77 protein-coding genes, 2 tRNA genes, 2 rRNA genes and 4 pseudogenes (2 of these 85 cut by a window edge) are annotated in these 115,343 nt (G+C 58.4%); 26 read left to right on the top strand and 59 right to left on the bottom strand.

Annotated elements, in window-relative coordinates:
• The 4 genes from GC127_RS12140 to GC127_RS12125 form a co-directional block, all read right to left on the bottom strand.
• Nucleotides 1–1,243 carry the 5' portion of an HlyD family type I secretion periplasmic adaptor subunit gene (locus tag GC127_RS12140; RefSeq protein WP_008281747.1) on the bottom strand. 83 nt of this gene lie to the left of the window's left edge, so 1,243 of the gene's 1,326 nt are visible here — the first part of the coding sequence; its start codon is at nt 1,241–1,243; its stop codon lies off the left edge, out of view.
• Between the two features lie 25 nt (nt 1,244–1,268).
• Complete coding sequence (locus GC127_RS12135; protein WP_217524491.1) at nt 1,269–4,493, bottom strand: calcium-binding protein; 3,225 nt, start codon at nt 4,491–4,493, stop codon at nt 1,269–1,271.
• 491 nt (nt 4,494–4,984) lie between these two features.
• Complete coding sequence (locus GC127_RS12130; protein ID WP_081507740.1) at nt 4,985–6,781, bottom strand: type I secretion system permease/ATPase; 1,797 nt, start codon at nt 6,779–6,781, stop codon at nt 4,985–4,987.
• Nucleotides 6,782–6,870: 89 nt separating this feature from the next.
• Nucleotides 6,871–15,987, bottom strand: coding sequence for a peroxidase family protein (locus GC127_RS12125; RefSeq protein ID WP_199861245.1), 9,117 nt, complete (start codon nt 15,985–15,987; stop codon nt 6,871–6,873).
• 424 nt (nt 15,988–16,411) lie between these two features.
• On the opposite strand from GC127_RS12125, the gene GC127_RS12120 reads away from it, so the two are divergent.
• Nucleotides 16,412–17,788, top strand: coding sequence for a sensor histidine kinase (locus GC127_RS12120; protein ID WP_151978328.1), 1,377 nt, complete (start codon nt 16,412–16,414; stop codon nt 17,786–17,788).
• Between the two features lie 107 nt (nt 17,789–17,895).
• On the opposite strand, the gene GC127_RS12115 is transcribed toward GC127_RS12120, so the two are convergent.
• From GC127_RS12115 to GC127_RS12095, 5 genes are all read right to left on the bottom strand, one after another.
• Nucleotides 17,896–18,564 (bottom strand): response regulator transcription factor, encoded by a 669-nt coding sequence (locus tag GC127_RS12115; protein WP_081507737.1) that lies wholly within the window; start codon nt 18,562–18,564, stop codon nt 17,896–17,898.
• A 439-nt stretch (nt 18,565–19,003) separates the two neighbouring features.
• Entirely contained in the window at nt 19,004–20,296 is a 1,293-nt protein-coding gene (locus GC127_RS12110) for a calcium-binding protein (RefSeq protein WP_199861244.1), read from the bottom strand.
• A 369-nt stretch (nt 20,297–20,665) separates the two neighbouring features.
• Nucleotides 20,666–21,313, bottom strand: coding sequence for a response regulator transcription factor (locus GC127_RS12105; RefSeq protein WP_081507735.1), 648 nt, complete (start codon nt 21,311–21,313; stop codon nt 20,666–20,668).
• The gene (locus tag GC127_RS12100) at nt 21,310–22,761 is read right to left on the bottom strand and encodes an ATP-binding protein (protein WP_199861243.1); all 1,452 of its coding nucleotides are present in this window, start codon (nt 22,759–22,761) and stop codon (nt 21,310–21,312) included. Before GC127_RS12100 ends, GC127_RS12105 begins: the two co-directional genes overlap by 4 nt.
• A 214-nt stretch (nt 22,762–22,975) precedes the next feature.
• Nucleotides 22,976–24,193, bottom strand: a complete 1,218-nt coding sequence (locus GC127_RS12095) for an FAD-binding domain-containing protein (RefSeq protein ID WP_151978322.1) — start codon at nt 24,191–24,193, stop codon at nt 22,976–22,978.
• Between the two features lie 167 nt (nt 24,194–24,360).
• On the opposite strand from GC127_RS12095, the gene GC127_RS12090 reads away from it, so the two are divergent.
• The 3 genes from GC127_RS12090 to GC127_RS12080 are packed head-to-tail and all read left to right on the top strand — an operon-like array spanning nt 24,361 to nt 27,829.
• Nucleotides 24,361–25,200: an alpha/beta fold hydrolase gene (locus tag GC127_RS12090; protein ID WP_081507732.1), complete on the top strand. Its 840-nt coding sequence runs from the start codon at nt 24,361–24,363 to the stop codon at nt 25,198–25,200.
• 29 nt (nt 25,201–25,229) lie between these two features.
• Entirely contained in the window at nt 25,230–26,282 is a 1,053-nt protein-coding gene (locus GC127_RS12085; RefSeq protein ID WP_151978320.1) for a DUF1611 domain-containing protein, read from the top strand.
• A complete protein-coding gene (locus GC127_RS12080; protein WP_151978318.1) occupies nt 26,282–27,829 on the top strand; it encodes an ABC transporter ATP-binding protein in 1,548 nt (515 codons plus the stop codon). The genes GC127_RS12085 and GC127_RS12080 overlap by 1 nt, the downstream gene beginning before the upstream one ends.
• A 34-nt stretch (nt 27,830–27,863) precedes the next feature.
• Here the strand turns inward: GC127_RS12080 and GC127_RS12075 are convergent, their stop codons facing one another.
• The 10 genes from GC127_RS12075 to GC127_RS12030 form a co-directional block, all read right to left on the bottom strand.
• A complete protein-coding gene (locus GC127_RS12075; RefSeq protein ID WP_151978316.1) occupies nt 27,864–29,444 on the bottom strand; it encodes a gamma-glutamyltransferase family protein in 1,581 nt (526 codons plus the stop codon).
• 3 nt (nt 29,445–29,447) lie between these two features.
• Nucleotides 29,448–30,773 (bottom strand): TRAP transporter large permease subunit, encoded by a 1,326-nt coding sequence (locus tag GC127_RS12070; RefSeq protein ID WP_151978314.1) that lies wholly within the window; start codon nt 30,771–30,773, stop codon nt 29,448–29,450.
• Between the two features lie 9 nt (nt 30,774–30,782).
• Nucleotides 30,783–31,286, bottom strand: a complete 504-nt coding sequence (locus GC127_RS12065) for a TRAP transporter small permease subunit (RefSeq protein ID WP_254700093.1) — start codon at nt 31,284–31,286, stop codon at nt 30,783–30,785.
• 20 nt (nt 31,287–31,306) lie between these two features.
• A complete protein-coding gene (locus tag GC127_RS12060; RefSeq protein ID WP_081507726.1) occupies nt 31,307–32,371 on the bottom strand; it encodes a TRAP transporter substrate-binding protein in 1,065 nt (354 codons plus the stop codon).
• A 267-nt stretch (nt 32,372–32,638) separates the two neighbouring features.
• The gene (locus GC127_RS12055) at nt 32,639–33,583 is read right to left on the bottom strand and encodes an FAD:protein FMN transferase (RefSeq protein WP_151978310.1); all 945 of its coding nucleotides are present in this window, start codon (nt 33,581–33,583) and stop codon (nt 32,639–32,641) included.
• Nucleotides 33,564–35,771, bottom strand: coding sequence for a PepSY domain-containing protein (locus GC127_RS12050; RefSeq protein ID WP_151978308.1), 2,208 nt, complete (start codon nt 35,769–35,771; stop codon nt 33,564–33,566). Before GC127_RS12050 ends, GC127_RS12055 begins: the two co-directional genes overlap by 20 nt.
• An 11-nt stretch (nt 35,772–35,782) precedes the next feature.
• Nucleotides 35,783–36,253, bottom strand: a complete 471-nt coding sequence (locus GC127_RS12045; protein ID WP_151978306.1) for a DUF2271 domain-containing protein — start codon at nt 36,251–36,253, stop codon at nt 35,783–35,785.
• 72 nt (nt 36,254–36,325) lie between these two features.
• Nucleotides 36,326–36,643, bottom strand: a complete 318-nt coding sequence (locus GC127_RS22830; protein WP_199861242.1) for a hypothetical protein — start codon at nt 36,641–36,643, stop codon at nt 36,326–36,328.
• 170 nt (nt 36,644–36,813) lie between these two features.
• A complete protein-coding gene (locus GC127_RS12035; protein WP_151978302.1) occupies nt 36,814–37,470 on the bottom strand; it encodes a cytochrome b/b6 domain-containing protein in 657 nt (218 codons plus the stop codon).
• Nucleotides 37,463–37,744 (bottom strand): PepSY domain-containing protein, encoded by a 282-nt coding sequence (locus GC127_RS12030; protein WP_081507720.1) that lies wholly within the window; start codon nt 37,742–37,744, stop codon nt 37,463–37,465. Before GC127_RS12030 ends, GC127_RS12035 begins: the two co-directional genes overlap by 8 nt.
• A 145-nt stretch (nt 37,745–37,889) precedes the next feature.
• Here GC127_RS12030 and GC127_RS12025 point away from each other — a divergent pair, with 145 nt between their 5' ends.
• On the top strand, nt 37,890–38,549 hold the full coding sequence (locus GC127_RS12025) for a response regulator transcription factor (RefSeq protein ID WP_151978300.1): 660 nt from the start codon (nt 37,890–37,892) through the stop codon (nt 38,547–38,549).
• Nucleotides 38,546–39,913 (top strand): HAMP domain-containing sensor histidine kinase, encoded by a 1,368-nt coding sequence (locus GC127_RS12020; protein ID WP_151978298.1) that lies wholly within the window; start codon nt 38,546–38,548, stop codon nt 39,911–39,913. The genes GC127_RS12025 and GC127_RS12020 overlap by 4 nt, the downstream gene beginning before the upstream one ends.
• A gap of 273 nt (nt 39,914–40,186) precedes the next feature.
• Here the strand turns inward: GC127_RS12020 and GC127_RS12015 are convergent, their stop codons facing one another.
• Entirely contained in the window at nt 40,187–41,041 is an 855-nt protein-coding gene (locus GC127_RS12015; RefSeq protein ID WP_081507717.1) for a DUF4394 domain-containing protein, read from the bottom strand.
• A 221-nt stretch (nt 41,042–41,262) separates the two neighbouring features.
• Between GC127_RS12015 and GC127_RS12010 the strand changes: the two genes are divergently transcribed.
• The 3 genes from GC127_RS12010 to GC127_RS12000 all read left to right on the top strand — a co-directional run bounded on the left by GC127_RS12010 (nt 41,263) and on the right by GC127_RS12000 (nt 43,921).
• On the top strand, nt 41,263–41,778 hold the full coding sequence (locus GC127_RS12010) for a sigma-70 family RNA polymerase sigma factor (protein ID WP_151978296.1): 516 nt from the start codon (nt 41,263–41,265) through the stop codon (nt 41,776–41,778).
• On the top strand, nt 41,775–42,467 hold the full coding sequence (locus GC127_RS12005; protein ID WP_151978294.1) for an anti-sigma factor: 693 nt from the start codon (nt 41,775–41,777) through the stop codon (nt 42,465–42,467). The genes GC127_RS12010 and GC127_RS12005 overlap by 4 nt, the downstream gene beginning before the upstream one ends.
• 164 nt (nt 42,468–42,631) lie before the next feature.
• Entirely contained in the window at nt 42,632–43,921 is a 1,290-nt protein-coding gene (locus GC127_RS12000; RefSeq protein WP_151978292.1) for an NAD(P)H-dependent oxidoreductase, read from the top strand.
• Between the two features lie 402 nt (nt 43,922–44,323).
• Here the strand turns inward: GC127_RS12000 and GC127_RS11995 are convergent, their stop codons facing one another.
• Nucleotides 44,324–44,974: a response regulator transcription factor gene (locus tag GC127_RS11995; protein WP_198385530.1), complete on the bottom strand. Its 651-nt coding sequence runs from the start codon at nt 44,972–44,974 to the stop codon at nt 44,324–44,326.
• Between the two features lie 530 nt (nt 44,975–45,504).
• On the opposite strand from GC127_RS11995, the gene GC127_RS11990 reads away from it, so the two are divergent.
• The 6 genes and pseudogenes from GC127_RS11990 to GC127_RS11965 form a co-directional block, all read left to right on the top strand.
• Nucleotides 45,505–52,299, top strand: coding sequence for a peroxidase family protein (locus GC127_RS11990; RefSeq protein WP_151978290.1), 6,795 nt, complete (start codon nt 45,505–45,507; stop codon nt 52,297–52,299).
• A gap of 75 nt (nt 52,300–52,374) precedes the next feature.
• Complete coding sequence (locus tag GC127_RS11985) at nt 52,375–54,180, top strand: type I secretion system permease/ATPase (protein WP_081507711.1); 1,806 nt, start codon at nt 52,375–52,377, stop codon at nt 54,178–54,180.
• Nucleotides 54,177–55,109: a hypothetical protein gene (locus tag GC127_RS11980; RefSeq protein WP_151978288.1), complete on the top strand. Its 933-nt coding sequence runs from the start codon at nt 54,177–54,179 to the stop codon at nt 55,107–55,109. Before GC127_RS11985 ends, GC127_RS11980 begins: the two co-directional genes overlap by 4 nt.
• Before the next feature lie 8 nt (nt 55,110–55,117).
• On the top strand, nt 55,118–56,452 hold the full coding sequence (locus GC127_RS11975; protein WP_151978286.1) for an HlyD family type I secretion periplasmic adaptor subunit: 1,335 nt from the start codon (nt 55,118–55,120) through the stop codon (nt 56,450–56,452).
• 97 nt (nt 56,453–56,549) lie between these two features.
• A complete protein-coding gene (locus tag GC127_RS11970) occupies nt 56,550–58,034 on the top strand; it encodes a sensor histidine kinase (RefSeq protein WP_151978284.1) in 1,485 nt (494 codons plus the stop codon).
• A 217-nt stretch (nt 58,035–58,251) separates the two neighbouring features.
• Nucleotides 58,252–58,455: pseudogene (locus tag GC127_RS11965) on the top strand (integrase core domain-containing protein); the annotation flags it as partial.
• A gap of 255 nt (nt 58,456–58,710) precedes the next feature.
• Here the strand turns inward: GC127_RS11965 and GC127_RS11960 are convergent.
• From GC127_RS11960 to GC127_RS11935, 6 genes are all read right to left on the bottom strand, one after another.
• Nucleotides 58,711–59,316, bottom strand: coding sequence for a peptidoglycan-binding protein (locus GC127_RS11960; protein ID WP_151978282.1), 606 nt, complete (start codon nt 59,314–59,316; stop codon nt 58,711–58,713).
• An 88-nt stretch (nt 59,317–59,404) separates the two neighbouring features.
• A complete protein-coding gene (locus tag GC127_RS11955; protein WP_151978280.1) occupies nt 59,405–64,672 on the bottom strand; it encodes an S-layer family protein in 5,268 nt (1,755 codons plus the stop codon).
• A 116-nt stretch (nt 64,673–64,788) separates the two neighbouring features.
• On the bottom strand, nt 64,789–65,682 hold the full coding sequence (locus tag GC127_RS11950) for a CsgG/HfaB family protein (RefSeq protein WP_151978279.1): 894 nt from the start codon (nt 65,680–65,682) through the stop codon (nt 64,789–64,791).
• Between the two features lie 17 nt (nt 65,683–65,699).
• Nucleotides 65,700–66,323, bottom strand: coding sequence for a hypothetical protein (locus tag GC127_RS11945; RefSeq protein ID WP_151978277.1), 624 nt, complete (start codon nt 66,321–66,323; stop codon nt 65,700–65,702).
• A gap of 787 nt (nt 66,324–67,110) precedes the next feature.
• Entirely contained in the window at nt 67,111–67,326 is a 216-nt protein-coding gene (locus GC127_RS11940; RefSeq protein WP_151978275.1) for a hypothetical protein, read from the bottom strand.
• A gap of 475 nt (nt 67,327–67,801) precedes the next feature.
• Nucleotides 67,802–68,422 (bottom strand): hypothetical protein, encoded by a 621-nt coding sequence (locus GC127_RS11935; RefSeq protein ID WP_151978273.1) that lies wholly within the window; start codon nt 68,420–68,422, stop codon nt 67,802–67,804.
• A 988-nt stretch (nt 68,423–69,410) separates the two neighbouring features.
• On the opposite strand from GC127_RS11935, the gene GC127_RS11930 reads away from it, so the two are divergent.
• Entirely contained in the window at nt 69,411–70,076 is a 666-nt protein-coding gene (locus GC127_RS11930; RefSeq protein ID WP_008281735.1) for a response regulator transcription factor, read from the top strand.
• Between the two features lie 387 nt (nt 70,077–70,463).
• On the opposite strand, the gene GC127_RS11925 is transcribed toward GC127_RS11930, so the two are convergent.
• From GC127_RS11925 to GC127_RS11900, 6 genes are all read right to left on the bottom strand, one after another.
• On the bottom strand, nt 70,464–71,492 hold the full coding sequence (locus GC127_RS11925) for a low specificity L-threonine aldolase (RefSeq protein ID WP_151978271.1): 1,029 nt from the start codon (nt 71,490–71,492) through the stop codon (nt 70,464–70,466).
• 144 nt (nt 71,493–71,636) lie between these two features.
• Nucleotides 71,637–73,862 (bottom strand): TRAP transporter fused permease subunit, encoded by a 2,226-nt coding sequence (locus tag GC127_RS11920; RefSeq protein WP_050775770.1) that lies wholly within the window; start codon nt 73,860–73,862, stop codon nt 71,637–71,639.
• Between the two features lie 96 nt (nt 73,863–73,958).
• On the bottom strand, nt 73,959–74,933 hold the full coding sequence (locus tag GC127_RS11915; RefSeq protein ID WP_081507705.1) for a TAXI family TRAP transporter solute-binding subunit: 975 nt from the start codon (nt 74,931–74,933) through the stop codon (nt 73,959–73,961).
• A 204-nt stretch (nt 74,934–75,137) separates the two neighbouring features.
• Nucleotides 75,138–76,514 (bottom strand): sigma-54 dependent transcriptional regulator, encoded by a 1,377-nt coding sequence (locus tag GC127_RS11910; protein WP_008281731.1) that lies wholly within the window; start codon nt 76,512–76,514, stop codon nt 75,138–75,140.
• Nucleotides 76,511–78,418 carry an ATP-binding protein gene (locus GC127_RS11905; RefSeq protein ID WP_151978269.1) on the bottom strand — a complete coding sequence of 636 codons (1,908 nt, stop codon included), beginning with the start codon at nt 78,416–78,418 and terminating at the stop codon, nt 76,511–76,513. The genes GC127_RS11910 and GC127_RS11905 overlap by 4 nt, the downstream gene beginning before the upstream one ends.
• A 16-nt stretch (nt 78,419–78,434) precedes the next feature.
• On the bottom strand, nt 78,435–78,863 hold the full coding sequence (locus GC127_RS11900; protein WP_151978267.1) for a hypothetical protein: 429 nt from the start codon (nt 78,861–78,863) through the stop codon (nt 78,435–78,437).
• 405 nt (nt 78,864–79,268) lie between these two features.
• Between GC127_RS11900 and GC127_RS11895 the strand changes: the two genes are divergently transcribed.
• Nucleotides 79,269–80,447, top strand: a complete 1,179-nt coding sequence (locus GC127_RS11895; protein WP_199861240.1) for a Hint domain-containing protein — start codon at nt 79,269–79,271, stop codon at nt 80,445–80,447.
• Nucleotides 80,448–80,647: 200 nt separating this feature from the next.
• On the opposite strand, the gene GC127_RS11890 is transcribed toward GC127_RS11895, so the two are convergent.
• The 4 genes from GC127_RS11890 to GC127_RS11875 form a co-directional block, all read right to left on the bottom strand.
• A complete protein-coding gene (locus tag GC127_RS11890; protein WP_151978263.1) occupies nt 80,648–82,750 on the bottom strand; it encodes a N,N-dimethylformamidase beta subunit family domain-containing protein in 2,103 nt (700 codons plus the stop codon).
• 4 nt (nt 82,751–82,754) lie between these two features.
• A complete protein-coding gene (locus GC127_RS11885; RefSeq protein ID WP_151978261.1) occupies nt 82,755–84,050 on the bottom strand; it encodes a TRAP transporter large permease in 1,296 nt (431 codons plus the stop codon).
• On the bottom strand, nt 84,047–84,529 hold the full coding sequence (locus GC127_RS11880; protein WP_151978259.1) for a TRAP transporter small permease: 483 nt from the start codon (nt 84,527–84,529) through the stop codon (nt 84,047–84,049). Before GC127_RS11880 ends, GC127_RS11885 begins: the two co-directional genes overlap by 4 nt.
• Before the next feature lie 73 nt (nt 84,530–84,602).
• Nucleotides 84,603–85,601: a TRAP transporter substrate-binding protein gene (locus GC127_RS11875; protein ID WP_254700091.1), complete on the bottom strand. Its 999-nt coding sequence runs from the start codon at nt 85,599–85,601 to the stop codon at nt 84,603–84,605.
• 112 nt (nt 85,602–85,713) lie between these two features.
• On the opposite strand from GC127_RS11875, the gene GC127_RS11870 reads away from it, so the two are divergent.
• Nucleotides 85,714–86,631 (top strand): LysR family transcriptional regulator, encoded by a 918-nt coding sequence (locus tag GC127_RS11870; protein ID WP_151978255.1) that lies wholly within the window; start codon nt 85,714–85,716, stop codon nt 86,629–86,631.
• 563 nt (nt 86,632–87,194) lie between these two features.
• Nucleotides 87,195–87,314: pseudogene (locus GC127_RS23125) on the top strand (ATP-binding protein); the annotation flags it as partial.
• A gap of 104 nt (nt 87,315–87,418) precedes the next feature.
• Here GC127_RS23125 and GC127_RS11860 read toward each other — a convergent pair.
• On the bottom strand, nt 87,419–88,309 hold the full coding sequence (locus GC127_RS11860) for a ChbG/HpnK family deacetylase (protein WP_199861239.1): 891 nt from the start codon (nt 88,307–88,309) through the stop codon (nt 87,419–87,421).
• Between the two features lie 140 nt (nt 88,310–88,449).
• Between GC127_RS11860 and GC127_RS11855 the strand changes: the two genes are divergently transcribed.
• The 3 genes from GC127_RS11855 to GC127_RS11845 are packed head-to-tail and all read left to right on the top strand — an operon-like array spanning nt 88,450 to nt 92,164.
• Nucleotides 88,450–89,559: a glycosyltransferase family 2 protein gene (locus tag GC127_RS11855; RefSeq protein ID WP_151978251.1), complete on the top strand. Its 1,110-nt coding sequence runs from the start codon at nt 88,450–88,452 to the stop codon at nt 89,557–89,559.
• Nucleotides 89,556–91,793 carry a hypothetical protein gene (locus GC127_RS11850; protein WP_151978249.1) on the top strand — a complete coding sequence of 746 codons (2,238 nt, stop codon included), beginning with the start codon at nt 89,556–89,558 and terminating at the stop codon, nt 91,791–91,793. Before GC127_RS11855 ends, GC127_RS11850 begins: the two co-directional genes overlap by 4 nt.
• Nucleotides 91,790–92,164 carry a GtrA family protein gene (locus tag GC127_RS11845; RefSeq protein ID WP_151978247.1) on the top strand — a complete coding sequence of 125 codons (375 nt, stop codon included), beginning with the start codon at nt 91,790–91,792 and terminating at the stop codon, nt 92,162–92,164. The genes GC127_RS11850 and GC127_RS11845 overlap by 4 nt, the downstream gene beginning before the upstream one ends.
• Before the next feature lie 377 nt (nt 92,165–92,541).
• On the opposite strand, the pseudogene GC127_RS11840 reads toward GC127_RS11845, so the two are convergent.
• The 11 genes and pseudogenes from GC127_RS11840 to GC127_RS11785 form a co-directional block, all read right to left on the bottom strand.
• Nucleotides 92,542–92,658 (bottom strand): annotated as a pseudogene (locus GC127_RS11840) (hypothetical protein); the annotation flags it as partial.
• A 50-nt stretch (nt 92,659–92,708) separates the two neighbouring features.
• Nucleotides 92,709–93,362, bottom strand: a complete 654-nt coding sequence (gene eda, locus GC127_RS11835) for a bifunctional 4-hydroxy-2-oxoglutarate aldolase/2-dehydro-3-deoxy-phosphogluconate aldolase (protein ID WP_151978245.1) — start codon at nt 93,360–93,362, stop codon at nt 92,709–92,711.
• Nucleotides 93,363–93,365: 3 nt separating this feature from the next.
• Nucleotides 93,366–95,174: a phosphogluconate dehydratase gene (gene edd / locus GC127_RS11830; protein ID WP_151978243.1), complete on the bottom strand. Its 1,809-nt coding sequence runs from the start codon at nt 95,172–95,174 to the stop codon at nt 93,366–93,368.
• A complete protein-coding gene (gene zwf / locus GC127_RS11825; RefSeq protein ID WP_151978240.1) occupies nt 95,171–96,634 on the bottom strand; it encodes a glucose-6-phosphate dehydrogenase in 1,464 nt (487 codons plus the stop codon). The genes edd and zwf overlap by 4 nt, the downstream gene beginning before the upstream one ends.
• 599 nt (nt 96,635–97,233) lie before the next feature.
• On the bottom strand, nt 97,234–98,853 hold the full coding sequence (locus GC127_RS11815) for a dihydroxyacetone kinase subunit DhaK (protein ID WP_151978238.1): 1,620 nt from the start codon (nt 98,851–98,853) through the stop codon (nt 97,234–97,236).
• 10 nt (nt 98,854–98,863) lie between these two features.
• Entirely contained in the window at nt 98,864–99,859 is a 996-nt protein-coding gene (locus GC127_RS11810) for an ABC transporter ATP-binding protein (RefSeq protein WP_151978236.1), read from the bottom strand.
• Complete coding sequence (locus GC127_RS11805; protein WP_151978234.1) at nt 99,852–100,949, bottom strand: ABC transporter ATP-binding protein; 1,098 nt, start codon at nt 100,947–100,949, stop codon at nt 99,852–99,854. Before GC127_RS11805 ends, GC127_RS11810 begins: the two co-directional genes overlap by 8 nt.
• Before the next feature lie 2 nt (nt 100,950–100,951).
• Nucleotides 100,952–101,140 carry a hypothetical protein gene (locus tag GC127_RS11800; protein WP_081507684.1) on the bottom strand — a complete coding sequence of 63 codons (189 nt, stop codon included), beginning with the start codon at nt 101,138–101,140 and terminating at the stop codon, nt 100,952–100,954.
• Nucleotides 101,137–102,075, bottom strand: coding sequence for a carbohydrate ABC transporter permease (locus GC127_RS11795; RefSeq protein ID WP_008281709.1), 939 nt, complete (start codon nt 102,073–102,075; stop codon nt 101,137–101,139). The genes GC127_RS11800 and GC127_RS11795 overlap by 4 nt, the downstream gene beginning before the upstream one ends.
• Nucleotides 102,072–103,019, bottom strand: coding sequence for a carbohydrate ABC transporter permease (locus GC127_RS11790; RefSeq protein ID WP_151978232.1), 948 nt, complete (start codon nt 103,017–103,019; stop codon nt 102,072–102,074). The genes GC127_RS11795 and GC127_RS11790 overlap by 4 nt, the downstream gene beginning before the upstream one ends.
• 128 nt (nt 103,020–103,147) lie before the next feature.
• Nucleotides 103,148–104,470 (bottom strand): ABC transporter substrate-binding protein, encoded by a 1,323-nt coding sequence (locus GC127_RS11785; protein ID WP_151978230.1) that lies wholly within the window; start codon nt 104,468–104,470, stop codon nt 103,148–103,150.
• 186 nt (nt 104,471–104,656) lie between these two features.
• Here GC127_RS11785 and GC127_RS11780 point away from each other — a divergent pair, with 186 nt between their 5' ends.
• A complete protein-coding gene (locus GC127_RS11780; protein ID WP_254700089.1) occupies nt 104,657–105,712 on the top strand; it encodes a LacI family DNA-binding transcriptional regulator in 1,056 nt (351 codons plus the stop codon).
• A 537-nt stretch (nt 105,713–106,249) separates the two neighbouring features.
• On the opposite strand, the gene GC127_RS11775 is transcribed toward GC127_RS11780, so the two are convergent.
• The 5 genes from GC127_RS11775 to GC127_RS11755 all read right to left on the bottom strand — a co-directional run bounded on the left by GC127_RS11775 (nt 106,250) and on the right by GC127_RS11755 (nt 108,702).
• Nucleotides 106,250–106,555 carry a hypothetical protein gene (locus GC127_RS11775; protein WP_151978226.1) on the bottom strand — a complete coding sequence of 102 codons (306 nt, stop codon included), beginning with the start codon at nt 106,553–106,555 and terminating at the stop codon, nt 106,250–106,252.
• Nucleotides 106,548–107,084 carry a GFA family protein gene (locus tag GC127_RS11770; protein WP_151978224.1) on the bottom strand — a complete coding sequence of 179 codons (537 nt, stop codon included), beginning with the start codon at nt 107,082–107,084 and terminating at the stop codon, nt 106,548–106,550. Before GC127_RS11770 ends, GC127_RS11775 begins: the two co-directional genes overlap by 8 nt.
• A complete protein-coding gene (locus GC127_RS11765) occupies nt 107,077–107,559 on the bottom strand; it encodes a VOC family protein (RefSeq protein WP_151978222.1) in 483 nt (160 codons plus the stop codon). Before GC127_RS11765 ends, GC127_RS11770 begins: the two co-directional genes overlap by 8 nt.
• Before the next feature lie 70 nt (nt 107,560–107,629).
• Complete coding sequence (locus tag GC127_RS11760; protein ID WP_151978220.1) at nt 107,630–108,052, bottom strand: SRPBCC family protein; 423 nt, start codon at nt 108,050–108,052, stop codon at nt 107,630–107,632.
• Nucleotides 108,049–108,702 carry a TetR/AcrR family transcriptional regulator gene (locus tag GC127_RS11755; protein ID WP_151978218.1) on the bottom strand — a complete coding sequence of 218 codons (654 nt, stop codon included), beginning with the start codon at nt 108,700–108,702 and terminating at the stop codon, nt 108,049–108,051. Before GC127_RS11755 ends, GC127_RS11760 begins: the two co-directional genes overlap by 4 nt.
• Here GC127_RS11755 and GC127_RS11750 point away from each other — a divergent pair.
• The gene (locus tag GC127_RS11750) at nt 108,686–109,150 is read left to right on the top strand and encodes a hypothetical protein (protein ID WP_217524489.1); all 465 of its coding nucleotides are present in this window, start codon (nt 108,686–108,688) and stop codon (nt 109,148–109,150) included. The genes GC127_RS11755 and GC127_RS11750 overlap by 17 nt on opposite strands.
• A 164-nt stretch (nt 109,151–109,314) precedes the next feature.
• Entirely contained in the window at nt 109,315–110,376 is a 1,062-nt protein-coding gene (locus tag GC127_RS11745; protein WP_151978213.1) for a hypothetical protein, read from the top strand.
• A gap of 281 nt (nt 110,377–110,657) precedes the next feature.
• Here the strand turns inward: GC127_RS11745 and GC127_RS11740 are convergent.
• Nucleotides 110,658–110,786: pseudogene (locus tag GC127_RS11740) on the bottom strand (IS3 family transposase); the annotation flags it as partial.
• Between the two features lie 62 nt (nt 110,787–110,848).
• On the opposite strand from GC127_RS11740, the gene GC127_RS11735 reads away from it, so the two are divergent.
• Nucleotides 110,849–111,559 (top strand): recombinase family protein, encoded by a 711-nt coding sequence (locus GC127_RS11735; protein WP_151978211.1) that lies wholly within the window; start codon nt 110,849–110,851, stop codon nt 111,557–111,559.
• 494 nt (nt 111,560–112,053) lie between these two features.
• On the opposite strand, the gene GC127_RS11730 is transcribed toward GC127_RS11735, so the two are convergent.
• From GC127_RS11730 to GC127_RS11715, 4 genes are all read right to left on the bottom strand, one after another.
• Nucleotides 112,054–112,130, bottom strand: a tRNA-Met gene (locus GC127_RS11730).
• Between the two features lie 50 nt (nt 112,131–112,180).
• Nucleotides 112,181–112,257 (bottom strand) — tRNA-Met (locus GC127_RS11725).
• A gap of 141 nt (nt 112,258–112,398) precedes the next feature.
• Nucleotides 112,399–112,513 (bottom strand): 5S ribosomal RNA (gene rrf / locus GC127_RS11720).
• 198 nt (nt 112,514–112,711) lie between these two features.
• Nucleotides 112,712–115,343: ribosomal RNA gene (locus GC127_RS11715) — 23S ribosomal RNA — on the bottom strand (it continues 198 nt past the right edge of the window).

Here is a 115,343-nt window from a genome sequence, read left to right as displayed (position 1 = left end):
GATAGACTTCAGTTGGCATTCCCGGCATCAAGGCTAGACCGTTCAGCCTTGCAAACTCTTCTGGCGATATATCGACATAGCCGATGTAGAATGGCTCCCCGGTGGATGCGGAAATGGTCGTCGCTGGTGAAATGTGCGAAATCGTGCCGAGAATTTCAGGCGTTGTACGGTGGTTGAAGGATGAGAACCGGACACGGGCCGTCTGATCAAGATAGACTTGATCTATTGCTGTGGTCGGCAATTGAACCTCTATCCGCAGCTCGGCAGAGGCCGGAACAATCGTTGCCAATATCTCGGCTGGCGTGATGACCCCGCCTTCGGTGAACACCGACAGTTCGTTGATCCGCCCCGAAATCGGTGCGCGTATTTCCGTTCGTGAAAGTTTGTCCTGCACCGCTGTTAACCGGTCGGACAGTTCCTGAATGCGTGCTTCGACCACCGTAAGCTCCCGTTGCGCTTCATTTCTTGCAACTTCGTCCACGGAAAGAATCCGCATCTCGATCTCGCTGATCCGCGACCGGGACCGCGCAATATTGGCGTCAAGCTCGCCAAGTTTGCCACGCATCTGAACCAGTTCACGCTTTGCTTCATCCACCCGAGGCATTTGGATCAAGCCTTTCTCGAACAGGTTTACAACACGCGAGTGGCTTTCTTCCACAAGGGCCAATTCATCTGTCAACGCCGAGCGCTGCGAAACGAGCGCCACAATCTCATCGTTCACCTGAGCGATACCGAGTTCAAGTTGCTCGCGCTGATTGTCGCGGTTCACGATATTCCCAGCATGGAGACGCAGTTCACCTGACATCAACTCGCTTTGTTGAGGATCAGACATCGAGAGACGCTTGGGAAATCTGACCTCAGCGGCACCTTCACGGTCTGCAACGAGACGCGCGCGCCGAACCTCAGCCTCGTCCAATTGAGCAGAGAGAATTGATAGCTCTGCCCGTGATTGCGCGTCATCGAGACGAAACATGACTTGACCCGCCTCGACCTCGTCGCCCTCGCGCACGGAAATTTTCTCAACGATCCCACCGTCGCGGTGCTGAACCTGCTTGAGGTTCTGGTCAACCTTGACCGTCCCCAATGCTATGACAGCTCCGGTCAAGTTTGCATTGAACGCCCATGCGCCCACGCCACCCAACAGTCCAAACATCATGAGAACGCCAAGAATAATGCGCCCGCGGAGCCGGTCGAATGCCGCTGGGGATTGTGGTGCGTTTTTGACAGAACCAGATTTAGTCATTCCAATAATCCTTCTGTTCAGCGCGTCAGGCGTGTTCAATCAAGAGGATGTGGTCACCCTCGATCCGCAACTCTAGATCAATGATCCTGTCGCGGTTGAAATCGACCTCTACGACGGTTCGGCGATAATCGTCGGTCCAATCGTGGTAATAGGTCAGCCGGGGTTCATCCACGTCGAGCGCGTCGGCATAATCATCCAAGTCATCCTCGATACGTTCCTCAAGGGATTTCTGCGCTTTGCGGATTTCCCGATGACTCGAGCCTGAGCCAATCCAGATCCGGTCATCGCTATTGAAATCATTGATCTGATAAACTGACCGGATGATATCAACGGTATCGCCCTGTACAAAATTGTATAGGTCTGACCCGCCGTTGCCTGTCAGGGATGCCTGATCAGACCCTGCGAGGAAATGGTCGTCGCCTGTGGAGCCGACATAGTCCTCGAACCCCGAGAAACTATCGTCACCGATGCTCTCGCCAGAGGCCATACCCGTGATCAGATCAAGTTCGACACCGTCTGTCGCGCCGGAATAGTTCAGTTGATCGTGGCCCGCGTCACCGGAATAAGTATCGGAGGCGCTATCGTCATCGGCTACAACAATGTCATCACCCGCCCCACCCAAGACAGTATCTTCGTCTGCCCCTCCCGAGAGGATGTCGTTGCCGTCACCCCCATAGAGGCTATCCTGACCCGCATCGCCAGATACAATGTCGTCGTCATCTCCACCATCCAGAAGGTCGTATCCGTCTCCTCCGAACAGCACATCATTGCCAGCTCCGCCGTGGGATATGTCGTCGCCTTCGTCTGAGAAAATCACATCGTCGCCACTGTCGCCTGCAAGCTGATCAGCGCCGGTGCCCCCTGACAAGGCGTCATCGCCGGTGCCACCAAAAATCTGGTCGTCGCCCGCCCCGCCGTCGAGGGCGTCATCGCCTGCGTTGCCATGGATCAGGTCGTCGCCATCCTCGCCCCACGCTTCATCATCACCGGCCCCCGCCATGACGGTATCATCGCCGGTGCCACCAAGGATCTCGTCGTCGCCCACTCCGCCGTCGAGGACATCATCGCCAGCGTTGCCATGGATGAGGTCGTGGCCGTCCTCTCCCTGCACGTCGTCATCGCCATCACCCGCAACGACGGTATCATCGCCAGTGCCGCCAAGGATCTCGTCGTCGCCCGCCCCGCCATCGAGGGCGTCATCGCCTGCATCCCCATGGATCAGGTCGTCGCCATCCTCCCCCCACGCTTCGTCATCACCGGCCCCCGCAACGACGGTATCATCGCCGGTGCCGCCAAAGATTTGGTCGTCGCCCACTCCGCCGTCGAGGACATCATCGCCTGCATCCCCATGGATCAAGTCGTCACCGTCCTCACCCCATGCTTCGTCATCACCGGCCCCCGCCATGACGGTATCATCGCCGGTGCCACCAAGGATCTGATCGTCGCCCACACCGCCGTCCAGGACATCATCGCCTGCATCCCCATGGATCAGGTCGTCACCATCCTCTCCCTGCACGTCGTCATCACCGGCCCCCGCAACGACGGTATCGTCGCCGGTGCCACCAAAAATCTGATCGTCGCCCGCCCCGCCGCCGAGGGCGTCATCGCCTGCATCCCCATGGATCAGGTCGTCGCCATCCTCGCCCCACGCTTCATCATCACCGGCCCCCGCAACGACGGTATCATCGCCGATGCCGCCAAGGATCTCGTCGTCGCCCGCCCCGCCATCAAGGGCGTCATCGCCCGCGTTGCCATGGATCAAGTCGTCGCCATCCTCGCCCCATGCTTCATCATCACCGGCTCCCGCAACGACGGTATCATCGCCGGTGCCACCAAAGATTTGATCGTCGCCCAATCCGCCGTCGAGGGCGTCATCGCCTGCATCCCCATGGATCAGGTCGTCGCCATCCTCGCCCCACGCTTCATCATCACCGGCCCCCGCAACGACGGTATCATCACCGGTGCCGCCAAGGATCTGGTCGTCGCCCAATCCGGCATCGAGGACATCATCGCCCGCGTTGCCATGGATGAGGTCGTGGCCGTCCTCTCCTTGCACGTCGTCATCACCGGCCCCCGCAACGACGGTATCATCGCCAGTGCCGCCAAAGATTTGGTCGTCGCCCAATCCGCCGTCGAGGGCGTCATCGCCTGCATCCCCATGGATCAGGTCGTCGCCATGCTCTCCCTGCACGTCGTCATCACCGGCCCCCGCAACGACGGTATCATCGCCAGTGCCGCCAAAGATTTGGTCGTCGCCCAATCCGCCGTCGAGGGCGTCATCGCCTGCATCCCCATGGATCAGGTCGTCGCCATCCTCTCCCTGCACGTCGTCATCACCGGCCCCCGCAACGACGGTATCATCGCCAGCGCCGCCAAGGATCTGGTCCTTTCCTCTTCCGCCATCGAGATGGTCATTGCCAGCGTCTCCGTGGAGGATGTCGTCGTCTGCTCCGCCGCGCACCTCGTCATCGCCATCACCCGCCTCGACGGTATCGTCGCCGGTGCCGCCGAAAATCTTGTCCTCGCCGTCGCCACCGTAAATTTCGTCATGGCCAGCGTCTCCGTAGATCACGTCGTTGCCGCCCTCGCCAAAGAGACGATCGTCGCCCGCACCGCCTGAGATCCAATCGTCGCCATCTCCTCCGGCAATGAGGTCATCACCATCGTTGCCAAATAGGCTATCGTCGCCGTCGCCGCCGGAAATATTGTCATCACCTGCGCCACCGTAAATTCTGTCACGCCCGCCAAACCCGGCTAGATTATCGTCATCGTTCAATCCAAAAATTGCATCGCGCCCTCGCGTGCCAACGATCAGGTCTTCGCCATCAGTCCCCGTAAAGACGTTTTCGATTACGTTCAAAATTGCAGTCTGATCAATGCTGAGCGCGCCGTCAGTGATCGAGTATTTGATTTGGACCTCGCCCAAAGCATCTGTATCTGCGAAATAGAGCCAGCCATCGCCTTTGGGGTCCATATGACCGACAGTGCTGCCGTTGATTGAAACCCCCAGAAGATCGCCATCGTGATCCTTTGTCTCAGACAGAAGATGAGCCAGGGAAATAGCGAGGACGGCGCCGCTGCCGAGATCCCCAAGGTAAACGGCGCTAGAGTTGCGCGGGCCACGGTTGCGATCCTGTTCTGGATCGGTCTCATTTTGATCAGGGTTTTCTTCCTCTGCCACTGTCGGAGGATCGTCCGGTTCCGTGTCGTTGCTCGGATCGGGGATGAAGGGTGGAGACCCCGGTTCCACACCGTTGTCTTGGGGAAACTTGTTTATGCCTGGGAACAAGTTGAACGGCGGAAGAATGGTGTTCGCCGTGACGCGTGTAATCTCGGTGCCAAAAACCAAATCTGGCAGCGGTTCGATGAACATGCTCTCAAAGCGGCCTAAAACCACCGGATATCGGAATGAAACGATCGTTGGTCCTTCTTCAACCCAAGAGTCCCCGGGTCCTCCAACGCTGTCATCAGGGGCATTTTCATGTAGCGCCAGCCCCGAAGTGTTACGGCTTTCAGTGATATCTTTGCTGTCTTCTTCCGGCGGTTCGTCTTCTGCCACGGCAGCAACATGTTGGTCTGACCATAGAAAAGAGCGAAGATAGAGGCCCAAGCCTAGGAGGCCGGCGAACCAGCCGCTGAGGAGCTTGGTTTGACTGCGCTCGGGGTGTTCCAATCCCAAGGGGTCGGCAGGGTCCGATTGCGCGGTCGTTGCGGAGCGGAAACTTTTGACATCAATCACGATCAGCCTCCCTTCTTCGCCTTGCGTCCCTCATCCAACATGTGACTTTCGACAGGTGTCTCTGTCGAATGCCGTTCTGAGGCCACAGAAGGCTTGGTTGCGCTGGCAACCGAAACAGGTTTCGGGTTCAGAATTTGCTCTCGTGGGCCGAATGCGGTCAGCTTTCCAGCCTGGATCACGCCAATCAGGTCACATGCCTGAAGCGCTGATGGTCGGTGAGCGATCAGCACAACGATGCCGCCGCGCTTTTTGACCCCCTCAATGGCCGCGGTAAGAGCGGCCTCTCCTTCGGGGTCAAGATGCGCATTAGGCTCGTCCAGCACGACCAAGAACGGTGATTTGTAGAGCGCACGCGCCAATCCCAGACGCTGCCGCTGTCCGCCCGAAATCGACGTGCCCATCGGTCCTAGGTATGTCCGGTATCCGTCTGGAAGCCGCACAAGCATCTCATGCACGTTTGCGGCGCGTGCAGCAGCAACGATCGCCTCTGGGTCAGGCGTTTCAGCAAGACGCGCGATGTTCTCTTCTACCGTCGCATCGAGCAGGGCGACATCCTGAGGCATGTATCCGATATGCGCCCCGCGGTCGTCGTCACTCCATTGCGTTAACTCGGCACTGTCCAGTCGCACTGATCCCCGCAACGGGGGCCAGATACCGGTCAATGCGCGGGCCAGCGTGGTCTTTCCGCCACCACTCGGCCCAATGAATCCGACAGCTTGTCCTGCCGCAGCCTCAAAGGTGATGTCGCTGAGCAAAACTCTTCCGGTTGCTGGCGCAGCGACAGTCATGCCCTCCACTTTCAGGTTATACTTCGGTCCCGGCAGCCACATTGGCTTGGGCTGATTTTCGAGCACTTCGACAGTGTTCCGCAGGCGACGCCATGACGTGCGCGCAGATTCCATATTCTTTGCATTTCCAATCGCTAGATCTATCGGAGCCATGGCACGAGCCGACGCAATGGTTGCCGCAATGATAGCCCCAGCCGACAATTCACCGCGAATGGTGAGATAAGCCGCAAGCCCGAGGATCGACGACTGCAACAACATCCGAAGCACCCGCGAAATGGCACTATAGGTGCCTGATATGTCACTGGTGCGAGTTTGCAGTTCCAAATGCCGATCGTTGGCAGCTGAGAAACGCGCAACGGCGCGCGACGCAAAGCCCATCGCCTTCAAAACCTCCGCGTTGCGTGCGTTCGAATCCGCGATTGCATTGCGCTCAATCGTCGCTGAAACGGTGGAACTGCTCCAACTCCGGGTGCGCAATTCTGCCGCTATCGCGAGTGTAGCCAGAGTAAATGCGCCACCAATTGTCAGGGCACCCAACATTGGGTGCAGGAAGTAGACGAATGCGAGAAAAATCGGCATCCACGGCAGGTCAAACAATGCAATCGGTCCCTGAGACCCGAAGAAACCACGCAGTGTATCGACATCTCGACCGCGTTCGAGCGCCTCGGAGGTGGAATATCCCAGGCGGGGCATGTCGACGACCAATTGATGCGCGACGGGTGCCAATCGACGGTCCAGCCGCGCGCCGACACGAATGAGAATTTGGGTGCGAATGACGTCGAAGACGCCTTGAAAGAGATAGAGCCCAATAGCCAGAAAAGAAATTGCGACAAGCGTCGGGATGCTCCCGCTGACCAGCGCTCGGTCATAGATCTGGAGCATGTAGAAAGCGCCGGTCAATGCCAGAATATTGATGACCCCTGAAAGCAGGAGCAGAAAAACAATCAATCCCTTGATACTACCGAGCGCTTTGGCTGCCGCATTCCCGGACGTGTTCTTTTGATTTGCCATGATGTGCTCTCGCGTCTGAAAAATGAAATATGACCGAGCCAATCACTCCGGGCAGGACAAGACCCGCCCGGAGCTATTGTCAGCCTGACTCAGAGCTGAAAATCGTCCTGAGTCAGATCGTGGCGTCCCCGTATCGAAATGCTGAAATCAGGCGCGTTATCTCCTTCGATGTTGCCCTGAATTACGGTCACATCACCATTCGCACCGGTCTCGTGGGTCACGAGAATCTGACCGCCGCCCGAGAAGGCCTCAGAGACGAGTGTGAAGGTGCCCTTGCCAGGCCCAGAACCGTTCGCGTCGATCTGAGAAAGGTCGATCTTGTCGCCGGGTTCAAAGGAGCTGATCGTATCACCATCGGCATCCGAGGCTGACAGAAAGCGATAGACATCATTGCCCACGCCGCCGTCCATCTCGTTTTGCGCACTGCCTGCGGTGATGGTATCGTTCCCTGCCCCCCCGATGAAGCTCTCGATACTCCACAACACGTCGTTCCCAGATTGGGCACTTGACGCATACCCTCTTCCACCGGAGCCGCTTCCAAGATCAACACTGGTATCGGCTGTGATCTGCGACATGTCGAGCGTATCGGAACCTGATCCGCCCGTTACGTCATCGCCGTAATAAACGTCGTCACCGTCATTCATTGTCGCCACGAACAGATCAGCACCGGCACCCCCTACGACGAAGTCATTGCCAGCCCCGCCCTCGATGAAATCGTCACCGCCTTCACCGAAGAGCCTGTCATTGCCGCCATCGCCAAAGATCATGTCCCGTCCGCTGCCCGCCAGAACATTGTCGTCACCGTCGCCAGCAAAGATCATGTCACGTCCAGCCAAGGCCAGGATATTGTCCCCTTCGGCACCGCCAAAGAGCGCGTCGGCAGCCGCCGTTCCAATCACATTGCCTGACGCTGCAAGCGGCGGGGTGACGTTGCTGTCATTGTCTTCAGGCTCGTCGTCGTCCTCGTCGCCTTCGGTGTCGTTGTCACCGGCAGTATCGTCTTGGTCGTCACTGGCGGTATCCTCATCGCCATCGGCAGTGTCGTCGTCACCGTCTGTGGCGTTGTCCTCATCGCCACCGGCAGTGTCATCGTCACCGTCTGTGGCGTTGTCATCATCGCCACCGGCAGTGTCGTCGTCATCCTCTGTGGCGTTGTCATCCTCTGTGGCGTTGTCATCATCGTCGTCGATACCGTTGGCATCGAAGAGGTTGTTGTCGATATCCGTAAGGCTGGTGTTTCGTGCGACAATGCTGGCAAAGGTCGTGTCCTCTCCGAACTCCTGATAGAAGTCGAAGTTGTCGAACCGGTCGATGTAGTAGAACCGGTCGCCCTCTTGCAGGCGGTCGAGCTGTTCGTGGAGCACGACCCAGAAAGTCTGACCAACCATACCTCCATTGACGTGCTTTTCAGCAAGTCCGCCGGTCCAAAGATCGACCCGGTCGATACCCTTGACGATCTTGGCGCCGTTCGCACCGTCTTCGAGCACGACGTCCGGGTTCACCGCGACAAAAGCAGCAATCTGAGCCGGCGTTTCCAGAACCAGATCTGGATAGGCCTCCATCAGCCGTGCCATATCTTCGTCACTCACATCATTGCGCGCCTGGAAATCCGCCCAGCTGCTGTAAGGTGACAGATCGCCCGCCATGTCCACAGCTTGGGAAACATAGGGGTCAGTCGAAGCCGCAAGCTGAGTGCGAACTTGGTTCATCGTCCCAAGTCCAACATCCCAGCCACGGGCGACGTTGAAAGAGAAGAGATCGGCATTGATCCGAACGAGATCCGACCGGATCGCCTCCACGATCCTGAGATCGACCTCTTCCGCCGCTTGCACCGCCGTGCCGCCGATAATGGCTGCAACGCCGTATTGTGCGTAGCCAGGAGCGGGAACGTAACCTTGTGGTAGTGGGCCATTGAAAACTGACGGATCATTGCTCGGGTTGAGGAAGGCGTCGTACAGGGGCACCTGAATAAGTTCTCCATTTGGCCCCTGAACCTGTAGGTTCTCTCCGACCAGCGAGTGACCAAAGCGATAGGCTGCGGCCGCGAACTCGTGACTGATCCGAGCGTCCACATCGGGATTGTACCCATCCCAGCCGTGATCTTCTCTGTCGCCGTCTGCATTGCGCAAACCGCCAAGAAGCTTGTCCGCGAACTCTTGGAAGACAACGCGCTGATAATCGCTCTCGTTGAGCATCTTGGCAGCCTGGAAAATCTCCTCGTCGCTTCCCTCAAATCCCTGCGCGAGCAGATTCTCGACGTGGAAGTTGTGATTCCGCGCCCAGACTGTGTGCACCGATGTCAGCGCGAAATTCTCGTTCGCGCGGCCATCGCCCGCCATCCGGTGGTCAAGCAGGTCGATGAACGGATTGGCGTCGAGCAGTAGAGGTTGCCCGGAGCCAAGGAAGTCCGAAGCGAGCGCCTGCACCATGTCCGGGTCAATCTCCCCGGTGATCTCATCGACCAGATCCGGGAAAACGTCCTGAAGTCTTGCCGCGCCACCTGGTAGCCCTGGATCCTCAAAGTATGTTTCCGCCTCCCAATGGTGCAGGATCAGATCGCGCAACGTTGGCAAGAGCGTGAATGCCGGATCCGAAGGATCGGCCTCGCCCCCCAAAAGCCGCATGCCAAACCCATGTGCCCCATCACTTTCGCGCAAGAACTGGCCAACAAGCTCATGGCTGCCATAGGCTTGGTTTTGGTCGACGAAGGGCGACGTCATGTTGGTGTGTTGCGGCACGCCGTCTTCGTCATAACCCGCGACTTCTGCGCGCGTCAGGTCAGCCGGATTGTCAGATGTCGGGCTGCGTTCCGCACCTGGCCCCCCGATTTCAATCGTGCCGAAGGCGGGGTTCTTGGCGATGAAGTCAAGCCCGTGGTCGAAGTACTGACCGAAGGCCATGAAAAGCGCACTCGCATTCATTGCATTTGGGGCCGTCGTATCATCATGCGGGCCGAGAATGTTGGAGATTGCACGCGGATCGAGACCATCAAAGATTGGGTTGATCTGCCGGTTCCCATTTTCATCCGCATCACCGTAACGTGCCTCGGTCAACCGGATGAAAGGTTCACCCGCCGCCCCATACGCTGGATTGGCCTCATTGTTGCCCTCACCACTCAGCGTTCTGACGCCGGTGGCTTCTTCGGTGTCATCGTCGCCGTCAAAGGCCAACTCGCCATTGACGAGGTTCTTCAAACCTTCCAGATCGCGGGCGCTCAGCGAGAATGACCCATCGGCGACGTCATCGTCTGACGTTGTACCACCCCCAATACCGGGCAATCCGCTCGATCCGTCAAAGGTGACACTCGATCCACCCCGGCTTACCGTGACCATGCCGTCTTCGTTGACAGTCACGACCGGATCGCCGATTCCGGGCAGTTCGATTACGTCTTGTGGACGCAGCGTGCCAATGATCGTGTCGTTGCCACCCTCGCCTCGGAACACGATGCGGTGTGCCGATGTCAGAGCAGATATATCGATAGTGTCGTCGGCGGCCGTGCCATTGACGGTGATCGTGCTGAAGTTAAGGCTCGTTGGAACAAAGTTTCCAACAATCGCGACCGTGTCTCCGCCGACAACGCCGCCGTTTGGTACGCCGTTGCCGTCATTTGCGGACACGGCGAGGGTGTCGATAGCGATCTCCTCGATGTTGTCCAACTCGGCGACCACGGTGGTCGTCGTGCCGACAGTGCGGGTGATCACGATCTCGGTCGATGCGAGGAAAGATGTCCCGAGGCTGGCAGCAAGGCCAGCGTTCTGGCCACCTGACATGGCGTAGACAGTGAAGGTTTCAGCCTCGGCGTTGCCTTGAACGCGGAAGGTGTCGTTGCCAGTTCCGCCATCCACCACATCGCGCCCATCGGTCGATGCCTGAATGATGGTGTCAGTGCCACCGCCAGCAATGATGATGTCGTCATCCGCGCCGCCGTTGAGAACATCAGCGCCGCCGCCGCCGTCCAACTGGTCAAAGCCTGCTCCACCGTTCAAGACGTCATTACCAGCCTGTCCGTTCAGGATATCGTCGCCACCGTTGCCGTTGAGTGTGTCGTTTCCGCCGATCAAGAACGGGCTGACACCGCTGAGGAAATCATTACCGGCGCCACCATTCAGGAGATTGTTAGTGAGAGGTGTTCCATTCAGCGTGACCCCGGTATTCTCGGCCACCGCAAGGGTCGGCTCGGAATACACTGTCTCAAGCGTACCGCCCCCGTCGGTAAAGCTCACCTCGATCCGAAGCTGTCGACCGATCTCGCTGATATCGCCGAAAAGCTGCTGGATGAAGTTTGGATCATTCGGCGTGAACGTCGCATCAGTCGCACCGGGAATGTCGGTCCAGACCGCACCATCAAGAAACTGCCACTGAAAGCTGAACGCGCCAAGACCATTCGCATCGGCGATGCCGCTTGTATCGACCGTTAGCAGCTGACCCTCGACTGGCGAGACTTGGCCATTGGTCGGGGTCGGGTCATTGATGACAGGCATTCCTGTCGCTGGCCGGGGGGTCGCAAGATCGCCATCTGCGAAACGCAGTATCTCTATATTGTGAAGCGTGTCGATACCGTCGTCGATCAGGATGGCAGGATTGGTGCCAAACCCGGTATGTGCCACCTGAATGACATCGTTGCCAAGGTCGGTGATCGTGTACTGGTCTCGGTTATCGTTGAACACGGCGATATCGATGTCATCCTCTTGTCCACCGTCGAGAATTTCGCGCACGATGTTCATCTGGGCCGGCACGATGGTGCGCGAAACCAGCAGTTCGAAAAGGCTTTGTCCTACCCAGGCAGGGTCCACCCCATCCTCTTCGGTAAAGATATGCCGAAGCGTATCAACCGTCGCAATTTCGTTCGCTGCGGTATTCTCGTCGGTCGGATCGCCAGTGATACGAATGCGCACATTTAGCCAGCGGTCGCCGTCGATGATATCGTCGCCACCATTGCCGGTGATCAGATCAGAGCCACCACCGCCCATGATGATGTTACCATTTTCCCAGAACTCCTCGCCGTTCAAGAGCGAGACGAGATCCGAAAGGCCATCAATCCGGTCAATGCCCGCCTGATCAAGCCCATCGTTAAAGAGTTCAGCTTCTGCTCCCTCTCCGGTTCCGGGGGCAACGCGATCATCACCGATCAGCGTGTCGTTCATCTGCCACCCTGACAACCCTTCGACCTTGTCAAAGCGATTGCGCAGGATGTCCTCCTCGTCGGTGGTGAAAATCTTGATACGCATATCGGCATATGCGTCGATTGCCACGCCCTTGTACGAGACCCAGTCAAACCCGAACATGCCCTCGTTGCGCATCACGCTCTCGCCTTGGACCATGATGTCGTCACCGGATTCGGCGTCGAAATCATGCTCGTCAGATCCCGCGAACATCACGTCATGGCCGATAATCTTACTATTGAAGAACAGTTCGGAGTTATCACCGGCTGTCGTGTCAAAGCCGCCATCGGCTTCCATCCAGTCGTCACCTTCGTTGCCCAACAGGAAGTCAGCGCCGGCTCCACCCATGATGAAATCGTCGCCTGATCCCCCGAACACCTCTGACGAGTCGACCCCGAGGAAGATGACATCCTTGCCTGTGCCGCCCATGAGAACGTCAAGCCCGTTCGCAGAGGCCATAACGTCGTCGCCACCTTCCCCCTTGAGGAAGTCACCTTCATCCCCAGAGTCGAGGATGATGTCATTGCCCCCACCGCCGTTCACAAGGTCAACGCCAAACCCTGACTCGATGAAATCGTCGCCGTCATCCCCCCAGATGCCGTCGTCACCGTCAGAGGTGATGATCGTGTCATTCCCGTTGGTGCCGCCCACCGCGAGATGCTCTCCGCCGGTGACGCGAATGTAGTTGGTTTCGACTTCGCTCGTTGTGGGATCATCCCGCACGACCTTGCCCATGCCAAGGCCTTCGAGCACCGGATCGTTCCCCACGGGATCGTCAATCAACTGGTTGGCCTGATTGACTTCTAGAACAAAGTCATAGCGCGCAAAGGAATCCACACCAATATGGTGGCGCACAACGTCGTCTTCGGTTCCGCGGATACCGTCTGCGCCCGGATCAGCCAAGCTGGTGTTGGCCAGAAGCATCTTCGAGAACGAGTTCTCTTCGAGTTCGTTGAGGAAGTTCTGCCCTTGGGTCCGTGTGAGATAATAGAACCTGTCTCCGTCCTGAAGCGCCTCCATCTGCGCCTCGAAAATAGCGGTGAACGTCGATCCAAGCATGCCGCCGAACGGCATGATCCTTTCGGCCAGACCACCGACCCAGAGATCAATCGTATTCAGGCCATTGGTGTCAGACGTCCAACCGTTGCGCCCAAGCAGGAAGTCAAAGCGATCGGCATCTGACACGCCCCCCCCGCCAAACACGAGATCAAACGCGGCATCACGTTTCTCTTCAAGCGTGTTTGCCGCGAGGATTGTCGAATGGGTTCCATAGGCTGCCAGCAGGTTCACAATCGTCATTGGAGTCTTCAGGTTGGCCGCCAACTCGACCCAGTTTTCATAGGGTTTCAGCCAAACAGAATTGGTCTGCTGAAAAAGCTCTGCCCGCGCATCGTTGAATGAGGGAATACCGGTGTCGCGGCCTCGCGCGATGTTGATCGCGGCTAGGTCAAGCGGCAGACCGAGCAGATTGCTGCGCAGTGCGGGGACAATGAATTCGTCAATCTGACTGCCCTGTTCCGTTGTCATGCCAAGGATCACGGCGGCTGCCGCCGCATCCGCGCTCATCGCGCCATCGTTGTCATAGGCAACCGGATTGAGGAACGCCGCGATCAGGCCCATGTTGTCAGTAGTGACCTCGCCGGTCAGCTCGTTCACCAAGACACGCGGCATGTTCTCGGTCAGCATTGAATGTCCGAACCGATACACAACGTTGGCAAATTCGGCAAAGATGGACGGGTTGATGTCTGTGACCGCGTTGAAGACGAAGGGATCAATATTCGGGTGGATCTTGCGCCCGAACTCTTCGAAGACAAGATGCTGATACTGCATTTCGGTCGCGAAGCGCCCTGCTTGGAACAGGCGTTCGCCATCCCAGGTCAACGCAGTGGGATCGGTTGGAATTGGGTCGCCTGCCGCGAGATCGACAAGAAGCCATTCGTTGATAAAATCAATATCGCCCGACTCCAGAATGGTTTTCTTTTGGGCCACAACCTGACGGTTGTGCTCGGAGTGGAAGACGTGGTGGACCGCGGTCAGGCCGATATTCTCGTTACCTCGGCCATCACCGGTGACGAAATGGCGGTCAAGCAGTTCATTGTCATAGGTTCCGGCTGTGCTGACACTATCGGAGAGACCTACCGCAGTGTCGTCGTCTGCAGTTTTGAGCATACCGCTTTGCGAGTCGAACGGATTTGCGGCATGTGCGATATCATCCAAGAACGCATGCCCGATGCGGATCGCGCCTGCCGTGAATGTGTTTACGGGGGCTGCCAAGTTGCCTTCGACCACATCATCGTCAGCAGTATTCGGAATGCCATCCGCGCCAATACCCACCACGATCTGAGGCAGGCCGTTGGGACCGCGAATGAATTCGCCATAGTCATCAGTCCGCAAAAGCGGGATGTTCAGGACATCGCCATCGGTCAGCTCAATCCCGAGAAAATCGCGCGCCTGCGCCTTAACTTCCGCCCAGGTTGGAATTCCGCCATTTGCGCCATCCAAAAGCTTGCCAGTTGAGACCGGGTTGCCATTGGTATCAAATGCATACTCGCGCAGGAATACCTGGTGCGAGGCGTGCGACGTGTAGGTCTGGTTTTGATCAACAAAGGGCGTGGTGGTGTTCTGCCCCTCATGCTGCGTGTCATCTGCTGTACCCAGCACCCCATCCGCACCGGGCCCGTCAACGGGCGTCGACCGGGTGAGCGCCATAAAGCGCAGATGGTTCGGAAGATCGTCAGCAGTTCCAGCAATGCCGTCCGCCCCGAGAACGAGCGGATCGTCCGCTTGTAGCGGAATAAAGACCGTTCCATTGTCGCCCTTGGTGATAAGATCAAGGCCATGGTCGAAGAACTGGCCGAAGAAAGTCATCCAGGCATTGAACGGGGCCGAGATGCCGTCATCAGGCGCAATATTGGGAATCGTTGCAAGGTCGATGTTATCGATCTCGATCTCGTTGCCGTTCGAGGTCGACAGCGCAACATTGTCCACGAGCACTTGCGAGCCGCCGGTTTGCTGAATCTCGACACGCAGCGTCTGGCCCGCAAGACCCGCAGAGATCGGACCTGAATTAAGCGTCAGATCGGCCCACTGCCCATCTGCGGGTTCTGGCAGGGTAACAGAGGAAATGACCGTGGTCACGCCGCCAGCGCCTACGGCAACAAGGCGGGCGGTGCCGCCGGACCAAACCTGATCGGTGCGATCTCCGACACTCAGGCTCAGTTGATAGCTCGCACCCTCGGTCAGAGTGCCGCTGTCCTGAGACAGTGTGGCACCACCGGTCAGCCACGCAACGTTTGGACCGGGATGACCAGCGGTTGAACTTACGCTGTCCACTGGTGCAAATAGACCGCCTGATCCTCCTGTAATCGTCCAATCACTGGGCGCAGTCGTGGTGAAATTGCCCAGCGGGTTCGACGTAACTCCGGGTGCGCCATCAAGGAGCGGTTGATCCTCGAAACTTGTGTTCAAGAGTTCCAAGGCCTCGGGGCCTTCGCCGGGACGAATTGGAATTGCATCTTCGCCATAGCGTTCGTGGAACGCCGCCAGTGCGGCGTCATTCGCAAACCATGCCTCGACCACGGCCGGGTTCGCCGTACTCTGATCTACAACGAGGTTAGAGATGATCCGCGGATCGGCATCGGCTACGTTGCCGGTATGTCCCCCATTGGTGCCCGACGGTGTGCCGATCACGCCATAGTCCGTGTTGGTGACAAGCGGCCCGCCAGGCGCACCAAGCGGCATCTCGTCGCCATCCTGATCGTTGAGGAAGGTTTGGCTGAGAAGCCGCGGCATAGGAGTATCCGCTGCGCCCCATGTTTCGCGCCCTTCAATCAGATTGTTGTATCTGCCGTCGACTGTGCGCAGACCGTTGGGCACAAGGGCCTCTGGAATGGCGAGAACAGCGCCCGGTGTCCCTTCTGGTACGACATTGCCGTCAGCGTCGACATAGATTTCGGTAAGCGGCGTTCCGCTCGCATGCGCTTCGCTGATCTTGACCTGCCGAAGAAAGAACTCGAGGTCCGCGATATTCAGTTTGACAGCCATGACACATCTCCCCATGTGGCCCGCCGCAGTGTTTGCGCGAGCAGATTTTGTTTTATCTCAATGCCTTGGAGCCAGGTTCTGAACCTGGAAAACAGAAATACGAAAATGACATAAATAGCCCCAAGTATCCTGATTAGGGTCTCATCGTTGTCGAATTATCACCACGGGCAGAGGTCTCTCGCTTCGCCAGCACGAAAGCCCGCAGGATGACTGGGACCAAGGCTCAAGAAATTTTCAGACCAAAGACCCTATTAAACTGGGCTCAAAGTCCATTGAATGGTCAGCGGCGTGTAGCGTAGGAATTGGTTAACTATAGATTAATCATTGGTAATCGCCTGAAGCGCGCATAGGCGTACTTGAATGAATTTTTTACTATTCGGCGCTGCGTGCCACCAAGTGGCCCCGAACATCCCCAGAAGTCATTATGCCCAAAAACAAGAAACAAACGCCGAATCATTCCAGAGAATCATCGAACGCCATCCTGGGCTGGTTCCATGTGGCACCCAGCCCTCTGGCAGCGATTTTCACCGTGATCGTTATCGGTGTCATGTGTGCGCTCGGGGCCTTCATCATATTCGAATACCGCTCGCTACAGGTTCAATCGCATGGTCGGGTTGGAAGCGCCTATATTGACAACTTGCTCGCGCCGCTGGCGTTGAGCAATTTTGAGAGCCTCGGCAATTCAGGCCGCGGTTCCGATCAGGCTTTCAGCTACGTTGCTGAGAAGAATCCAAATCTGGTAATGCGAGTCTGGGCACTTGACGGCGCACTTCTGTACTCGACACTTAAAGACGATACCGCTGATCATCACGAGGCGGAGACTCTTCAGGTGGCGATTCAGGGCCAATTCATCGTGAAACTGGAGATGTCCGGCGAAGTTGATCCTGAGTTTCCACTCGCCTACCCGTATTTCGAAGTGTACGCACCGATCCACGATCCAGTGAACGGCTCGTTGATCGCGGTCGGCGAAGTCTATCTAGACGCGTCCGAGCTCTTGCGTGACCGGACATTCGTAGAACGGACGACTTGGGCTGCCGTGATCCTCGCGGCCCTGAGCATGCTGGCAATGCTGGCTCTGACCTTCAGCCAAAGCTCGCGGTTGGAAGCGCTGTTGGACGCCGAGCGCAGAATGGTCAAACATAATGATCGGTTGCGTCGCGCCGCCAACCGCGCGCGATTTGACGCCGCAAAGGCCAACGAACAGGTTCTCAATGTCGTCGGTGCCGAGTTGCATGACGGTCCTATCCAGTTGCTCAGTCTGGTTTCCCTGATGCAGGGCAGGACTACTCAGGCCGACCTGCCCGATGGCACGTCGATAAGCGGGCTGATCAATCAGGTGATGACGGAATTGCGGTCTATTTCAGCTGGGTTAATCCTACCCGAGCTCGAGAATCTGGATGCCAAGGGTGTGGTTACGCTGGCCGTCGAGCGTCACATAGCCCTGATGTTTGGCGACGTAGAGACAGAGATCGTGGAGCCTCTGGCCAAACTGGATCTTCCCCGCAAGATTTGTCTCTACCGCGTGCTGTGCGAGGGGCTCAGTAATGCCGTCCGGCATGGCGAAGGCCGAATTCCTCTGGTCAAGGTTTGTCAGCGTGGCTCGATCCTGGACATCACGATCTATGGTGGCAAATCGCAGGGCGCAAAATCTACCGCTTCAGTCACGCCTTGGCATTTGGGGTTGCAAGGTATGCGACGTCGGCTCGACGCATTCGAAGGTAGTATTGACCTCGATATCGCAAAGGATTCATCCACGCTGCATGTCACATTGCCAATACAATCGCCGGACGACACATCTTAAAGCGTTTCAGTCGCTTCAGATGCACCACCACGTTCAAGCGCTATGACCTACAGCAGATTTGATCCAGCAGTGCCAATCGTCCCGTCTGAAATCAACCTCAGAGACTGTCAGTTCATTTTGGATGTGCCCGTAAGGGCCCCACTGCTTGCAAGCTCTTGCGCGGCAAGGACGACTTCAACCCGGTTGCGGACATCAAGCTTTTGAATCAGCACGGACATATAATGTTTAACCGTCTTCTCTTGCAGCGACAGCCCATCGGCGATCTCGCGGTTTGTCGACCCCCTGAGCAGTAAGCGAAGGACATCTTCCTCTCGTTTGCTGAATCGGACCCGCTCCATGGTGCGATAGCGGGCCTGTTGTCTCAGCCCAGCAACGACATTCGCAGAGACACTTGGCGATAGGTAGGTATCCCCCATATGAACCTGTCGGACGGCATCGGCCAACTCTTCGAGCGTGCTGCCCTTCAAAACATATCCGAGAACGCCCGCCTCCAACGCGGAGATTGCTGTGTCCTTGTTGCTTGATGCTGTGAAGGCCACCATTTTTGTGTGAGAGTGTTCCGTCGCAACCTTTGCAATCGCTTCAATTATTACACCGGGCATGTTCAAGTCGATTACGATGATGTCAGGCTTGACTGATCTCGCAATCTTGACAATGTCCTGCGCTGTCTTGCCAGAGGCAACAACAGTAAAGCCCTCAAGGGCCGAAAAAAGTTGACACACTCCGGTCAAGAAAACCGGATGATCATCCGCAAATGCCACAGAAATATCTGGCATAATTATACCCCAGCTCCCCCGAACTTTCCCCAGAAATACGCAACTTCGAAATTCAACATAAATTTACAAAGAATGTTCTGATTGTATCACGCAATCGTGATTGTGGCAATCCAGCCCTTAGAACGTGTGGATCGGGTCCTATTCAGTCTCTCAGTCTGGCGCGTTCAGTGACGCAAACCGGACCTCTGCGCTGGCCCCTAAGACCAAGCCATGAACTGGGATAAGCTGGGGTGCCCTACGTCTACTTGGTAGAAGCAAGGAAAGAATGTGAAGCAGGAAACGTCGTTTTCCGCGTCACATGGAACGCGCTCGATATCTCCCTCGTCACAGGCAGACCAAACGTAAAACATCTCGCCGGGCGCTTTGACCCGGCGAGTGAATGAGCATGAGAACGGTAAGCGGTGGGGATCACGCGACGCGTGCTTGGACCACCACACGTTTACAGGATGAAATCAGACGCATCGAGATCGACAAGCCTGACATCATCGATCCGCAAGATGTCCCCTCCACCAAAATTCAGGAGCGTGTCGCCGTTGCGCTGGCTCGCAAGATCAAGAACCGCATCAAATCCGGCAAGCCCATATGCGCTGAGGTCGATAATGTCCGTGCCCGCGACGAAATCGGCAATCTTGTCGAGACTGCCGTCTCGGGAGAACACAAAAACATCGCTGCCGAGGCCACCGTCATAGGTATCACGCCCCTCGCCACCCTCTAAAGTATCGTTCCCACGACCGCCGAACAGCCGATCGTTGCCGTTGCCGCCTTCGAGCGTGTCATCTCCACCGCCCCCCTTGAGGCGGTCCTTGCCATCGCCACCACGCAAAAGATCATGGCCAGCATCGCCCCGCAGGATGTCATCGCCAATGCCCCCGTAGACCGTATCATTGCCGCCATCGCCGCGCGCATTATCGTCGCCATCGCCCCCCTGCACGAGATCGTCCCCGAGATCCCCGCGCAAAGTGTCATCGCCACTCCCACCAAAGACCGTGTCATCCCCACGATCCCCGCGAATGCGGTCATCGCCCGAGCCACCATCGACCAAGTCATTGCCTGCGCGCGCCCGGATATCGTCATCGCCGCCAAAGCCGCTGATATGCTCTGCCTTTGAGCGACCGTGCATGCGCTCTGCGGCATTCGTGCCATTGAGAGCGATATCGGGAGGGGTGCCAGTTCCAGTGCTCACATCACCCGAGCCTTGGTCTGGCGTGCCATCGTCATTGCCCGGCGTGGTCACGCCCGCATCACCCGAGCCTTGATCCGGTGTGCCATCGTCATTGCCCGGCGGGGTCACGCCCGCATCACCCGAGCCTTGATCCGGTGTGCCGTCGTCACTGCCCGACGCAGGTGTTCCGCCATTGGCAAGGTTGTTCAAACGTTGGGTGTCCGACGATGTCGCAACGCGCTCGATTATGGTTTTGTTCGCGGCGTTCTTGCGCTCGTAGATCCCACTGGAAATTTCTTCCTTCGTACCGTCATCATAGGTAACTTCAATTGACGTGCCGAGCACTTCAACGCGGGTCACGACAGCGGAAGTGGCAGAGTTGGCCGCTTCGAAATCTGTGGCCAACGTGGTCAATCGGGCGATATCGGCAGCCGTCGCGCGGCGCTGCTGAACTGTATCGCCAACCGAATTCTTGCGCTCGTAAATCCCCGCCTCAATTTCTTCACGTGAGCCGTCAGCATATTCGATCTTTGTATTGCCTGGCCTCAGTTCAATCGCAAAGATGTCCACTTGGAATACTCCTGTTTTCCAACATGCACCCAACCTACTGAGCCGCAGCCTCTCTTGAACCGCCCAAGGGTCTGGCAATTCGTCAGACCTTCGTCTGAGGGGGCAAAAAAATACCCCCGGCATAAATGACCGGGGGCTACGGCGGCAGGGTCTGGGGAGCCAAGACCGCCGTTACCATGTACCTTGGGGACGCTCGGGGATCGTTAAATCTGTGTGATGCAGAATAGAGATCGCAGAGCAGGTGGCTGGCAGGAAAGGTCGTTTTTTTTCTCGGTATCCGAGTTTCGGATAACATTGGCGCGGGGTCCCGCGTCTAAATAGGGCCGAAAGTAGGGTGATCGGCACAACTAAAGTCGGAAAATCCGGGACTCAGAGGCCTTTTTCTCGCGCCATCAAGGCCGCTTCGACCCGGTTGCGCACATGCAGCTTCTGTAGAATGTAGCTCATGTAGTGCTTGACCGTGGCCTCGCGCAAACCAAGCTCGTCGCCGATTTCCCGATTGGAGGCCCCGCGCGCCACAAGACGGAGGATCTGTTCTTCGCGATGCGTCAGATCCGAGATTGGATCAGCGCTGCGCGTGCCCCGGGTCTTTCCCGCCCCCATGGCCGAAAGCACCTTGCCCGCAAGTCCGGGCGAGATGAAACTTCCACCTGCGTATACGCTGCGCAACGCTTCGATCAGAGTTTCAACCGCGACCCCCTTGAGAACATAGCCAGAGGCCCCCGCTTTCAGCGCCCTCAGCAGATCGTCATCCTGCTCAGACACAGTCAGCATGACAATACGAACGGTCGGAAATTGCTCGGATATCCGTTCTGCCGCCGTCAGACCGTTACCCGGCATGGAAATATCAAGCAGTGCGAGGTCAGGCAGCACTTGCCCCGTCGCCGCGACCGCTTCATCAGCGCCTGTACACTCTGCCAAGACATCAAACCCGCCATCCTCTTGAAGAGAGCGGATTACACCGCCGCGAAACAACGGGTGATCGTCGGCAATGACGATCCGAATACGCTCTGTCATCGCGCGCTCTTTTCGATCTGTAGGCGCATCGTCAACCGCGTGCCCCGGCCCGGCCCTGTATCGACATCAAAAATACCCCCAACACTCTGAACACGCTCGCGCAACCCGGCAAGACCGATGCGACCTTTGTCGAAATTGGCCTTTGGATCAAAACCCGGACCCCGGTCACTGACCGAAACGACAAGACAACCGCCCTGCATCGCAAACTCGACCTTTTGACCAACGCCACCCGCGTGGCGCCACGCATTCATCAGGCCCTCTTGTACGAAACGAAAGATGCAAATGAGCTGTGGCAGGCCGGGACGCAGGTTGTCGCCATCCTTGCCATTGCTGTCCAGGATGACTTCGGTTTGTGTGCGTTCTGCATGCGCATCGGCGGCTCTCCGGATCGTCTCCAGAATGGTTGCGCCTTCCAGCTTGGGCAGCACCAGCCCGCGCGCCAATCCACGGATATCCGCCAAAGCCTCTTCCAGTGCCCGCAAGATGAGGTCCGCCTCCTCGGGGCCCCCGGATTTGCGCCATGCGCTGATCCGCATATTCGCAAAGGCGAGCGCCTGCGCGGGCCCATCATGCAGTTCCGCCCCGATCCGTCTGAGCAACTGTTCGTTAAGCGCCGAGAATTGCTCTGACGCGCTCTGGATGCGCAGGCGCAGCAAATCATTTTGCAGGCCGACCTTGGTGATCTGCCTCAAACGTTGCTGCAATTCCGACCGCTGAAACTCGATCGTGCGGCTGCCTGCACGCACGATGCCGAACAAGGTTACAAAGGTCAGACCGGCCACTGCCGCAACAACAGCCCAGGCTGTCCAGCGGGCAACGCGCAGGTCTTCATGGAGTTCGCTGGCATCTTGATAGAATTCGGCGACGGCAATGATCTCTCCGGTCCGGATCGAATGGATAGGATTGTACACTTCCAGTAGCGGTAGACCAAACGCCCGCTCCCCTCTGGATTCGTCGTGATCAAGGTCGTCAAATCCTGCAATGATATCCCCTTTCCACGCCTGCAACAGATCGTCATGCGCCTTGAATGTCTGACCGATCATCGCGCCATCGCTGGCATAGGCCACATGCCCGCCTTCCTTCCATATCTTGACCGAGAGAATCCTTTCGCGTGTTGCCGGCCGCGCAAGAAGCTCCTCAAGCTTGGCGCGCCGCTCGTCGGACAGGGCGTTCCCATCGGCAAGTTCCTGCGAAAGCGGTGCAATCAGGCTTTCCATGTAAACAGCGGCAGAAATCGCAGAGTTGCGCACAACGGCGGTCTCGATGCGTGAGTTCACAAAAGCACCGATCAGCACCATTCCGATCAGGCTGACGATTCCCCCAACAACTGCAAAGCGGCGGTGCAGGGGTAGGTCATGAAACGCAGTCAAAAACGGCAACCGAGGCTTGCCAGACTTGTCCTCGGGCCCGGCACCATCAACAGCATAGTCGTTTTCCAAAACTGTCACGGGTTCTCCTGCCACCATGAACGCGGTTTCGTGCCTTGGATATCACGCCCTCATCAACAAACTCGCTTCTCTCAGGAACTCCGTCTGTTCCCGCAGGATGTGTCAAGCCTGTCGTTGGATTTACGTCATCCTTGCGCTTTGGTCTTCCGACTAAAGTCTGTTTGTTCGCAGCCCTGATCACAGCATGTCGCATTCTGCCGAATTGCACGCATAGTCAGGTAACACCCGTGTCTTGCAGGATGCGCGGAATGGCATGTTTCACTTTGAAAAACCCCGCCGTGGCATGGGGCCAGATTGCGCGATCCCAGGCCCGCTGCCATTCTGCCAAAGCAATACCCTGCGCTGAAAGATGGGGACGCGCCGTATCGAGCCAGTCAAAAAGCGGCCCCCGCGTCACATAGGGGGTAACGATCTGCGTTGCCCCTGATGTGACGGCCCAATCCACCAAGGCCTTGGGATGATCGGCACGGGCCAAATCAGCCACAACGCCCAGCCGTTCAGCGGCATCGGCAAGCGCGCCCGCCTCGAACTGATGAACGGCCTCGGACACAGGCAAGGATGAGCGAAGATGACTGCTGCGCAGCGCCACCACCGCGCGGATATCAAGCGCGGAATGATCGAAATCCTCAACCCGGCAGTCTTCATCCGTGATCAAAAGCAAGGTGGGACGTGCGGCTTGTGGTGCCAAGACCGGGCGCAGGGGCTGCACGGGGGGCAGCCCCTCAGGCTCGGTCGCCTCTAGGCCCTCGGTCACCTCGGCAAAATCCGCAGCGCGGGGCGTGAAGCGACCATTGGTAAAGGTGGCGATATTGTCAGCGCGCGCCGGATAGGGCCTGCCTCGCGTATGCAGACCCGCGACCCAACGCCAACCCAACGTATTTGCGGCGGCATCCCCATCAATCAAATGCCGGTAAAAGAAATCAGCCCCCAGACGCCAAGGCAGCCCAAGCGTGAATATCCAGATCGAGGCGAACCACATCCGCGCATGATTGTGCAAATACCCGGTCTCAACCAGTTCCGCAGCCCAGGCATCGAAACAGGCAAGCCCAGTTTGCCCGTCGGTCGCCCGCGCCACTTCGCGGCGCAGACGACGGTCATTGTCGAGCGCCGCCAGATCCCTTTCAAGCCCCTGCACATAACTGACCCAAACCTGCGGTCTGCGCTCTAACCAGCCTTTGAAATAGCCGCGCCAGATCACCTCCTGCACGAACTTTTCGGATTGCTCGGGACCATGCGCCGCAAGCGCAGTTGCCACAACATCAGACTCAAGCACCAGCCGCCGCCGGATATAGGGCGACAGCCCGGATACCGCGCTATGCGCCCCCGGCCCATGGTCGGTGTTTCGGCCATTGGCATAGCGCCGCCCCATACGTGGCGCAAACGCGACCAGCTTTGTCATGCCTTCGGCGTGGGTCGCCTTCAATTCAGTCATCGCGGCTCTAGCCTGTCGAAAAAATCTGCAGTCGACTGCACAGATGACGCGGCGCGCCCAGAATTCAACACGGGCTCTGCACCCGGCGCTGCACGAAATTTTCGGGTCAGTGGAATAATCCCCTCAGTGCCCCGTTTGTCCAGAAGCACATCAGACAGGAGGCACACATGCATCGCCCCACATTCAAGACAATCGTCACCTCGCATCGCGTGGCCTCGTCGTCGGGCACCTTGCCCGCGCGGGTCATCAATCCGGCAGGGTTATCTGGCCTTCCTCCATTGGTGGTTCTGCACGGGATTTCGCGTAACGCCGATGAATTGGTCGATCTGTTCGCACCAGTGGCCGAAAAGCGCGGGCGCATCGTGGTCGTGCCGCATTTCTCGGAACCTGACTGGCCACATTTTCAGCGCCCTTGCCGCGCGGCGCGGCCCGATCAGGCGCTTTTGGCGATGCTGTCGCATCTGGCGATGATCGACAATGCCTTTGCCGGTCCGGTCGATCTGTTCGGGCATTCCGGTGGGGCACAACTCGCCCATCGTTTTGCAATGCTCTATCCGCACCGGGTGGGACAGCTCAATCTTGCGGCTGCGGGATGGTATTGCCTGCCTGACACCAGCATGGCCTATCCCTATGGCCTTGGGATCGACGCGGAACCCACAAGCCTGCCTTGGGCGCGGCGACATCAGCAGGCCCTCAGCGCCTATCTCCGCCTGTCGGTTCGGGTGTTCATCGGCCTTGAGGATTCCCTGCGCGACGACGCCCTGCGCAAGACACCCCAACTGGACCGCGTACAGGGTCTGACACGGATTGCGCGGGCGCAGACCTATGTCGCGCATTTCCGCAAGGCTGCGCAGGCCCTTGGGATCACTCCAGACATCAGCCTGACGCATTTGCCCGGCGTTGGCCATGACGTGGCCCAAGCGATCCGCGACGCCGGACTTGCAACCAAAGTGGCTTGGGGCGTCAACACCTCCGGCACATGGCCATCCCTTGCTGTGGCAAGCTGATAACTCTCATTTCCTTGAGGATCACCCCCATGACACATGAGATGCTTTCTTCGCTGACAGACGCCAAATGGACATTCTCGACCCGGCGGGTCAATCACACCGATATTGCCGGTCTGGATACCGCATTCGCCGCAGCCCGGCCCGGCGACCTGATCTTGGCTCAGGTCGAAAGCCTTGGACAACATCAGCGCGTCCAGCTTTCTACGGGGCGCCCGTCCTTGATCTATCCCGGCGATATGGTGGTGCTGGCCTGTGGTGCGCGCTATGCCCCCGATCAATTCGAAGGGCTGGCCGAGATTGACCCGAACGGGGCCGATCTTCTGGCGGGTGGCGGCTGCATCGGCCGGATGGTGTCTCGGAATGAGCGGATCAAGACCGCGACCCGCCTCCTGCCCGTTGGCCGACTGCTCGATGCCACGGGCAAACCTGTGAACCTCAGGCGCTACGCCCTGCCGCCAACGACTGCCGCCAGCGATATTCCCGTGATCTTCGTACTCGGGACGGCGATGAACTCGGGCAAGACATTGGCCACGGCTCAGCTCTCGTTGGGGCTGCGACGCGCAGGGTACAAGGTGGCCGCACTCAAAGGCACAGGCACCGGCGCCTTTGGCGATTTGAACGAATATGCCGACACAGGCGCACATTGGGTGGCCGATTTCACAGATGCCGGGATGGTCACCACCTACCGCGAACCCCTGGGGCGGATAAAGGCGGGACTCGAGCTTCTGCTTGACCATGCGGCACAACGAGGCTGCCAAATCGCTGTCATGGAAATCGCCGATGGGCTTTTCCAACGGGAAACCGGCGCGCTCATCGCTGACCCTTGGCTGCGCGCGCGTCAGTCGAGCGTGATCTTTGCCTGCGGTGATGCTGTTGCGGCTGCGGGCGGGGTGAGCGAACTGGCCCGTCACGGGCTGCGCCCCGATGCATTGACCGGCATCGTCAGTTGTTCGCCCATGGCTGTGGCCGAGGCAGAGACCGCCACCGGCGTGCCGGTCTTGCGCAAAGGTGATCTGGCCGATCCGGCTGAGGCGAATGTCTTTGCCTTGCGCGCATTTGGTACGGATCGGCGGGCCGCGTAATGGCGTTGCCCCCGCTTCTGGATCGCGGGCGTGGGCGCGGCTTGGCCCTTGTTGCCATGCTTACGCTGATGCAGGGCGTGGCGGCCGGGGCCGCTGCCTTTGCCACCCGTGCGCTCTTTGAAACCATGCATGGCGGCGACGCGCTACCGTTTGTCGGCCTTAGCGTCCTTGCAGGGGCTGGGGCGATTATCGCCATGACACGCATCGCCGCGCGATATCTGGGCGAAGGCATTGGCCAGGACTATGCCCGACAGATCAGGGCCGCTCTCTTCGAGCACGCGGCGCATATGCCCGCAAGCGCTGTGGCAGAGCGGCGCGCAGGCTATGTGTCGCTCCGTTTTGTCGGCGACATGACCGCCTTTCGGAACTGGTTGGGGCTGGGGCTGCCGCGCCTCATCGCCGGGGCCGTGCTGATCCCGACGATGCTCGTCGTGCTCTGGCTGCTCGACCCGGTGTTTGCCTTGGCAGTTGTGCCGGTCTTTGGGATCACGCTGCTGGCCATCACGCTCGGGGGGATGCGATTGATCCCCCTGCATCGCCGCCTGCGGGTGCGCCGGGCACGGATCGCGGCAGAGATGGCCGAGCGTATGCCATTGGCGCCGCAGCTTGATCGCCTAGGCCGGCGGCGCAAGGAACTGGCCCAGCTGGACAAGCGCACAGAGGCGATGATCCGTGCCGCCCTGCGCCACCGCCTCAGCGCCGAAACCCTCAACGCGCTGCCCGATCTTGCGGCGGGGATTGCAGCGGCACTGGTCATCCTGACGGGGCACCGCGCCGGGTTGGGCACGGGAAACATCGCCGCAGCACTGGCTGTGCTTGGGCTTTTGCTGTCGCCCCTGCGCGATCTTGGCGGGGTCTGGAACCACCGCGCTGCCTTTCGTGTCGCCGCGACCAAGGCCCAAGCCGCGCTCTCGCGCCAGAAACGCGATCTCTACCGCACCGGGCAACGCCTGCCCAAAGGGCCTGTCGATGTCACGTTCGAGAATGTGCCTCTGCCGTCGGGGCAGATGTTGAGTCTGCATGCCAAAGGCGGCACCAAAACCTGTCTACCGGTTGGCGAGCTGGATGCGCGGGCTGTTCGCGATATGCTGCTTGGGCTCGATACGCCCTCGGCGGGGCGCATCCTGCTGTCGGGCATCGACCTGCGCGATCTGAGCCGGGGCAGCCTGCGCCGCCACGTCCAGTGTCTCAGCACTGCGCCAGAGGTTCTGCAAGGATCGTTGCGCCGCGCCCTTTTGATGGGGTGCGACCATCGCCCAGAGGATGCAACGCTCGAACAACTGGCCCGCGAGGTTGGGCTTGGCCCACTGCTCAAGCGTCTTGGAGGGCTGAGCGGAACAGTCCTTGAGGGCGGCAAGAACCTGACCCAGACAGAGCGCTTCGCGCTTGGCCTTGCCCGCATTCGGCTGTTGCCCCCCAAAGTGCTCTTGCTGGGGCTTGAGAGCGATCCGGGCGTCTGGATGAGGTTTCCCGTTCATCTGGGGAAAACAGGCGTAACCGTCATCCAGATGGGCAGAGCGCAGCAAGCGGCGCAAGCTGCAGCCTGAGCCCACCCGCACTGGCCGGCCCTGCCCCCAGACCTCAATCAGTGATCGCGGCCCCATCCGAACGCGGATCGGCAGCCGCCTCGATCAACCCGGTCGGATGGAGCACCACAGCCCCGGCATGGCCCGCAAGATCCGAATACGCAGGGATCATCTCAACCTCATGGCCCGCGTCTTGCAGCGCTAAAACCAGCTTCGGATCAAACCGATCCTCAAGCTTCAGCGATGTCGTCTCCTGCCCCCAGGTCTTGCCCAAGAGCCAACGGGGCGCTGTCACCGCCTCTTGCAGGCCCATGCCGAACTGAACATAGCGGGTGAACACGGCGGATTGCGTCTGGGGCTGTCCTTCGCCACCCATTGTGCCATAGGCCATGACCCGCCCGTCGTGCAATTCGGCCATGGCGGGATTAAGCGTGTGGAACGGGCGCTTGCCGGGGGCGAGCTGGTTCGGCCCCGGAGCCAGCGAAAATCCCGCGCCCCGGTTCTGAAAGAAGACGCCTGTATCCGTGCAGGTGAGCCCCGAGCCGAATTCCCAAAACACGGACTGAATAAAGCTGACGACCGTGCCGTCGGCGTCGCAGGCCCCCATCCAGATCGTATCGCCCTCTTTCGGCTCGTAGGGCCAGGGCAGCGCCTTGGTTCTGTCGATCTGTGCCGCCAGCATATCCAGCGCGGCATCTGTTAGCCATTCCTGCGCCGGTGTCGCCATATGGGTGTGGTCACCCAATTCGGCATTGCGCCGAATGAACGCCTGTTTGGTGGATTCGATCAGCCCGTGAATGTGATCAAAGCCGTCACCCGTCGTCACGCCCAGTCGGTCAAAGAGACCAAGGATCATCAGGGATGAAACCCCCTGCGTGGGTGGGATCATGTTGTAGAGCCGCCCCTGAGAGGTCTCCAAACTGAGCGGCGTCACCCGCTCTGCGGCATAGGCGCTGAAATCCTCAGCCCGCAGCGGGCTGCCGTTCTCCTCAAGATAGGCAGCATGGGTGCGGGCCAGCGGGCCATCGTAATAGGCGCGCAGCCCCTCGTCAGAGAGATGGCGCAGGGTTCGGGCAAGGGCCGATTGGCGCAGATGCGCGCCCGCCTCTGGCACCTTGCCACCGATCAGAAAGGTCTCGGCAAAGCCCGGCACGTCGCGCAACCCGTCCAGCTTTTCGGCCGTGGTGCGCGATTGATTGCCGGTTACGGCGATGCCGCGCTCGGCATAGGCAATCGCAGGCGCCAAGAGACGCGAGAGCGGCAGCTTTGTGCCCTGCACGTCAAGCGCCGCCTCCCAGCCGCCGATTGTGCCGGGAACCGTCAGCGCAGCCAGACCGCCCCGCGTGGGAATTGCCTTCTGATGCCCACGCGCCGCATACCACTCTGGCGTCGCCAGCCCCGCCGCCTGCCCGCCCGCAAAGATGCCGACAGGTGGCTTTCCAGGTTGCTTGATCAGCCAGAAGCCATCCCCGCCAATGCCGTTCATATGCGGATAGACCACCGCAATCGTCGCCGCAGCGGCGACCATCGCCTCTATCGCTGTGCCACCGTCGCGCAGCACATCCCGTCCCGCCAATGCGGCGGCCCGGTGGGGCGCGGACACCGCGCCGTTATATCCCAAGGCAGCATGAAGCATGGTTCACCATCCGATTGCTTGGGGCAGCCATGTGGCCAGCCCCGGTGAAAAATAGACAAGGCTGAGCGCAGCAAGCTGAAGGCCGATAAAGGGCAAAACGCCTTTGTAGATGTCCGACGTCGTGACTTCGGGCGGGGCGACCCCCTTGAGAAAGAACAGCGCCCAGCCAAAGGGTGGCGTGAGGAACGAGGTTTGCAGGTTCATCGCCACCAGAATGGCGATCCATGTCAAATCCGCGCCAGATTGCATGAAAATCGGCAAAAAGAGCGGCAAGGCGATATAGGAAATCTCGATCCATTCGAGAAAGAAGCCCAGCACGAAGAGCAAGAGCATCAGGAAAAAGATCTGGCCGTCCAGCCCCCCCGGAACGCTGGAGAACGCCGATTGCACCAGATGTTCGCCGCCAAGCCCGCGAAAGGCCAACCCGAACGGCTGTGCGAAAATCAGGATCAGGAACACCATGGCCGAGGTGATAAAGGCCGCGCGCACTGCATCGCGCAGGATCGAGAGATTGAGCCGCCCCGCCAGTGCCGCCAGCACGATAGAGCCGAACGCGCCCATGGAGGCGGCTTCGGTCGGGGCTGCGACACCGCCGATAATCGAGCCCAAGACCAGCACGATCAACGCGATAGGCGGAAAGACGACCTTGAGCAATTTGCCTGCCAGTTCACCGCGCAGCATCGCGGCCCGCTCTTCCAGAGGGATGGCGGGCATGGTCTTGGGCGAGAGAAACCCGAGGATGAGCACGTAGCCCACAAACAGCCCCGCCAGCATCAGCCCCGGAAAGAGCGCCGCCGCAAAGAGCGTGCCCACGGATTGCCCCATGATGTCGGCCAGCAGGATCAGAACCAGACTGGGCGGAATGATCTGCCCCAGTGTGCCCGAGGCACAGATCACGCCTGCGGCCACGCTGGCGCTGTAACCGCGCTTTATCACCGGGCCAAGGGCGATCAGCCCCATCGTGACCACTGTCGCGCCAACCACGCCAGAGGCCGCGCCCATCAAGACGCCCACAAGGATAATGGCCAGCGCCATGCCCCCGCGCAGCCCGCCCATGGCAAAGCCTATGACCTCCAACAGGTCTTCGGCTATTCGGGATTTTTCAAGCATGATCCCCATGAAGATGAAAAGGGGCAGTGCCAGAAGTGTATAATTGGTGATCACCCCAAAGATGCGCGCGGGCATCAGCGTGAAGAGCATGGAGCCAAAGCCCATGTAACCAAATACAAACCCCGTCACGCCAAGACACACGGCAACCGGCATGCCGATCAGCAACAGGATGAAGAACGCCCCGATCATGCAGAGCGCGAGAATTTCAGTGTAGGGCATTGGACGTGCCTATTCCTGTCTTTCTGGGAGAGGGGTCATCAGCTTGAGCGCGGCGTGGCCGGTCATCGCGACCGCCTGCAAAGCCAAGAGCAAAAAGGCCACGGGCATCGCTGCTTTGAGCAAGTAGCGGTAGCCAAGGCCGCCGGGATCTGGAGAGCCTTCGTTGATCGCGTAGCTTGATTGCACATACGCAATGCAGAGCCAGGCAATGAGAAGCGCAACCACACAAAGCGCAATGTTGGACACGAGATCGACCAGTGCTTGCGTCTTGGGGCGCATCGACCCATAGAAAATATCGACCCGCACCTCGCCCCCCTGATTGAGACCGTAAGACATGCCAAAAAGCGCGCTCACCGCCATGATGTGCCACTCGGCCTCTTGCAAGCCGACGGTGCCATAGGAAAAGAGGTAGCGCGCCAGCACGTTGAACGCGACGACAAGCACCAGCGCCAACGCGCTCCATGCTGCCACATGCCCGATCACACGGACGAGGCCAGAGGCCCCGTCCGTCACGCGTTTGATCCCCGCCTGCATCACAAAGCGTAAAGCGGCTTTTCGGACACCGAGGCCCAGCTGTCATGCTCGGCCTTGAACGCCATAAAGGCGTCATGCACCTTTTTGGTCGCCGGATCAGCGGCAGCGCCTTCTTCGAGGACTTTTTGCGTCACCGCCTTCAACTCGTCCACCACGTCCTGAGGCAGGGTATTGGCGATCACGCCTTCATTCTCGACCAGGTCCTTGAGAGCTGCGGCGTTATTCGCCTCGCACCATGTGTGGCTTTCAAGGTTGCAGGCCATGGCTGCGGTAGAGACAATCGCCTGAAGATCGGCGGGCAGCGTGTCCCAAGCGGCCTTGTTGATCAAAAGTTCGGTGACGTTCGAAGGTTCATGCCAGCCGGTCGTGTAGTAGTATTTGGCCGCATCATGCAGCCCGAGGCGACGATCCTGATAGGGCCCGACAAATTCCGCCGCATCAATCACGCCGCGTTCCAGCGCCGGGAAAATCTCGCCGCCCGGCAAGAGTTTCACATCGACACCCAAGGCCGCATAAACCTTGCCGGCAAGACCGGGGATACGCATCTTGAGGTCTTTGAAATCAGCAATGCTCTCGATAGGCTCACGGAACCAGCCGGTCATCTGCACGCCGGTATTGCCCATTGGCAGCGCCTTGAGGCCAAGCGGCTCATAAAGCTCGTCCCAAAGCGCCATACCGCCCCCGTGATAGAGCCACGCCGTCATGCCCTGAAAGTTCATGCCAAAGGGAACAGTCGTGAAATACTGCGCCGCAGGCAGTTTACCCGCCCAGAAATAGGCGTTTGCGGCATTCATTTCGACCGCGCCGCCACGCACGGCGTCAAAGCCTTCTAGCGCCGGGATCAGTTCACCGGCGGCAAAATGTTGAATTGTCAGACGCCCACCAGACATCGCCGCAACCTTGTCGCAGAAATCCTTGGGGCTTCCCGGGCCCTCGACATAGAACGGGGAACCGGGGCCATAAGCGTTGGTCATTTTCCAAGCAAAACTGGTCTGAGCCCGCGCAATGCTCGGCGCGGCCAGAGGGGCGACGGCCGTAGCCGCCAGAAACTTGCGTCTGTCCATAGTCCTGTCCTTTTCCATCGGTGGCAGATGGGCAGACCATGTCGTTCCACAGGCCAGAAACCAGATTCCACAACGCAGAAATCACCACACGATTGCATTTTGTATGCAATTTTGCCTAATATTGCGGAAGCCTGTCCATTTTTTGAGCGGGATAATAAGGCGAGAGCTTTCGACTCTGGCACAGGACCCCCTTAGCAATCGCAAACTGCGGCCGTAGAGGCGATCGGTTGGCTGCACAGGTTCTATTCTTAAGGGAGGTACTGGCCTTTAGGCGAACAGGCGTCCGATCCCGACGCTTCTTAGGTTTTCCGCAGCATCCCGCGACAGAAACAACGCCTCAAGCCCACGCTGTCGCGCAAATTCCGCCCCGGCCTCTGGCCCCAGCACCATCAACACCGTCGCCCAGGCATCGGCTGCGGCACAGCTCTGGGCCACAACGGTGACAGAGGCAGGCGAGGTGACCAGAGGCGCGCCGCGCTTTGGGTCCATGGTGTGCGACAAACGCCGCCCCCGCACCTCAACCCAATGGCGATAGTCACCCGAAGTGGCCACGGCGGCATTCTCAAGCGCGAGGAGGGAATGGGGCGTGCGGTATGCTCGATCCGGTGCTTCGACGGCGATGGTCCACGCCTGCCCATCGGGCCGCAGGCCAAACGCGCGCATCTCGCCGTCAATCCCGACAAGACCATCGGCGATCCCATGATCGTGCAAGATCTCGGCCAGACGGTCCACGCCATAGCCCTTGGCGATCCCGTTGAGGTCAAGAGTGATAGGCGCGCGCTTGCGGGCATTTGTCCCGTCAAGGTCCAGCAGCTCATACGCCGGGTGTCGTTGAGCGGCCATCGCCGCGCGAATGCCCGCAGGCACCGCTGCCGCCGGACCAAACCCCCAAGCTTTCACCGCATCGCCCATGCCAATATCAAAGGCACCACCTGAGGCGCGTCCGATCTCAAGACCAAGACGCAACACCTCTGTCAGCCGCGCGGGAACCGCCACCCATTGGTCCACCGGTGCTGCGTTGAGACGCATAAGGTCACTGCCCGCCTTCCAGGTAGACATCTGGGCATCCACCTCATCGACTGCCGCTTGCAGCGCGATCTGAATTGCGCCCGCGTCAAAACCGGGATCCGTAAAGAAAAGCGCTGACCACCGCGTGCCCATGGTCGGCCCATTAAGCGCTCTGCGCGCACCGTCAGTAGACATCTTCGACATATCGCCCCTCTGCCTTGAGCCCCGCAGGCGTAAGCCCGGTCGGGGCCAAAATATCGGCCAACGCATCCGCGACGCCCGCCGCCATGTCGCGCCCGCCGCAGACCATGACGCGGGCACCATCGCGAATGAGCTGCACAACCTCGGTCGCATCTTCCCGCAGTGCGTCTTGTACATAGCGGGGCCGCGCCCTGCGCGAGACCGCCGTGACCAATCGCGTCAGACGCTGCTGCGTCAGCCAAAGAGACATCTCATCGCCATAGAGAAAATCGCTATCGGGATGGCGCAGACCAAAAAAGAGGTGAATGGGCCGGTGGCGCGCATTGCCCCGCACAAAACCTGCCAGCGGGCCGATGCCAGTTCCGGCCCCAATCAGAATGAGCGGCACGCGGTCTTGTCCGACATGGAAGCCCGGATTGGAACGCAGGAATGCGCGCACCCTGTCGCCCGGCTCCAGTGCCGCAAGCTGCCCCGAACAAAGGCCGCCAGGGTGTTTCTTGACAACAATCTCAAGAAATCCGTCGCGCCGCGCAGAGGCGAGTGAGTAGAGCCGCGGCAGGGTGCTGCCCTCGGGCAGGATGCCTATCAGGTCACCCGCCACGAACCGGGCAAAGCCCCCACCGATCACGCGTTGCCAGAGCGAGACGCGCGGCAGGGCAAAGCGCAGGATCGCAGTTGGGGCCTGCACCTCGGCACCATAGTCCCGACGCGAAACGAGAGTCAGCGTTTCGGTTCGAGGCGGCACGGATTGGTGGAAGAGGTCGAGCGCAATTGCCAAAGCCTCGCCAAGCGCGCGGCCCCAGCGGGCAAAATCCTGCGGCGACTGGCGATTGACCGTATCGAACGGCACCAACTGGGGCCAGCCCTGTGCATCGGCCACCGCCGCGACCTCTTCCGCAAAGGCACAATAGGCTGGAAAGCTGCGGTCGCCAAAGCCAACCACGGCGAGCGGGATACGGGGCGCACTGTTGTGTGCGCGCAGCCGCGCGAGAAACCCGGTGGCAGAGGCGGGGGCCGCGCCATCGCCATAGGTCGCCGCAAGCAGGATGATCCTTTGGGCCGCAGCATAGCGCTCTGGCGCAAAAGCTGACATCGGGCCGATATGAACGCGCTGACCGGCGTTTGTAAGTGCAGCATGAAGTGTAGCGGCGAACCCCCAAGTGCTGCCCCCCTCGCTGCCAACCAAGACGATCGTATCGGCGCGCGACACGGGCTGATTGCCCCGTATACGAGGCCGCCCGCGACGCCCTGCAAGCCAGACCCACAGCCCCGTCACGCCCAGTGCTGGCACCCCAAGGGCCAAGAGACCAAGGATCAGGCCCAGCCCGGCTGCACCCTGTCCCGTGTGCAGCATGATCATTATTTCCGACAGACGCGCCCACCCGGTCAGGTTCTCCCACCCGAGAAGCACGCCAGTGCCCTGATCGAGATAGCCCATGCCGTGATCCGTCCGGAGCGTATAGACATCCGTCGCATCACCCGGAAAGGGAAAGCTCAGTTCGCGCAGCGCAGTGACCGGCGTCTGGCCCAAGACCGGAATGTGGGCCAATGCAACCCCCATCTCGCCGCTCACCTCTGCTGGCATGGCCAGTGCGGGGCCGCTGTCCGGAACCAGATCAAACGTCGAGGCCGTCATCCAGAGGGCCGTGCCGGATGACAAGACTAGGCCGGTGACGGCGATGCGCGCGATTTCAACATGAAGACGATTGGCGCTCGGCCCGTGCAAGCGCGCGAACCAGCGCCGCCAGCCCCCTACCCGTCGCACAACCAACACCACGCCCGAGAGCGCCAAAATCAGCATCGCCACCGCCCCCATCGCCATGGTGATGCGCCCCGCATCCCCAAGAAAGAGCGAGCGATGGAGATTGGTCAGCCACCGCAACACCGGGTTGGGGTCGGCCAAGGCCACGCCCTGCCCGGTTGCAGGGTTGATCACAGCGGCACCGGGTATGCCCTGATCGAACCAATAGGCCGTAATCCGCCCCGAAGGCGCGCGCCGGATTTGCTCGACACCCGGATAGGCCGCTTGAATGCGATCCGCCAGAACGGCGACTGTCAGCCCGATCTCTGCCTGAGGCGCGGTCAGGCGCTCTGCCGCAGGAAAGACTGACAGCGCCGCGCCGCTCAGGGACAAGATACAAAGAAGCGCTAGGGCCAAGATGCCCGGCCAGCGGTGGGTTGCGCGGATCATGGCCCCTCTCCTCACATATCGTAGGCAAAGCTGGCCACGTAGCGACGGCCACGCACCGGCGTGCCCGCGCCTGTCGTTGTCAGGGGCACGGCCACCTCATTGGGGCTATCGCGCATGTCCTCGACGGCGGCATCGACGTGAAGCGTGTAGCCCGCATCAAAAAGCGCATCCGCTAGATCAAGCGTGATTTCGAGCGTGCGGCCCGCTCCGACGCTGGCACCGGTTATGCCGTTGACCTGCGCGGTGTCGCCGCCCGTGGCGCGATACCAATCGCTCAAATGCTCGTAATATTTGGATTTTCCACCTGCCATCCACAGGCTGCCAGCATAGGCCCCTGACGCGTCGGTGACGTAGAGCACCAGATATGCGCCGTCTCCGCCATAGGTGCTTAGCGTCGTCGTCAGTGTCACGGGACGGGCCATGGCAAATCCGGGAAGTGTCAGCGCGGCGGCAAGAGCGAGCGTTGCGAGGTTCGATTTCATCCGTAAATTCCTTGTATTGGGGGGTGGTGTTCCACGTGCGGCGCAGCTGTCTTCGCCGCGCCGCGGAAGGGATCAATTGACCTTGACTTGCGGCAGGGTGCCGGTGCCAAAGAGACCGTTCTGAGGTGGCGCGACTGTGCTGGCGGGGGCAGGATTGCGGGCACCACCGCGATCATCCTCTTCGTCTTCGTCCTCATCATCTTCGTCGTCATCACGGTCATCATCATCGCTCACGCGCAGGAGCGGCAGCGCTTGCGATCCCCCCTCAAAAAGCGCGACGCGCGGCCAAAGGCCCTCGCCCTCGGATGTGCGCACCGCACTCCAAGCCGGAACGCCAATCGCGGCAGTGAGCGCGGTCGAGGCGACAAGAAAAATCAGGGTCTTTTTCATGGCAGGGTCTCCTTTTGTCTGCTGCGCCCAATCTTGCGCACCGACCTGAGGCCACCCTGACAGCGCAGAGATTTCCGCTTCAGCTTGGCGTCAGCAAGAAAATCGCCCCGCCGGTGACAGCGGGGCCTTCTGCAAACGCAGCGGCAGCCAGCGATTGCGTTTCGTGTGTCTTACGCGACATCCCCCGTATCAGGTGCGCGCTTGTCCCCCGTGACCATGGCCCGAACAAGGTTTTCGCGGTGCCGGACAGAGGCCAGAACGACCCCTCCCACATGCAGCGCCGCAAACACGAGCATCAGGTTGGCCAGCGTTTCATGGACGTCTTCCAGCAGGTCCTCTGCCCCGCCATCGAAAGCGCCATCGTCATCCGCCCAGGCGGGTGCCACAATCTGCGGCATATCGGGCAGCAATGCCAAACGGCCCGGTTCTGCCATAAGCCAACCGCTTACAGCCGTGCCTGACAGCGTCACCAGCAGCGCCACCACCATGGCCGCACCGGCTGGGTTATGGCCAAGATAGCGCCGCTCGGTGCCCTTTGCGATATCGCCAAGATAGGACATCGTCGCGCGCGGGCCCTTTATAAACTGGGAAAATCGCGCGTAGCGCCCCCCGACAAGGCCCCAGATAACGCGCAGGACGATCAAGCCAATGACGACATAGCCCACAATTTCATGCAGCCTGTCGAGATCCTCCGCGCTTAGCCATGCCACGGCGAACGCAGTGACAAGGCTCCAATGAAACAGCCGCACGACCGGGTCCCAGACCCTGACCTCGGCGGCACGGCCGATGCCCGCTTGCCCTGCAGCTTGCGGTTTTGCATCACTCATCGTCCTCGTCCTCATATTCGACCTCGATCACCTCAAGTGTTGCCGGATGGACCGTTACTTCGATCCGTCGGCCCATCGCATCCCGACCGTCAATCTCGTAGCAACCATCGTCGATCTTGATGCGGCGCACGGTCCATCCCTGCTCTTGGGCCAGGCGGGCCACAGCATCGCGGGGTTGCCAATCGGCCATCGGCACAAAGCAGTCATCATCTGCCAGCGCGGCACCGGCCGGAAACACCGCGAGAAATCCCAGAATTGTCATGGTCTTCTTCATGGGCCAAACTCCTATTTGCGGCTAATGTGACAGCAAAGATGCGCGACAAAGCTGACAGGAGCCTGAAGAGACTTGGCTGTACACGTCAGTTTTGCGTCAGCCTGACCTGCCAAGAACCGGGTCCCGGTAGAAAGGAAAAACACGCATGCGCATCTTGCTGATCGAGGATGACACGGTTCTGGGCGCAGCCGTCCGCGACCAGATCGCGGGCGATGGCCAGTCGGTCGATTGGGTCACGCGCCTAGATGCCGCACATGAGGCACAGCGCAGCGCATCCTATGATTTGATCCTGCTTGACCTCATGCTGCCTGATGGGCGCGGCATCGGCTTTCTCAAAGGCTTGCGCGCGCGGGGCGACGTGACCCCCGTGATCATCCTGACTGCGCTCGACCAGATTTCCGACCGGATCGAAGGGCTCAACGCGGGTGCCGATGACTATCTGGTGAAACCCTTTGATCTGGCAGAGTTATCCGCGCGCATCGGCTCTGTTGCGCGGCGCTATAGCGGCAATCCGAACCCGATCGTTACTCATGGGCTGCTGGACATCGACCTTGCGGCGCGCAACGTGCATCGCGAAGGCAAACCGGTCCATTTGACCGCGCGCGAATGGGCGTTGTTCGAAGCCTTTCTTGCACGGCCCGGTCAGCTCTTGTCCAAAGCGCAGTTGGAAGAAAAGCTCTATACATTCGACGCCGAGGTCGAGAGCAACACGATCGAGGTCCATGTCAGCCGCCTGCGCAAGAAACTGGGCGCAGCCGTTATCGAGACAGAACGCGGCATGGGCTACCGCTTGGGCAAAGCATGAGGTGGCCCGCAAGCCTTCAGGCGCGGCTAGGTCTCACGCTTGGTCTTGTGCTGACGATCTTATGGCTGGCCGCCGCCTCGGTAACGGCCCTGATCGTCCGGGGCGAAATGGATGAAGTGTTCGACAGTGCCCTGCGCGAAACCGCAGAACGCATCCTGCCCCTAGCCGTGACAGACATCATCGGGCGAGAAGACCAAGGCGTGACACAGCGTCTGGCCCCGATCCGCGCACATGACGAGTTCTTTACCTATCTCGTGCGTGATGACGAGGGGCGTGTCTTGCTGCAATCCCATGCCGCCGATGCGGCCATGTTCCCACCTTGGACCGGGGCCGGATTTCACGAAACGGCCAGCCATCGCTTTTATAGTGACGCCGCACTTCAGGACACGATCCGCATCACTGTGGCCGAACCGCTGGAGCATCGCGCCTCTGTCGCGCGGGAAATCCAGATGGGCCTCGGCCTGCCGCTGTTGGTCGTGCTGCCAATTGCCCTTGCCGCCATCATCCTTGCCGTTCGTTTCAGCCTTGCGCCTCTGCGCCGGTTCCGCAGCAAACTTGAAGCGCGCGGCGCGCGGGATCTCTCAGAGGTTCCAGCGGACGACCTGCCGCATGAAATCGCCCCGCTGGCGGCAACCTTGAACGGCTTGCTCTCTAGATTGCGCGACGCGTTCGAGGCCGAACGCAGCTTTGCGGCGAACGCCGCGCATGAGCTGCGGACACCTCTCGCCGGGGCCATCGCGCAGGCGCAACGTCTAAGGGCCGAAACATCAGACCCCACCACAGAGGCGCGCGCCACAGAGATTGAGACGACGCTCAAGCGCCTGACGCGGTTTTCCGAACGCCTCATGCAGCTTGCGCGCGCCGAAGGCGGGCAGCTCCGCATGGACCATCGCACCGATCTGAGAGAGGTCGCGCGTCTGGTGGTAGACGATCTGGGGCGCATGGCCACACCGGGGCGCATCACGCTCACCTTGCCAGACACTGCCGTTCTGTCGGATATCGACCCGGATGCCTTCGCGATCCTTTGCCGTAACCTTGTGGAAAATGCGCTCCGCCACGGGGCGGCAAGCGGCCCGGTCGATGTGACCCTGACAGCAGTCGGACGGCTGGTGGTGGCCAACGAGGGGCCAGTTTTGCCGCGCGAGACGCTCAACCGCCTGACAGCACGGTTTGAGCGGGCGCATGCAAGCGCGGATGGCAGTGGGCTGGGCCTTGCCATCGTTGCCGCCATCGCAAACCGGATCGGAAGCCCGCTTTGTCTGGAGTCGCCGCGTCCGGGGGCGGCATCCGGGTTCCAAGCGTCTATTGTGCTCCCGACAGAGACTACGGACAGCGAAACGCCGCACATCACCAGTGCTCCCTGAGAGCGACTTGGCGCGTCTGTTATGACGTTAGTTGAGATTGGCAGGCCGAAACAAAACTGAATTTATATCAGATACTTGAGCATAGATCTGCAAAGGCGCGACACGCGCAGAGCACCAAGAGTGCCGCACAAGACCTGCACGACATCGCAGCCACACTGCACTGCCAAGAACAGGGTGCCGCGAACACGGTGACGCAGCCGCACAAAAAACCCCCGGTCGATGACCGGGGGTACTATACATCAAGATACGCGCCCTAGGCGGCGTATGCCGGGGCTATTGCGCCTGCGCGACCGCAAATCCAGTAAAGCCACCCATGCCAAGGTCGGCCATTTCGGTGAGCGCGCCCGTACCCAGATCGACGGCATACAGCCCGGCCGTCTCTGCACCCTCGATTTGCAGGATAGCATAGGCCATGTCCTTGCCCTCTTCGGGCGACACGATGTCAAAGCCGCCCCAATCAGACACGTCCACGGTTGCACCCTCGATGCTCAGATTTCCAACGCTTGCCAGTTCACCGGCATTGTTCGCCAATGTGACCAGCGCATTCGCGCCTGCGTCCAGCGCGTATTGTGCTGTCGACCCGGCCTTGGTGCCCGCAATTGCATTGGTATAGGCATTTGCAAAGATCACGGGGTCAGACCCCGCAGACATATCGCCCGCGACGTAGAAAGCATCGGTGAAGCGGCGAACAGAGTTGGCGCGCTCGTCGTTATCGCCAAAGCCTTGCGGAAAGTAGACCAGATTGGAACCATCGGCCCCAACCGCGCGCACCGCGTCGATCTGATTGTTGAAATCAAATGCCACGGCACCCTCAGCGATCACCGCATCCGCCATAAAGGTTGCCCCCAGATCCGTGAGTTTCCCCGACGCCGGATCGACCTCGTAAATCGCCCCATCCGCATAGCCCAGAAGCTGGCCGGTCACCGGGCGATACGCAATCGCACGCAGCGGCATTTCAAGCGCGTAGGTCTCGACCGTGCCGGGCTGGGCAAGGTCCGCCATTGTGACAAGCGTGCCGCCATCCTGAGCCAGCGCGTAGCCTCGCAGACCCGCATGGTCATCGGCCTGCGCGGCAGAGCCAAGCGAGAATGCGACGGCGGTCAGGGCAAAAGTGGTCTTGAACGACATGAAATAGGTCCTTTCTGCTTGCATTGGGCCGCCCAATGCGGACCAACTTGCGAAAGCCACGACTCGACAGGAACGGAAGTTTCAGGGCGTGGAAAATTTTTTGAGATTGGGTCAGAACGATCGCCACGAATCCCAAGACTACGCCCCTAGGGTCCGCGACAAGCGGTGCTGATCCCCGCTCTTCCACGGGTGCGGGGAACACAGCCGAGGATCTCGAGCACATGATTTCCCGGTGCGCGCTCGGGGATCGTGTTGCCTTTGCGGCGCTTTATGATGCCACGAGTGCGAAACTTTATGCGGTCTGCGCCCGTGTCTTGGGTCAGGATCATGCCGCCGAGGACGCGATGCAGGACGCTTACGTCAAGATATGGGCCCATGCCGGGCGTTACCGTGTCACCGGGCATTCGCCGATGACGTGGCTCATCACGATTGCGCGTAACACCGCAATTGACCGGCTCAGGGCGCGGCGGCAGCACCGTGATATTGAAGAGTATCACGAGGGGATCGCCGCACCCGGGGGCAATCCCGAACAGGTGGCTCTCGCGCGCTCAGAAGCGGGACGTATTCAACGATGCCTTGAAGAGCTGGAACAAGAGCGGCGGCAGGCCATCACCGGCGCTTATCTGGACGGTCTCAGCTATACCGAATTAGCCGCGCGTGCGGATATTCCCCTCAACACCATGCGCACCTGGCTCAGACGCGGGCTCGCGGCCCTGCGGGAGTGTATGACCCGATGACCGATCCCATGGATGATGATGACATGCTGGCGGCAGAATATGCGATTGGCCTGCTTGCGGACGAGGCACAAGAGGCGGCGCGCATGCGCATCGCCACTGACCCCGTCTTTGCCGCACGGGTGCTGGACTGGGAGAGGCAGCTTGCACCATTGGCCGATCTTGATCCGGTTGCGCCACCCGCAAGGGCGCGGGGCGCGCTTTTGCAGCGGCTCTTCCCCGAGCCTGCGCGCGTATCGCTCTGGCAGCGTCTTGGGTTTTGGCAGGTGCTGAGCGGCGGGGCTATCGCGGCTGCCGTTGCGCTCGCGGTGCTCGATTTAGGGCCGCAGACGCAGCCCACCGGTGGCCCGCTCTACGCGGCGGAAATCGCCACGGATGCAGGCGATTTTCGGGTCATCGCATTGGTAGACAAGGCGCGGGATGAGGTCGTTCTGACCCGCACCGCAGGGGCCGCACCTTCGGGACGCATCCTGCAGGTTTGGGCGCATGGTCCGGGAGAGCCGGCACAATCCGTGGGCCTTTGGCCGGATGGCGAGAGCATCGCACTGGCGCTTCCGCCCGAGATTGCGGCGGTACGCGGAACGCTGACTTTGGGCATTTCCGAAGAACCACCGGGCGGCTCGCCAACAGGCAGACCCTCCGGGCGCGTCTTTGGCACCGTCGATATTCCAGGCGTCACTGCTGTGCCGTGACGGGCCGTGGCATTCATGCAGAGGTCTGCGAAATCAAATAGCGGACAGGCCACTTTCAAATCCGCTTGTCGGGGGTCTGCCCGATATGATCAAGTGAAGTTCGGAAAATGACCCCGGTCGCAGCCTCGATGCGGCGACCCTTGGGATGAAAGCGGAGACAAGACATGAACCTTGCGCGACTGGCCTCTGAGGCGGCAGAACGGGGGCATCCCGTGCGGGTGGGGCTTATTGGCGCGGGCAAGTTCGGCTCGATGTTCCTTAGCCAAGTGCCGACCATCGCGGGGCTTGAGGTGACGGCGATTGCGGATCTTGACCCTGACCGCGCCAAATCAGCCTGCGCCGCAGTCGGTTGGGACGAGGCCCGCATCGCCAACACCGCCTATATTGACGACGGCGCAGCACTTGCCGCCCGGGACGATGTCGATGTGATGATTGAGGCCACCGGCAACCCGCGCGCCGGGATTATTCATGCGCGCGCTGCCATTGCAGGCGGCAAGCATGTGGTGATGGTGAATGTCGAGGCCGACGTGCTGGCCGGCCCCACGCTTTCCGCCGAGGCGCGCGCTGCGGGTGTGGTCTATTCCATGGCCTATGGCGATCAACCCGCGCTCGTGTCTGACATGGTCGATTGGGCGCGCGCCACTGGATTTCACGTTACAGCGGCGGGAAAGGGCACCAAATACCTGCCCGCCTATCACGCCGTGACCCCCGATGACGTGTGGTCGCATTATGGCCTGACCGTACAAGAGGCGGCAGCGGCGGGCATGAATCCGCAGATGTTCAACTCGTTTCTCGATGGCACCAAAAGCGCCATCGAAATGGTGGCGATTGCCAATGCCTGCGGTCTCGATGTCCCCGACAACGGCCTCAGCTTTCCCCCATGCGGCGTGGACGATTTGGCGCATGTGCTGCGCCCGCGTGCGGTGGGCGGGCAACTGGACCGGCGCGGCATGGTCGAAACCGTGTCGTCACTTGAACGCGACGGGCGGCCTGTGTTCCGTGATCTGCGCTGGGGCGTCTATGTGGTGCTTGAGGCCCCCAATGACTATGCTGCGGCCTGTTTCAAGCAATACGGCCTGCCCACGGATTCCACTGGGCGCTTTGCGTCGATGTATAAACCCTTTCATTTGATCGGGTTGGAATTGTCGATCTCGGTCCTGAGTGCGGCCCTGCGCCATGAGCCAACGGGTCAAGCGCGCGAAATGCGCGGCACCGTGGCTTCGGTTGCGAAACGCGCGCTCAAGGCGGGCGAGGTGCTGGATGGCGAGGGTGGCTATACCGTCTGGGGCAAGGCGCTGCCGCTTGGCCGGGCGGGCGCGGCGTTGCCCATCGGTCTGGCCCATGGGGTGCGCGTGACGCGCGACATTCCGGCGGGGGCGGTGTTGATGCTCGACGATGTCGATCTGTCGGACAACGATGCCGCAGACCTCTACCGTGCCGCCATAGCAGGATGATCGCAGCGCGTAGGTAGAGATGCGCGGTGCAAAGGGGGCAGGCTCGGCGGTCGCAGGACTGCTGACAGTGACCCCGCATAGATTGGATGATGCACCAAACGTTTCCGCGACTGACAGAGTGAAGCGCGCAGTCGTAGTGTTAGTGTCTCCTTGCGAAACTGCTATTGCGGGTGCTGGTCACATCGCTTGCTTCATGGATTAACGAGACCACTTGCAAAACATTAAGCCGTCAGGCGCCCGGCGGCCAACGAGACGTGGGGCGTGCAAGCACTGGCACTGCAATCACGGCGCAGGTCAGGTGAGTTGAAAACCTTTTATGCAGAAAATCACGGAAAAGCAGGTCTGCCGCCACTCAGCGCGCAGACACTACCTTTCCGTTACACAACGTTACGGGGAACCCAATTAAGCACTGCGCGAAATGCCGGTTTTCTGCGCCTCAATAACCACCGACAGTCGGTTGCTGACGTTGAATTTCTGCATGATCTGCGTCATGTAATACTTCACCGTTTTTTCCGACAAATGCAGTTCATTGGCTATTTCTTTGTTCGATGCGCCCTGCATCAGATGCGCGATAATCTGGTCCTCGCGATAGGACAGGCTTATGCTGTCTGATGCCTCTGCGCGTTGCTTGGGTTTGCGTGCATCACGCATGACCTTCAACGCAATGCAGGGCGAAATATACTCTTCGCCCAAAGCAAGCGAATCCAGAGCATGAAACAGTTCGCCCCCCGAGCTGCCCTTTACGACATAGCCCATAGCGCCGTTGCCCATCGCTTCGTTGCAATCCTCAAGCCGATTAGAAGCGGTAAAGACAAGCAACCTAGGAGCGTCTCGTCTTCGCGTTATTTCAATGATTGACGCTTGGACGTCTCCCGGCATTTGCAGGTCGATGACCAATAGGTCCGGGGCATGAGCGCGAGCAATTGAAACGGCATCCTCTGCTGAACGCCCGGTTGCAACAATCTCGTACTTCCCAGTTTTCTCAATCAGATCTTCCAGTCCCGACAAAACAATCGGATGATCATCAACAAGTACAATACGTAATTTTTTCATATAAATTTTCCCCCGAGCCACATTGGGTCTGGCTGGTAGGCCCCCAAGGCACATTCTTGCCACATTTCGCGTATCGCGCGAATCTTTTGTGAGTTTGGTCTAGGGGAAAACGCATCGTTTCCATTTTGGAAACAGGCCGCAGATTGCGCTTCGGTCGGCTAAAGTACCTGAAAGCATAGGAAAATCACAAAAGATATCCCGGCCGGATCTAATCCGGCCGAACGGGCTGTCCCGGCGGGGGTCGGTCAAATAACAATCGGTTAACAACTATAAGCTGCAAGAAATCGAAAGATTTCAATCTAAAGAGCGCATTTCCGACCAAAGTATAGGGCTCACTGAGACTTTAGTGTGGCCCCGATTCGGCCCTTTGGTCAGCAAAACGCCCGACTTACGGATTCGTAACGCTTCGTGCGCTCCACAACAATCAACTCACAAATTCGTGTTCAAAAAGTGGCGAAAAGTCGCCGTTTTCGGAAATCGCTTTAGCGCCAACCGTCGTGGCCGAAGGGCCTCAATCAGGAGATTTATCCATGGTCCATCTAAATACAAACGATCTTGCCCATATTCTCGAGCAGATCCGTATCGCAGAAGATCATTCCCGTCTTATTGCTGAAGGTGTCGATCCAGGGGCTGCATTGTCACAATTGGTATCCAGCCCGCTCATCCCCTATGGCCTGCGTACTGTTGATGGGAGTTTCAATAATTTCCAGCCGGGCATGGAACGTTTCGGTGCATCCGATGAGGTCATGACCCGTCTGTTGACCCCGGTCTATAATGCAGCCGAAGCGAACCCGCGCAACGGGGCCCCAACCAGCTATGATCAGGCGAATGGCACGGTCTACGACTCTCAGCCGCGCGTCATTTCGAACCTTGTGGCAGATCAATCGCTGAACAACCCAGCCGCGATTGCCGGGGCGCTTGCGTCTTTGGGGATCACCGGTGCGGCCCAGTTGAACATCGTGCGGGAGATCATGGCCGCACAACAAGCGGCACGAGATGCACGCGCAGCGGTTGAGGATGCCGAGGCGGCCTATCAAGCGCTTTATGATGCGGCCCAACAACAGGTGGACGACGCAGAGTCAGAATTGGCACTCGCGGGATCAGCATTGGCAGCAGCGCAAGAGGCTCTCAACACGGCTGAGGGCCTGCTGACAGTGGCACTGGCTGCTCAGGCAGACGCGCAAGCAGCGATCACCGCGCAACAGGCTGTTGTCGACGCTGCGCGGGCAGCCTCTGATGCGGCAATGGCCGATAGCCTGGCCGCAGATGAAGCAGAAGCCACCGCATTGACGGCCCTCAATATCGCCACGGTGCAGCGCGCCTTGGCGCAACAGGCCGAGGCGGCCGCGTTGGCCGCCTATGGTGCTGATCCAAGCCCCGAGAATCTTCAGGCCTATCTCGATGCGCGAGAAGTTGCATCGGATGCAAACATCGCGTTCCTTCAGGCCGAGGACACGCATGAGGATGCAGTCACTGCCGCCACAGCCGCCAGCGCAGCCTTTACCGCAGCAAACCAGACCCTGATCGTGGAATTGTCCAATCTTTCAGGGCTTCAAGCAACGCTCGACGGAGCCGATGACGCGCTGGCAACGGCCCAAGCCGATGTTGACGCAGCCCAAGCAGCAGTGACCGAAGCTGAAACAGTCGACGCTGCGGCGCAGGCTGAACTTGACGAAGCCATTGCAGCGCGCGACGCGATCCCCACGGGCACAGATGCGACCGCTGCTGCTGTCGCCGCCGCCGATGCCGCCGATCAGGCCGTTCTGGATATGGTTGCCAGCCACGGGATCGAGATGGACGGCGATAACGTCTTTATCCGCAACATTGCCGCCGATCTTGGAGATACTGCGTCCTTCAATAGCTTTATGACGATTTTTGGCCAGTTCTTCGATCACGGTCTGGACCTGACCAGCAAAGGCGGCAACGGAAATGTCATCATCCAGTTGCACCCAGATGATCCGCTATATGTCGAGGGCAGCCCCACCAATTTCATGGTGCTGACCCGCGCCACCAATGACCCGGGCGCTGATGGTCTGATCGGTACGGCGGATGATGTCCGTGATCATGCCAACCAGACAACGCCTTGGATCGACCTGAACCAGCTTTATACGTCAAACCCATCGCATCAGGTATTCTTGCGCGAATACGCCATGGTGGACGGGCGCCCCCAAGCTACCGGGCGGATGCTTGAGAGCGAGGCAGGCGGGCCGCCCACATGGGCCGATGTCAAATCGCAGGCGCGCGACCTATTGGGGATCGAACTGAGCGATCTGAATGCCGTGAGCGTGCCGCTTTTGGTTACCGACCTGTATGGCGAGTTTGAGCGTGGCGCAAACGGCTTGCCCCAGCTGATGACAGCGGATGGGCCAGTCGAAGGCAATCTTGCCAGTCCCATTGATGGCATGTCCGGTCTGTCCGCAGGACGCGCATTTTTGGATGACATCGCGCATAACGCAGTGCCGGGAACCTTTGTCGTGGACCGTTTCACCGGTGAGACCGCGCAAAAGACCCCGGATGCCGATGATATTGCCGGAAATCCCATCATCCCGAATGAGTTTGGCCAAAACGCCACTTATGACAACGAGTTGCTGGATGCGCATTACATCGTCGGCGATGGACGCGGGAACGAGAATATCGCGCTAACCTCGATCCACACGGTTTTTCACGGAGAGCATAACCGTCAGATAGACGAGATTCAGGAGACGCTGCTCTCTCAGGGGGCCACAGGCGAGATCGACATCGCATTTCTAAACCAGTGGCTGCTGGTGCCTGTCGAAGCGGGCTTTGATCCGGCATCATTGGTCTGGGATGGCGAGCGTCTGTTTCAGGCGGCACGCTTTTCAACAGAGATGGTTTATCAGCATCTGGTCTTCGAAGAATTCGTGCGCAGCGTGACGCCACAGATCGATCCTTTCGTCTTTTCGAATTCAGTCGAAGTGGACGGGGCGATATTTGAGGAATTCGCGCAAGTCGTCTACCGCTTCGGCCATTCAATGCTGAACGAAACTGTGCCGCTGATGCAGTTGTCCCCCGAAGGCGTTGCAACGCCCGAAGAGGTGGGCCTGATTGAGGCGTTCCTCAACCCGATTGCGTTTGCGGAAGCCGGGGTTGATGCCCATGCCGCAGCAGGGGCAATTCTGCGCGGGATTAGCACGCAGGCAGGCAATGAGATCGACGAATTCATGACTTCGGCGCTGCGCAACAATCTTGTCGGCCTGCCGCTGGATTTGGCAGCATTGAACATCGCACGGGCACGGGAAACCGGAATTCCCTCACTGAACGAGGCCCGGCGACAGTTCTTCGAGGCGACCAATGACACTTTCTTGCGTCCCTATGAAAGCTGGTCCGATTTCGCGGCCAATATAAAGAACCCGCTATCGGTCGTGAATTTCATCGCCGCCTACGGAACCCATGCCAGTGTCTTGGCCGCTGTAACAACAGAAGAAAAGCGCGAAGCCGCATGGGAAATCGTGTTTGGCGGGGATGGCGCACCCGAAGACCGTCTGGATTATCTCAACAGCACCGGCGATTGGGCGGATCTGGAATCGGGCCTGAACCGCGTGGATTTCTGGATTGGCGGTCTGGCCGAGGCCCTGATGCCATTCGGCGGGATGCTTGGCTCTACCTTCTCCTTTGTGTTCGAGATGCAGATCGAGAACCTGCAAGCGGGTGATCGTTTCTACTATCTCAGCCGGACGCAGGGTATGAACCTGCTGACACAGCTCGAAAGTGACAGTTTCGCCGACCTTATCGCGCGCAACACCAATACTGCTGATTTGGGTTTCCATGTGAACGGCGCAGCCTTTCAGACAGCGGATTACGTCATCGAGATGGATCAGTCCCGCCAGTATAACGAGGGGCTGGAGAACGCTGACCCAACGCGGGAGGCAGATGTTCTATCCGCCATCACCGGCACGCAATCTCTTGTCACCCGCCGCGATACAGACGGGGATGGCGATATCGACTTTATCCAGTTCCATGGGGGCGAGCATGTGGTTCTGGGCGGCACTGACGAGAATGATACGATCGTCGGCGGCGCAGGGGACGATGGCATTTGGGGCGGCGATGGTGACGACCGGATCGAAGGTGGGTTCGGCGTGGATCATGTTCATGGCGGCGCTGGCAATGACATCATCACCGATAGTGGGACTGATATCGGTGATGCTGACGTCCTTAAGGGCGAAGGCGGCGATGACGTGATCAATGGCGGCATGGGCATTGACCTGATCTTCGGCGGGTCGGGGTCCGACTTCTTGTCGGGTGGTTCCGAGGCCAAGGACATCTTCGGCGGCGAGGGCAACGACTTCATCCGTGCGGCCTCTGGTGGTGGCGGCGTTGTCTATGGCAATGAAGGCAACGACTGGATGGAAGCCCAAGGTTTCATGACCACACTGACGGGCGACAACTCAGAGCTTTTCTTCAACAGCCGAGTGATTGGCCATGACGTTATGCTTTCGGGGGAAAACGACACCGATTTCGACGCAGAGTCTGGTGATGACATCATGGTGCAAGGTATTGGCATCAACCGCAACAATGGCATGGCCGGATTTGACTGGGTCAGCTACCAAGGCAACAACTATGCCGCCGATGCGGATATGAATGTCGGGATTTTCGTCAATCAGCAGAACAACATACTTCGCGACCGTTACGACCTTGTCGAGGGGCTCTCGGGTTGGAATTATGATGACACATTGACGGGGCGCGAAGTCGTGGTTGGGGCCTATGACGCCAATGGCAACGCGACCCAAGTAGATGCAGATGCGCCGATTGCCAGCTTCTCGAACGCGCTGTTGGAGCGGAACGTTGATCTGATCAACGGGCTTCGTGAATTGGTGGCGCATCTTGAGCGCTTTGAGATCCGGCATCCCGACGGAACGACCGAGGAAGTTGAAGTTGGGGTTCTGAACACTGCGGCAGGCGAGGACATTCTGCTGGGCGGCGGTGGATCCGACTTGATACGTGGCATGGCGGGCAACGATATCCTGGACGGCGATCGGTATCTAAATGTCCGTATCGGTTTGCGCGACGAAAATGGCGCAGAGTTCGCCACGGCGGCGGGCATGACGGCGCAGGTGTTTGGTCTGGATGGTAGCCTGCTTTTCGGGGGGGCGACGGTCGAGTCGCTGATGTTCAGCCGCACACTTACACCGGGTCAGTTGTTTATCATCCGCGAGATCATTGATGGTGGGCAAGCCGATGATATTGACACGGCGGTCTATTGGGACCTGCGCGAAAATTACGAGGTCACTGACAACGGCGACGGCAGCTATACGGTCACACATCTGCAGGCAAGCGCGGAACTGATTGATCCTGTCACCGGAATCGACCTGAGCCTTGATCCGCTGACGGGACGGCGGCTGGAACAAGAAGGCAGCGACCGGCTGACCAATATCGAAGTATTGCGCTTTGCTGATGGCGATATCGCCATTGAACTGGCGGCGCTGAACGATGCGCCTGTGACCGGTGCGCCGGTCCTGTCGGATCAGAGCCCGACCGAAACTCAGGGGATCACGGTTGATCTTTCCGCCATCGCCGACCCGGACGGCATTGCGAGTATCGCGGTGCAATGGCAATCATCGTTGGATGGTGGGGCGACATGGAGCGATATTCCTGGCGCTACTGGGGTTGGCTACACCCCACCTGCGGCAGCGACGGCGGCGCAACCTATCCTGCGCGTGGCTGCAACGGTGACAGACCTGAACGGTAATGTGTCGATCGTTGTGTCTGCGGCATCGGATGTAGTGGGTGACGTGATCAACGGCACGGGTGGTGCAAATACCTTGAACGGCGGTTCGGGCGGCGATCTGATCGACGCGGGTGGCGGAAACGACACGGTCAATGCAGGGGCTGGCGATGATGTGATCGTGTGGAATGCATCTGGCAGCGGATTTCTCGGTTTGGGAACCGACGGTCGCGATGTGGTAAACGGCGGCACGGAAAGCTTGATTGGCGACACTTTTGTCGTCAACGGCACGGATCTTGCGGAAACCTATCGTGTCTATTCCGCAGCGGCTTGGGTTGCCTTGGGCGGGGCTCGCCCCCTCGCGGCGGGAACCGAGATCGTCATCACCCGCAACGGGATAGCTAATGGGAACGTCATTGCCGAACTGCAAGAAATCGAAGAGATCGTTATCAACACCAATGGCGGTGGTATCTTCAGCGACAATGATCAGGTGCTCATCATTGGTGACTTCAGCCCGACCAACCTCTCTTTTAACACGATCACGATAAACGGTGGAGCGGGCGACGACGTTGTCGACATCACGGGGCTGGACTCGGCGCATCGCATCCTGTTCCGCACGGCGGGCGGCAATGACATGGTTGTCGGCACGCTGCGGGCGCAAGACGTCATTGAGGCACCCGCCGGGGTCGATCCGGCCAGCTATGCGGCAAGTTTCGACGAGTTGACAGGCCTTGTGACGCTAACGGCGGAAGGATCGACAATTACCTTCAGCGGAGCACCGGACTCGCTTCCTCAGGTCGTGACGGCAAGTGAGGTTGAGCACGGCGATGATGACGATGATGACGACGACGATCACGACAGCCATCACGATGAAAACAATCAGGACACGGTGGATGACGAAGCGACAGACCCCACCCAACCAGAATCCGTAGCAAGCTTTGTCTCCGGCACGGCGGAAGCGGATGATCTCACCGGAACCGATGGTGCCGAACTGATCCTTGCCGGTGACGGAAACGATGTCGTCGACGCGGGAAGCGGGGATGATATCATCGAAGGCGGGAATGGGTCTGATGTGCTTTTCGGCGGCGATGGGAACGATACGTTCCTGATCAACCATGATGGCGCGACAGACTTTGTTTTCGGGGGCTTGGGGCAGGATATCATCGACCTCACCGGCCTGAGCGCCAGGGCCGAGATTACCCTGGACAGCCTGAGCTCGTTGGGTTCTATCCGTATCGGAAACACCTTTGATCGCATTTCCTCGATAGAGGATGTGATCGGTGGCAGCGGGAACGACACCATTATCGCAGGCGAGTCCGAAAACAATCTGGCTGGCGGCGCGGGCAATGATACCTTCCGCTTCGACACGGCATCGGCGGCGGATGGCGACTTCATTCATGACTTTGCTCCCGGCGATCGGATTGATCTGTCTCGGATTGACGCGGTCACAGGGCAACTGGGCAACCAATCCTTCACGCTGATGAACGAGGGGGATCCGATTGGCGCAGGAAGTCTTGTGCTGACTGAACTGTCAGACGGTGTCACAAACATCGCGGGTCACCTTGATGATGACGGCAGCGCCGACTTCACGCTCAAAGTCCGCAACTCTCAAAGTCTTTCGGCAGACGATTTCAATCTCTGATCCGGCTCGCCGACCCCTGTTCTACCGACGGGGGTCGGCTCCTTCCCATTCTCTCCGCACAGAGCAGGACAGACCATGGCACAACCACGTTCCCAATCCGACATCCGCAAGACGCTCAAGGCCAAGCACATGATCGGGCGCGACCTGAAGGCCTACGGCCTTTGGATATTCATGATCTCTGGAGTGATCAACATTCTGGCCCTAACCGGTTCTGTTTACATGATGCAAGTCTACGACCGCGCCCTGACCAGTGGTTCGATAGAGACCCTTGCGTTCTTGTCGGTACTGGCAATCGGTCTGTTCTTCTTTCATGGGGCTTTCGATGCCTTGCGATCCAAGATCATGGTCAGGTTGGGCGCGCGGATGGATCGTCGCCTTGCGCCGCTGACCCACAAGTTGGCCATTGAAATGCCACGCTACGGGTTTTCGACGACTGAGGCGCTTGAACGCGGTCGACAGGTGGATACCCTGCGCAACTTTCTGGCCAGCCCGGCACCCGCGGCGATGTTCGACCTGCCTTGGATGCCTATCTTCCTGATCTTTGTCTTTCTTCTGCATCCGGTTCTGGGTTCTGTCGCTTTGGGTGGCGCTGTGGTTCTGACCCTTTTGACCGTGATCGCCGAGCTGCGTTCGCGCAATCTGGCACAGGCGGCACAGAGGTCTATGATCGCGCGAAACACGGCGGCAGAATCTAATGCCCGCAACGCGGATGCCATGATTGCAATGGGGATTGTCGAGCGTGCCGTTGGGCGGTTCAACCGGCTGAATGATGACCATCTGGCCATTCAGGCCCGCAACTCCGAGATTTTATCGACCATTTCCGCCTTTTCGCGGGTTCTGCGGATGATATTGCAATCTGCTCTGCTTGGGCTGGGGGCCTATTTCACAATTCAAGGACAGTTGTCTGCTGGCGCAATAATCGCAGTCTCTGTTGCCTCTGCCCGCGCCTTGGCACCGATTGACCAAGTCATCGGCAACTGGCGTGGCATCGCAGGTGCGCGGCACGCGTATGTTCAACTGCGTGACACGCTTTCTGCATTGGGCGAAGAAGAGAAGCAGTTGATGGATTTTCCCCGCGCCACTGACAACGTGACGATCGAAGGCTTGACGGTCGCCTCGCCCGCGACCGGGCGCATCCTTTTGGCCGATGTCAGCCTTGAGTTGAAGGCGGGGCAGGCTCTCGCCATCGTTGGGCCCAGCGGGGGTGGAAAATCTACGTTGCTGCGCGCCTTATCCGGTGTTTGGCAGCCATTGCGTGGCAACGTCCGCTTTGACGGGGTTAGCCTATCGCAAATTGCACCCCATAAGCGGGGCGATTTGATCGGCTATCTGCCGCAAGAGGTAAGCCTGTTCGACGGCAGTATTCTTGAAAACATCAACCGCTTCAGTGAAGACAGAAACACGACCGCTGTCTACGAAGCCGCTACCACCAGTGGTGTGCATCGCATGATCGTGGACATGCCCGATGGCTATGACACGCAAGTGGGCAGCCACGGCACCGCGCTATCGGCAGGACAGCGGCAGCGGATCGGTCTGGCGCGGGCGCTTTATGGCAATCCGTTTGTGGTCATTCTAGACGAGCCAAACGCCTCGTTGGACGCTGCTGGCGAGAAGGCATTGAACGATACGATCAAGGCTATCCGTGACCGCAATGGGATCGTTATTGTCGTAGCCCACAGGCCGAATGTCTTGACCGCTGTTGACATGCTGGCCGTCGTGCAAAACGGGAAATTGGTGGCCTTTGGCACCAAGGAAGAGGTGTTGGGCAACAATTCGGGCCGGGTCGTACCGCCCACCGATCTCGTTGGTGACGTGCGAGCGCAAGCGGCGGTCGATCTGGCCAAGCACAAGGCCAGCAAGACCGGAGCGGTGCCCGCATGACACATGCCATCAGAACAACACACCATGCATCCTCGAATGCAGAGGCAGCGCCATCACGGGCCAGTTTTGAGGATAAAGATCAGACCGAAGTGTTTGGCGTGCGCGGCCTTGCAATTCTTTTCATTGGCTTTGCCGTTTATCTCAAGACCCTTTTCTCAGCCTCGCCTGCCGAAGATGCCACCGCTTTGGAGGATACAGGTGTGCCGCCCGGTTCCGAGAGCGCGCCGGACATAGCCGCACAAACCGCGACCGCAGCGCGCGCCGATGGCAATGACCCGGCAGATACTTTGTCGGATGCGACTGGCGATCTGCCCACGCTGGCCACATTCGGGGCCTCCGGGCAAACTGGTCGTGGCGCATCGCTGGATCGTCAAGGCGGCGGAAGCATTGAAGCTGATCCGTTCACTGTCGACATGTCTGGCCTTGTGCCAAATGCTCAGGCGCCATTCGGCGGACGTGATGCTTTTTCGGGGCCCGGTCTGCCAACTGATACCGGACCACTGGCACCGAGAGGTACAGACCAAGACACCTCAGCGCCACCGCCGAACACAACGAACGATCCAACTCCACCCGCCACAGCGCAGTCTTATGATCTTGCAACGCTATTTCAGGATTTGGGCATTGCCCTGCAAGACCGGCCCGATATCACCGTAGACCGTGTCACGGACTTGGCCATCGGGGATCTTATGCGCGACCTGACCTTGGATGAGTTTCGCAGCAATCTAGGGCAGCTTCCGCAAGACATTGGCGCGCCTCTTAATCGGCTCATAAACGTCCTGAACGACGACGCTTCGCGTGAGGCCTTTCTGGTTCGCACTGGACTGGCACAGGATGCCACGCTGGACGCAAGCTATCGCTCGGATGACTTTGATCCACACCAATCCACCACCAGCGCTCAGGCCGATAGCGGCCCGGACCTGTTCCTCTAATTTCAGCAATGGAGCCTGCGCTCATGACATTCGCATCGACATTTGAACACGATACAGGTCGCAGCCCCCAAGACGAATTCGGGGTCATGCGTCAACTTCTGATGGCTGGCGTTCTTGGTCTCGCGCTTATCGGAGGTTTTGGCGGTTGGGCCGTTTACGCCCAACTCAATTCGGCCGTGATCGGACGCGGCGCAATCAAGGTGGATCGGGAGCTTCGGCTGGCACAGCACCTCGAAGGTGGGATGCTTGCGGAAATCCTGGTAAAGCCCGGGGACCGCGTTGCTGCGGGCGACATCATGATGCGCCTTGATACGGTTGAATTGGAAACTGCCATCGCCGTACGGCGTGCTCAGCTTGCGGATATGTCAGCGCAGGCCGCACGATTTGCCGCTGAACGCGATGGTCTTATCATGATTGATAGCGGTTCAGAACCGCAAGACGCCATGACCCAAGAGCTGTTCGCCAGCGAGGCACTGCTGTTGCGGCAATCGCAACAAGAACGCGCGACCACGCGGGCGGCGCTCGGACTTCGCCGTGAACGACTGCAGCACGAGACGGCTGGTCTGGTGTCGCGCCAAGCCTCAATTGGTAGCCAGCTTTCTCTCGCACAAGTCGAGCTGGAGCGTACCCGCACTCTGGTCGAGCGCGGCTCTTTTGCGCCAAGCCAGTTAATGCAGATCGAAAGTGAAACCCTCCGGTTAGCGGGCGAACAGAGTGAGATCGCCTCTTTGATTGCGCAGAATAGCGCGCAAGTTGAAGAGATCACGCTAGAAATCGACCGAATCCAAAGCACGGCCGCGCTCGAAGCACATCGCAGCCTGCGCGAGATCGAGCCACGCCTCATGGAGCTGCGGCAGGAAATAACCGCGCTGGAAACGCGCTTGTCTCGTAGTGTGATCCGCGCGCCAGAGGCCGGAATCGTGAACGAGGTGCCCGTCAACACCGTGGGTCAGATCATTGCGCCCGGGGAAACCGTGGTAAAACTGGTCCCGGAAGGTGCAGACTTGGTGATCGAGTTCCAGATCAGCCCAACCGATATTGACCAGATCACCATCGGACAAGAAGCACGATTGAAATTCTTGTCTTTTAATCAGCGGACCACGCCAGAGATTCTCGGCATTGTCACGCATGTGGGCGCCGCCAGCCAGTTAGACCCAAACAGCCGGGCGGAATACTTTCTCGCTCAGGCCCTGCCCGTCAAGAATGACGCCTTGCCCGAAGGAACGGCGCTCATGCCGGGGATGCCCGTCGAGGTCTACGTCAAAACCGCCTCGCGAACACCGGCCGACTTCTTCCTTCAACCAATCCGTGACAGTTTTCGCCGCGCAATGACCGAAGAATGACACCAAGAGGAGGCTCTTTGCTCCTCACGACACGGCACGAAACTTGGTGACGGAATTCGTTGATTACCATAGGCTTCGGGATAAGGAGAAACGAGTAATGAGTTTCCGGACCATGGTAAACACAACAGACATTCTTTCTAGTCAGGGCTTTCCTGCAAAAATTTGGCAATTCCTTCGCCATATTTGGAGCGGTCTTTCCCTGCTGACCCAGTTCATGATCCTTGTAGCGGTTACAGTGCTCTTTATCTCGGCGATCTCGAACAAGGCTATAAAACAGATCGCAGCCACAAGCCTCATTGAAAGCTCTCTCGAAGTCGAACAGGCAATGGCAAGAAGCCTTGTCTTGCCGGTGCTTGGCCAACAGCCCCTTGTCGGTGATCTTGAGAACGAGGTGGAGACGATGCTTCGGAATGTCGTCACCAGGCATCTCAATCCGCACTATATCAACAAGATCAAGCTTTGGGGTGTAGACGGTCGGCTCCTGTTCGACTCGGACCAAGAATATGTCGCAGCCGACACGCTAGATCCCACGGTTCAGCGCGTTCTGGAAGGCGAAACCGTTATTGTCTCCAACGATACCGAACTTCACGAAAACATCACGAATAACGTCAGTGGCGACCTTGTTTATGAGGTATACATGCCGCTGCTGTCTCTGGATGGCAAGCTGATCGCCGTTCTCGAGGCCTATTGTAGCTCTGACCTATTGGCGTCGCGTATTCAGGCGACACTCAAGAAAATCGATCAGATGCGGTTTGGCGTGTTGTTTTTAGGTATGCTGCTTCTGGCCGCTTTGGTTTTCTATGCTCAAAAGCATATCCAGCGCCAAGAAAATCAGCTGCTGGCCAGCATGCGTGCCACTGAAAATCTCGCACAGAGAAACCGCGAATTGCTAAAGCAATCCGAAGATATTCGCCGCCGGTCCTCTGAGGCCAATGAGCATCTCCTCAACCATATCGGCGCAGAATTGCATGATGGGCCAATTCAGCTTCTGTCCATTGCCGCTCTTTATCGTGGGCAGGCGGACATAGAGAGGCAGGACAACCCTCTTCAAGAAAAAGCCCAGCACCTCTTTCAGAAAGCGCTGCAAGAATTGCGCAATATCTCCATCGGTCTGATTTTGCCCGAACTTGAGGATGCATCGTTGTGCGAAGCCGTGTGCAAGGCTGTCGAAGCTGTCAAACAGGATTGGGACATGACGATCGAGTTGGAAATATCTCCAACCGATTGTCATCTTCCGTTGCCACAACTGGTGGTCGCTTACCGCGTTGTCTACGAGGCGTTGAACAACGCCTGGAAACATGGGACCAGTTCGGCCAGCAAGGTGACACTGTCTATCAGCAGTCGTCAGTTCGATATCAAAGTTTTCAACCTCGTCACGCCAAGCGCCTGTCAGGTAGCGAATGAAGCGCCCGAAATACGAAAATTCCCGTATTACAGCGTGGGTATGATCGGAATGCAAAAACGTGTGCAGGGGATCGGCGGCATTTTACGAGTTGTAGAGACTGATGGCGGAGTGCTTGTCCATGTGACGGCTCCGATCCTGGAACCTGACGCATCAGAGACAGATCTAGGCGGCACCTGAGCGAGAGCGGCACAGGTCATTTCTAGAGGGCCGGGGCGTTTGGGGTTGTTTTCTTCCTTATTTTTCATGTGCTTGCGTCGAGCTCAGGCTGGATCAAATAGTCCCGCCCGTGGCTGTCCCGTGTGACGATGCCCCCAACTTTTATCCAGCGTCAGCGAGACTCCGACCTTGAGTTTTGCCCCTGTGAACGGGTTGTGCAACGTGGTCTGGCGTTTGGCTATGGTGAACCCTGAAATACGAGTGCGTTTACCTTCACGCCTGGGAGACCGGATCAGAAGCGAAGGCGGGCATCCGCAAATGGATGACCTTCTACAACCACCAACACCCACACTCGGCCCTTGGCGGTAGACCACCCGCCGTGCTCTATTGGCTGAGAAAAGACAAAACCCAACCCGATAAGCAGGTGCAAAGAGTAGCTTAATTTACGCCAGATACTGTCCAACCGATGGGGAGTAGCTCAGACGCCTGCAAATCTTAATCGCTTGTGCCCCCCTCGGATGGGTCAATTGGTTCGACCACAGAGGCCTGCATGGCCCGATAAGAAACATCGCGCCAGAAAAGGCTGAAGCGAACGTCTATGCACAGCATTTCAACGCGACGCTAAAAACGCTTTCGCAAAGCCACGCCCCTCTCTTTGGATGGACGTGGCCAAAGGCTATCTGCGGTGTTTGCCCGATTATTGTAGCTTTTGCGCCAAGAAGAATAGCGTCACGATATCGGGCAGCCCATTGGGCGATAGTCCAGACGCCTCTTGCCAGCGTTCCAAAGCCATTGCTGTTTGAGGACCAAATTTTCCGTCCGCCGCTGCAGCATCCAGATGGTCGTTCGCGACGAGAAAGTCCTGAACAATGCGCAAGGTCGCCTCGTTCAGATCAACGGACTGATCGTTGTAGGTCAGTGTCACAATCGAGCTTTCCGTCGAAAGTTTCAGTGTCGCGAAATTCTGGACAATTGCGCTGATGACCCCCTCGAGTGACTGATCAAGATTGTTCGCACAGATGCTTTGAGTCAAACTGACAAGCGCATAGTGAGATTTGACCGGAACAATATCGTAAACACTGTCCGAACTGCGGTTTTGAGCAGTGATGTAACCTGAAATCCACTCAGCGAGTTGCCCGCGAGCCTGAGCCGCCGCGTCTCCTTGGAGAACAGCTATAATAGTTTTGCAATCTCTTGCTCCCCAACCATAGACCGCAAAGTTTCCCTCGTCTGTTGCCGCAAAGCTGGGTAGCACAGACATACTTAGGGTGAACGCGGCTATCAAGGCTTTGATCTTATTCATTTTTCGCCAGACCTTTTCTGTGCTGTTGAGTGTATTGTTGAACAATAAAAAGCCCCCGCTCTAGCGGGGGCTTTCTAGGTGATTTGGGTTAGCGTGTAGCGCGCGTAACCGTGCTGTTTGCGAAGTTACCAACAGCAGTCGCAGAGATCGTGTTGCCAGACACACCGACCGATGCTGTCTCAAAGCCGCCAGCAGCAAACGTACCAATCGTTGCTCCGAGAACAGACGATGTCACGCTGCCAGAGTTAAGCTGGCCATTGAAGATTGCAGCACTTGCATCGTTCCCACTGCCGTTGAGCGAGGCGAGAGTGACGCGGTTCGTTGCAACGTTGCCAAATGCAGTCGCATTAACAGAGTTCCCAGCCACCGCAGCAGACGCAGAATTGAGCGCATCGCCCGATCCCGAAGTTGCGTTGATTGCATAGGACGCATTGGAAGACGTTGCGTTGATCGCCGCAGCCTGAACCTGCTCGTTGAACACGCCGAATGATGCGTTCAACACGCCATCATCAGGCGACAGATTGGCAGATAGCGATGCAGGGCTCACGCCAGACGTAACATTTGTGCCTTCCGCCGTCAGGACGTTTTCAACGACGTTACCACGAGCGAGGGCAAGCGTGCTGTTGTTCTCGACCATTGCAGAGCCGCTGTTCATAGCGTCGGCACTGTTACCTCCGTTCAACGAGATCGCAGTGTTCGTCGAAGCCTCAGCCGTCACAGCCCCAGCAGCATCATTCAATTGGAAGTTGCCAATCAAGCCTGTTGCGTCTGCAGTCGTTGTCGAGGCTCCTCCGAGACTGATGCTGCTGTTCAGCACAATATTGGCCGAGGCGCGTGCTTCAGTCGTGTTGCCGGTAACTGACAGCGTGCTTCCCGAAGCAACCGCGCCATCAAGCAGCCCGGGACCAGTGCCCTCAACAACGGAACCACCAATAGAAACGGAATTGACGTTGTTGATGGACTCGATCGCCGCACTGTTCGTTTGACGGCTCAGCAGCAGATTGCCTGCGTCAGCCGTCAACACGTCTGCAGTATCCGAGTCAATGGACGCATTGACTGCACCACCTGACACGACATTGGTCCCTGCCGCAGTCAGACTGTTCTGGGCTTGGTTCCCAACTGCATTCGACGCGCTTGCATTGCCTGACAGCGTGATACTGGACGACACAACACCATTCGGATCAAGACCACCGGTTGCATCGAAGGTGACCGCGATAGCAGATCCCCCAGTCGCTGTAACCGCTCCTGTGTTGTCCTGAGAATTCGCAAGCGCAGCAGTGCCGTCAACATTCGCCGAATTCTCTCCGACCGCGACAGAATTGACGACGTTGTTGGCCAGAGCAGTTGCCGAAGAGACATTGTTCGTCAGCGACAAGGTAGAACCGCTGATGACGTCACCAGACGCGTTGCTCAGGTCCACTTCGACACGCGATTGGGTCGTCGTTGCAACCACTTCAGCCGCATTGTCCTGTACAGAGCCCAGAACAAAAGCAGCGTCCACGGTCTCGATGAGGCCCACTGTACTGTCGAACTCAAACGACGCATCCGTCCCGGCACCTGCCGCAATATTTGCCCCATCCACGATCAACGTGTTGGTCATAACATTGCTGCGCGCCAGAGCTGTTGTGCTGTTGCCGTCAAGCGAAAGGCTGCTTGTTTGCAAAGGCACAGTGGATGTGTTCGTCAGAGCGATGGCTACGTCTTGGTTCACGGTAGCCGATACCAGAGGCGCGGTCACCGACTGCTCATTGAGCAACGCGGCGGTCCGATCCATGTTGGCAGTATCAGCATCGCCCATCACCAAACGGTTTCCGGTCAGGTTTCCGGAAATTGTACCAGCAGAGTTGCCAGTCGCCTGCGCAGTGGTTGCGTTCCGGCTGATCGAAACCGACGTGTCGATGACATCGTTTCCGCCAGAACGTGTTGCATCCTGATTGAAAACATCCGTTGTTGCCGAAGCGGTCACCGATGCAGTCAGGACTTGCTCTGACGACAGAACGGCGTTGCCATCGGCACTACGGGTGCCCGTGGTATCAAGAGCCGCATCAACGGCGCCGCTTGAGGTCGCATTCGTGACGTCCAACGTGCTGGAGTTTGCGACGACGTTGCCGTTTGCAACCGACTGGTTGCGGTTGCCCTCAATAAGAAGCGTCGAGTTCGTCGCGCCCACGTTGGCCAGCACATCGAGATCCGATGACGTGGAGACAGTGCCAGACGAGACCTGAAGGCTTGCCAAGGCGGTATCCGCGTCAGTACTTGTCGCCGTCAACTCGACACTGTTCGTTCCGCGGTTTGCGGTCGCAAAGGACTGTTGCAGGTTGTTCGAGACCGTTTGTGTCGAGTTTGTGATGTCTCCGATGCCAAAGTTATCATCCCCTTCTGCGATGATACCAAATGTCCCGGCTACGTCGGATTCAAGCGTGGCCGATGCACCCTGATAATTCACGGCAGACAGATCAGAGTTACTTGTGGTTACGACAGACGTTGTTGTCACCTCGCTCGCCGTAGCGGACAGGCCGCTCACAGTGGTCGCATTGGCCGTGGCGCTGCTGGTGCCGATGTTACCGGAAACCTCACCAACGATCGCATTGCCGGATACCGAGACAGTCGAACCCTCAATGGTGCCCCCGCCAAATCCGTCGACTTCCACGATGACACCGGCGTTGTTGAGTTCACCGGCTTGCGAAGCGCCAACGAACCCATTGAATGCGAGAGTGTCGTCAGCAGTTCCAAAGAGCGCATCAGTCCCGTTTGCCGCCGTAACGTTCAGCGTGCCAGCAGTATTGATCGTGGTGCCACCGACAAAGTCAGCGGTGGTGCTGGTGATGTTCTGGAATCCTGCAGTCACCAAGGTTGCCTGCTCTTCAGCGGTCAATGGCGCCACGAAGGTGAACGTCACGGTAGACCCATTGTTGGTAATAAGGCTACCCGCAACATTGAGCGCAGTGGTTTGCGTGCCAGCAGTGTTTGTCGACGTGAAGGCTGGAATTGCATCCTGCCCAAGCACCCCGATTTCAGCAGACACCGTGCCCGAAGCGTCCTGCGTGTTCGCAACAATCCCCGAAGCACTGATGAGTGCAGTCTCGTCAGTGCCCAACTGAACAGCATTCGTTGCGTGGTTTGCAGTCGCAACAGCACTCAGAACGTTGCCATCCGAAACAACGGTCGAGCTGGGCTCAATATCATCACCAAAGTCCGTGAGGATCGTGTTGGACGTGACGCCGGTAGAGTCAACTTGGCTTGCCAGGATATCCGCCGAAGACGACTGTTCTGACGCAGCGATGAATGAACCCGTTGCGGCGATGTCGTTCTGGCCCGCAACCGGCGCAGCTTCGCTGCCCGAGGTGATTGTGGTGCCATCAACCAGAACAGTATTGGCCACAGCGACGTTTCCGGATGCCGTTGCATCAACGCGGTTATTCGAGGTCGAAACCGTAGAATCGAACGAGTCAGACCCAATTTGTGTTAAAATCGGAACGCCGCCAGCCCCGACGTTGCGGGCGGTCACATCGGTGGCACCATCAAGCGTCTGTTCATTCGCCAATGCAGCCACAACACCTGTTCCGGTGCCCGAGATGGTTCCGGTCAGAGCATTGAACGACAACGAAATCGCGTTATCCGCGCGGTTCGCTGTTGCAGAGGCCGAAACTGTGTTCGAGTCCGTGCGCACCGTCGACGAAGTCGCGTCTTCGGCCAAGAAAGTCGAGATCTGGTTGTTCGCTGAATTTGCGCTGATGACAGATGCGGAAACGTCCTGGTCGTTTGTTAGAACCTGCCCTCCAATCACAAATGGCTGAAACGCGCCAGGATTGGTATCTACCGTACCTGCGTTCGAAGAAACTGACAGATTGTTGGTGCCGGAAGTGGTCACAAGGCGGTTTGTTGCCGTCGCACCCGTCACATTGGCATCGATCTGGTTGTTGGTCGTCAGGACAGACGTTGCCGTGACCGAGTAGTCCTCATCGTTAACACGATTGGTGATACGGTTGCCAGAGGTGTCTGCAGTCAATTCCCCATTGATAACCTGCACGGATGCAACTGCCCCCGCCGCGCTCATCTCGGCTCCGGATGTCAAAGATAGGGTGTTCGCAGTTTGAAGACCTGTCGTTGCGGCAGATTGATTATTCCCATCTACCTCAAGGGTGGAGTTCACGACAGAATCAGTATTCGATACGCTGATCCCAATCTCGTCATTGTTTACAAAGGAGTTAACATCGCTGCTGCCAAGGGTCTGAACATTGGCCACTACAGCATCGGCATCAGCCGCCAATTGGACGCTGGGTGCCCCACCTCCGTCGCCAACCGTCGCGGCGAGACCCTCGCCGGTGATGCTGCTTGCATTCAAGGACAGGGACTGCGTGCTCGAGCTGCCGGTTGCAGAAGCAGTTTGCGAGTTTGCGTTCAAAGAAACGGTGCTGTTTGCCACGTTACCCGTGTTGACGACAACATCAGAAGTATCTGAAGCAGCCTGAATGTTAGCTCCAAGCAAACCTTGTAGGTTCGCGACCGCTGTAGACGCGGTGATTTCAGCGGTCGTGTCACTCGACACGATGCTGTTCGCAGCAGAATTTCCGGTGGCGGACGCTGCCTGATCACTGTTCGCGATGGTCACGGTCGCCCCATCGAGCGCTTCGACCGCCGTATTGGTCGAGGCACCCTGCACCGAACCATAGATCGTGGCGGAATCAACTTCTTGCGCAGAACTGACCAGCAGGTCAGCATCGGTCGCGCTCTGTGGGTTGGTGGCAAGCAATGCGTCAATTCGCACATTGGCCTGTGCGTCTGTTGCCTGAACAAGATCAAGACCGCTCGCGACTTCGATGGTCGAGGTGCCGCTGTTTCCGGTCGCCGTCGCCGTGATGTCGTTGTTGTCCTGGATAGCGGCCCCCGTCAGGGTCCGAATTCCACCATCTTCGTTTGCAATCAGAATAGAGTTGGTGTCACCCGTCGAAGTGGCGAATACGCTCGCTTCGACCGACTGGAGCGTGGCCATTGCGGCAGTGTCACCCGCGGTGGAGGGCGCAAATTCTAAATCCGCAGCCGCAGTCGAAATGTTACCCGACGCGGAGGCGGACAACAGGTTATTCGTGGCAGGCGCAACGCCCGTTATGATATCGTTTACAAGGTCGTCGCGTGTCAGATTGATATTGACGTTCGTGCCAATCAAAGAACCAGTGACGCCCGCCGTAAGCCTCTGATCGTTCCCGCCGGTCAAAGTTGCGGAAGCTGCAATTGTTTCATTTACTCCAATATTGAGATCCGCGCTCGCTTGGGCGAGGGCCGTGGTCGGATTGAATGCGATCAGCAAAGCCGCTGTCGCGGTCGAACTAAAAAGCCTTATCTGGGCCGTTTTCATACTTTTCTCCTGTTGAGGTGATTTTCGTGACATCAACACGGCGGCATACCTGTCGCCCAATCAGACGATGATCGCGCCGCGCACTCTTTAACTTCACAACTATTGCGACTAACCGATCACATGGTCTGCCCAATCGGAGGGGGTGACTGATCGCAATTTTCTGCTGGAACGCCTGTTACCGTCGGCACGATTTCAAGAAGGGCACTTTCGATCGCCATTCTTACTGCAAGGTGCAGTGGCTCTTGGTTCTTTGCGCCAGAATTCACGTCCCATAGCGTGTCATCGAAGAAGCGAAAGATATCGGCTCCCACTTCATATCCCGTGATCTGCTTCTGGATGGATACGGTGTCATGCACGCGTAGCGATTGGCTCCCGACGATGCGCAGGTCGAGACCAACATTCATCGTGTAAATCCGCGCTTTGGCACCGATGCCGCTTATACCAAGCTCTGCGCCGCCAGACTGAATGTTGAAATTCAGCTCTGTGATCCCCCCCACGATGAAGTAATCAGACTGCAAAACGCTGCCACCGTAATAGGGCATCCAAGGGACTTGATTGGTTTCGCCGGTTTGTTGGTCGACAGTCTCGTGCTGACCGCCGTTCCCAAGCTGCCGGTTGGCAAGATAGGCAAGCTCTGCATCAGCGATCTGAGTATCAAATCTCTCATACAGAGAAATGCCCGGCACCAGATGCCCCAAGGCTGTATAGGCCATAAGCGCACCGCCCTGAGTTACGAGATATCCCTCAAGATCGCTTTGCTTGCCAGTGTAGTCTCGAATATTTCCAACCGCGATTGCCACAGGCTTTGAGTTGCCAGATTTGAGCTGTTCGCCGTAGCACACGAGCTGCTTTGTGAAAGGAGTGACATTCGAAGTTGGCTTCGATGACAGAAGCAGCGGGACGTCTCCGTCATTCAACGCCTCGCGACGTATATCGTTCGGTACTGCCGCACAGGCCGCCACCGTGCACAGGGATACGATTGCACTGAAGCGCATTATTCTACGGGTCATTAAACTGCTCTTTTTCGTTAGTTCAGGGGGCCACTGCTCGGGGCATTAACGGTGCCGGTTACAGAAGACCCCTCCATGTTGCAGGCGGTGCTGCCATCGACTCCGGCGGTCTGCGAACCGGAGTTATCTTGAGTGTTGTTCAATGCCTGATCCGTGACACCGTTCGCCACGTCTCCGAAACTGTTTTCAATGCTGCTGTTTCCGATCGTTGCGACAACTTCACCAGAGTTCGTCTGATCACTCGTCTGTGTTGTCGAACCGCTGCTAGACGGGTCATCTGCTGCAGTGCCTGAATCGGTATTGCCAATACCCTCAGCAGATATGGAAGGGGTTCCATTCGACTCGGTGTTCGGTCCTGCCTGCCCGTTGTCGGCTATATTTCCGGTTGCATTGGCATTATTGTTGCAGTTTATCTGCGAGCCGATGTTGGTTTCATTGTGAATGTTCGTTGTGAACCCGTCGTAAAATCCGCCCTTTTTTCTTTCAATCAGATCGAGCACCACCGCTTTGTTCGCACGGTCCGTGGTCGTCTGAAATTGCCAAGGCCGATTTTCCAGATAGCCATTTGCGAGTGCTAGAATAGGCGCACATGCCGCCACCCCCGCGAGCGCCCCCGTTCTTAAAAGTTCCAACTTGATCATCGAGCCCTCGCACAAGTTTTATTTCTCCATACCCATGGAGAAATTTTGGCATCAGTGTTTTGCATCAGCGCCGGCCGCACCCCTTTCAGGATGCCGCAAAAAGAGAGCTAAGGCACTAATATAAAATGATTTTTATTGAACTTTCGGAAAGGGCTAGCCGGATCTTATGCCGCTGTCCTTACCAATATGTCGGCCTTTGGTACCGTTATGGCATTCTTGACCCCTCGTGGGACCGTAGCTGGCATCAAAAGGTGGTACGCGCCCCGCCATTCAAGCGAAAAAGAACCTTACGATAGCCAATCGGCTTGCGCCAAGATGGGGGTACTTCTCAGTTTGGTCGACTGGGGGCCTTGGTGCTGAGGGCTATCAGTTCGTTAAAGCACCAATTGATCACGGCATCCCACGCCATTGTTTATCTTAGAACGCTCGTCGGGGTGGTCCCCGGACCATTTGGAAGACAAATCAGTGAAACGGCTGTCACCGGGTTCAGATACTTCGCGATCCCAGAGGCTTGAGCCCCGAGGAGAATCTATGAAATGGATTGCGAGTTGCTGATGTGATCGGAAGGCTGGGGCGTGGCGCGCATTCCTGAACCGGGTGCACGCACAGGGCAGAGTCACCACCCAGGCCCTGAGCACGCCGGTGGGGCTGGATCACATCGCGCGGGTGCAAGCCATGCCAAAGCAAGCAATCGCCCACAACCGGCGAAAGACCGTTAGACATCGAACTAACCGCAGGAAAACGCTGCCGTCAGTCAGCCAGGTTTTGCCAGTGGATCAACCCTAGCTTATCTGACATGCCGTTTTGCGTTAAAGTCCTGAAGGAGGATCTTCGCCTCTTCTCTGAGGTGAATAACCAAGCCATCCATTTCGTTAAGAGCAGTTTCGTCTATCGAACGCGGAAGAACAATTTCGTCTATTTTTATAATGGTTTTTAACAGGTTTTCTAAGCCGAGAGAAAACTTCTGATACTCATCGTAGCTTAATTTAACGTGGTCACTCATTGATGTATCTCCGATCAAAACCGACCTCTACTATCGACGAGGGCAAACCAAACACATGCCCAAACGGTACAAAAGGTCGCAGTCTGGATTTTGAGTAGATCACATTGTAACATGATCTCGAATGCTCATTCGTATAGGTTTGGTGAAAATCCTTTAGGCTTTGAAAGGCTGATAGGCAGCATTCATGAGGCCCGAGTGCAAGCGTGCAGGCATGCCAGTTTGCACACATTCGGCTTTCGAATAATTGCCTAAACTCTCGCACTTTCGGCAGTCGATAACAGTCTCCAAAAAGGAGCTATAAGTCGACCAACCCAACTCAGCTAAAGAGAAAGTTGCAGCGCCAGATTTGCGGCTTGGGGCAATTGTGCAATCTGACGCTGCAATAACGAGCATTGGCTACTGGAACCCCAACACCCGTGTCCACGTTTTGATGCCCCGTCCAAATCTCTAGGAAACAAGGATCAAAAGCCAAACGCTACCTACCATTGATGGCAATGTCAGATGCGACTTCGATCGCCAAGCCCAGCGTGTGCTGAGAGACCGGGCTCTGCAGGGAAACATCCCAGTTATCACTCCAAGACAAATCGAAATCGTTGACCCGAAAATCCCTAGACAGGACAATCATCGGCACCTCTTCACACATCTCGCGCGCAGTTTTTGCGAAACGTTGGAAAGAAGACTGCTCACCCCCAAAACTGTCTTTATCGATGATAATCAGACCAGCCTCGGTCGCGTAACGAAACAGCCACTCATGATAGAATGTGGTGTTCCTTGGGACCATGACACGCAAATCAAACATGCCTTCTAACCAGCGTTCAACGTTTTGCGTGTTGAAACAGGGCTGTGCGAAAAACAGAACTTGGCGGGTAACAAAAGCGCCCTCAGGTGCCATTTCCTTTGCTCCCTTTGGTATTGTGCCGTGCTCTGCGTGACCTTCGCGAAGCTCGCATTCATGAAAGAGCCGCTGCTCAAGTTTCTGATCTAAAGCATCTCGGAAACTAAATATTTGCGCGCCGTCAGAGGCAGAGCCAACCTTGACCCGATGCCGGGCGCGCCCGAAATCACGAGAAAAAGGGGCAGCTGTTTGCTTATTCATCGCAATCATCCTCAAGCACGGAGTGGGTAACACCGACCCGGATGATGACGCAGGGCGCTGCCTTCAGGTAGATAACTTTAGGATCAAAAGACGTGCAATTCGGCACCATTGGCGCAAAAGCGCGGGGCATGACCATGCTTACGCGCCTTTTTCCGCAGCGATGCATCATGGCGCACCCAGAGAGCGAGGGCCCACCTTACCAGCCGAGCGGCAAAAACTGCGTGCTCATGGGTTAAGGTCATCTGAGAAAACAAACCGCCTAGACAGACGCTCCCATTGCCTGGGCCTATCCTTTGACACTTCAGGTTACATTCTGCGCTCCGAACCTCAGCGGTTTGATATCACGCTATACAAAAAGTCAGACCCGCGACCGGAGGATGATTTGCGGCGTGGCGCGACAGTCAGACATGCTGAAGTTGCGTGTGAGATGAATTGTCGTACCTGCAACAATTCAAGCAAGATTGCTCATGAGCCTCGCCACATGCAACTTGGCCACGCCGGAAACGGCGTGGTCTTTTTGTTGGGATGAGAAGGTAAGGCGCAGGCCCTAAAAGCGTCCCCGTGGTCGCCGTTAGCGACCTTAGGAGAGAGTTAAGTCGGGCCGCAATCCAAACGGTGCGGCCCAAATGACGCAGAGGCAAGATCAAAGGCTACCCCACCCCAACTATGGCAACGGCAACTGGATATAGACGAGACGCACCCCAAACTCTCAATCTTTGGGGTATTTTTTCTTGTTCGGTGTCTGTTGCGGATTATAATGTATTGTATAATACGAGTTGTATTGTGACCGCAGAGCCCCCGCGCGCGAACTTTTGTGCGTTCGCTGTGCCGTTTCCGTATTTATCGTCCCCCGGAACCCGACGCCTTACCAAAAGATATTTGTCGAGGCACCGAGGTTAGTTTGATCTCCAGGTTTTGCTGTGTGTTTAAAGGCTCGAAGATGAGCCTAAAGATGTTGAGGCACATCCAAATGCTTTAGCAGACTAAGATGTCAGCTGAAGGTTTAGAAAACCGAGAAGAGAACACGATGAACAATCAGGAAGAGCCGACGCTGTCCATTCTAGTGGTCGATGACCACAAGTTAGTGTCAGAAGCAGTCGCAAACTTCTTATCAAGCTCAAGCGATTTCAACGTCGCCTTATGCAACTCTTTCCAAGAGGCAGAAAGTTTTATCAAAGAAAATGGGCCGATTGACGTCGTGCTACTTGATCTCGTCATGCCAGACATGAAGGGCATGGATAGCATTGCGTCGATTATAAAGCTTAATGAGCCGGGAGCCGTCGTTCTTTTCTCCGGAACCGCTAATCCCCATGACCTTAACGCGGCGTTAGAGCTTGGGTGTATGGGCTTGATCCCTAAAAGCCTACCGCTCAAATCTCTCGAAAGCGCCATACGCCTCGTGTCCACTGGCGAGGTTTTTGTTCGCGCATCTCAGAATGAGCCTAGTGCCAAAGGAAGCACGGAGTCATTTACGGAACGTGATTTGCTGGTGCTAAGTAAAATCGCAGAGGGCAAAACGAACAAGGAAATAGCCTGGATGATCCAAGTGTCAGAGGTTAGCGTTAAATCCTATGTTCGGAAAATCTGCATGATATTGGGTGCAACCAATCGGGCAAGCGCCGCCGTCAGAGCAAAACAACTCGGTATAATCTGAGGTCATTCTAGTCTCCTCCTTCTACGGCTTAGGCGTAGTGAGGTTATGGGCGCTCATCCGGAGCATGGTCTCATTACACGATGCAATCAGAGGAGCGCAGCCGCACCCCGCCGTGCGGTGCCCGAAGGCCAGTGATCCCAGCAGCGCCAGACTGGTTTACGGCCAGATCAGCATCAATATACGCCTCCTGCGGCAGCATCAGGGCGGTCGCTACAGTGAAGGCCTTGGCGGGCTTGCGGGTGTTATGGCCTTGGCGTCATCAGAAACGACAAAGCCCGCGCGAGGTGCACGGGCTGGGTCGGACACGATGCATGCGCGGCATTCTTCGAACGCGGCCAGTCGACGATACCCGTTGACGCCCTCATGGCACGGAAACTGTCAGTTTACTCAACTGCCCCGCGAAATCGCGCCCAATGCCGATATCAGAGCGTCCGCGTCCATGGGCCCAACATCGAGATGCGTCACCATACGTATGCGTCTATTCCCGACAACGGTCACTGTCACGTTCTTTTCCCGCAATAGCCGCGATGTTTCACGGGCATCCGGCGCCTGTGGGTCAAGATCGGCGATCACGATATTCGTCTCGACCGGCATCACGCTGGCAATTATCGGAAGATCCGCAAGGCGCGCGGCAATGGACTGCGCGAGCCTATGATCCTCTGCCAAGCGTTCGACATGGTGATCAAGCGCGTAAAGACACATGGCGGTCAAGACACCGGTCTGGCGCATGGCACCGCCCCAACGCCGTTTCAGGAGCCACGCCTCTTCCACAAAGCCCCTTGAGCCTGCAAGCACTGCCCCGACCGGACAACCGAGCCCTTTGGTGAAGGCGATCCAAGCGCTGTCAAATCCGCGCGCAAAATCGCGTGCGGGAATGCCGGTTGCGACCTGAGCATTCAAAAGCCGTGCCCCATCCAGATGTGTCGCAAGCCCCGCCGCTTTCGCGGCCGAGGCCACGGTATTCAACTGGTCCAGCGGCCAAATTGCACCGCCCGCAAGGTTTGCGGTCTGCTCGGCAACCAAAAGGCGGCTGCGTGGGGCATGGGCGGAGCGTGGGCGGATGGCGTCGCTCAGCTGTTCTTGCGTCAACATTCCGCGCTTGCCATCAATCGGATGCATCATGACGCCCGAAAGCGCGGCTGGCCCCCCACTTTCAGCAAAGATGATATGGCTTTCACGGGTGCAAATCACCTCGTCACCGGGGCTGGTATGCACCGCGATCGCGATCTCGTTGCACATCGTACCCGAAGGCAGAAAAACTGCCGCTTCCATACCAAGCATGTCAGCGACCCGCGCGCATAGCTCCAACGTTGATGGATCTGCATCGTGCCGTTCGTCGCCCAGCGGGATATCAAGAGCGGCTTCACGCATGGCACGCGTCGGCCGGGATTGTGTGTCGGAATAGAAATCGTGCATTGAGCCCGCCATTTCGGTGAAGAGATTTTGAGGTACATAGCGTTTTACGGCACCGTGTCGACGGGAATGCACAACAGCTTGGGGGCGCGACAGAAAAGGCCGGTCCATCTGGACCGGCCTTTCCCTGCATTCATGTGGCGGTGATCAGTCGGCGCCGCGGATCACCTTGTTGGGATCAACAAACCGTTTTTGCACCAGCCAGACACCGATGGCCACGCTCAGGCCGATGGCGTCGGTGAACCACCCTTGGGCGATCATCGACAGCGCGGCGATCAGCAGGACAGCGCGCAGCGGCATCGAAAGCAGACCAAAGAACCAACCCTGCACCGCCGAGGACAGCAGGTAGATCCCGAACAAGGCCGAGATGACGACATGGATGATCTCGAACCAGCTGCCCTCCATGAGCAATGCGGGCGACGAGAAGAACATGAACGGCACCACAAAGGCGGCAAGCCCGATGCGGAAGCTTTCCACGCTGGTCTTCATCGGGTCAGACTGTGCAATCGCGGCCCCGGCATAAGCGGCAAGGGCCACGGGCGGGGTGATCGCGGACATGACCGCATAGTAGAAGATGAAGAAATGCGCGGTCAGGGGCGGGATGCCCAGTTGCACCAGACCCGGCCCGATCACGCTCGCCGCCACCGCATAGGCCGCAGTGGTCGGCATGCCCATCCCGAGAATGATCGACACGATCATGGCAAAGAACAGCGCGATTGCTTGGTTCTGGTCGGCCAGCCCCAGCAGCATCGAAGAAAAGCGCGTGCCGATCCCCGTCAAGGCGATCACACCCACGATCACCCCTGCTGCGGCACAGACAGCCACGAGTTGCAGCGTCATCTTGGCCGCGATCTCGAAGGCAAAGAGGATCTGGCGCGGGCCCATCGGATAGGGGGTTAGCCAGCTCACCACTGCGGCCGAGGCCATCCCCAAGGTCCCTGCCCGGATCACGGAATAGCCCATGAACAGCGCCCCGATCAGGATGAAGATCGGCAGGAACAAAAAGGCTTGGCGGGCCAGCTTGTCAAAGCGCGGCAGCTCCGAGCGGGGCAAGCCCTTCATCCCGAACTTTTGCGCCGCCAGATCGACGTTAAAGTAGATCGAGGCGAAGTAGAGCATCGCCGGGATGATGGCTGCGGTCACGATCTCTGCATAGGGGATGCCCGTGATTTCGGACATGATAAAGGCCCCTGCGCCCATGATCGGCGGCAGAATCTGCCCACCCGAAGAGGCGGCAGCCTCGACGCTGGCGGCGGTTTGCGGCTTGTAGCCGACCCGCTTCATCAGGGGGATCGTCAGCGAGCCGGTGGCCACCACGTTGCCCGCCGAGGTTCCATTGATCATCCCCATCAGACCCGAAGAGAAGACTGCCACCTTGGCCGGACCACCACGCGCACCACCAGCCACGGCAAAGGCGAAGTTCACGAAATACTCGCCCACGCGGCTGGCTTGAAGAAAGGCGGCGAAGGCCACGAAGAGGATGATATAGGTCGAGGAAATCGCAGTTGTTGGCCCTAGGATACCCTGATCTGTATACACATAGCTGAAGAAACGGGTCATCGAATAACCGCGATGCTCCAGAATACCCGGCAGCCATGGCCCGACAAAGGCATAGAGCACGAAGATCGACGCGATGATGACAAGGGCTAGGCCTGCCAGACGCCGCGCCAGTTCAAGGATCAGCACAGTTCCCGCAAGGGCTGCATACATGTCGGCCGATTTTGCCAGCGCCGTGCCGCCGCGCAGACGCAAGAAGGGGGCGTGATAGATCAGATACATCGCCACTGTGATGGCGGCCAGTGCCAGAAACAAATCGGCGATATCAAAGGTTGCGCGTCGGCGGTCGGGCCAGAACCAACCCACCACAATCAGCCAGAAGGTGCCAACAACCAAGGGCAGGCCAAAAGTCATGGAATAGGCATTGGCGGCGGCCGCCTGATCGACGGCCATGCCGGTGGTCCAGAACAGCGCGGCCTGACCAAAGGCCAGCGCAACAAGGGCGGCACCCGGCAACACAGCCAGAAGGCGGCGCGGGTCTGCGGTGCCGCTCCGTTCCTCCGAGAACAGGGTCGACGAAAACAGCAGGAAGCCAAGCGCAAGCCCGCCACCGACATGGATCAGACGATATCGCCAAGGCTCTGTCAGGTCGACCGAACCGATGCCAAGCAAGTCTGTTAATCGGTCATGCAGGCCGTTCATCACACCCACATGGAACAGGGTATAGGCGATACAGAGAATCACCGCGATCTTTGCAGCAAGACCGACGGGCTTGCGTTGATTGGATGTGTAGATTTCCGCATCCACCCCATCGGCAATGCTGGCTTGGTTCTGAGCAGCCGTGTCCTGCTGCGCCTTTTCTGTTTGCGTGGTCATGAAAAATTGCCTCTGGCAAGAGGTCCAACCCATAGCGGGGGCCCGGACGAAAATTGGCGGCCCTTGCGGGCCGCCGCCCGTTCTAAAACTGTCGGCTTAGCGCAGGGTGTCGGGAATGGTGATCCCGATCTCCTCGAAATAGCGTACAGCACCGGGGTGGAAGGGCATGAAGGTGTTCTTGTCCCAGTTCTCGCTCAGCGTTTCTTTTGCTGCGGCGTGAATCTGGACCATGCGGTCAGAATTGCCCATGGCGAGCTTGGTGATCTCATAGGCCAGGCTTTCGGGCATGTCTTGATGCGCGATGGCAAAGTTCCACAGGGCGACGGTGGGCTGGTCATAATCATGACCGGCATAGGTGCCCGCCGGGATCGTCAGAGGGGCCATCGCCGGATAGGCGGCCAGAACCTTGGGCAGTTCTTCCTCGCTCAGGCCGAACATCACCACATCCTGGCTCGCGGCCAGTTCGGCAAAAGCCGAAATCGGCATGCCTGCGGCAAAGGCGAAGGCGTCGATAAGACCATCCTGCAACTGGCCTGCGGCGTCAGATGCACCAGCATTGGATACAGTCGCTTCCACGTCGAGGGCTTGCATGAACAACGGCCAATAGGTGCCGGGTGTGCCGCCTGCCGGACCAACCGACACGCGCTTGCCTGCCAGATCGGAGACCGAGTTGATCCCCGAGGATTTCAGCGCGATAACCTGAAACGGGGTCTGATACATCGGGAAAAGCGCGCGGATCGACTTATGCTCCAGACCGGGGGCCAATTCCGATTTGCCGTTCCATGCATCATAGGCGGGGCCCATAGTCACCAGACCCATCAGGTGGTCGCCGGTTTCCACCAGTGTCACGTTCTGAACCGGGCCGCCGGTCACTTCGCCCGTCGCAGCAACGCCAAGCGTTTCAGCGATATAGCTGGCAAAGCCGTTGCCATAGACGAAGTAGGTGCCGCCTTGGCTGGCGGTGCCGATGGTCATGCTGTTGGGCCAATCGGAACGATCCTGTGCGCCTGCTGCTGCACCGAATGCGATGGTTGCCGCGGCCGTCAGGGCCGCGAGAGTACGTAATGGCATGTGACTCCTCCCAGAGTTCAACAAGGTGATCGTTGTCTTGCTTTTGCACCGCCGCCGTTGCTTCATGGCGGGGTTAGCAGCAATAAAGCGGTTTTCCGAAAGTCATCAACCTATTTCAAAGGACGCCGCGCAGATAACGGGCCTCAAATTGGCGTGATGGGTGTAAAAGGGGACATTGGACCAAAAAAGCGTTACGAAATCCGCCTATCCGTCCTGATCCCGCCCCTCGGCATCCAGAATGAAGGCTGTTTTGTCGATTCCAAGTTTCTGGATTTTTTCGTAAAGCGACTTCCGACTAAGCCCAAGAGCCTCGTAGACGGGTTTGAGGGAGCCACCATTGGCTGCCAGTACCGCCTCGATCTCGCGCCGTTCGAAGGCTGCGACGCGGTCGGCAAGGCGCTGCGGCGCGGGTGTTTTCTCGTCATCGGTTTGCAGGCCCAAACCCAGCGCGAAGCGATCGGCTGCGTTGCGCAGCTCGCGCACGTTACCGGGCCATTCGCGGGCGGCAATGTTGGCCAAAAGGGCGGGCGGAACCTCTGGTACGGTATCAACCCTGTGACGGGCCGCAGCTTCTGCCAAGAGACGCAGGAATAACAGCGCGATATCCTCGCGCCGGTCGGCCAAGGGGGGCACGTCCAGCGTCACGACATTCAGACGATAGAGAAGGTCGGCGCGAAAACGGCCCGCATCAACTTCGCCGATCAGGGGCACGCGTGCCGTGGCGATGATACGGATATCGAGCGTATACGCCTCGTTCGAGCCAAGGCGGGTGACGACGCGATCCTCGACCACGCGCAGCAGTTTACCCTGAAGTGGGGGCGGCAAGGCGGCAATGTCGTCAAGCAGCACGGTTCCGCCCGATGCGTGTTCAAACTTGCCCGTCCGGGCCCGCATCGCCCCGGCAAAGGCACCCTGTTCATGGCCGAACAATTCGCTTTCAATCAGGGGGGCCGGGATCGCTGCGCAGTCGATGACGACAAAAGGCCGCCGCGCCCGTGGCGACAGATCATGCAGCGCGCGCGCAACCACTTCCTTGCCCGCCCCGGTTTCACCCACGATCAGCACATCGGTTTCCGCGGGGCCAATGGTGCGGATGCGGCGGCGCAGGTCGATCATCGCGTTCGAGCGCCCGATCAGCCGCTGCTCCAGATCGTCGGCCTGCCCTACCGCCGCGCGCAACACCCGGTTTTCCAGCACCAAGCGGCGGAAACTGAGGGCACGGGCAACCAACTCGGTCATCTGACTTGCGGAAAAGGGTTTCTCGATGAAGTCATGCGCCCCTTCGCGCATCGCGCGCACAGCCAGTTGCACATCGCCATGCCCGGTCATCAGGATCACCGGAATCTCGCGGTCGATCTCGTGGATGCGGCTCATCAGTGTCAGCCCGTCCATGCCGGGCATGCGGATGTCGCTTAGCACCACGCCGGGAAAGCCAAAGCTGATGAAATCCAGCGCACGTTCTGCCGAGGACAGATCCTGAACCGCAGCACCCGCAATTTCCAGCGCCTGCACGGTCGAGGCCCGCAGGTCTGCATCATCGTCGACGATAAGCACGCGCGGGATGAAAACGGGAAGGCTCATTCTGCAGCAAGGTCCTGTTTGGGGGCCGACATCAGCCGCACCTCAAAGCCCGCGCCGCCAAGCGTGCCGGGCACCAAGGCAATGGCGCCGTCAAAATCCTTGATGATGTTGTAGGTGATGGACAGACCCAACCCAAGGCCATTGCCCACGCCCTTGGTCGAGAAGAAAGGATCAAAGATACGCAGCGCGATATCGGGCGGCACGCCTGTGCCACTGTCTTCGACCCGCAGAACGACGGCTTCGGCCTCGTCGCGGGCGGTCAGCAGAATGCGCCGCTCGGCGCGGTCGGCGACCGCGTCGGCGGCATTGGTCAACAGATTGACCAGCACCTGTTGCAGCCGCACCGGCCCCGCCCGCACCAATGACAGGCCGGGCGCAATGTCCACGCTCAGCGTAGCCCCGACCTGACGCAGCCGCGGGCCTGCGATTTCCTGCGCCGCCTCGATCGCTTCGGTGACGTCGACCGCGCCCAATTGCTGCCCCGGCCTGCGGCCAAAAGTATGCAGCCGCCGGGCGATGGCGCTGATGCGGTCCGCCATGTCCAGAATACGCTCCAGCGCGGTCTGCGTCTCGGCTTTGCGATCACGGGTCAACAGCGCCACGGCGTTTTCGGCATAGTTGCGCAGCGCGCCCAAAGGTTGGTTCACCTCATGGCCAAGGGCTGCAGACATCTGCCCCAACGCCGCCAGCTTGGCCGCCTGCACCAGATCATCCTGCGCGCGGCGCAGATTGACCTCGACCAGACGTCTTTCGGCAACCTCGGCCCCGAGGGCCTCGTTCACATCAGCCAGTTCGCGGGTGCGTTCGGCAACCCGCGCCTCAAGCTGAACCTTGGCCGCCGCCTGCATCACCAGCAGGTCGCGCAATCGCGCGCGGCGTTGCCGCACGACCGCAACCATCATCCCGATCAGCGCCAGCGCCAGAACCGCACCCGCCGTGAAGGTCAAAGCCTGGGCCCTTGCAGGCGCGGTGTTTTGCATGACGGTCAGTGTCCAATCCGCCTCGGGCATCGCGGCAGAGGCCAGAAGATACTCGCCCTGCCCCTGCGCGCCGGGCAGAGTGGACAGGGATATTTCCCATAGGACATGGCCCTGTGCGGTGGTCTGCGCGCGCAGCGGGATGTCGAAGAGGGGTGAATCTGCATAGCGGCGCGTGGTTTCAAGCAGATCCTGCCCCTCAGAGGTCAGGGGCCGTGTCATGCCAAAACGCCAGGCCGGGTTGCTGGACAAAAAGACGACACCTTTGGGATCGGTCACAATCACATGGTAATCCGCGCCGGACCACGCGGCCTCGACACTTTCAACGTCGATCTTGAGGGCAACCACCCCCAGCAATGTGTCACCGTTGCGAACAGGCGCGCCAAAGTAATAGCCCCGCTTGCGCGACGTTGTTCCCAGCGCATAAAAACTGCCAGCGCCAGAGGCCACGGCATCGCTGAAATAGGGGCGGAATGCGAAATTGCCGCCAACAAAGCTGCGCGGCAAATCAAAGTTGCTGGCGGCGCGTGTCAGGCCGGTGGTATCCATGAAATAGATGTCCGATGCCCCCAGAACACCGGTTACATCGCGTAAGAAACGATTGGCGGCGTCGACCCGAGCCGGATCATCGGGGGCTTCGGCCAGATCAAGAATGGGCTGTTGCCGGGCCAGCAATGGCGGCAACCTCTCGAACCGCTCCAGATACCCATCCAACGCTGTCGTCGCAAGCTGTAGCGTTCCCTCGGCGCGACCTGCGGCCTCGTTCAGAAAGACGCGGGTGGCCTGTGCATGCACCAAGGCACCTCCGCCCCACAGAATGATCAGGCCAAGCACCAGCCAGACCAGAAAACCCGAATGCCGCCGCATCTGTGCGGCCTGAGCGATACCTTGCACCATAAAGAGATATGTATCACCACGTCCGGCCATGCGGCAATCCGTCCTGTCACTTGGAGGATCTTAGATCCTTGCGCGCAATCTGAAGGCCGGGCGACCGTCTTGAGCGGGAAAGCATGACCGTGTGAGAGCGGAGTGTTGACCGCCACAGCGCCTTGGCCCCGGTGCGCCGCCGCCAGGATTGCCACAGCACAATCTGTCCGTCATAGGCCCGCGCCAACTGCCAGTGCCGGGTCAGTTCAAGCCCGCTGACAGGCAGCGAGTGTTCGGCTGGTGTACCACCGGCTTGGAAGAGCGTTTGAAGGGCACCTTCACCCAACTCAAAACGATGGTTTGGAGACAGAATGAGGGCCAGCGCAATCACGTGATGCCAAACAACGTCACACCCGTCGACGTCGACTTTGTCCGCGAGAAATCCATCCTGCGTGAGAGGGAAAATTTCAAAACCCAGACCATCCGCCAACGCCGCTTGGAACATCAAATACAAGCCGCATAATAATCACACAAACGAACCTGAACCTCACATGCTCAAACCCGTCTGATGTCCCATTTCATTTGGCGACGGACATTTTCCTCAATATTTGGTGCCTTGCCAAAATCATCAGCAATGTCAAAGACACCAACGTCGCCTGTTTGGCCGTGCCGTAAGATTGGCGGGTCGCCTAAAAGTGGCCATTTGCATAAGCCGCTGAAACATCATCTAAAACTGGGTGCCAAATCAATCTGCACAGTGCTCTGACCCGATCGAACAGGCAGTGCTGATCGGGATCATTTTATCCAAGTATCCTCAACCTTGATTTGAAATCACAATAAGCGGTTGTGTTATTGTCAAAGACTCTGCACGCTGTTTCACAAATTAAATTGACAGATGTTGGAGGTCTTTATGGCGATCACGAGCAATGTTCTTGACGGTGGTATTGCGTTCAACGAGTGGCATTCGATTTCATTCACGACGGATTACAACGGCGATGGTCAAGCGAATGGCGGGGTCGAGGCCTATGTCGAGTTAGTGAACACCAGCGCGTCCTCGATCGACATCAGTGGGTATCAATATTTCCATATCAATAACGGGCTTGTGTCTCAGTTGGCCCACACCGTGCCGGGAGGAACCACCCTCGCAGCCGGAGAGACCTACACGATAGTCTCCAACAACGGCAGCCTCACTGCGACCATGCCGTCGAACATCACTGGCCAAGGCGCAGTTGCCGACATCGCAATGAACCAGAGCGTCGATGTCAATTTGTTCCTGGCAAACCCCGAGGGCGATTTCATCGTCTTGCAAGAGAACGGTGGGAATGCATTTCTGGGCGACGACATCATCGCTGCAGGATTAAATCCAGCCAATCAGGTTGGCATTGACGTCGTCACAGCCGCAGGCGCGGATCAAAGCATTGCGCGCGTGACGGATGGTGAAGATACCTTTGAGACCCAAACGCCGAGCCCCGGAGAGCCGAATTGCTTTTTTGCAGGCTCTCGGATCGCGACACCGTCAGGCATGAAGGCAATAGAAGAGCTCGCCGTCGGTGATCAGATCATGACGGCCTCCGGTCGTATTGTTCCAATTGTCTGGTTGGCCAGACAGACCTTGTCCACGAAATTTGGCCGTCCCGATGCCCTGCCAGTTCGGATCATGGCGGGCGCACTTGGCGAAGGGTTGCCCATCGCAGACTTAACTTTGACGGCTGATCATGCTGTGGTGATCGACGGCGTGTTGGTGAATGCAGGCGTTTTGGTCAACGGTACGACTATCGTCACCGTTCCCCTCACCGAGTTAGAGAATAGCTATACCGTCTATCACATTGAGATTGTCGAACACGATGTCATTCTCGCGGAGGGTCTTCCGACAGAGAGCTTCGTTGACTACACTGGACGAGATGCGTTTGACAACCACGCAGAGTACCTCGCCATGTACGGCGGCGACAGGCTGATACGGGAAATGGCGTTGCCGCGCATTACGGCACGCCGCCTAATGCCACCTTCATTGCGTGCCCTTCTGGGTATCAACCACGTCACAGCCGATAGTCCTGAAACCTCTCGTCTGAATACGCGCTGCGCGGCTTGAACGCCTTTGGCGCTCAGGCCATACGCGGCAGCGACATGATGCCCCGATAGTGTCTACTATTCGGTGATGACCTATTGTTCACACGCCGGGATCACGCAAGAAGCCGCCCGGAGGGGCGGCTCTTAAACCGATGATCAAGAGTTAGTCGCCGCTTGAATGGCTTTAATCACCGGGCCTTCTTGAACACGGATAACTCGGGTTTACTGCTGCCCCAGTTTACAGCGCAGGAAATTGTCCAACAGGCGCGAGACATCATTGTCGAAGCCGTTCCATGGCAAGCTGCCGCAAAAGGTGATCGACCCGACCGAAAAGACCGATCCACCTTTTGGCAGGTCGAAATAGATCAGATCTGCGTGTTTGGCGTCTTCCTCGGACCCACCGGTCAGGTTGGTCAGGTGGGTAAGCTGCTCTTCGGGGACCAGCATGAAGGCCTGATTGTCGCCTGCCGAGCGTGCCAGCAAAACGTGGTCCAGCGGCGAGCCGATGCGATGGTCGACATGGTCAAGCTCAAACCCCGCCGCGCCATTGCCACTGAACCCGTAATCGCCAAAGAGATCCTCGCTTACCCCCTCGAAGAGCCAGTCGAACTTCGGATCAAAGCACATCCGCTGATAAGGTGCGCCGTAAAACTCGCCTTGCGCGGCAAAGCCGATCCCGACGAGGGCCTGCGGTGCCCGCCCACTGCGCCGCCAAAGACCGCCATAGGTGCCATCGAAGGCGTTGTAATACTCGCCCGGTTCCGCGGCCCATGCGCGGATACCGTCCTCGGCCCGGCGGATTTCGAGAAGGCTGTCATTCTCTGTATGCCGCGCGATGCGCCAGTAGAATCCGTTGCCCCCCAGATAGAGCAGATTGCCGCCGGAGTCGCGGTAATCACGCAGCGCGTCCAGCGTCTCGGCAGTGTGGTATTCGGGGTGGGTGGTGGTGGTAACGGCCTTGTACCCCGCCAGAACCTCAGCCCCTTCGGCATGCAACTCGTGATCTGTAACGATATCATACTCTAGGCCCTTGGCATGCAGCCAGCTGATCAGGTGGCTGTCGGCCGCGAAATGCCGCAGTCCAGAGCATCCCGTCGCGCCGAAGGTCAGAAATCCGGGCCGCAGATTGAAGAGCGGCCGCCGATGCGAGGCGTGGCAAATGCCCGACCCGTCGGAATGGGTGTTGTAGGTCGACAGGCCATACTCGCGATATTCCGCCGGATTATGCGGATAGGCACCCCAGTCGCGCATACGGCTCTGCCATGCCGGGTCGTAATCGGGCCGGGCATGGTTGCCGTAGACCACATAGGTGAAGGTCGGGATCAACACGCAGAGATCGGCGCGCCGTATGCCCTTAGGTGGACAGATATAGAACGGTAAGGCGTCGCTGCCATGATCGCCCTCGATATGCATGATATAGACGCCCGAGGGCATGCCCTCAGGGACGGTCAGGGTGAAATCGGTCTGCCAGCCGAAATCATAGATATCGTCCTCGTGGAAATGGATCGCACCGTAATGTTCGGGCTTGTGCCGCCAGCACATCTCGGAGGCGTCCCATTGCGAGCCGGTCATCGCACGGGTGGGAAAGTTGACAAGCGACAAGGCCGGTCCGGTCAGCGCGGGCACTTGGGCAGACGGAATCGCCGTGGCCAGATCCCAGACCGCGATCAGCCCGTCTGGGCCTGTGATGGTCGGGGCCTCGATCTTGCCGTTGAAAAAAGCCGTCGCCCGGGTATCAGCCCAACCTGCGGCAAGAACGACAGGGGCCGTGATCGCGGCGCGCGGCAGCGCACCGCTTGCCTCATGCGACTCGCAGCTGTGATGCCCCAGAACTGTCTGGACAAGTGTGGCACGCCCCTCCGTCAGCCGTACCTCGATCTGCGCCCAGCGATGCGTCGGCAGTGGCACCGGTGACGTGACCCGTGCCGCACCCGCCGCTACGAAAACGCAGCCCTCTGCATTGAGCCCCATTGTCAGTGGACCGCAGGACAGAACCGCCTGATCGCCTCCATTGAGGTGCGTGGGTTGGATCGTGGCGGACAGAGTGACGTTGCCCTGAGCGGGCAGCGTGATGGCCGCGTCGCTAAGGCCGTAGGAGCCGGGAAAGAACGGCTGATGCCGGGCGGGCAGGTCGCGCGGTGCGAACCATGCGCTGGCATCCTCTTCGGTGATGCCCATGCCCTCTGGGTTCGGATCGGCGCAGATCGACCGGGCCAGCCATGCGCGATAGCGGCCACCACTGGTCGACGAGACCTTGAAAGCGATCTCTTCGCCCGGCCGCGCCGAGAGACGGTCGGTATAGCCGGTTAGGGGGACTTCATTCATGCGCTTACCTCAGTTGCGGGCCGTAGACGAGATTGGGAAGCCAGGTCACCCAATCCGAGAAAAAGACGAGTATCAGGATCATAAGTATGTATGGAATGAGCAGCGGCAGCACTCCGACAGATATATCTTCGATCGAGATTTTGCTGATCCGAGCTGCGACGAAGAGATTGACGCCAATGGGCGGTGTCAGAAAGCCGATCTCGCAGGTCATCACAGTGAAGATGCCGAACACCACGGGGTCAATGCCGAGGCTGGTCACCAGCGGAAAGAACACGGCGGTGAAGATGATGATCTGTGGAATGCTTTCCAGCCACATGCCGACGAGGATGTAGAAGATCCCGATGAACAGCATGATCAGCCACGGATAGGCGATCAGCCCCTGAAACAGCGTGAGGATATCGCTGGGAATGTCGAAGATCGTCACCAACTGGCCGAATGCCTTGGTGGAGCCGAGGATAAACAGCACCGTGCCAATGACGATGGCGGTGAACTTGAACGCGTGCAGCAGCTTGACCCATGTCAGGCCCTTGTAGACGAAAAGCCCGACAAAGAGACCATAGGCGACTGCCACTGCCGCCGCCTCGGACGGGGTGAAGATACCGGCATAGATGCCACCAAGGATCAGGATCGGTGCGAAAACCGCCCATTTGCCATCCCATAACGCCCAGAGCAGCGGACCCCAGCGAAACCGCTCTTCGGTGCCGCCATAGCCATTCTTCCACGAGATGACGAAAACCACGACCATCAGCATCAGCCCCAGGATAAGACCCGGCAGGATCCCCGCCAGAAAGAGGCGCGGAATGGAAACATCGGTGACCAGCGCAAAGATGATCAGGAGGTTGGAGGGTGGGATCATGCTGCCAAGCGCACCCGCCGAGGCGGCGATGGCCCCGGCAAAGCGCGAACGGTAACCCTCTTTCTGCATGGCGGGGATGGTGATCGAGCCGATAGCGGCGGTGGTCGCGGGGCCCGAGCCCGAGAGCGCGGCGAAAAACATGCAGGCCACCACCGTCACCAGCCCCATGCCACCATTGTAGGCGCCCACAAGGCGCTTTGCGATGGTGACCAGCTTTTCCGACATGCCGCCCTGTTCCATCAACTGTCCCGCAAGGATGAAGAGCGGGATGGTCACCAGCGGAAACGGCTCGAACGCTGTCCAGGCCGCCTGCGCCATCAGGGTGAGGGGAATGTCCGCGATCAGCAGGCCTGCGACCGTGGCCAGCCCGGCGGCGAAGGGAATGGGCACGCCGATCGCCATCGCAAAGACGAAGGCCGCAGCCATGACAAGGGGGCCATTCATAGCGGCAAATCCTTCCAGCCGTCACGCCCCCACCGCCAATAAACTTGCAGGATACGAAAAAGCATGAGGCCGAACGCCATCGGGATGATCATCTGCACCCATCGCTGCTGGATCCCCAAACCGGGGGTCATGTAGGTGACGTTGAACAAAAGCTGCGTGTAGATCGTCGTCTGCACGATCATGAAAATCACGAAGCCGGCCCAGAGCGCATCGGCCAGTACCACGGCCCCTACCTGCAAGGCGCGCGGCAGGCGGCTAACCAACAGGGTGATGCGGATATGCGCGCGTTCGCGGACCGCCATCGTGGCCCCGAGATAGACCGCGAAGATCATGCCGTAGACCGCGGTTTCCTCGGCCCAGGCGGCGGCGGTCGAAAAGAAGTAGCGCAAGATGACCTGAAGCAGGACAGACCCCACCACAACCGTCAGGCAGATCGTGCAAATCACCTCTTCGAAATACCTGTCTAGCTTGGACAGCATGGCCCCGCCTCCGCCCTGAAGGTGTAAAACGGCACGGGGTAGCGCTGCCCCCCGTGCGGTGGTTCAGAGTGAGTTACTCGGCTTCCGCGCGGATAGCATCCACAAGGGCAATGAAGTCATCCCCTTTGTCGGCGGCATAGCGATCCTGCACGCGCAGTCCCGCCTCGATAAAGCCAGAGCGGTCGACGTTGGTTGTTTCCATGCCGCCCTCGCCCGTCAGGAAGGCGCGGATTTCGTCGGTCTGCGCTGCCATTTCCGTACGGTGATAAACACCCGCCTCGGCGGCCGCCCGCATCACAGCGTCGCGCTGCGCCTCATCGAGCTTGTTCATCACGCGGTCGCTGGCAAAGAGCGGCGAGAAATAGGTGAAATGCTCCAGAACCGTGAAATAGGGCATGATCTCGTAGAACTTCTGCGATTTGATGAATGAGGTGCCGTTATCCGCCCCTTCCACCGTGCCGGTCTGAAGCGCAGTTGGCGTGTCGGCCCAAGGCAGCGGAATGGGTGCCGCGCCAAATTCCTCGTAGGTGTCGATCATCACCTGGTTCTTGGGGACACGCACCTTGAGCCCCGCCATGTCCTCGACCGAGGCGATTGGACTTCTGGAATTGTAGAAATCGCGATCCCCAACAAAACCGTAGGTCAGCAGATGCACGTTTGTCGCGGCCTGAAGCTGCGCGGCGAAATCGCGCCCCACCTCACCTTCGAGCACGCGGTAAGCATGCTCCTTGTTTTGAAAGATATAGGGCAGAACGAACGCGTCCATCAGCGGAAAATGCGGCGAGATGTTGTTACCGGTGATAACGAACATATCCACGGTTCCAAGCTGCATCGCCTTGAATGCCTCGTCCTCGCCCATGAGCTGGCCGCAGCAGCGCACCTTCACGTCAACGCTGCCTTCGGTATACTCCTCAACCAGCTCCTCGAACTTGTCGGCGAGCACGGCATAGGTGCTGGTCTCGGAGGCCGCGTAGCCGAGATTGATGGTGACGTCTTGCGCCGAGGCCGTGCCCGCGACAACGGTCAGGGCCGCAAGTGGCCCGGCGAAGATCTGAAAGGGTGAATGTGACATGATCGCTCCCGGTTGCATGTGGAATTTTTGTTTTTGTTATCCAATCAGGGTAGCCGGGCTAGGCCTGCAAGTATAATATCAATTGATTAGTTTCTGATGCATAAAAGGTATCATGAAAATCGGTCTGCGCCATATCCGCTATTTTCTGGTCCTTGCTGAGGACTTGAATTTCCGACGCGCCTCGGAACATCTTCACATATCGCAACCTGCCCTCACCCGCACGATCCAGCACCTTGAGGCGGAGTTGCAGGTTACGTTGTTCGACCGTTCACAGAACTTCGTGCGCCTGACCGATGCGGGCCGCGCCTTTCGCGAGGGCGGTCAGCGCGTGCTAAACGGAGTGGAGGCCACCATCGATCTGACGCGCCGGGTCAGCATCGGCGAGGCCGGTGCGCTGCGGGTGGGCTATACTGATTTCGCGATCGCCGATGCGCTGCCCGAATTGCTCAAGCAGTTTCATCAAAGGCACCCCGGCATCACCGTGCGCCCGCATCACGGGGTTACTGCTGCACAACTTCAGCAGTTGAGGGACGACAAGCTCGATATTGGATTTGTTACCGGGCCGGTGCGGCAACCAGGATTTCGAAGCCGCGTCGTGCAGACCGACCGTCCGATCTGCATCGTGCCCGAAGGCCATCGCCTGGCATCGCGTTCCTCTGTTGAGCTGGCCGATCTGGCTGAAGAGGATTTCGTGCATGGGCCGACCGAGGCCTGGGCGCATTTCTACGACTATCTCTTTCCGCATTGCCGCAAGGCTGGCTTTCAGCCGCGCATCGTGCAGGAGGCTTTCAACTCGGTTGGAATTCTTGGTCTTGTGTCCTGCGGAATGGGCATCACCATCTTGACTGAAAGCATCTACGACTTCGCCACTGGTGGTTTGGTGCCCTTGCCGATCTCTGACATCGACGACGTCATGGTCACGGAGGCCGTCTGGGCATCTGAAAACCTGCGCCTCCCAACCCAACACTTTGTTGATTTCCTTGAGCAGTCGGATAGTCACAGACTTCAAGGCGCTCAGCGGCTTAAATAGAAGAAGAGGCTTGCGAAAGCCGGCTATTCGGCCTCTGCCACTCTCGCCGGGATAAAGACGCCGACATACCCCGCAAAGGGCAATTCAAGAACAAAGACATGATCGCATTCCAGCAGGTCGTCCATCGCGCAGCATGATTATGTCTAGCGTAAGCCTGATCTCAACTTGACTGAAACTTTGCGACAGACGCTGTTGAAGTCGTTTGATGATCATACTCGCAACTCCTGTCTGTGTTTGTCGATCTCAATCATGTTTTTGGCGATGATCCAGCGCGCCCGCGAACTGAGAGTGAGCCCTAGAGCAAAGGGCGATGTTGCAGACCGCCACAGGCTTGGCGCTCGGGCGGGCGTTACCCGAGCGCGTTTGCTTCAAGACCTCACCAGACCTCAACCTTCAGCCTGAACAGCGGGCGAAAACGCTTTTTCGCCCTCGCCGTGCGACATTCCGAAGACTGCACCATTTGGCCCAAAAAGTTACGCAGGCTCCGGACGCAGAATGAGCATTGCAGTGTAGACGGGTCCTGAGACTAGGATGGATACAAAAAACCTGATATCGGCCCCTCCGAGCATCTCACCCATCGCTGCCACATCTTCGAGACCGGAATTGGCAGCTACCGTTTCAAGGCCAGCACCGAAACAGCAAAGAAAAAGCGAAAGGAGGCAACAGTATTGTCGCCATCATAATCAGAAGATCATTACGACTGGGTGGCTCAGATCTGGATGAAAATGCCGGGTCAGTGCTCAGTGACACTCCACAAACATGGCAAACACAGTTTTCGCGCCGCCTCTCAGAGACCAAATCGCGTCGCAACACCTGTCTCGGCGAGATCCGTCAAGAAAGCTTCGGACGCGAGATAGGCAAGCTCCTGTGGGCGATGGAGATGGATCGGGTCAGGCGGATCGCCTGCTGCAGGCACCGATGCCCGTCCCGGATGGCACATGATGAGCGCGCCGCTCTCGCCGCTGTTCGCTAGCGACAGCCAACGGCGCATCCGGGGGCCGAAAGGCACCTCTGGCGAGAACTCCGTCACGCCGAAAAAGCGCGGATTCGTCACCATGCCGGCTTCATCATGCGAGGGCGCGGCGGCACGGCTCATCAGGCTTAGCACGCGGGATTTGAACTGGGCCGACGGCAGCTGGGCGAGGTCTCGCTCCGGCGCGCCGCAATACCGGACCCAGCCCGGCCGCACGCTCCAGTCCTTCCAGCTTGCCGCCACCGCATCGCGTATCCCCGGAAGAAGATGCACATGTTGATGGCCATCCACGAAATCGGGCACCCGGCCCATCAGCGCAGAAAGGCAGGCCATCTGCCGGTCAATCTCCATCCGGATAGCGGGCACATCCAATCGGCGCAAATATGCCTGCCTCATCACCGTCCCAATCCCCGGCAGGGCGCACTCAGGCGCAAGGCCGCGGATCGGCCCCAACGTGGTATACTCAGTCAAAGTCACGTGGAGCCCGATCTGAACGGGCCAGGGCGCATCGCTGACCGCAGCCAATAACCGGGGGATGTCGCGCGTAATTTCCACTCCCCCCGCCATGCAGCTGACTGCCGTCAGCCGACCAAGGTGCACGAGGTCCAGAATCCCTTCATCGACCGCCGCGTTCAACCCGAAATCATCAGCACAAAGATGAATGCGCCCGCCCCAGGTCATCGGTGTTTCAATAATCTTGTCCATGATACCTGCCTTAACACCGAACACCTTTGGACACTGACTTGTGATCCGCTGAAGTGAAGTTACCCTATAAACCCTTCGCTCCATTATGCATATAAACGTTCTGATATCGGGCTTCGTCTGGTTATGTCGGGGGGAATATTATGAACGACAACGAGTTTGTATTCGAACAGGACATCCCCCTGATCGATACAACACCCGCCAACCAGAACGGCAGCGCACGCAGTGCCGCGTCACTCTCTGTCGTCGTGCCAGCCTATAATGAAGCGGGGAATATCCGTGCCTTTCTCGACCGCCTGCTTCCCTGTCTCGACAGAACGCGCGCTGCATGCGAAATCATTTTCGTCGATGATGGCAGCGCCGATAAGACACCGGTGTGCGTGGCGGAGCAGTGTGCACTGGATGCCCGTATCAAGCTGATCCGCCTCAGCCGGAATTTCGGCAAGGAAGCGGCGCTGAATGCAGGTCTGTCCCATGCCGTAGGCGATCTCGTGATCCAGATTGACGTCGATCTTCAACACCCGCCCGAGACCATCGACGCGATGATGAAAGAATGGAGCCTTGGTGCCGATATTGTCTATGCCAAACGCAACTCTCGCCAGGATGAAAGCTGGATGCGCCGTTTTCTTGCGCGTAGCTTCTATCGTGTCTTTGGCCTGATCTGCGATGTCAAACTGATGGAGGGAGCGGGCGATTTCATCCTCCTCGACCGCAAGGTTGTCGATGCTCTGATGCAATTGCCCGAGCGCGGAAGGTTCACAAAGGGGCTTTATGCTTGGGTCGGGTTTCGGCGTAAGGCGGTGCCTTTCGATGTCGCACCGCGCGCTCATGGCCAATCCGGCTGGCCGTTGCTAAAACTGGCCCGCTTCGCAATGGATGCCATGACGGCCTTCGGCTCCCTTCCGCTTAAAGTCTGGACCTATATCGGCCTCCTGCTCGCCTTCGCCTCCACGCTCTACGGTGCAGTGATCTTCGTGCAAAAGCTCGCCTTCGGAATCGACGTGCCCGGCTATGCCTCGCTGATGGTTGCGGTCTGTTTCCTCTCAGGTGTTCAGTTGCTGGGGCTCGGCATCATGGGCGAATATGTCAGCCGTATTTTCGCAGAGGTAAAGCAACGCCCGATGTTTCTCGTGCAGGAGCGCATCGGCTTTGATCAGCGTCCCTACATGCCGCAGACATCCCTCCAGATGCCACCGTCTGTCGTCGCCCCGTCCAAAGCTCCGTCGCGCGGGCTGGACACGTTCGTATCTTGATCCGTCCTGACCCGTTCCCGCAGGACGGCTACCGCCTCGCGGCGGTCTTCATCGCAACGGCATGGCTTGTGTTTTGCTGGCCGTGGCTTGGCGGTGGCCAGATCATCCCCCATGACGCGAAGAACCATTTCTACCCCATGGTCCGCTTCCTCGCCCTCGCCTGGCACAGCGGCGAAAGCCCGTTCTGGAGCCCCTATCATTTCGGCGGCTTTCCCATGGTCGCTGACCCACAATCAGTAATTTTCACACCCAGCTTCTGGCCCGCCATTCTCGCCGGTCCTGCCCCCTCAATGCGGCTGGTAGACGCGATTCACCTTCTGCATCTGCTTGTGATGGGCCTCGCCATTCTCGGCTTTGCCCGCCTGCGTGGCTGGCGAGTTGAGGCGGGCGCTGCTGCCGCCATCTGCTTTATGCTGTCAGGCGCGCTAACCGTCCGGCTCGAACACCTTCTGATGACCGTCAGCATGATGTGGCTCGCAGTTTGCCTCTGGAGGCTGGAAGCGGTGCTAACCCACGGAGGCATCTGGCGAGGCATCGCCTTTGGCGTGGCGCTGGGGTTGATGCTGATCGACCGCAATCACGTGGCGTATCTTGCGGCGTGGTTCCTCGGGTTCTACTGGCTCAGCCGAAGCTGGCCGGGATCGGGCCAAACGGCACCGCTTCGCCATCAGACGCCGGTGATCCTCGGCGGCATCACAGCGCTTTGCCTCGCGGCGATCCCGATACTTCTTCTCCTGCAACTGGCTGAGATCAGCAACAGGCCCAGCTTCGATTATGAGGGCGCAAGCCTTCAGTCCCTGCAACCCGCCGCGCTGGCGACGCTGTTCATGGTCGACATCTTCGGCCCGCTTGACCGCGCCGGGGCCTATTGGGGCCCGGCGAGCCATGCGTGGGGCGGGCAGTTCTTCGTGCATCGCGGCATGCTTCATGGGTATGTCGGCGCGCTGGCGCTCGTGCTGATCCTCTGGCACGGGATCGGTGCAGGGCGTATCTGGCGGCGTGAGGCGCTGGTCTTTACGTTGCTGGCAATTCTCTTCCTGATCTATGCGCTGGGGCATTACACGCCCGTCTTTGAATGGCTTTATGACACCGTGCCGGGGATCGACCTCTTTCGACGCCCTGCCGATGCGCTCTTCCTCTTCGGGGCCTCGGCGGCGCTTTTGACAGGGGCGCTGATGAACGACATGCTGCGTGCGCCGTCGCGCCTGAGTACCGTCGGCAGTCTCGCGGTGTTGGTCCTGACCATCAGCGGGGCCGTGTTTGTTGGCCTCCTCGGGGCGAAACAGGGACACCTTGCCGATCTTGGTCTGCCCGCCGCACGCGCCCTTGCCTATAGTGCAATTCTCCTCGCATTGCTCATCATGGCGGTCCGGCTGCGGGGACCCTTGCAGCGATCCCTCCTCGCAGCAATCCTTTTGATTAGCGCCGCTGATCTGATCACGGCCCATAGCAACATCAGGCTGAACGCCAGTCTTCCGCAATTTTACGATCAGCTGGAAACCCCTGCCGCCTACGATCACATCGCGCGCCTCGCAGCGCTCTCGAAAGCAACCGACCCGAGCGGCGCACCGTGGCGGGTAGAAACGATTGGCCTTGGTGCCTCATCCCAGAACATCGGTCAGGCAGCGGGGATAGAGGCGCTGCTCGGCTATAACCCTATCCGCCTCAGGGCATTTGACAGCCTTATAGCACCCAAGCACCAGAACAATGCATCGGCCAACCGCAGGTTCGGAACAGCTATGACGTCATATGACAGTGTGATGGCCGACCAGTTGGGACTGCGGTATATCATGACCGGCAAGCCAGTGGAAAAGATTGACCGCACCCTTCCACAAGATGCGCTGCAAGAGGTTGCCGTCATTCCCTATCTTGACCAGAATTTCCACCTATATGAAAATCGCAATGCAAAGCCTCGTGCCGTTCTCCTGCCCGCAACCGATGCTGGGGCTACACCTGGCCCACAACCCCGCATCAACCGCTACACGAATGTCGTGGTAGAGGTCAGCGCCAAATGCACGTCTCCTTGCCGCTTGGTGCTGCATGATTTCGCTTATCCCGGATGGACCGCTACTGCCAACGGTGTGCCGGTGCCCCTTGTGATTCAGGACGGCCTCTTTCGTGCGGTCGATCTTTCAGTCGGGCAAAACGAAGTGACCTTTACATTCTCTCCCCTCGCGCTCGAAAATCTTCAGGCCGCCCTGATCGGCGTTCTCGGCGGTGAAGGAACGCCATGAGCCGCCAGTTCCTCAGCTTTGCGGGCGTCGGCGCAGTTGCGACAGCGGCACACTATCTCACCCTCCTCGCACTTGTTGAGGGCAGCCTCGCGCATCCTGCCCCTGCCTCCGCCGCCGGTGCCGCGGTTGGGGCTCTTGTCAGCTACGCGCTGAACTATCGTCTCACGTTTGCAGCCCAAAGCCCGCACCGCAAAACCCTGCCGAAATTCCTCGCTATCGCGGCTTTCGCCATGATCCTGAACTTCGTCCTGATGCACGCTCTCATCACCTTTCTGTCCCTTCCCTACATTGCCGCGCAGGTCGCCGTCACCGGCGTCATGCTCCTCCTGACGTTCAACGCCAACCGCAACTGGACCTTTGGCAGAGAGTGAAAAAGCACTTATGAAGCGCCCTTTTCGACGTCCGGGTTATTGAGCACTCAAAACGCGCATCGCTACCGAATGGTCGATCGCAAACGTCTGTTCTTGATCCGTGTATCCTGAAGGATTGATGGCTCTCCCCTGCCGCAGCGCCCATCGAAGGACGCAATATGCTCTCGTTCAAGGGGGAGCATTTTCGTAAGCGGTGCGCCAGCACCGTTGTTTCGGCTTGATGTGATTTCGGGCATGCCGTCGTTCACCTGAGTTTGCAGGACGCTGGCCGTGAGGCACCAAATCCTGAAGCCGGTTCGGGACCCGGAAACGAGGCACGCAATCTGCCCAGTCACCGCAGGGGTGCTTTGCATCAAACCCTGCGGAACGTCGATGCTGTCGATGTTGGCGACAAAATGGCAGCGCGGGCCGTCGTGATAGGGCGCAAGAGAGAGCGTTGCCATGGCGGGGCCAAGTTTGGAGCTGCCGATGCCGATATTGACCACATCGCTGAAGAGCGCGGCTTTTGCGGTCTGGTTGTCTTTCAGCCTGTTCCAGATATCTGTCAGAGTGCGGCTCTCAATTTGGCAGCTTCACGGGCGAGCTCTTCGATTTCGTCCCATTTGCCCATGGCGACGAGAGCTTCAGGTGCGACCCAACTGCCACCGGCGCAGACGACATTGGAAAGCGACAGATAGCTTGGCGCATTGTCGGGGTTGATCCCGCCCGTAGGGCAAAACGAAATCTGCGGCAAAGGCGCACCGATGGCTTTGAGAGCGGCTACGCCGCCCGACGTCTCGGCGGGGAAGAACTTGAGCGTGTCATAGCCACGCTCTAGAAGGGCCATTGCCTCGCTTGCCGTGGCCGCACCGGGGAGGAGCGGCAGCCCTTCGGCTTCGCAGGCGGCGAGAAGCTTTTCGGTAGCGCCCGGGGCGACACCGAAGGTTGCACCTGCGGCTTTGGCGGCGCGCACATCATCGGGGGTAACCAATGTGCCCGCGCCGACATGACCGCCTCTAACCTGCGCCATGGCGCGGATCGCATCAAGCGCGGCAGGGGTGCGCAGGGTCACCTCAAGAACAGGTAGGCCCCCGGCCACAAGAGCCTCTGCCAGAGGGCGGGCGGCGGCGGCATCGTTGATCACAAGAACAGGCACGATCGGGGCGAGTTCGCAGAGCGCGCGGGTCTGGCGGCTGGCGTCTTTGGGGGACAGGGTCAAGGTTTACTCTCCAAAAATAGATGCGCCCTTATCGGCCGTGCCGACACTGCGCCGGAAGGCTGCAAAAAGCTCGCGGCCGAGTCCGTGATGATTGCTGCTCAGATCGGGTGCTGCTGCGGGGCGTTCCCCCACCCCTTCGGTGAGGCATTGAAGCACCCCTGTCGTGGCATCGACGCGCAGGATATCGCCATCCTTGAGCTTGGCAATCAGGCCACCATCAAGCGCTTCGGGGCTGACATGGATTGCCGAGGGGACCTTTCCTGAGGCACCCGACATGCGCCCATCTGTGACCAGCGCCACCTTCTGGCCGCGTCCCTGAAGGATCGACAGGATCGGGGTAAGGCTGTGAAGCTCTGGCATGCCGTTTGCCTTGGGCCCCTGAAAGCGCATGACAACCACAAGATCGCCCGTCAGCTCGCCGGCCTTGAAGGCGGCCTTCACATCGTTCTGGTCATGAAACACCCGCACGGGCGCTTGAACGATCTGGTGCTCAGGCGCCACCGCCGAGACTTTCATCACCGCTGTGCCAAGATTGCCCGAGAGGCGCGCGAGCCCCCCTGTGAGCTGGAACGGGTCGGCCACGGTGCGCAGAATTCTGTCATCGAGACTTTTGCGAGCGCCGGGTTGCCAGCTCAATATGCCGTCGGCGAGCTTTGGCTCTGTCGTGTAATGCTCAAGGCCCTCGCCTGCCACTGTCTTGGTATCGGGATGTAGAAGGCCAGCGCCGAGAAGCTCGCCGATCATGTAGCCAAGCCCGCCTGCGGCGTGAAAATGGTTCACGTCAGCCAGCCCGTTGGGATAGACCCGCGCGATAAGCGGTGTGACTTCGGAAAGATCGGAGAAATCTTCCCAATCAAGGATGATCCCGCCGGCGCGGGCCATGGCGATCAGGTGAATGAGAAGGTTGGTCGAGCCGCCCGTAGCATTAAGCCCGACGATCCCGTTTACAAAGGCCTTTTCGCTTAGAATATCGCAGACGGGCGTATAGCTCTCACCCAGCGCGCTGAGCGAGAGTGCGCGCTTTGCGCCTTCGGCTGTGAGAGCAGCGCGCAGGGGCGTGTTCGGTGTCACAAAGCTGGCACCCGGCAGATGTAGCCCCATGAACTCCATCAGCATCTGGTTGGTGTTGGCCGTGCCGTAGAAAGTGCAGGTTCCTGGGCCGTGATAGGCCGCCATCTCGGCTTCCATGAGCGCGGCGCGGTCGACTTCGCCAGCGGCAAAGCGTTGGCGCACCTTGGACTTCTCGTCATTGGGTAAGCCACTTGTCATGGGGCCTGCGGGCAGAAAAACAGCGGGTAAATGGCCAAAGGCCTGCGCAGCGATCAAAAGGCCTGGTACGATCTTGTCGCAGACACCCAGAAAAACCGCCGCGTCATAAGTGTTGTGGCTGAGCGCGACCGATGCGGCGAGCGCGATCACGTCACGCGAGAAGAGACTAAGCTCCATGCCGGCTTCGCCCTGAGTGACACCATCGCACATCGCCGGTACGCCGCCCGCAACTTGCGCCGTGCCGCCGATTTCGCGCACAGCATGCTTGATGATGTCCGGGTAGGTGGCGAAGGGCTGATGTGCAGAGAGCATATCGTTATAGGCCGTTACGATTCCGAGGTTGCCTGAGACGTCCTCGACCAAGCGCGCCTTGTCGCTTTCGGCGGCGGCATAGGCATGAGCCTGACCGCTGCAAGCCAAGTGCGACCGGGCCGGCCCCTTTGACTGCGCCGCGCGCATGCGCTTCAGGTAGGCGTCGCGTGTCTCGGAACTGCGTGCGATGATCCGGTCCGTTACGGCTTCGATAGTTGAATTGAGAGTCATTTGTCCTCCACTCGGCCAATCTCGCGCCAGCGCCGACCATCCCGATGCATCAGCATCAGGGCCTCTTCGGGGCCCGAACCGCCTGCATCATAGGGCTCGGGTGCATGACGCGCCTCTTCCCAGCGCGCGATAATAGGGTCGACCCAGGCCCACGCCGCCTCGACCTCGTCGCCGCGCATAAAGAGCGTCTGGTCGCCACGGATGACATCCATGATCAAACGCTCATAGGCGTCCTGTGAATCGGTCTGGCCCCCCAGCGCATTTGCAAAGGTCATGTCCAACGTTACCTCCGCAAGGCGGAAACCACCAGGACCCGGCTCCTTGATGGTATTGTGCAGCGTGATGCCCTCGTCCGGCTGAAGGTGTATGATCATTTGATTGCTGCGTCGGTTTTCCATCTCGGGGAAAATCATGTGCGGGGGCTCGCGAAACACAACGGCGATCTCCGAAGTCCGCGCGCGCAATCTCTTTCCGGTGCGGAGGTAGAAAGGCGTTCCAGCCCATCGCCAGTTGGCGATAGCAACTTTCATCGCCACGAAACTCTCTGTTCGCGAGGTCGGATCGCCCGCATGCTCGCGGTAGCTGCCCTGACCCTCTTTGTCCCGATACTGTCCCCGCACGATTTCCTGAGGCTTGGCAGGTGCGAGCGCCTCGATCACCTTTACCTTCTCGTCACGCACGGCGTTCGGCTCAAATCTCGACGGCGGTTCCATTGCCGTCAAACACAAGAGCTGCATGAGGTGGTTCTGAACCATGTCCCGCATCGCACCGGCACGATTGTAATACTCACCACGCCCCTCGACACCGAGACTCTCGGCCACGGTGATCTGAACATGGTCGATGTGTGTCGAATTCCAAAGCGGCTCCCACAGCGCATTGGCAAAGCGCAGAGCCATCAAGTTCTGCACCGTTTCTTTTCCCAGATAGTGGTCGATGCGATAGATTTGGCTTTCCTCGAAACCCTGACGCAAATCCGCGTTGAGTGCCCGTGCAATGGCCAGGTCATTTCCGAAGGGTTTTTCAACGACGATGCGGCTCTCAGGTGTTACGGCCCCATAGCTGCTCAGCCTGGATGCGATAGTGCCGAAAAGGGAAGTGGAGACCGACAGATAGAAGGCGCGCACCGCTGATCCGCGCAGCAATCCGACCAATTCGGACCAGCCCTCTTGGCTCATTACATCAAGATGAATGTAAACAATCGTCGCAAGGAACTGGTCCAGCATTTCCGCATCGCCCGAAATGCATGGCGCAAACTCGGCGAGGCTTGTCCTGAGATCAGCCCGGAACATGTCCGTATCAATTTCTGACCGGGCCGTGGCAATGATGCGCGCGTCTCTCGGCATCTGGCCAACTGAAAAGCGGCGGAAAAGACCCGGCAGGATCTTGCGCTGTGCCAGATCGCCAGTGGCCCCGAAAATGACCAGATCAAAGGATGATACTGGGATGACGCGAGAGACCATTCCCTCAGCTCGCCAACTTCAGGGGACGGCCATGTATCAAGGCGCGCAGGACACAACGTCCAATCCGCCCAAATCCGTTGATTGCGAGTCTGGTGGTCATGCTTTTTTTCCTCCTTATCTGCGGCAAGTGTTAGCGCTAACATAGCTTTGAGACAAGCTACCTTTTGGGGTTCTGCCTCAATCCGTGTGGTGCCACTATCCTGAGACAGGAAAATTCAGGAGGGATAGCCGTGAATTCGAAAAGCACTGGTCGCCCGGGCGTGAAGTTTCGGTTCAAACCAGTGAGCGAAATGTTTCTGGCGGGTGGATTCTATCCGGCAGCTTGACGCCAATCGGCATCTACCCAGACTGTGAATTGCAGTCTCCACGACGTCACGGCTGGCGATGTCGGCGGCTGCAGGATTATCCCGCGCATGGAGACGAGGTAACGGTTGATCTCGCAGTTTGCTCGTCGCATCGCCTGAATCAACGAAGAAGTCGTTGCGGGTGCCGCACAGACTCTCGTCATCGGAAACGCCAATTACCGATCAAAAACCCCGCCACATAGCGATCAAGCTCCCAAACGGGCGAGGTAATTGCTCGGCGTGATGTCGCCCTTTTCAGCTGGCCAGATGCTCGAACAAACGGGCGACAGCCTCGGCACCCGGATCGATATGGCCCTCCAGTTGCTCGGCATTGATATAGCTCGCACGGCCAGCCTTTGCCGATGTCAGCGTCGCGGTGTATTTCGCCCCCTTGCGCGCCGCAGCAGCCGCTTGCGGCAAACCAGCACTCAGTGCATTCAGCGCGGGCAGCAAGGCATCGACCATCGTCCGGTCGCCAGGGTTGGCACCACCGATCTGGCGCATCCGGTCAAGGCCCGCCATCAGCGCATCCCGCATCGTCATCCCCGACGATGACGCATCCCCCGCTGCCGCAAAGAAAATCGCAAGCAGCACCCCCGACGATCCGCCCATGGTCTGGCTCAGCTCCAGCCCGATCGCACGGTAAAGCTGCGTGTGATCGGCCAAGGGCAGCCGGTCCATCGCATCAATCAACGCCCTTGCCGCACCAGCCAGAGTCGAGCCTGTATCCCCATCCCCGGATTTCGCATCGAGAAGGTTCAGATCGTTCTCGGCTGCGATCAGCACCTTGCAGCAATCGGTCAGAAATTCCCGTGTCGGCGCATGTGCTGACGCCGGCGCGCGGATCGGGGTCAAGCCATCCGGCAGCGGTAAAACGGCAGGCGCTGTCACGCTGTTACACCCCGGCCAGCCCGTCACCTTGGCAGGCGCTTTCAGGAACCCTTCGTCTCCGTCCGCGAGTTCGCATAGCGAAATCGAAAATCCGTGCATATCGAGCGCCGTCATCATCGCGCTGGGACCAACGACCAGCCGAATATACTGGCCAATCTCCGAGCCAAGCAGATTATTGGTCAGAATCGCCATTTCAAGGCAGGACGCCCCGCCAAGGTTGTTGATCAGCGCCACATGTGGCGTCCTTGGCATATCCGCAACAAGAGCCTCAATCATCTTGGCAATCGCATCCGCTGCGCCCGCGGAGGCGACTTGCGCCACACCAGCTTCGCCATGAATACCCAGCCCAAGCTCGGCCATGCCAAATGGAATACGGTCTTCTTTCAGCGATCCGGGAACCGAACAGGTATCAAGCGAAAGCCCGATACTGCGCGAGCCTGCAATCACCCGCTTGGCGGCAATCGTGCAGGCCTCTAGGTTGGCCCCCCCTTCGGCCATCGCCCCCACGATCTTGTGGACAAACAACGTCCCCGCAAGGCCGCGCGCCTGTGGCAGGTTCGGCAAGGCGACATCATCATCCACGATCACCACGCTGACCTTGTGGCCAAAGGCCCGCGCCCGCTCCGCCGCCAGACCAAAGTTCAGCCGGTCGCCCGTGTAATTCTTGACGATAAGCAGACACCCCGCCGGCCCGGTCACCGCAAGGATCGCCGCCAGAACAGCATCCACCGAAGGCGAGGCAAACACGTCGCCGCAGACCGCTGCCGTCAACATGCCCTCGCCCACAAAGCCCGCGTGGGCAGGTTCGTGGCCCGAACCGCCGCCCGAAACCAGCGCAACCTTGGATTTGTCCCAATCGGACCGCACCACCACGCGGATATGCGGATAGCCATCCAACCGCGTCAGCTTGCCCCCCGAAGCCGCAATCGTGCCGTCGATCGCTTCGGTCACCATGTCGTGCTTTTCATTGATAAAATGTTTCATGGTGAATCTCCTAGGATATGCGAGCGCCAGAGGCGTCAAAAAAGAAGGGGTTGTTCGGGCGGATCTGGATGATGTCGCCTTCCTTGAGCGTCGTATGGGCATCCGTAACCGTGATCAGGTCGTGCGACTTGAACTTCAGATGCAGGCGCGTCTGGTCACCAAGGTGTTCGACCCGCTGCACAAAACTGTCCTCGCCCTCGCCCTGCACGATCTGCTCGGGGCGCAGACCGATCTGGGCCGCCCCGCGCGGAGCCCCACCGAACACGTCTGACGGCAACACATTGATGCGCGGCTGACCCAGACGGCTGGCGGCATACACGCTCACGGGGTTTTCATATATCTCGCGCGGGCTACCAAATTGGACCAGCTTGCCGCTGTCCAGGACCCCCACATGCGTGGCCATGGTCATGGCTTCGGTCTGGTCATGGGTCACATAAAGCATGGTTGCACCTGAATCGGCCTGAATGCTTTTCAACTCGATACGCAGGTCAGAACGCAATTTCGCATCAAGCGAACTTAGCGGCTCGTCCATCAGATAGACCGACGGTTCCCGAACCAACGCCCGCCCAATCGAAACGCGCTGCATCTCGCCCCCCGACAAGGCGGTGGCCTTGTTGTCAAGCTTGTGACTGATTTGCAGGACCTCCGCGACCGCGCCTACCTTGCGATCAATCTCTGCCTGAGGGGTCTTTAGGATCGGAGATTTCAAAGGAAACTCAAGGTTCTGGCGCACCGTCAGATGCGGATAGAGCGAATACTGCTGGAACACCATCGCCACATCCCGCTGGGCAGGCGTGAGCGTGGTCACATCGCGGCCCCCGATGGTCACCGATCCGCTGTCAGGCTTGTCCAGACCAGAGACCATCCGCAGCGTCGTCGTCTTGCCTGCGCCGGTTGGCCCGAGCAGTACCACAAAGGCTCCGTCTGGAATGGTCATGGTCACTTCATCAAGGGCCATTTGGGCGCCAAAGGATTTGGAAATCCCCTTTAAGGTCACTTCAGCCACGGAACAGCACTCCTTGATTGGCTTGCGAGCGCAGCGCGGCACCGGTGTCTGCATTAAACAGCGTGATCGTGCGCGCATCGAACGCCAGTCCGGTCTGGTCGCCCGCACTGATCCGGTCCGAACTGGCCACGCGGGCTTTGACCTCGCCGTTGGCGGTCTCCAAGGTGACGATCTGGGTGGTGCCGAGGTATTCGGTTGCCTTGACGCGCCCGCGGTAAGGGGCTGCATCGTCCAGTCTCACATGCTCGGGGCGCACCCCGAACGTCAGCGCGCCATTGGCACCGTCAAGGCTGGCGGGCACAGCCAGAGCCACATCATTCAGCCGAACCTCGGTTCCGCCCTTGCCGACCATTCCGTTGAATTCGAGGAAGTTCATCGGTGGCGATCCGATAAACGCTGCCACGAACTTTGTCGCGGGCCAGTCGTAGATATCTTGCGGTACGCCGAACTGTTCAACAACACCGTGGTTCATCACCACGATCTTGTCACCCATCTGCATGGCTTCAAGCTGGTCATGCGTCACATAAACCGTGGTCGCGCTCATCCGGTCATGTAGGGCGCGCAATTCCTTGGACATATGCTCGCGAAACTCTGCATCCAGTGCGCCCAACGGTTCGTCCATGAAGAACGCCTTTGGATCGCGGACGATCGCCCGCCCAAGCGCCACCCGCTGCCGGTCGCCACCGGACAAACCGCCGACAGGCTTGTTCAGAATGTCCGTAATGCCGAGGATCTCGGCAATCTCGTCAACCTTCTTCTTTATCTGGGCCTTGGGCATCCCTTGGGACCTTAGCGGATAGCTGATGTTCTTACCGACGTTCATATGCGGATAGAGCGCGAACATCTGGAACACAAAGGCGATATCGCGCTGGGACGCGGGCTTCATCCCGACCTCTTCATTGTCGATGTAAATCTCGCCAGAGGTCGGCAGCTCAAGTCCCGCCATCATCCGCAGCGTCGTGGTCTTGCCACAGCCCGAGGGCCCCAGCAGCATAAAGAACTCGCCGTCCTCGATGGTGAATGTTGACGACTTTACAGCATTGAACGCTCCGAAGTCCTTGCGCACGTTTTCTATTCGTATCTGTGCCATGATTACTCCGGGAAATGGCTGACGATGATGAACATCACCGTGCCGACAAGGGTGACAATGAACGAATAGCTATAAAGGCCAATCGCGAAGGGCTGCATCAGCATGATGACCCCAAGTGCAATCAGAATGGTTGCCAGCATTTCCCAGGGGCCACGGCGAAACCGCAGCAGGCGGTAGATGATGTTCATCATTTGCGGACCGCTCCGAATGTGATCCCGCGCAGCAGGTGCTTGCGCAACAGGATGGTGAAGACCATGACCGGCACGAGAAAGATCGTCGCCCCCGCCGCAACGGCAGGCCAGTCCTTGCCACTTGTCCCGATGATGGTCGGAATGAACGGTGGCGCGGTTTGCGCAGTGCCCGAGGTCAGCAGAACCGCAAAGGCATATTCATTCCACGCAAAGATCAGACAGAAGATCGCCGTTGATGCGATGCCTGTGGCCGCCTGCGGCAACACCACCTTGTAGAATGCCTGAAACCGTGTGTAGCCGTCGATCAGGGCTGCTTCTTCGTATTCGATAGGAATTTCATCAATGAAGCCCTTGAGCAGCCAGACCGACAGCGAAAGGTTGACCGCTGTATAAAGCAGGATCATTCCAAGATGCGTGTCATTCAGCCCCAGCGTCCGAAACATCAGAAAAATCGGGATCGCGACCGCAATGGGCGGCATCATCCGCGTCGAGAGGATAAAGAAAAGCAGATCATCCTTCAGCGGCACCTTGAACCGGCTGAATGCATAGGCCGCCATCGTGCCAAGGATCATGCACAGCGCGGTCGAGCCGAACCCGATGATGACCGAATTCAGAAACCGCTCACCATAGCGCGACGGGCCGGAAATAACCGTGCCACGATCCCGCGCAATCTGGTCATACCATGTCTCGGCAGGACCAGCGGCTTCAAGCATATCCTCGGTAGCGCGGGTCCGGTCGGTGAACAGGTTGACATATCCTTCCAGCGTCGGCTCGAACACCACGACCGGCGGATAGGCGATTGAATCCGTGGGCGATTTGAAACCCGTCGCAATGATCCAAAGCAGCGGAACGAGGGTGATGCAGGCATAGGTAACGACCAGAATTCCGGCGAACCACTTGGTGCCCTTTGTCGGTTCTGTGACGGAAAAGCTCATCTTTCTTTCACCTTGTTCAGGGCTTTGACATAGATGCTGGCAAGGCCGAAGACGGTCACGAACAGGATCACCGCATAGGCCGAGGAATAGCCCGTGCGCCATTTCTCAAAGGCTTCCCGTTTCAGATCAATCGAGGTCAGCGTGGTCGTATTCCCCGGCCCGCCGCCTGTAAGCTGCACCACCAGATCGAACATCTTGAAATTCTCGATCCCGCGGAACAGAACGGCCAGCATCAGGAACGGCAAGGCCATCGGCAGGGTAATGGTCCAAAACTGCCGCCATTTGCTCGCGCGGTCGCACTCGGCTGCCTCATAGATACTGTCGGGAATGGATCGCAACCCCGCCAGACAGATCAGCATCACAAAGGGTGTCCACATCCATGTGTCGGCAATAATGATCGCCCAAGGGGCCAGATTGACATCGCCGATCATCGAAAAACTGGCCGGATCAGCACCGGTAAAGAACGCGACCACGTAATTGAACAAACCGATCTGCGGCTGATAAAGGAACGTCCAGAAATTGCCGACCACAGCGGGCGACAGCATCATCGGGAATACGATGATCGTCGTCCACATGTCGTTACCCCTGAACTTCTTGTTGATCAGATAAGCGAGGGTAAAGCCGATCAGCACCTGTAGCGCGATCGTCCAGATCAGGAAATGCGCCGTCGCCTGCATCGTGTTCCAGACGTCAGGGTCGCTCAGAATGCGCTCGTAATTGCGCAAGCCGACCCACTCCACATCGTTATTGGGGCGGTTGACGCGAAAATCGGTAAAGCTCAGCCGGATCGTCCAGATCAGCGGAAAGATATTGACGGCCAGCAATAGAAAAATCGTAGGCGCCACGAAGATCCAGGCGATGGTCCGGTCAGACAGGCCGCGAATGCGTTTCGCGATGCCGTCGGGCGTTTTTGCCGCCACTCTTTCCATGGGGGGAAGTGTCATGGTGTGTGTCCTTTTCGCGAGGTGAACCCCCTCGCAAATGTCCATGAAGGGTGGTCCAGCCAATCCGCAGATCGGCTGGAGCATACGTCGTCCACCCCCTCAGGAAGGGCGCCCGACAGAGAGGAGGATTACAGCTTGCCTTCGTCCTCGAACACTTCGGTCCAGTCACGCACCAGGCCGTCAAGCGCCTCTTGCGCTGTGCCTTCGCCGGCAATGACGTAGTTGTGCATCCGCTCCTGCATCGGGATCAGCAGGTCCGCATAGGCAGGTTCGGCCCAGAAATCCTTGACGATGGCCATGCTGTCCAGAAACGCCTGTGCATAGGGCTGGCTGGCCGCAAAGTCCTCGGCCTCAACGACCGCGCGCAGTGCTGGTGCGCCGCCCAGATCCCACCAGCGCTGCTGGATTTCAGGCTGTGCGAACCACTTGATGTATTCCAGCGCCGCGTCCTGTTTCTGGGAATACGCCACCACCGAAATACCCTGCCCGCCCAACTGCGCGAACTGGCCTGCTGGCCCTGCGGGGTTCGGGAAATAGCCTGATTTGCCGCCGCCCACGTTTTCATCCGCTTCAACACCCGGCCAGATGAAAGCAAAGTTCATCTGCATCGCGACCTGCCCCGAGCGATAGGCGTCGATGTTCTCGCCCATATACCAGTTCGACGATCCCGGAGGGGTGCCTGTGTCGTAAATTTCTTTGTAAAGCTCCAGACCGGCGACCGCCCCTGCCGAGTTCACGAACCCCTCGAGGTCATAGGGCTTTTCTGGGTTTTCATATTCGAACCCGTAGTTATAGAGCACATTCGTCACGCCCATCGTGATCCCTTCGGACCCGCGCTCGGTGTAGATCGCAGCGCCGTAAACGGTCGTGCCGTCAATCTCGCGCCCCTGGAAGAATGCGGCGATGTCGCGCAATTCCTCAAGCGAGGCCGGAACATCCAGTGCGCGGCCGTGTTTTTCCATGAATTCAGCCTGAAGCTCGGGGCGCTCGAACCAGTCCTTGCGATAGGTCCAGCCCACAACGTCTGCATAAGCAGGCAGCGCATAGTAGTTCGGCGTGCCCTTGGGCCATTCGGCATAGCCCGTCACGGTGGCCGGCAAAAAATCATCCATGCTGATCCCGTTGGCCTCAAAGAAATCGTTGAGCTTGACGTAATGGCCGTTCTCGGAACCGCCGCCGATCCACTGGCTGTCACCGATCATCAGATCACACAGCTGCCCGCCCGAGTTCAGCTCGTTCAACATACGATCAGCAAAGCTGGTCCATGGCACGAATTCAAAGCTCATGGTGTGGCCGGATTGCGCCTCGAAATCCTTGGACAGCTCGATCAGCGCATTCGCAGGGTCCCATGCGGCCCAACACAGGGTCAGGTCCTCGGCCATAGCGGTTGTCGCCACACCGGATGCAACAATTGCACCCGCCGCAGCCGTGGTGAACAGGGTCTTTCTCATCGGGTAACTCCTCCCAGTTATGGCGGGCGCGGCTCCCCGCCACGACTCTCGCTCGCAATATTGCTAAATGAGACACGTGCCTCACTGCAAGATATTTTTGAGACACCTGCCTCATTTTGAGCTATGCAGTACTTTGAAGCGTCGTCGAAAGCCGCTATTGTGGCAGAACAAGGGTCTGATAAGTTCATGAAATTCGCGCTGATCAACGCCAAGGACATCATGCAAAGACCGACGACAAAAGATCTCGCCAAGGCTGCCGGGGTTAGTCGCGCGACCGTTGATCGGGTACTCAACAATCGCGAGGGCGTCAAAAAGCACACCGTCGATCGCGTAAACAAGGCGATCGAAGAGCTCGGATTCGTCCGGAATATCCAAGCCGCCAATCTCGCGCGATCACAACGCTACCGGTTCGTATTTGCCCTGCCCCGCTCTGGCGATCTGTTCCTAGAAGAGATCATTCGCCACATCAACGAAGCCAACGAAACCTTCGCCGCCGACCTCATCTGGTGCGATGCCGAGCATATCAACGAAAACGACCCCCATAGCATTTCCGCGTTCCTCGCAACCCTTGATGCAAGCGAGACAACCGGCGTAGCGATCATGGCGCCGGAATCCCCTCAGGTTCGCGATGCGATCTACCGGCTGCAACAGCGCGGCGTCGCGGCCCTGCCCTTCATCGCCGACCAGTCCAGCATGGAAGAACACTGGGTCGGCACCAACCACACCGCCGCAGGTGCCACAGCGGCAACGCTCATCGGTCGGTTCAGTGCTCGTGCCCATGGCGCAGTTCTCGTAATCTCGGAAAGCATGCGATCGCGGGACAGCCTCGAGCGGCGTATTGGGTTTGACGCAGAACTCAACCGGTATTTCCCACATCTCACCGCTCTCCCCTCGCTAGAGACCTACGGGGATGAAGCCCGCGCCGAGCAGGTCATCCAGAATGCGCTCAAGAACAACCCCGATCTGGTGGGCGTCTACATCTTGTCATCCGAGGCGCGCATCCCGTTGACGATCCTCAACGGGATTGGCGGCACATCGAGCCTCATCAAGATTGTCCATGAAAGAACACCATTTACCGAGACCGCACTGCGAGAAGGCAAACTGGACGCAGTTATTGCACAGGATCCGGGGCACCTTGTGCGAAGTGCGGTCCGGAAACTCAAGGCCATCACCGACAAGCGCGTCGCAAAAGGTTCACAAGAGCGGATCCGTGTCGAGGTCTTGATGCGGACGAACATTTAGTTGAATCTATGCTCGTTGGACTGGCCGCACGGATTTTCGTCGCAGGCGCTACGAAGTCTCATCCTACGTCTTCGCACCGCCCGATAACCTGGGCATTCGGCCTGTTCGATTGCCGGCCTGGTACGCACTTGCAAAGACACCAGAGGAAGAGACGACAGTAAGCGCCGCAGCAGTACGGCTCGAGGGCAAAGCTCTCTTTCTTGATGTAGACCAGTTGCATGACCCGATGGGTGATCCGCCGTTTGAGGGGCCCGAGATTTGCAGGCGCTTTGCTTGGTAGTTTTGGAACCAAGATGAGTCCACGCCGAGTCCCGAATGGCCGCCTCGGTAACCCCGCGCCGCAGTGCCGACGAGGACAGCGCGTGTCAGTTTAGGGACGTTTGTGACAGTTAAGACCTCGCATTAACCGGTGATGCTGCCCAGCAGAGAATGACGGCATGGGCGCGACGTCACGGATGCTGCACGTCGCAGCAATGTCGGGTTTGGCGATGTCGCTTTGGGCATGGCGACCATGCGCGATGTCCAATCGCATCTGGCTCATTTCCCCGTTCTGACCAACCGCACCGGCCTCTTGCCGTCACGCGCGATCACGCCCTTGGCTTCAAGATCGAGCTGCACGGCCTTCAACCACCAGCCTGCCTTCTCACCGCCGGGAAATAACTCCTGCGACAGGTTTGGCAGCAAGGCGGCTTTCGCCTCGGCGACAGTCATGCCGGGGCCCTCGGACGGCAGCACCGGAAGCAAGGCGTCGCGCATGGCCAAGAATTTCGCCTTGTTCACCCGTTGGACGTGGTTCGGCGATGTGATGCTCTCGATTTCGATCTTCTCGTCGGTGTCAGACATTGATCTCTCCCGTATTGGGCGTTTTCGGGCTACGGAACCCCATGGCGACCCAAGCCCCGAAGAGCTTGGCGAAGAAGCCAAGGCTATGCTTCTTGGCGTTGGGGATGTCGTCTGGCAGAGTGCTACCTTCCGGCAGATCCGAGGTCATCGTACGCATCGTGGGCGCAGGCTTTGTGCCGGCCGGCCAAAGTCCACTGTAGAAGCTCAGCCAATGACCGCCCTTGAACTCCAAATAGACTGGCGTGTTGCAGCAGGTAGCGATCACCCGCCTGCTTGAGGCCTCAGGCGACAAGCGGAACCCGGCCAAGGTGTCGGCCCCCGCAAGAAACCGCACGCGATCCTTGCGATACATGACGAAGGGCGTCGTGCCATGATCCGTAACGGTTCTGGGCGCGCCCTCAAGGCGCTGCATCCGGTCTGCTGCTTCGCGGCAAGATGTGCAGCAGCATTCGACGCTTTTGATGGGCTTGCCCTCGACTTCAAGGCGGGTCTGGCCGCATTTGCAAGCGATGCGTGTTGTCTCACCCATGAGCTGGCCCCTTCGCGGCAACAGCATCGAGGGCGGCAATGTCGATCTTGCCCATCCGCATCATGGCCTCGCTCACACGGACCACCACGCCCGGATCGTCACTGGCCAACAGGTCCGGCATCCGCTTCGGCACGATCTGCCAGGACACACCAAAGCGATCCACGAGCCAACCGCAAGGCCCGGCCTCGCCTCCATTTCCAGTCAGGGCATCCCAAAGCCGGTCTGTCTCGTCCTGATCCTCGGTCAACACGCTGATCGAGACGGCGGGCGTCAACTTGTGGTGTGGCCCTGCCGTCAGAATCATCATGGGCGCACCGGCCAGTGTGAACTCGACAATCATCGGATCGTTCGGCTGGCCGTTCTCGCGTACGGCTTCGATCCGACTATCTGGCACGAGCGCAACGTATTCCTGCGCGGCATCATGTCCGCCCTTCTCGAACCAGAGGCAGGTGCGAACTTTCGAGGCATGTTCCATTGTTCTGTTCTCCCGTGTAGTGGTTTGGGGTGCAGCATCAAAGCCGGACCGCCCCGCACGCAATTCAGCCCTACTTTCCGTCTACGTGGGCCTTGAAATTGTTCAGGATTGCCTGCCACCCGTCGCGCTGCATGTCGGTTGGGTTCCGTGTCTCGGCGTCGAACGTGGTAGCGACATTGGTCTTGCCACTGTTTTCGGTGAAGGTCGTGCGGGACACTCGGCCGTCATCGAGAACAAGTGAGAGTTCCTTGTGTAGCTCGATCTTCTCGTAGGTTCCCTGGAAGTCGAAACCCATACTGCCGTCCTTCGCCTCCATGCGAGCGATATACTTGCCGCCTGGGCGCAGATCGCTTTCGACGCGCGGGCAGCACCAGTCGTCGTTTGCGAAATTCCACTGTGTGATGTCATCCGGGGTCGTATAGGCACTCCAGGCCTCTTCCACAGAAACGGAAACGGTCGTTTCCACGGTGATCTGCTGGCGGGTCATGATCATCTCTCCCCCTTGCTGATTTCGGATGTATTTGGCCCCAGCCCGAACAGGCCGCGCACATAGCGGACCAGGTGGTCAACGCTCTCACGGGCCAGGTCCGAGTCTCCGGTGGCCTTGGCGAGGATGAAGCCGCCTTGAAGGACCGCCTGTGTGTGGCGGGCAAGGCTCGCGGCAGTCCAGTCCGCGTCAATCCCGCGCTGCGCTCTGGCCGCTTCGATGTCGGCCTCCAGCGTGGCGGCATGGCCAAAAATGCTGGCGGCGCAGGCATCCCGGATCGAGGGCGCGCTGTCATACACCTCCTGCGTCATGGTCCCGACGAGGCAGGTGTATTCAAAGGTCTCGCCGCCAATGATGGCTCTGCGGAAATCCAGATAGGCCAGAACCCTGTCCAGCGGATCGTCCGGCTCATGGTAAGGCGCGCTCGCAAATAGTGCGCTGGTTGTCTCGGCCCAGAAATTCGCTGCCGCCACACCGAGCGCGTCCTTCGTCTTGAAGTGATGGAAGAACGCACCCTTCGTGACACCGGCCGACTGGCACAGGTCATCGACTGAGGTTGCGGCAAAGCCCTTACGGCGGATCACGTCGCGCGCGGCTTCCAGAAGGCGGGTACGCGCATCGCCGCGCTCGGGGTATTGCTTGGTTGGCCTTGGCATAGTTGATACATACCATACAGTTGGTATTTATTCAACACGATTGAAAAAAGCCACCTACCGCGCCACCGGAGGCACCGAGGCTGGCACCTGCGTATTTGAGGAGCGATACCACGCGTTCAATCGGAAGCAGCTTATTCACCTCTCGTGCAGATCGACATTGCGCCCGGATGGCTTCGCCTTGAGCCCCCGCCATTGCGCCGCCTGGGAACACATGCTGGAGGCCAAAGAGGCGATCCGTGGCCTGATCGAGAAGAGCGTGCTGCATCCAGACCCCACCACTGGGCGGATGTCTGTCCACCTTCACGTCACACTTGCGGGCATCTTGGCGCTGAGCCTTGGTGGGGAGGGGAAGCTCGGACAGCAAAAAACCTCCCTTGAACAGGAGATTATGCAAAGTATTGTATTTTGGTTGCGGGAGGGCGCAGCCGCCGTAACCTACCTGTTTTGACCTGTGCGGTCTGACCAAAAAATCGCAATCGGGGCGGACAGCGGCCGCTCGCGGGTAGAGCGGCACCAAGGCGAAGTCGGCAGAACCCGCAAGTCGATGGTGTCATATTGTTGACAGAAACACCACATAAGTTCCCCGTTCATGTTGGAATGCAGTGTCCGAAAATGATCCATATCCTTGTATCTGGCCTTGTGCTATTCATCTCGATCTTTCTTTCATGGGCTCTTTTCCTCACACTGCGCCAGTCGAAGGCGGAGGCGGTGATTAAGCGCGAGCTGAAATCTCTTGAATTGGCGCCGCGTCAGATCTACGCCGACGGCGTGATTGTTATAACAAATAGAATTCCGGTATTCACAGGCGGTCGCCTGAAGACGAGGGTCGGATCTGAAACGAGCCTGGAAGCGGACCCTCTGGTGGCGCTCTTCTTGTTCGTGAACGAGTTGGGTGCCGATGCTCTTGATGGGCTGACACTGGATGTGTTCCTGCGCGACCACATGAAGTCCCTGACGATCAAAAAACTGGGTCGCTTGGAGTTTTTCGTGGCAGCTGCCGAATTCGGGGACGTCGAATTCCAAAAAGCACGCCGCATCATGATCCGCAAACAGCGGGAGGCGGCCGATGCAATCCGGTCGAACTGGCGAGGGCGGCTTTCTCGGCGAGTCGAGACGGTTGAGCAAGCCGCCACAGAACGGGACAGCATGATGGATCAGAAGCAAAGATGGTCGCAAGAGCGCGTTAGCCCGGTGGCAGATGCCGCTTTGACGGATTGGCTGCGCGTGCAAGGCCCTGACATGTGGCATGAGGTCTGCATCACTGTCGCGTGGTCGGAAAGCGGCGCGGCCGGGCTTGTGCCGTTTGTGGAATGGCTTGTGGAACAACCCGACCTTGACCGCGCGTCAGCGCTTTTGCTGCTGGCCAAGGCGGTTCTCGATGCGATCGATAGCGAACCCTATGAACAACATAACTGCGCGCGGAACCAAGCCTGGATGAAGATAATTCACGATAGGATTCTAGCGCAAAGCGACAGCCCCATGCGTTTTTCAATACCCCAAGCGGAAAGAGCTGATGTGGAGGCATTTTTCAGTTGTGGGACTAAGCTCGGATGGCCAGTCCCGGAGACCGATCTCGCCCCGGCCGGGGTAACAGCGCATCAAGCCGCATATACGCTTGTCAAAAATAGGCCGGTAGAGAGCTTTGCAGCATGGAAGGCGCGCGTTTTGACTTGAAGTGAAACAACTGTCCTGCTGCCGCATAGGTGAAGAGCGGAGTTAGTCAGAATAACGTCGGCTATTGACGCGCGATACTGTGGAAAACCTGGGTGCCAGTAGCCAGTTCAGTGGCGCTGCAATGCGACATGCTACCGGCGATGAACGGCCGCTCAGGGCCGGGCACGTCGAGCCACAGGTCGCCTTCACAAGGGGCGGGAAGCGGAAGTTCGCGGCGAAGATCACGAACGGCCGCAGTGCGCAGGAAGTGAGCATTGATATTCTGAGGTGCCCCTAGTTTCCTAGACACCTGCTTCGTTCAGTTTCTGCTGTCTGGTTTCGAAGTCAACGGGTGACAGCATGCCGTTGTTCGTGTGCTTGCGCTTTGGGTTGTAGAACATCTCGATGTAGTCGAAAACGTCCTGCCTTGCAGCTCGATCAACAACCTGCGCCACAGCGTCCCTTTTGAACTCGTCCGTAAACCGTTTCTGCGATGACATCCGCGCTTCTCCTTGGTTCCAAAATTACCAAGCAAAGCGTCTACAAATCTAGGGGCACCTCATATGGCTATCGTGTGGTGCGCCGCCTGCTGGCTGATGGCACTGCCGCTACTGGGGAACGTGAGATTGTACCCGCAGAAGCCGAAGTCATCGCACGTATTTTCTTGGAGTATGTTTCGGGGCAGTCAGCCCGAAAGATCGCAGCCGGGTTAAACCGGGATGGTTTTCCGAGCCCACGCGGAGGGGACTGGAATGCCTCGACGATTCACGGTAGCCGACAGCGGCGCAATGGCATCCTTAACAACGAGATGTATATCGGACGTCTCGTCTGGAACCGGCAACGCTTCGTAAAAGACCCCGATAGCGGCAAAAGACAGTCGCGAGTGAACCCAGCCGGAGACTGGATAACCACGGATGTGCCTGATCTTCGGATCATTGACGATGATACTTGGCAAAAGGCACAAACGCTCAAGTCACGGTATGCCAGCCACGCCGGGAACAAGCGTCAAACAAAGAAACGCCTGCTCACTGGACTGGTAAAATGCGGCTGCTGCGGCGGCAATATGACCATCGCCCGCAAGGATCGCTACTATTGCGCGGCACGCCGCGAGAAAGGCACCTGCGAGGCGGCCTTTGGCATCGCCGCCGCAGAGGTCGAGAACCGCGTGCTGGACGGCTTGCGTCGAATCCTTGTAGGGCAATGATGCTTTGATCGCTGAGTTCACGACCGAACTGAAGGCCGAACTTGGACGCCTGAAGAAGGCCCAGCAGAGCACACAGAGCGATTTCACAAAGGAGTTGGCGGACGTGGAGCGCGGCATCGCTCGCCTTATCGCCTTCATTACGTCTGGAGATGGGGCACCAGACTCCGTCCGTTCAGAACTCACGAAGCTAGAGGACCGCAAGGCGCACATTCTCGCCCAACAGAAACGGACCGCAATTTCACCGGTCGTGGATTTTCATCCTAATTATGCGGAGCTGTACCGGAAGAAGGTCGGTGAACTGGCGCTGCTGCTGTCAGGCGAAGACACCCGCGAGGAGGCGATGACATCCATCCGCAGTCTCGTTGACCGCATCGAGGTGCGCGCTGGTATCAAGCGGGGTGAGACAGACGTGACGTTAGTAGGGGCATTGGCAGGGATTTTGGCGCTTGGTACAAACAAGAACGCCACCCCTGAGGGTGGCGGTACGTTCTTGTTGGTTGCGGGAGTAGGATTTGAACCTACGACCTTCAGGTTATGAGCCTGACGAGCTACCGGGCTGCTCCATCCCGCGACGGTGTATAGTCCTGATTTGGTATTGGTTTTCGGACTATTTTGCGGCGTTGGTTGCGGGAGTAGGATTTGAACCTACGACCTTCAGGTTATGAGCCTGACGAGCTACCGGGCTGCTCCATCCCGCGACGGTGTATAGTCCTGATTTGGTATTGGTTTTCGGACTATTTTGCGGCGCATGTTTGTGCGCTGTTTTTTGACGCCTATTTTATGGGAATAGGGTTTGATCGTTTTTGAGAGATACATGAGTTTTACGAGGCTTTTACCAGGTTTGGCAGCGACCTACTCTCCCACGTCTTGAGACGCAGTACCATTGGCGCGACAGCGCTTAACGGCCGGGTTCGGGATGGGACCGGGTGTTTCGCTTGTGCTATGGCCACCAAACCGGGAAAAAGCCTCGTTATGTTTGTCCTACCGCCCGGAGGGCTACTTGAGGACATTTTTTGTCCTATCGCCTATCGGCTAGTTGAGGACGGGTATCCCCAACCGTCTTGCTCCGGTTGGGGATTGGTTTCCAAGTCAGTACTCTGTGTTTTGTGTATGCTTTTGATTTGTTCTGTAACAGTCTTGCTATTACTGGATCAAATCAAGCCTATCGGGCCATTAGTACCGGTCAACTGAACGCATTGCTGCGCTTACATCTCCGGCCTATCGACGTGGTGGTCTACCACGGCCCTCAGGGATACCTTGTTTTGAGGGGGGCTTCCCGCTTAGATGCCTTCAGCGGTTATCCTGTCCGAACATAGCTACCCTGCACTGCGGCTGGCGCCACAACAGGTCCACCAGTGGTTCGTTCACCCCGGTCCTCTCGTACTAGGGGCAACTCCTCTCAAGTATCCTACACCCACGGCAGATAGGGACCGAACTGTCTCACGACGTTCTAAACCCAGCTCACGTACCTCTTTAAACGGCGAACAGCCGTACCCTTGGGACCTGCTCCAGCCCCAGGATGAGATGAGCCGACATCGAGGTGCCAAACACTGCCGTCGATATGGACTCTTGGGCAGTATCAGCCTGTTATCCCCGGCGTACCTTTTATCCGTTGAGCGATGGCCCTCCCACTTGGGACCACCGGATCACTATGGCCGTCTTTCGACTCTGCTCGACTTGTCAGTCTCGCAGTCAGGCTGGCTTCTGCCATTGCACTCAACGAGCGATTTCCGACCGCTCTGAGCCAACCTTCGCGCGCCTCCGTTACGCTTTAGGAGGCGACCGCCCCAGTCAAACTACCCACCACGCAGGGTCCCGGACCCGGATAACGGGCCGCGGTTAGACATCAAGAGTGCGAAGGGTGGTATCTCAAGGGAGGCTCCACAGGGACTAGCGTCCCTGCTTCAAAGCCTACCACCTATCCTGCACATCACAATCCTGATGCCAGTGCGAAGCTATAGTAAAGGTGCACGGGGTCTTTCCGTCTAACCGCGGGAAGCCTGCATCTTGACAGGCAATTCAATTTCGCTGAGTCTATGTTGGAGACAGCGGGGAAGTCGTTACGCCATTCGTGCAGGTCGGAACTTACCCGACAAGGAATTTCGCTACCTTAGGACCGTTATAGTTACGGCCGCCGTTTACCTGGGCTTCAATTCAGAGCTCTCACCCCTCCTTTTAACCTTCAGGCACCGGGCAGGCGTCAGACCCTATACGTCGTCTTGCGACTTCGCAGAGCCCTGTGTTTTTAGTAAACAGTCGCCACCCCCTGGTTTGTGCCCCCAGCCTCTAGTTGCCTAGAAACCGGGCCTCCTTCTCGCGAACTTACGGAGGTATTTTGCCGAGTTCCTTCAACATAGTTCTCTCAAGCGCCTTGGTATTCTCTACCAGTCCACCTGTGTCGGTTTCGGGTACGATCTAGCGATGGAGCTATTTCCAGGAACCTCTGAGCGGCCCGTTCAATCCGATAAGAACGAACAACCTTTGAGATCCGTCACTTCCATCTGGCCCAGGAATATTAACCTGGTTCCCATCGACTACGCCTTTCGGCCTCGCCTTAGGGGTCGGCTTACCCTGCTCAGATTAGCTTTAAGCAGGAACCCTTGGACTTTCGGCGAGGGTGTCTCTCACACCCTTTATCGCTACTCATGTCATCATTCTCACTAGTGATCTCTCCACGGGATCCCTCACAGGCCCGCTTCATCGAAGATTTCTTCTCCTCCATGGTGTCCCGAAGGACACTAAAGAGGATAGAAACCATGTCACACTACGCTCTGCTACCATGCCTTACGGCATCCTCGGCTTCGGCTCATGGCTTGAGCCCCGTTACATCTTCGCCGCAGGACAACTTATTTAGACCAGTGAGCTGTTACGCTATCTTTAAAGGATGGCTGCTTCTAAGCCAACCTCCTGGTTGTTTTGGTCGTCCCACCTGCTTTCCCACTTAGCCATGAATTGGGGGCCTTAGCCGGAGGTCAGGGTTGTTTCCCTCTCGACGACGGACGTTAGCATCCGCCGTCTGTCTGCCATCTAGTACTCCTCGGTATTCGGAGTTTGGTTAGGATCAGTAAGCCTGTGGGGCCCCATTACCCATCCAGTGCTCTACCCCCGAGGGTATTCGGATGACGCTCTACCTAAATAGATTTCGCAGAGAACCAGCTATCTCCGAGTTTGATTGGCCTTTCACCCCTAGGCACAACTCATCCCGACCTTTTTCAACAGGTGTGGGTTCGGACCTCCAGTTGGTGTTACCCAACCTTCATCCTGGTCATGCCTAGATCACTCGGTTTCGGGTCTGATCCATCTAACTCAACGCCCTATTAAGACTCGCTTTCGCTGCGCCTACACCTAACGGCTTAAGCTTGCTAGATAGACCAAGTCGATGACCCATTATACAAAAGGTACGCCGTCAGGGCTTATGCCCCTCCGACTGATTGTAGGCGTTCGGTTTCAGGTACTGTTTCACTCCCCTCGTCGGGGTGCTTTTCACCTTTCCCTCACGGTACTGGTTCGCTATCGGTCAGTAAGGAGTACTTAGCCTTCGAAGGTGGTCCTCCGATCTTCAGACAGAATTTCACGTGTTCCGCCCTACTTGATACGTCCCTCAAAGCTTCCCATACGGGGCTGTCACCCGCTATGGCTGCGCTTCCCAACGCATTCTGGTCACTTATTGGGCTCGGCTGGTCCCCGTTCGCTCGCCGCTACTAGGGGAGTCGCTATTGCTGTCCTTTCCTCCGGGTACTTAGATGTTTCAGTTCTCCGGGTTTGCTCTTTAAGACCTATGTAT

Source organism: Roseovarius sp. EC-HK134 (assembly GCF_902498815.1).
In the GTDB taxonomy this organism is placed as follows: Bacteria; Pseudomonadota; Alphaproteobacteria; order Rhodobacterales; family Rhodobacteraceae; genus Roseovarius; species Roseovarius mucosus_A.
The sequence above is the reverse complement of the archived record's forward strand: the minus strand, read 5'-3'. Positions and strand labels throughout refer to the sequence as shown.

Excerpts from the sequence above, each read along its gene's own strand:
- GC127_RS12130 (WP_081507740.1), bottom strand. The coding sequence starts at position 6,781 with ATGGCAAATCAAAAGAACACGTCCGGGAATGCGGCAGCCAAAGCGCTC.
- GC127_RS12125 (WP_199861245.1), bottom strand. The coding sequence starts at position 15,987 with ATGGCTGTCAAACTGAATATCGCGGACCTCGAGTTCTTTCTTCGGCAG.
- GC127_RS12120 (WP_151978328.1), top strand. The coding sequence starts at position 16,412 with ATGCCCAAAAACAAGAAACAAACGCCGAATCATTCCAGAGAATCATCG.
- GC127_RS12115 (WP_081507737.1), bottom strand. The coding sequence starts at position 18,564 with ATGCCAGATATTTCTGTGGCATTTGCGGATGATCATCCGGTTTTCTTG.
- GC127_RS12105 (WP_081507735.1), bottom strand. The coding sequence starts at position 21,313 with ATGACAGAGCGTATTCGGATCGTCATTGCCGACGATCACCCGTTGTTT.
- GC127_RS12095 (WP_151978322.1), bottom strand. The coding sequence starts at position 24,193 with ATGACTGAATTGAAGGCGACCCACGCCGAAGGCATGACAAAGCTGGTC.
- GC127_RS12090 (WP_081507732.1), top strand. The coding sequence starts at position 24,361 with ATGCATCGCCCCACATTCAAGACAATCGTCACCTCGCATCGCGTGGCC.
- GC127_RS12085 (WP_151978320.1), top strand. The coding sequence starts at position 25,230 with ATGACACATGAGATGCTTTCTTCGCTGACAGACGCCAAATGGACATTC.
- GC127_RS12080 (WP_151978318.1), top strand. The coding sequence starts at position 26,282 with ATGGCGTTGCCCCCGCTTCTGGATCGCGGGCGTGGGCGCGGCTTGGCC.
- GC127_RS12075 (WP_151978316.1), bottom strand. The coding sequence starts at position 29,444 with ATGCTTCATGCTGCCTTGGGATATAACGGCGCGGTGTCCGCGCCCCAC.
- GC127_RS12070 (WP_151978314.1), bottom strand. The coding sequence starts at position 30,773 with ATGCCCTACACTGAAATTCTCGCGCTCTGCATGATCGGGGCGTTCTTC.
- GC127_RS12060 (WP_081507726.1), bottom strand. The coding sequence starts at position 32,371 with ATGGACAGACGCAAGTTTCTGGCGGCTACGGCCGTCGCCCCTCTGGCC.
- GC127_RS12055 (WP_151978310.1), bottom strand. The coding sequence starts at position 33,583 with ATGTCGAAGATGTCTACTGACGGTGCGCGCAGAGCGCTTAATGGGCCG.
- GC127_RS12050 (WP_151978308.1), bottom strand. The coding sequence starts at position 35,771 with ATGATCCGCGCAACCCACCGCTGGCCGGGCATCTTGGCCCTAGCGCTT.
- GC127_RS12045 (WP_151978306.1), bottom strand. The coding sequence starts at position 36,253 with ATGAAATCGAACCTCGCAACGCTCGCTCTTGCCGCCGCGCTGACACTT.
- GC127_RS22830 (WP_199861242.1), bottom strand. The coding sequence starts at position 36,643 with ATGAAAAAGACCCTGATTTTTCTTGTCGCCTCGACCGCGCTCACTGCC.
- GC127_RS12035 (WP_151978302.1), bottom strand. The coding sequence starts at position 37,470 with ATGAGTGATGCAAAACCGCAAGCTGCAGGGCAAGCGGGCATCGGCCGT.
- GC127_RS12030 (WP_081507720.1), bottom strand. The coding sequence starts at position 37,744 with ATGAAGAAGACCATGACAATTCTGGGATTTCTCGCGGTGTTTCCGGCC.
- GC127_RS12025 (WP_151978300.1), top strand. The coding sequence starts at position 37,890 with ATGCGCATCTTGCTGATCGAGGATGACACGGTTCTGGGCGCAGCCGTC.
- GC127_RS12020 (WP_151978298.1), top strand. The coding sequence starts at position 38,546 with ATGAGGTGGCCCGCAAGCCTTCAGGCGCGGCTAGGTCTCACGCTTGGT.
- GC127_RS12015 (WP_081507717.1), bottom strand. The coding sequence starts at position 41,041 with ATGTCGTTCAAGACCACTTTTGCCCTGACCGCCGTCGCATTCTCGCTT.
- GC127_RS12010 (WP_151978296.1), top strand. The coding sequence starts at position 41,263 with ATGATTTCCCGGTGCGCGCTCGGGGATCGTGTTGCCTTTGCGGCGCTT.
- GC127_RS12005 (WP_151978294.1), top strand. The coding sequence starts at position 41,775 with ATGACCGATCCCATGGATGATGATGACATGCTGGCGGCAGAATATGCG.
- GC127_RS12000 (WP_151978292.1), top strand. The coding sequence starts at position 42,632 with ATGAACCTTGCGCGACTGGCCTCTGAGGCGGCAGAACGGGGGCATCCC.
- GC127_RS11995 (WP_198385530.1), bottom strand. The coding sequence starts at position 44,974 with ATGAAAAAATTACGTATTGTACTTGTTGATGATCATCCGATTGTTTTG.
- GC127_RS11990 (WP_151978290.1), top strand. The coding sequence starts at position 45,505 with ATGGTCCATCTAAATACAAACGATCTTGCCCATATTCTCGAGCAGATC.
- GC127_RS11985 (WP_081507711.1), top strand. The coding sequence starts at position 52,375 with ATGGCACAACCACGTTCCCAATCCGACATCCGCAAGACGCTCAAGGCC.
- GC127_RS11980 (WP_151978288.1), top strand. The coding sequence starts at position 54,177 with ATGACACATGCCATCAGAACAACACACCATGCATCCTCGAATGCAGAG.
- GC127_RS11975 (WP_151978286.1), top strand. The coding sequence starts at position 55,118 with ATGGAGCCTGCGCTCATGACATTCGCATCGACATTTGAACACGATACA.
- GC127_RS11970 (WP_151978284.1), top strand. The coding sequence starts at position 56,550 with ATGAGTTTCCGGACCATGGTAAACACAACAGACATTCTTTCTAGTCAG.
- GC127_RS11960 (WP_151978282.1), bottom strand. The coding sequence starts at position 59,316 with ATGAATAAGATCAAAGCCTTGATAGCCGCGTTCACCCTAAGTATGTCT.
- GC127_RS11955 (WP_151978280.1), bottom strand. The coding sequence starts at position 64,672 with ATGAAAACGGCCCAGATAAGGCTTTTTAGTTCGACCGCGACAGCGGCT.
- GC127_RS11950 (WP_151978279.1), bottom strand. The coding sequence starts at position 65,682 with ATGACCCGTAGAATAATGCGCTTCAGTGCAATCGTATCCCTGTGCACG.
- GC127_RS11945 (WP_151978277.1), bottom strand. The coding sequence starts at position 66,323 with ATGATCAAGTTGGAACTTTTAAGAACGGGGGCGCTCGCGGGGGTGGCG.
- GC127_RS11940 (WP_151978275.1), bottom strand. The coding sequence starts at position 67,326 with ATGAGTGACCACGTTAAATTAAGCTACGATGAGTATCAGAAGTTTTCT.
- GC127_RS11935 (WP_151978273.1), bottom strand. The coding sequence starts at position 68,422 with ATGAATAAGCAAACAGCTGCCCCTTTTTCTCGTGATTTCGGGCGCGCC.
- GC127_RS11930 (WP_008281735.1), top strand. The coding sequence starts at position 69,411 with ATGTCAGCTGAAGGTTTAGAAAACCGAGAAGAGAACACGATGAACAAT.
- GC127_RS11925 (WP_151978271.1), bottom strand. The coding sequence starts at position 71,492 with ATGCACGATTTCTATTCCGACACACAATCCCGGCCGACGCGTGCCATG.
- GC127_RS11920 (WP_050775770.1), bottom strand. The coding sequence starts at position 73,862 with ATGACCACGCAAACAGAAAAGGCGCAGCAGGACACGGCTGCTCAGAAC.
- GC127_RS11915 (WP_081507705.1), bottom strand. The coding sequence starts at position 74,933 with ATGCCATTACGTACTCTCGCGGCCCTGACGGCCGCGGCAACCATCGCA.
- GC127_RS11910 (WP_008281731.1), bottom strand. The coding sequence starts at position 76,514 with ATGAGCCTTCCCGTTTTCATCCCGCGCGTGCTTATCGTCGACGATGAT.
- GC127_RS11905 (WP_151978269.1), bottom strand. The coding sequence starts at position 78,418 with ATGGCCGGACGTGGTGATACATATCTCTTTATGGTGCAAGGTATCGCT.
- GC127_RS11900 (WP_151978267.1), bottom strand. The coding sequence starts at position 78,863 with ATGTTCCAAGCGGCGTTGGCGGATGGTCTGGGTTTTGAAATTTTCCCT.
- GC127_RS11895 (WP_199861240.1), top strand. The coding sequence starts at position 79,269 with ATGGCGATCACGAGCAATGTTCTTGACGGTGGTATTGCGTTCAACGAG.
- GC127_RS11890 (WP_151978263.1), bottom strand. The coding sequence starts at position 82,750 with ATGAATGAAGTCCCCCTAACCGGCTATACCGACCGTCTCTCGGCGCGG.
- GC127_RS11885 (WP_151978261.1), bottom strand. The coding sequence starts at position 84,050 with ATGAATGGCCCCCTTGTCATGGCTGCGGCCTTCGTCTTTGCGATGGCG.
- GC127_RS11880 (WP_151978259.1), bottom strand. The coding sequence starts at position 84,529 with ATGCTGTCCAAGCTAGACAGGTATTTCGAAGAGGTGATTTGCACGATC.
- GC127_RS11875 (WP_254700091.1), bottom strand. The coding sequence starts at position 85,601 with ATGTCACATTCACCCTTTCAGATCTTCGCCGGGCCACTTGCGGCCCTG.
- GC127_RS11870 (WP_151978255.1), top strand. The coding sequence starts at position 85,714 with ATGAAAATCGGTCTGCGCCATATCCGCTATTTTCTGGTCCTTGCTGAG.
- GC127_RS11860 (WP_199861239.1), bottom strand. The coding sequence starts at position 88,309 with ATGGACAAGATTATTGAAACACCGATGACCTGGGGCGGGCGCATTCAT.
- GC127_RS11855 (WP_151978251.1), top strand. The coding sequence starts at position 88,450 with ATGAACGACAACGAGTTTGTATTCGAACAGGACATCCCCCTGATCGAT.
- GC127_RS11845 (WP_151978247.1), top strand. The coding sequence starts at position 91,790 with ATGAGCCGCCAGTTCCTCAGCTTTGCGGGCGTCGGCGCAGTTGCGACA.
- edd (WP_151978243.1), bottom strand. The coding sequence starts at position 95,174 with ATGACTCTCAATTCAACTATCGAAGCCGTAACGGACCGGATCATCGCA.
- zwf (WP_151978240.1), bottom strand. The coding sequence starts at position 96,634 with ATGGTCTCTCGCGTCATCCCAGTATCATCCTTTGATCTGGTCATTTTC.
- GC127_RS11815 (WP_151978238.1), bottom strand. The coding sequence starts at position 98,853 with ATGAAACATTTTATCAATGAAAAGCACGACATGGTGACCGAAGCGATC.
- GC127_RS11805 (WP_151978234.1), bottom strand. The coding sequence starts at position 100,949 with ATGGCACAGATACGAATAGAAAACGTGCGCAAGGACTTCGGAGCGTTC.
- GC127_RS11800 (WP_081507684.1), bottom strand. The coding sequence starts at position 101,140 with ATGATGAACATCATCTACCGCCTGCTGCGGTTTCGCCGTGGCCCCTGG.
- GC127_RS11795 (WP_008281709.1), bottom strand. The coding sequence starts at position 102,075 with ATGAGCTTTTCCGTCACAGAACCGACAAAGGGCACCAAGTGGTTCGCC.
- GC127_RS11790 (WP_151978232.1), bottom strand. The coding sequence starts at position 103,019 with ATGACACTTCCCCCCATGGAAAGAGTGGCGGCAAAAACGCCCGACGGC.
- GC127_RS11785 (WP_151978230.1), bottom strand. The coding sequence starts at position 104,470 with ATGAGAAAGACCCTGTTCACCACGGCTGCGGCGGGTGCAATTGTTGCA.
- GC127_RS11780 (WP_254700089.1), top strand. The coding sequence starts at position 104,657 with ATGAAATTCGCGCTGATCAACGCCAAGGACATCATGCAAAGACCGACG.
- GC127_RS11775 (WP_151978226.1), bottom strand. The coding sequence starts at position 106,555 with ATGTCTGACACCGACGAGAAGATCGAAATCGAGAGCATCACATCGCCG.
- GC127_RS11770 (WP_151978224.1), bottom strand. The coding sequence starts at position 107,084 with ATGGGTGAGACAACACGCATCGCTTGCAAATGCGGCCAGACCCGCCTT.
- GC127_RS11765 (WP_151978222.1), bottom strand. The coding sequence starts at position 107,559 with ATGGAACATGCCTCGAAAGTTCGCACCTGCCTCTGGTTCGAGAAGGGC.
- GC127_RS11760 (WP_151978220.1), bottom strand. The coding sequence starts at position 108,052 with ATGATCATGACCCGCCAGCAGATCACCGTGGAAACGACCGTTTCCGTT.
- GC127_RS11755 (WP_151978218.1), bottom strand. The coding sequence starts at position 108,702 with ATGCCAAGGCCAACCAAGCAATACCCCGAGCGCGGCGATGCGCGTACC.
- GC127_RS11745 (WP_151978213.1), top strand. The coding sequence starts at position 109,315 with ATGATCCATATCCTTGTATCTGGCCTTGTGCTATTCATCTCGATCTTT.
- GC127_RS11735 (WP_151978211.1), top strand. The coding sequence starts at position 110,849 with ATGACATCCGCGCTTCTCCTTGGTTCCAAAATTACCAAGCAAAGCGTC.